Origin of the sequence: Ruegeria sp. ANG10 (assembly GCF_040705255.1) — a bacterium.
Taxonomy (GTDB): Bacteria; Pseudomonadota; Alphaproteobacteria; order Rhodobacterales; family Rhodobacteraceae; genus Ruegeria.
The window spans coordinates 1-111,088 of the sequence record NZ_JBFCVU010000012.1; the positions used below are offsets into that span (position 1 = coordinate 1).

The 111,088-nt window shown below is 58.1% G+C and carries 113 protein-coding genes and 1 pseudogene (1 of these 114 cut by a window edge); 60 read left to right on the forward strand and 54 right to left on the reverse strand.

The features are described from left to right. Window positions 1–127 (forward strand): annotated as a pseudogene (locus AB1A64_RS19540) (bifunctional methylenetetrahydrofolate dehydrogenase/methenyltetrahydrofolate cyclohydrolase); the annotation flags it as partial. A gap of 207 nt (window positions 128–334) precedes the next feature. Then, window positions 335–1,084 (forward strand): LytTR family DNA-binding domain-containing protein, encoded by a 750-nt coding sequence (locus AB1A64_RS19545; protein WP_366553407.1) that lies wholly within the window; start codon window positions 335–337, stop codon window positions 1,082–1,084. A 6-nt stretch (window positions 1,085–1,090) separates the two neighbouring features. On the opposite strand, the gene pdeM is transcribed toward AB1A64_RS19545, so the two are convergent. The 15 genes from pdeM to AB1A64_RS19620 form a co-directional block, all read right to left on the reverse strand. Further along, window positions 1,091–1,753 carry a ligase-associated DNA damage response endonuclease PdeM gene (gene pdeM / locus AB1A64_RS19550; RefSeq protein ID WP_366553409.1) on the reverse strand — a complete coding sequence of 221 codons (663 nt, stop codon included), beginning with the start codon at window positions 1,751–1,753 and terminating at the stop codon, window positions 1,091–1,093. Between the two features lie 41 nt (window positions 1,754–1,794). Continuing rightward, window positions 1,795–4,206, reverse strand: coding sequence for a ligase-associated DNA damage response DEXH box helicase (locus tag AB1A64_RS19555; RefSeq protein ID WP_366553411.1), 2,412 nt, complete (start codon window positions 4,204–4,206; stop codon window positions 1,795–1,797). Window positions 4,207–4,246: 40 nt separating this feature from the next. Next, on the reverse strand, window positions 4,247–5,554 hold the full coding sequence (locus AB1A64_RS19560) for an ATPase (protein ID WP_170351466.1): 1,308 nt from the start codon (window positions 5,552–5,554) through the stop codon (window positions 4,247–4,249). A gap of 117 nt (window positions 5,555–5,671) precedes the next feature. Beyond that, window positions 5,672–6,217 (reverse strand): prepilin peptidase, encoded by a 546-nt coding sequence (locus tag AB1A64_RS19565; RefSeq protein ID WP_366553413.1) that lies wholly within the window; start codon window positions 6,215–6,217, stop codon window positions 5,672–5,674. A 3-nt stretch (window positions 6,218–6,220) separates the two neighbouring features. Further along, window positions 6,221–7,072, reverse strand: a complete 852-nt coding sequence (locus tag AB1A64_RS19570; RefSeq protein WP_366553415.1) for a tetratricopeptide repeat protein — start codon at window positions 7,070–7,072, stop codon at window positions 6,221–6,223. A 30-nt stretch (window positions 7,073–7,102) separates the two neighbouring features. Further along, window positions 7,103–7,627 (reverse strand): tetratricopeptide repeat protein, encoded by a 525-nt coding sequence (locus AB1A64_RS19575; RefSeq protein WP_366553612.1) that lies wholly within the window; start codon window positions 7,625–7,627, stop codon window positions 7,103–7,105. Between the two features lie 64 nt (window positions 7,628–7,691). Beyond that, window positions 7,692–8,678, reverse strand: coding sequence for a type II secretion system F family protein (locus tag AB1A64_RS19580; RefSeq protein WP_366553417.1), 987 nt, complete (start codon window positions 8,676–8,678; stop codon window positions 7,692–7,694). Window positions 8,679–8,688: 10 nt separating this feature from the next. Beyond that, the gene (locus AB1A64_RS19585) at window positions 8,689–9,657 is read right to left on the reverse strand and encodes a type II secretion system F family protein (RefSeq protein WP_366553419.1); all 969 of its coding nucleotides are present in this window, start codon (window positions 9,655–9,657) and stop codon (window positions 8,689–8,691) included. 11 nt (window positions 9,658–9,668) lie between these two features. Next, window positions 9,669–11,102, reverse strand: a complete 1,434-nt coding sequence (locus tag AB1A64_RS19590) for an ATPase, T2SS/T4P/T4SS family (protein WP_366553421.1) — start codon at window positions 11,100–11,102, stop codon at window positions 9,669–9,671. Between the two features lie 25 nt (window positions 11,103–11,127). Further along, entirely contained in the window at window positions 11,128–12,360 is a 1,233-nt protein-coding gene (locus AB1A64_RS19595; RefSeq protein ID WP_366553423.1) for an AAA family ATPase, read from the reverse strand. Window positions 12,361–12,558: 198 nt separating this feature from the next. Then, on the reverse strand, window positions 12,559–13,185 hold the full coding sequence (locus AB1A64_RS19600) for an OmpA family protein (RefSeq protein ID WP_366553425.1): 627 nt from the start codon (window positions 13,183–13,185) through the stop codon (window positions 12,559–12,561). A 16-nt stretch (window positions 13,186–13,201) separates the two neighbouring features. Beyond that, on the reverse strand, window positions 13,202–14,608 hold the full coding sequence (locus AB1A64_RS19605) for a type II and III secretion system protein family protein (protein WP_366553427.1): 1,407 nt from the start codon (window positions 14,606–14,608) through the stop codon (window positions 13,202–13,204). Between the two features lie 192 nt (window positions 14,609–14,800). Then, a complete protein-coding gene (gene cpaB / locus AB1A64_RS19610) occupies window positions 14,801–15,676 on the reverse strand; it encodes a Flp pilus assembly protein CpaB (RefSeq protein ID WP_366553429.1) in 876 nt (291 codons plus the stop codon). A gap of 445 nt (window positions 15,677–16,121) precedes the next feature. Beyond that, window positions 16,122–16,331 (reverse strand): hypothetical protein, encoded by a 210-nt coding sequence (locus AB1A64_RS19615; RefSeq protein ID WP_366553431.1) that lies wholly within the window; start codon window positions 16,329–16,331, stop codon window positions 16,122–16,124. Between the two features lie 83 nt (window positions 16,332–16,414). After that, window positions 16,415–16,624 carry a hypothetical protein gene (locus tag AB1A64_RS19620; protein WP_366553433.1) on the reverse strand — a complete coding sequence of 70 codons (210 nt, stop codon included), beginning with the start codon at window positions 16,622–16,624 and terminating at the stop codon, window positions 16,415–16,417. Window positions 16,625–16,976: 352 nt separating this feature from the next. Between AB1A64_RS19620 and AB1A64_RS19625 the strand changes: the two genes are divergently transcribed. Further along, on the forward strand, window positions 16,977–17,843 hold the full coding sequence (locus tag AB1A64_RS19625; RefSeq protein WP_366553435.1) for a lytic transglycosylase domain-containing protein: 867 nt from the start codon (window positions 16,977–16,979) through the stop codon (window positions 17,841–17,843). Window positions 17,844–17,885: 42 nt separating this feature from the next. On the opposite strand, the gene AB1A64_RS19630 is transcribed toward AB1A64_RS19625, so the two are convergent. The 5 genes from AB1A64_RS19630 to tldD form a co-directional block, all read right to left on the reverse strand. After that, complete coding sequence (locus AB1A64_RS19630; RefSeq protein ID WP_170362510.1) at window positions 17,886–18,512, reverse strand: CoA transferase subunit B; 627 nt, start codon at window positions 18,510–18,512, stop codon at window positions 17,886–17,888. After that, window positions 18,512–19,216, reverse strand: a complete 705-nt coding sequence (locus AB1A64_RS19635; RefSeq protein WP_366553437.1) for a CoA transferase subunit A — start codon at window positions 19,214–19,216, stop codon at window positions 18,512–18,514. The genes AB1A64_RS19630 and AB1A64_RS19635 overlap by 1 nt, the downstream gene beginning before the upstream one ends. Before the next feature lie 101 nt (window positions 19,217–19,317). Beyond that, the gene (topA, locus tag AB1A64_RS19640; RefSeq protein ID WP_366553439.1) at window positions 19,318–21,936 is read right to left on the reverse strand and encodes a type I DNA topoisomerase; all 2,619 of its coding nucleotides are present in this window, start codon (window positions 21,934–21,936) and stop codon (window positions 19,318–19,320) included. A 161-nt stretch (window positions 21,937–22,097) separates the two neighbouring features. Then, window positions 22,098–23,225, reverse strand: coding sequence for a DNA-processing protein DprA (dprA, locus tag AB1A64_RS19645; RefSeq protein WP_366553441.1), 1,128 nt, complete (start codon window positions 23,223–23,225; stop codon window positions 22,098–22,100). Between the two features lie 228 nt (window positions 23,226–23,453). Then, entirely contained in the window at window positions 23,454–24,875 is a 1,422-nt protein-coding gene (gene tldD, locus AB1A64_RS19650) for a metalloprotease TldD (protein WP_366553443.1), read from the reverse strand. 176 nt (window positions 24,876–25,051) lie between these two features. On the opposite strand from tldD, the gene coxB reads away from it, so the two are divergent. The 11 genes from coxB to AB1A64_RS19705 all read left to right on the forward strand — a co-directional run bounded on the left by coxB (window position 25,052) and on the right by AB1A64_RS19705 (window position 35,019). After that, on the forward strand, window positions 25,052–25,963 hold the full coding sequence (gene coxB / locus AB1A64_RS19655; RefSeq protein ID WP_366553445.1) for a cytochrome c oxidase subunit II: 912 nt from the start codon (window positions 25,052–25,054) through the stop codon (window positions 25,961–25,963). Between the two features lie 76 nt (window positions 25,964–26,039). Beyond that, entirely contained in the window at window positions 26,040–26,996 is a 957-nt protein-coding gene (gene cyoE, locus AB1A64_RS19660) for a heme o synthase (protein ID WP_170516924.1), read from the forward strand. Then, on the forward strand, window positions 26,993–27,154 hold the full coding sequence (locus AB1A64_RS19665) for a hypothetical protein (protein ID WP_366553447.1): 162 nt from the start codon (window positions 26,993–26,995) through the stop codon (window positions 27,152–27,154). Before cyoE ends, AB1A64_RS19665 begins: the two co-directional genes overlap by 4 nt. Further along, entirely contained in the window at window positions 27,154–27,729 is a 576-nt protein-coding gene (locus AB1A64_RS19670) for a cytochrome c oxidase assembly protein (protein ID WP_366553449.1), read from the forward strand. Before AB1A64_RS19665 ends, AB1A64_RS19670 begins: the two co-directional genes overlap by 1 nt. 22 nt (window positions 27,730–27,751) lie before the next feature. Next, on the forward strand, window positions 27,752–28,567 hold the full coding sequence (locus AB1A64_RS19675) for a cytochrome c oxidase subunit 3 (RefSeq protein WP_366553451.1): 816 nt from the start codon (window positions 27,752–27,754) through the stop codon (window positions 28,565–28,567). 169 nt (window positions 28,568–28,736) lie between these two features. Continuing rightward, window positions 28,737–29,414 (forward strand): SURF1 family protein, encoded by a 678-nt coding sequence (locus AB1A64_RS19680; RefSeq protein WP_366553453.1) that lies wholly within the window; start codon window positions 28,737–28,739, stop codon window positions 29,412–29,414. Then, entirely contained in the window at window positions 29,411–30,799 is a 1,389-nt protein-coding gene (thrC, locus tag AB1A64_RS19685; protein WP_366553455.1) for a threonine synthase, read from the forward strand. The genes AB1A64_RS19680 and thrC overlap by 4 nt, the downstream gene beginning before the upstream one ends. Further along, window positions 30,796–32,058 (forward strand): pitrilysin family protein, encoded by a 1,263-nt coding sequence (locus tag AB1A64_RS19690; protein WP_366553457.1) that lies wholly within the window; start codon window positions 30,796–30,798, stop codon window positions 32,056–32,058. The genes thrC and AB1A64_RS19690 overlap by 4 nt, the downstream gene beginning before the upstream one ends. After that, a complete protein-coding gene (locus AB1A64_RS19695; protein ID WP_366553459.1) occupies window positions 32,058–32,642 on the forward strand; it encodes a GNAT family protein in 585 nt (194 codons plus the stop codon). Before AB1A64_RS19690 ends, AB1A64_RS19695 begins: the two co-directional genes overlap by 1 nt. A gap of 101 nt (window positions 32,643–32,743) precedes the next feature. Then, entirely contained in the window at window positions 32,744–33,562 is an 819-nt protein-coding gene (locus AB1A64_RS19700; protein ID WP_366553461.1) for an MBL fold metallo-hydrolase, read from the forward strand. 38 nt (window positions 33,563–33,600) lie between these two features. Continuing rightward, window positions 33,601–35,019, forward strand: a complete 1,419-nt coding sequence (locus tag AB1A64_RS19705) for an FAD-binding oxidoreductase (protein WP_366553463.1) — start codon at window positions 33,601–33,603, stop codon at window positions 35,017–35,019. 48 nt (window positions 35,020–35,067) lie between these two features. Here the strand turns inward: AB1A64_RS19705 and AB1A64_RS19710 are convergent, their stop codons facing one another. Then, window positions 35,068–35,607 (reverse strand): adenine phosphoribosyltransferase, encoded by a 540-nt coding sequence (locus AB1A64_RS19710; protein WP_366553465.1) that lies wholly within the window; start codon window positions 35,605–35,607, stop codon window positions 35,068–35,070. Between the two features lie 308 nt (window positions 35,608–35,915). On the opposite strand from AB1A64_RS19710, the gene AB1A64_RS19715 reads away from it, so the two are divergent. Next, complete coding sequence (locus AB1A64_RS19715; protein WP_170351409.1) at window positions 35,916–36,080, forward strand: hypothetical protein; 165 nt, start codon at window positions 35,916–35,918, stop codon at window positions 36,078–36,080. Window positions 36,081–36,084: 4 nt separating this feature from the next. On the opposite strand, the gene AB1A64_RS19720 is transcribed toward AB1A64_RS19715, so the two are convergent. Then, window positions 36,085–36,714, reverse strand: a complete 630-nt coding sequence (locus AB1A64_RS19720; protein WP_366553467.1) for a LysE family translocator — start codon at window positions 36,712–36,714, stop codon at window positions 36,085–36,087. Between the two features lie 52 nt (window positions 36,715–36,766). Then, window positions 36,767–37,783, reverse strand: a complete 1,017-nt coding sequence (locus AB1A64_RS19725; protein WP_366553469.1) for a DUF418 domain-containing protein — start codon at window positions 37,781–37,783, stop codon at window positions 36,767–36,769. Between the two features lie 227 nt (window positions 37,784–38,010). Here AB1A64_RS19725 and AB1A64_RS19730 point away from each other — a divergent pair, with 227 nt between their 5' ends. Next, entirely contained in the window at window positions 38,011–38,874 is an 864-nt protein-coding gene (locus AB1A64_RS19730) for an alpha/beta hydrolase (protein ID WP_366553471.1), read from the forward strand. A gap of 6 nt (window positions 38,875–38,880) precedes the next feature. Here AB1A64_RS19730 and AB1A64_RS19735 read toward each other — a convergent pair whose 3' ends face one another. Continuing rightward, a complete protein-coding gene (locus AB1A64_RS19735) occupies window positions 38,881–39,753 on the reverse strand; it encodes an S-methyl-5'-thioadenosine phosphorylase (RefSeq protein ID WP_366553473.1) in 873 nt (290 codons plus the stop codon). Between the two features lie 206 nt (window positions 39,754–39,959). On the opposite strand from AB1A64_RS19735, the gene AB1A64_RS19740 reads away from it, so the two are divergent. Further along, complete coding sequence (locus tag AB1A64_RS19740) at window positions 39,960–41,594, forward strand: SulP family inorganic anion transporter (RefSeq protein WP_366553475.1); 1,635 nt, start codon at window positions 39,960–39,962, stop codon at window positions 41,592–41,594. 134 nt (window positions 41,595–41,728) lie between these two features. Here AB1A64_RS19740 and AB1A64_RS19745 read toward each other — a convergent pair whose 3' ends face one another. Further along, on the reverse strand, window positions 41,729–42,334 hold the full coding sequence (locus tag AB1A64_RS19745) for a flavin reductase family protein (RefSeq protein WP_366553477.1): 606 nt from the start codon (window positions 42,332–42,334) through the stop codon (window positions 41,729–41,731). A gap of 72 nt (window positions 42,335–42,406) precedes the next feature. Here AB1A64_RS19745 and AB1A64_RS19750 point away from each other — a divergent pair, with 72 nt between their 5' ends. From AB1A64_RS19750 to AB1A64_RS19770, 5 genes are all read left to right on the forward strand, one after another. After that, window positions 42,407–42,901, forward strand: a complete 495-nt coding sequence (locus AB1A64_RS19750; RefSeq protein WP_366553479.1) for an N-acetyltransferase — start codon at window positions 42,407–42,409, stop codon at window positions 42,899–42,901. Window positions 42,902–42,954: 53 nt separating this feature from the next. Further along, window positions 42,955–43,698, forward strand: a complete 744-nt coding sequence (locus AB1A64_RS19755) for an EcsC family protein (protein ID WP_366553481.1) — start codon at window positions 42,955–42,957, stop codon at window positions 43,696–43,698. A 173-nt stretch (window positions 43,699–43,871) separates the two neighbouring features. Next, a complete protein-coding gene (locus AB1A64_RS19760; RefSeq protein ID WP_366553614.1) occupies window positions 43,872–44,282 on the forward strand; it encodes an NUDIX hydrolase in 411 nt (136 codons plus the stop codon). 71 nt (window positions 44,283–44,353) lie between these two features. Then, window positions 44,354–44,809 carry a DUF1178 family protein gene (locus AB1A64_RS19765; RefSeq protein WP_366553483.1) on the forward strand — a complete coding sequence of 152 codons (456 nt, stop codon included), beginning with the start codon at window positions 44,354–44,356 and terminating at the stop codon, window positions 44,807–44,809. Window positions 44,810–44,812: 3 nt separating this feature from the next. Then, window positions 44,813–45,451 carry an SDR family oxidoreductase gene (locus tag AB1A64_RS19770; RefSeq protein WP_366553485.1) on the forward strand — a complete coding sequence of 213 codons (639 nt, stop codon included), beginning with the start codon at window positions 44,813–44,815 and terminating at the stop codon, window positions 45,449–45,451. Here AB1A64_RS19770 and AB1A64_RS19775 read toward each other — a convergent pair. Continuing rightward, window positions 45,445–45,798: a hypothetical protein gene (locus tag AB1A64_RS19775; RefSeq protein ID WP_366553487.1), complete on the reverse strand. Its 354-nt coding sequence runs from the start codon at window positions 45,796–45,798 to the stop codon at window positions 45,445–45,447. The two genes, AB1A64_RS19770 and AB1A64_RS19775, sit on opposite strands and share 7 nt — an antisense overlap. Window positions 45,799–45,961: 163 nt before the next feature. On the opposite strand from AB1A64_RS19775, the gene AB1A64_RS19780 reads away from it, so the two are divergent. From AB1A64_RS19780 to AB1A64_RS19805, 6 genes are all read left to right on the forward strand, one after another. Beyond that, window positions 45,962–47,200, forward strand: a complete 1,239-nt coding sequence (locus AB1A64_RS19780) for an aspartate kinase (protein ID WP_170351389.1) — start codon at window positions 45,962–45,964, stop codon at window positions 47,198–47,200. Between the two features lie 46 nt (window positions 47,201–47,246). After that, complete coding sequence (gene ptsP / locus AB1A64_RS19785; protein WP_366553489.1) at window positions 47,247–49,490, forward strand: phosphoenolpyruvate--protein phosphotransferase; 2,244 nt, start codon at window positions 47,247–47,249, stop codon at window positions 49,488–49,490. Window positions 49,491–49,628: 138 nt separating this feature from the next. Continuing rightward, entirely contained in the window at window positions 49,629–51,074 is a 1,446-nt protein-coding gene (zwf, locus tag AB1A64_RS19790; RefSeq protein WP_366553491.1) for a glucose-6-phosphate dehydrogenase, read from the forward strand. Window positions 51,075–51,076: 2 nt separating this feature from the next. Beyond that, window positions 51,077–52,882 carry a phosphogluconate dehydratase gene (edd, locus tag AB1A64_RS19795; RefSeq protein WP_366553493.1) on the forward strand — a complete coding sequence of 602 codons (1,806 nt, stop codon included), beginning with the start codon at window positions 51,077–51,079 and terminating at the stop codon, window positions 52,880–52,882. A 5-nt stretch (window positions 52,883–52,887) separates the two neighbouring features. Beyond that, a complete protein-coding gene (locus AB1A64_RS19800; protein WP_366553494.1) occupies window positions 52,888–53,520 on the forward strand; it encodes a bifunctional 4-hydroxy-2-oxoglutarate aldolase/2-dehydro-3-deoxy-phosphogluconate aldolase in 633 nt (210 codons plus the stop codon). 51 nt (window positions 53,521–53,571) lie between these two features. Then, on the forward strand, window positions 53,572–54,789 hold the full coding sequence (locus AB1A64_RS19805) for an aminotransferase class V-fold PLP-dependent enzyme (protein ID WP_366553496.1): 1,218 nt from the start codon (window positions 53,572–53,574) through the stop codon (window positions 54,787–54,789). On the opposite strand, the gene AB1A64_RS19810 is transcribed toward AB1A64_RS19805, so the two are convergent. Further along, a complete protein-coding gene (locus AB1A64_RS19810) occupies window positions 54,782–55,888 on the reverse strand; it encodes a pyridoxal phosphate-dependent aminotransferase (protein WP_366553498.1) in 1,107 nt (368 codons plus the stop codon). The genes AB1A64_RS19805 and AB1A64_RS19810 overlap by 8 nt on opposite strands. 130 nt (window positions 55,889–56,018) lie before the next feature. Between AB1A64_RS19810 and AB1A64_RS19815 the strand changes: the two genes are divergently transcribed. After that, on the forward strand, window positions 56,019–56,801 hold the full coding sequence (locus AB1A64_RS19815) for a crotonase/enoyl-CoA hydratase family protein (RefSeq protein WP_366553500.1): 783 nt from the start codon (window positions 56,019–56,021) through the stop codon (window positions 56,799–56,801). Here AB1A64_RS19815 and AB1A64_RS19820 read toward each other — a convergent pair whose 3' ends face one another. The 3 genes from AB1A64_RS19820 to AB1A64_RS19830 all read right to left on the reverse strand — a co-directional run bounded on the left by AB1A64_RS19820 (window position 56,802) and on the right by AB1A64_RS19830 (window position 61,630). Further along, on the reverse strand, window positions 56,802–57,134 hold the full coding sequence (locus tag AB1A64_RS19820; RefSeq protein ID WP_170398883.1) for a DUF1992 domain-containing protein: 333 nt from the start codon (window positions 57,132–57,134) through the stop codon (window positions 56,802–56,804). Window positions 57,135–57,167: 33 nt separating this feature from the next. Further along, window positions 57,168–58,331: a benzoate/H(+) symporter BenE family transporter gene (locus AB1A64_RS19825; RefSeq protein ID WP_366553502.1), complete on the reverse strand. Its 1,164-nt coding sequence runs from the start codon at window positions 58,329–58,331 to the stop codon at window positions 57,168–57,170. Window positions 58,332–58,468: 137 nt separating this feature from the next. After that, the gene (locus tag AB1A64_RS19830) at window positions 58,469–61,630 is read right to left on the reverse strand and encodes a valine--tRNA ligase (RefSeq protein WP_366553504.1); all 3,162 of its coding nucleotides are present in this window, start codon (window positions 61,628–61,630) and stop codon (window positions 58,469–58,471) included. 141 nt (window positions 61,631–61,771) lie between these two features. Between AB1A64_RS19830 and AB1A64_RS19835 the strand changes: the two genes are divergently transcribed. Both AB1A64_RS19835 and AB1A64_RS19840 read left to right on the forward strand, forming a co-directional pair. Continuing rightward, on the forward strand, window positions 61,772–64,063 hold the full coding sequence (locus AB1A64_RS19835) for a xanthine dehydrogenase family protein molybdopterin-binding subunit (RefSeq protein ID WP_366553506.1): 2,292 nt from the start codon (window positions 61,772–61,774) through the stop codon (window positions 64,061–64,063). Then, window positions 64,041–65,117 carry a DUF2235 domain-containing protein gene (locus AB1A64_RS19840; protein ID WP_366553508.1) on the forward strand — a complete coding sequence of 359 codons (1,077 nt, stop codon included), beginning with the start codon at window positions 64,041–64,043 and terminating at the stop codon, window positions 65,115–65,117. Before AB1A64_RS19835 ends, AB1A64_RS19840 begins: the two co-directional genes overlap by 23 nt. Before the next feature lies 1 nt (window position 65,118). On the opposite strand, the gene AB1A64_RS19845 is transcribed toward AB1A64_RS19840, so the two are convergent. Next, window positions 65,119–65,763 (reverse strand): NUDIX hydrolase, encoded by a 645-nt coding sequence (locus AB1A64_RS19845; protein ID WP_366553510.1) that lies wholly within the window; start codon window positions 65,761–65,763, stop codon window positions 65,119–65,121. A gap of 5 nt (window positions 65,764–65,768) precedes the next feature. Next, window positions 65,769–66,344, reverse strand: a complete 576-nt coding sequence (locus AB1A64_RS19850) for a GcrA family cell cycle regulator (protein ID WP_170351487.1) — start codon at window positions 66,342–66,344, stop codon at window positions 65,769–65,771. 126 nt (window positions 66,345–66,470) lie between these two features. On the opposite strand from AB1A64_RS19850, the gene AB1A64_RS19855 reads away from it, so the two are divergent. Further along, window positions 66,471–67,274 carry an ABC transporter permease gene (locus tag AB1A64_RS19855; RefSeq protein WP_366553616.1) on the forward strand — a complete coding sequence of 268 codons (804 nt, stop codon included), beginning with the start codon at window positions 66,471–66,473 and terminating at the stop codon, window positions 67,272–67,274. A gap of 40 nt (window positions 67,275–67,314) precedes the next feature. Here the strand turns inward: AB1A64_RS19855 and AB1A64_RS19860 are convergent, their stop codons facing one another. Further along, entirely contained in the window at window positions 67,315–68,196 is an 882-nt protein-coding gene (locus AB1A64_RS19860; RefSeq protein ID WP_366553512.1) for a DMT family transporter, read from the reverse strand. Window positions 68,197–68,488: 292 nt separating this feature from the next. Here AB1A64_RS19860 and AB1A64_RS19865 point away from each other — a divergent pair, with 292 nt between their 5' ends. Both AB1A64_RS19865 and argF read left to right on the forward strand, forming a co-directional pair. Continuing rightward, window positions 68,489–69,676 carry an aspartate aminotransferase family protein gene (locus tag AB1A64_RS19865; RefSeq protein WP_366553514.1) on the forward strand — a complete coding sequence of 396 codons (1,188 nt, stop codon included), beginning with the start codon at window positions 68,489–68,491 and terminating at the stop codon, window positions 69,674–69,676. Window positions 69,677–69,751: 75 nt separating this feature from the next. After that, complete coding sequence (argF, locus tag AB1A64_RS19870; protein WP_366553516.1) at window positions 69,752–70,678, forward strand: ornithine carbamoyltransferase; 927 nt, start codon at window positions 69,752–69,754, stop codon at window positions 70,676–70,678. On the opposite strand, the gene AB1A64_RS19875 is transcribed toward argF, so the two are convergent. Both AB1A64_RS19875 and AB1A64_RS19880 read right to left on the reverse strand, forming a co-directional pair. Beyond that, complete coding sequence (locus tag AB1A64_RS19875; RefSeq protein ID WP_366553518.1) at window positions 70,675–71,274, reverse strand: ferric reductase-like transmembrane domain-containing protein; 600 nt, start codon at window positions 71,272–71,274, stop codon at window positions 70,675–70,677. The genes argF and AB1A64_RS19875 overlap by 4 nt on opposite strands. A 5-nt stretch (window positions 71,275–71,279) precedes the next feature. Next, window positions 71,280–71,768: a twin-arginine translocation pathway signal gene (locus tag AB1A64_RS19880; protein WP_366553520.1), complete on the reverse strand. Its 489-nt coding sequence runs from the start codon at window positions 71,766–71,768 to the stop codon at window positions 71,280–71,282. Window positions 71,769–71,954: 186 nt separating this feature from the next. On the opposite strand from AB1A64_RS19880, the gene AB1A64_RS19885 reads away from it, so the two are divergent. The 3 genes from AB1A64_RS19885 to AB1A64_RS19895 all read left to right on the forward strand — a co-directional run bounded on the left by AB1A64_RS19885 (window position 71,955) and on the right by AB1A64_RS19895 (window position 74,925). Then, the gene (locus AB1A64_RS19885) at window positions 71,955–72,797 is read left to right on the forward strand and encodes a phytanoyl-CoA dioxygenase family protein (RefSeq protein ID WP_366553522.1); all 843 of its coding nucleotides are present in this window, start codon (window positions 71,955–71,957) and stop codon (window positions 72,795–72,797) included. A gap of 125 nt (window positions 72,798–72,922) precedes the next feature. After that, window positions 72,923–73,885, forward strand: coding sequence for a pirin family protein (locus tag AB1A64_RS19890; protein WP_366553524.1), 963 nt, complete (start codon window positions 72,923–72,925; stop codon window positions 73,883–73,885). 65 nt (window positions 73,886–73,950) lie between these two features. Next, window positions 73,951–74,925, forward strand: coding sequence for a 2-dehydropantoate 2-reductase (locus AB1A64_RS19895; protein WP_366553526.1), 975 nt, complete (start codon window positions 73,951–73,953; stop codon window positions 74,923–74,925). A 6-nt stretch (window positions 74,926–74,931) separates the two neighbouring features. Here the strand turns inward: AB1A64_RS19895 and AB1A64_RS19900 are convergent, their stop codons facing one another. The 3 genes from AB1A64_RS19900 to hrpB form a co-directional block, all read right to left on the reverse strand. Beyond that, a complete protein-coding gene (locus tag AB1A64_RS19900) occupies window positions 74,932–76,410 on the reverse strand; it encodes an inorganic phosphate transporter (RefSeq protein WP_366553528.1) in 1,479 nt (492 codons plus the stop codon). 94 nt (window positions 76,411–76,504) lie between these two features. Then, on the reverse strand, window positions 76,505–76,963 hold the full coding sequence (locus AB1A64_RS19905; RefSeq protein ID WP_366553530.1) for an NUDIX hydrolase: 459 nt from the start codon (window positions 76,961–76,963) through the stop codon (window positions 76,505–76,507). A 112-nt stretch (window positions 76,964–77,075) separates the two neighbouring features. After that, a complete protein-coding gene (gene hrpB / locus AB1A64_RS19910) occupies window positions 77,076–79,517 on the reverse strand; it encodes an ATP-dependent helicase HrpB (RefSeq protein WP_366553618.1) in 2,442 nt (813 codons plus the stop codon). 205 nt (window positions 79,518–79,722) lie between these two features. Here hrpB and meaB point away from each other — a divergent pair, with 205 nt between their 5' ends. From meaB to AB1A64_RS19935, 5 genes are all read left to right on the forward strand, one after another. Then, a complete protein-coding gene (gene meaB / locus AB1A64_RS19915) occupies window positions 79,723–80,700 on the forward strand; it encodes a methylmalonyl Co-A mutase-associated GTPase MeaB (protein WP_366553620.1) in 978 nt (325 codons plus the stop codon). A 100-nt stretch (window positions 80,701–80,800) separates the two neighbouring features. Continuing rightward, complete coding sequence (locus AB1A64_RS19920; protein WP_366553532.1) at window positions 80,801–81,970, forward strand: Hint domain-containing protein; 1,170 nt, start codon at window positions 80,801–80,803, stop codon at window positions 81,968–81,970. Between the two features lie 146 nt (window positions 81,971–82,116). Further along, on the forward strand, window positions 82,117–82,404 hold the full coding sequence (rpmB, locus tag AB1A64_RS19925; protein ID WP_050603240.1) for a 50S ribosomal protein L28: 288 nt from the start codon (window positions 82,117–82,119) through the stop codon (window positions 82,402–82,404). Between the two features lie 401 nt (window positions 82,405–82,805). Continuing rightward, window positions 82,806–83,156, forward strand: coding sequence for a hypothetical protein (locus tag AB1A64_RS19930; RefSeq protein WP_366553534.1), 351 nt, complete (start codon window positions 82,806–82,808; stop codon window positions 83,154–83,156). A 41-nt stretch (window positions 83,157–83,197) separates the two neighbouring features. After that, window positions 83,198–83,671, forward strand: a complete 474-nt coding sequence (locus AB1A64_RS19935) for a copper chaperone PCu(A)C (protein ID WP_366553536.1) — start codon at window positions 83,198–83,200, stop codon at window positions 83,669–83,671. A gap of 87 nt (window positions 83,672–83,758) precedes the next feature. Here AB1A64_RS19935 and AB1A64_RS19940 read toward each other — a convergent pair whose 3' ends face one another. Both AB1A64_RS19940 and AB1A64_RS19945 read right to left on the reverse strand, forming a co-directional pair. After that, the gene (locus AB1A64_RS19940; protein WP_366553538.1) at window positions 83,759–84,367 is read right to left on the reverse strand and encodes a DUF308 domain-containing protein; all 609 of its coding nucleotides are present in this window, start codon (window positions 84,365–84,367) and stop codon (window positions 83,759–83,761) included. A 60-nt stretch (window positions 84,368–84,427) separates the two neighbouring features. Further along, window positions 84,428–85,123 (reverse strand): NAD-dependent deacylase, encoded by a 696-nt coding sequence (locus AB1A64_RS19945; protein WP_366553540.1) that lies wholly within the window; start codon window positions 85,121–85,123, stop codon window positions 84,428–84,430. Window positions 85,124–85,151: 28 nt separating this feature from the next. Between AB1A64_RS19945 and AB1A64_RS19950 the strand changes: the two genes are divergently transcribed. Beyond that, complete coding sequence (locus AB1A64_RS19950; RefSeq protein ID WP_366553622.1) at window positions 85,152–85,595, forward strand: low molecular weight protein-tyrosine-phosphatase; 444 nt, start codon at window positions 85,152–85,154, stop codon at window positions 85,593–85,595. Here AB1A64_RS19950 and AB1A64_RS19955 read toward each other — a convergent pair. The 3 genes from AB1A64_RS19955 to AB1A64_RS19965 form a co-directional block, all read right to left on the reverse strand. Further along, window positions 85,592–86,533, reverse strand: coding sequence for a LysR family transcriptional regulator (locus AB1A64_RS19955; protein WP_366553542.1), 942 nt, complete (start codon window positions 86,531–86,533; stop codon window positions 85,592–85,594). The genes AB1A64_RS19950 and AB1A64_RS19955 overlap by 4 nt on opposite strands. A 66-nt stretch (window positions 86,534–86,599) precedes the next feature. Further along, window positions 86,600–86,908, reverse strand: coding sequence for a hypothetical protein (locus tag AB1A64_RS19960; protein WP_366553544.1), 309 nt, complete (start codon window positions 86,906–86,908; stop codon window positions 86,600–86,602). A 2-nt stretch (window positions 86,909–86,910) separates the two neighbouring features. After that, window positions 86,911–88,011: a Hint domain-containing protein gene (locus AB1A64_RS19965; protein ID WP_366553546.1), complete on the reverse strand. Its 1,101-nt coding sequence runs from the start codon at window positions 88,009–88,011 to the stop codon at window positions 86,911–86,913. A 163-nt stretch (window positions 88,012–88,174) separates the two neighbouring features. Here AB1A64_RS19965 and lepA point away from each other — a divergent pair, with 163 nt between their 5' ends. Continuing rightward, the gene (gene lepA, locus AB1A64_RS19970) at window positions 88,175–89,974 is read left to right on the forward strand and encodes a translation elongation factor 4 (RefSeq protein WP_366553548.1); all 1,800 of its coding nucleotides are present in this window, start codon (window positions 88,175–88,177) and stop codon (window positions 89,972–89,974) included. A 3-nt stretch (window positions 89,975–89,977) separates the two neighbouring features. On the opposite strand, the gene AB1A64_RS19975 is transcribed toward lepA, so the two are convergent. Continuing rightward, window positions 89,978–90,607 (reverse strand): hypothetical protein, encoded by a 630-nt coding sequence (locus AB1A64_RS19975; RefSeq protein ID WP_366553549.1) that lies wholly within the window; start codon window positions 90,605–90,607, stop codon window positions 89,978–89,980. Further along, on the reverse strand, window positions 90,594–91,232 hold the full coding sequence (locus tag AB1A64_RS19980) for a DUF6610 family protein (RefSeq protein WP_366553550.1): 639 nt from the start codon (window positions 91,230–91,232) through the stop codon (window positions 90,594–90,596). The genes AB1A64_RS19975 and AB1A64_RS19980 overlap by 14 nt, the downstream gene beginning before the upstream one ends. Window positions 91,233–91,486: 254 nt before the next feature. Between AB1A64_RS19980 and AB1A64_RS19985 the strand changes: the two genes are divergently transcribed. The 4 genes from AB1A64_RS19985 (at window position 91,487) to AB1A64_RS20000 (ending at window position 93,333) form a co-directional block, all read left to right on the forward strand. Next, the gene (locus AB1A64_RS19985) at window positions 91,487–91,705 is read left to right on the forward strand and encodes a hypothetical protein (protein ID WP_366553551.1); all 219 of its coding nucleotides are present in this window, start codon (window positions 91,487–91,489) and stop codon (window positions 91,703–91,705) included. A 200-nt stretch (window positions 91,706–91,905) separates the two neighbouring features. Continuing rightward, window positions 91,906–92,088, forward strand: coding sequence for a CTP synthetase (locus AB1A64_RS19990; protein WP_366553552.1), 183 nt, complete (start codon window positions 91,906–91,908; stop codon window positions 92,086–92,088). Between the two features lie 131 nt (window positions 92,089–92,219). Continuing rightward, window positions 92,220–92,705, forward strand: coding sequence for a hypothetical protein (locus AB1A64_RS19995; protein WP_366553553.1), 486 nt, complete (start codon window positions 92,220–92,222; stop codon window positions 92,703–92,705). Between the two features lie 178 nt (window positions 92,706–92,883). Then, on the forward strand, window positions 92,884–93,333 hold the full coding sequence (locus AB1A64_RS20000) for a hypothetical protein (RefSeq protein WP_170351349.1): 450 nt from the start codon (window positions 92,884–92,886) through the stop codon (window positions 93,331–93,333). 1,109 nt (window positions 93,334–94,442) lie between these two features. Here the strand turns inward: AB1A64_RS20000 and AB1A64_RS20005 are convergent. The 4 genes from AB1A64_RS20005 to AB1A64_RS20020 form a co-directional block, all read right to left on the reverse strand. Beyond that, entirely contained in the window at window positions 94,443–94,580 is a 138-nt protein-coding gene (locus AB1A64_RS20005) for an entericidin A/B family lipoprotein (RefSeq protein ID WP_082643663.1), read from the reverse strand. A gap of 75 nt (window positions 94,581–94,655) precedes the next feature. Next, window positions 94,656–95,450, reverse strand: coding sequence for a metal ABC transporter permease (locus tag AB1A64_RS20010; RefSeq protein ID WP_366553554.1), 795 nt, complete (start codon window positions 95,448–95,450; stop codon window positions 94,656–94,658). Then, window positions 95,450–96,169, reverse strand: coding sequence for a metal ABC transporter ATP-binding protein (locus AB1A64_RS20015; RefSeq protein ID WP_366553624.1), 720 nt, complete (start codon window positions 96,167–96,169; stop codon window positions 95,450–95,452). The genes AB1A64_RS20010 and AB1A64_RS20015 overlap by 1 nt, the downstream gene beginning before the upstream one ends. A gap of 26 nt (window positions 96,170–96,195) precedes the next feature. Then, window positions 96,196–96,675, reverse strand: a complete 480-nt coding sequence (locus AB1A64_RS20020; RefSeq protein WP_366553555.1) for a Fur family transcriptional regulator — start codon at window positions 96,673–96,675, stop codon at window positions 96,196–96,198. A gap of 95 nt (window positions 96,676–96,770) precedes the next feature. Between AB1A64_RS20020 and AB1A64_RS20025 the strand changes: the two genes are divergently transcribed. Continuing rightward, entirely contained in the window at window positions 96,771–97,877 is a 1,107-nt protein-coding gene (locus AB1A64_RS20025) for a zinc ABC transporter substrate-binding protein (protein ID WP_366553557.1), read from the forward strand. A 12-nt stretch (window positions 97,878–97,889) separates the two neighbouring features. Here AB1A64_RS20025 and AB1A64_RS20030 read toward each other — a convergent pair whose 3' ends face one another. Further along, the gene (locus AB1A64_RS20030) at window positions 97,890–98,231 is read right to left on the reverse strand and encodes a metalloregulator ArsR/SmtB family transcription factor (protein WP_170362562.1); all 342 of its coding nucleotides are present in this window, start codon (window positions 98,229–98,231) and stop codon (window positions 97,890–97,892) included. A 308-nt stretch (window positions 98,232–98,539) separates the two neighbouring features. Between AB1A64_RS20030 and AB1A64_RS20035 the strand changes: the two genes are divergently transcribed. The 6 genes from AB1A64_RS20035 (at window position 98,540) to AB1A64_RS20060 (ending at window position 102,290) form a co-directional block, all read left to right on the forward strand. Next, on the forward strand, window positions 98,540–99,172 hold the full coding sequence (locus AB1A64_RS20035) for an ATP-dependent Clp protease proteolytic subunit (protein WP_058282412.1): 633 nt from the start codon (window positions 98,540–98,542) through the stop codon (window positions 99,170–99,172). A gap of 134 nt (window positions 99,173–99,306) precedes the next feature. Continuing rightward, entirely contained in the window at window positions 99,307–100,572 is a 1,266-nt protein-coding gene (gene clpX, locus AB1A64_RS20040) for an ATP-dependent Clp protease ATP-binding subunit ClpX (protein ID WP_170332602.1), read from the forward strand. Window positions 100,573–100,634: 62 nt separating this feature from the next. Continuing rightward, window positions 100,635–100,997, forward strand: a complete 363-nt coding sequence (locus AB1A64_RS20045; protein ID WP_366553560.1) for a RidA family protein — start codon at window positions 100,635–100,637, stop codon at window positions 100,995–100,997. 79 nt (window positions 100,998–101,076) lie between these two features. Next, the gene (locus AB1A64_RS20050; RefSeq protein ID WP_366553561.1) at window positions 101,077–101,460 is read left to right on the forward strand and encodes an NADH:ubiquinone oxidoreductase subunit NDUFA12; all 384 of its coding nucleotides are present in this window, start codon (window positions 101,077–101,079) and stop codon (window positions 101,458–101,460) included. A 12-nt stretch (window positions 101,461–101,472) separates the two neighbouring features. Further along, window positions 101,473–101,925 (forward strand): outer membrane lipid asymmetry maintenance protein MlaD, encoded by a 453-nt coding sequence (gene mlaD / locus AB1A64_RS20055; protein WP_366553563.1) that lies wholly within the window; start codon window positions 101,473–101,475, stop codon window positions 101,923–101,925. After that, entirely contained in the window at window positions 101,922–102,290 is a 369-nt protein-coding gene (locus AB1A64_RS20060) for a DUF2155 domain-containing protein (protein ID WP_366553565.1), read from the forward strand. Before mlaD ends, AB1A64_RS20060 begins: the two co-directional genes overlap by 4 nt. Here AB1A64_RS20060 and aat read toward each other — a convergent pair. From aat to AB1A64_RS20080, 4 genes are all read right to left on the reverse strand, one after another. After that, entirely contained in the window at window positions 102,245–102,877 is a 633-nt protein-coding gene (aat, locus tag AB1A64_RS20065; protein WP_366553567.1) for a leucyl/phenylalanyl-tRNA--protein transferase, read from the reverse strand. The genes AB1A64_RS20060 and aat overlap by 46 nt on opposite strands. 48 nt (window positions 102,878–102,925) lie before the next feature. After that, the gene (accC, locus tag AB1A64_RS20070; RefSeq protein ID WP_366553569.1) at window positions 102,926–104,275 is read right to left on the reverse strand and encodes an acetyl-CoA carboxylase biotin carboxylase subunit; all 1,350 of its coding nucleotides are present in this window, start codon (window positions 104,273–104,275) and stop codon (window positions 102,926–102,928) included. Between the two features lie 9 nt (window positions 104,276–104,284). Further along, complete coding sequence (accB, locus tag AB1A64_RS20075) at window positions 104,285–104,788, reverse strand: acetyl-CoA carboxylase biotin carboxyl carrier protein (protein ID WP_366553571.1); 504 nt, start codon at window positions 104,786–104,788, stop codon at window positions 104,285–104,287. 151 nt (window positions 104,789–104,939) lie between these two features. Next, complete coding sequence (locus tag AB1A64_RS20080; protein WP_170351335.1) at window positions 104,940–105,476, reverse strand: helix-turn-helix transcriptional regulator; 537 nt, start codon at window positions 105,474–105,476, stop codon at window positions 104,940–104,942. Window positions 105,477–105,682: 206 nt separating this feature from the next. Between AB1A64_RS20080 and AB1A64_RS20085 the strand changes: the two genes are divergently transcribed. From AB1A64_RS20085 to AB1A64_RS20105, 5 genes are all read left to right on the forward strand, one after another. Then, window positions 105,683–106,978: a short-chain fatty acyl-CoA regulator family protein gene (locus tag AB1A64_RS20085; RefSeq protein ID WP_366553573.1), complete on the forward strand. Its 1,296-nt coding sequence runs from the start codon at window positions 105,683–105,685 to the stop codon at window positions 106,976–106,978. A gap of 75 nt (window positions 106,979–107,053) precedes the next feature. After that, complete coding sequence (locus AB1A64_RS20090) at window positions 107,054–107,434, forward strand: response regulator (RefSeq protein ID WP_170379195.1); 381 nt, start codon at window positions 107,054–107,056, stop codon at window positions 107,432–107,434. Next, window positions 107,431–107,733 (forward strand): hypothetical protein, encoded by a 303-nt coding sequence (locus tag AB1A64_RS20095; protein WP_366553576.1) that lies wholly within the window; start codon window positions 107,431–107,433, stop codon window positions 107,731–107,733. Before AB1A64_RS20090 ends, AB1A64_RS20095 begins: the two co-directional genes overlap by 4 nt. Then, window positions 107,733–110,411 carry a sensor histidine kinase gene (locus AB1A64_RS20100; protein ID WP_366553578.1) on the forward strand — a complete coding sequence of 893 codons (2,679 nt, stop codon included), beginning with the start codon at window positions 107,733–107,735 and terminating at the stop codon, window positions 110,409–110,411. Before AB1A64_RS20095 ends, AB1A64_RS20100 begins: the two co-directional genes overlap by 1 nt. A gap of 77 nt (window positions 110,412–110,488) precedes the next feature. Beyond that, window positions 110,489–111,088: the 5' portion of a FliM/FliN family flagellar motor switch protein gene (locus AB1A64_RS20105; RefSeq protein ID WP_366553580.1), read on the forward strand. 507 nt of this gene lie beyond the right edge of the window; 600 of the gene's 1,107 nt are visible here — the first part of the coding sequence; it begins with the start codon at window positions 110,489–110,491; the stop codon falls past the right edge of the window.

Sequence of the window (111,088 nt, forward strand, 5' to 3'; positions counted from 1 at the left end):
CGCCGGTGCGATCACACCCGTGCCCGGCGGCGTAGGCCCGATGACCATCGCCTGCCTGCTGGCCAACACGCTGACCGCCTGCTGCCGCGCAAATGCCTTGCCAGAGCCCGAAGGCCTGACGGCTTGACCTCAAGAAAAATAAACCTGAACAAATGGACCAAAGAGCAAACGCTTTTTGGTCCATTTGCTTTCTGAAGATTGAATTAAGTTTCAAGGGCCGGGTTTGAATGTCCGGGGTGTTGGTGATAAATTAGCTATTCCAGCCGGTTACGAGTGCTAGGTGAAAGCCGTATGTAGTTGGGCTGGGACCTGTAGACTTGTTTGTTGAGTATGTATGACCGAAGTGCCCAGACCAATTCTGGCCGAATTCACGTTACGCCGAGTGATTGCAGGCGTTGGTTTCCCGCCCTTGTTGGCCAGTGCATTCCAGCCTTTTCCGGCCATCTACCTGACCTATCCCCAGCGGCTTGTATTTTGGGTCGGAGTACTGGGATTGGCCCTGTGTGTGACCTGGATCGTCAGACGGGTGAGCCAGAAATTCTTCGCAGAGGCCCATTTCAGCTGGCGTGACATTGCGTTGGTTTTCTTCATTCTGGTGCTTTTCGTGCCATCTTTGTGGCTTATGTCCTATCTGCTGTTCTCTGCCGGGGGGCAACAAGCGCCAGATGTTCTGGCGGTGGCCCCTTATGGTGCCCTGTTTGCAACCGGGCTGGTTCTGGCGCGTGGGTATAGTCACGTTGATGGGGCTGTAGAAGATCAGATCGCGCCACCCTCGCCACGCCTGACCAAGCGCCTGCCAGAGCCGTTTTCCGGTCAGATCTATCGACTGACAGTCCGCGACCATGCGGTTGATGTGGTGACTTCAGCAGGGACATTCACCATCCGATCCCGCCTGACTGATGCAATCGCCGAGATGGAGCCGGTACCCGGCCACTGTACGCATCGTTCCCATTGGGTGGCAGACGATGCCATTGTCGGGGTTGAAAAGCTGGACGGAAAAACCTTTTTGCGCCTGAAGAACACCGATCTGGTTCCGATCAGCCGAAAATACAAACCGGGGCTAGAGCTAGACGGCCTTATCTGAGCTGCCCTATCTGGGCATAGGAATGACCCGAGGCTGCGACCCGGTGAGTATGGCCATGGCCTGATCATCCATCAAAGCGTCCAATGTATAATCCGTACTGCGTAACCCGCCAGTATATGTGCCGTAAGCCGGTAGGATCAGCCGCGTCTTGTCCACCAAAAAGGCGGGCCGGGTGATGGATCGCCCACGTGCGTTCAGACGTGCTTTGGGATGGTAGTGACCTGACACCTCGGCTTGCGCTGGTGCCTGCGCGATATGGCGGAAAGTCAGCGCGGCAATCTTACACTCGGACAGATGTGTACCGCCCAGATCAATCGGGCCAGGGTCATGATTGCCCTCGATCCAGATCCAGCGCCGACCAGCCTGTAGGGCCGTGATATCACGCTGTTCTTCCGCTTGCATTGCAACCGAAGCTTCCAGATCGTCGAAACTGTCGCCCAGACAGATTACGGTAGCAGGATTGGTTCTGGCGATATCCGCAGACAGCCGGGTCAGGGTTTCTTGACTGTCATAAGGCGGCAGGCTGGGGCCGCCTAGCCGAGCAATGCGCTCGGACTTACCCAAATGCAGGTCGGATACGCATAGCAGTTGCTGATCCGGCCACCACAAGGCCCCTGATCCCAATGCCTTCAGGGTCTGTCCCGCAAAAGAAAACGCCACTTCGTTCATGGTACGTTCTTTGCGTGTTTCACCTCCGGACGCAAGCGATATCAATCAGGTGTTAACCCGGCGGCCTGCAACAACCGCGCGCTTTCTTCTGCCAGTAGGCGTTCTTCGGCTGCGCCCTTGACCGGAACCTTGCCGACCTCAAGGAACAAAGGGGCGGCAAGTGGCGATACGCGATCCAGCCGCAGCAGATCAATCCGGTCTCCGATTCGGGCGATCATCGCCTCGATCCGACCGAAATCCACCAGCCCGCGCATGGCCTCTTCGCGGGTGATTTGCATCAACAGGTGATCTGGGTCGTATTTCAGCAAAGTGTCATAAAGGATATCCGAGGAAAACGTCGCCTGACGACCGCTTTTGCGTTGTCCGCCCATGTTCCGCTCAATCAGCCCGGCAATCGTGGCCGAGGCGCGAAAGGTCCGTTTCATAACGGCATTTCCGGCTAGCCAAGTCTCAAGCCCGTTACGCAGGGCATCCAGTTGAAACAAAGGCCGCGGGTCGGTCACCGCATCCAGCCCCCAGATCAGCGTGGCATAATCGGTGGCGACAAAACCCAGCGGGGCGAGCCCGGTTTCCTCCATACGTTTGGTTAGCAACAGGCCCAGCGTCTGCTGTGCGTTGCGGCCAGCGAAACCGTAGACGCACAGGTTCTCACGCCCATCATTCGGAAAGCTTTCAATCAGCAACCTGTCGCGTTGGGGAAGGCGGGACATGTCGCGCTGCAAGGCCAACCAGTCGGCTGTGTGTTCCGGCAGTTGTGGCCAGTCAGGCTGGGCAAACATCCGCAGAATCCGTTCACTTAGCTGCGTTGAGGTGGCGAATTTCGTGCCCGAGAAAGTGGCGATCTTCGGTTTGCGGCCGGCGCGGCGGCTGACCTCGACCACCATCTCGCGCAGGCCCTCATAGCGGACAATCTGCCCGCCGATCAGAAAGGTATCTCCGGGCGTTAGAGAGGCGGCAAAGGCCTCTTCCACTTCACCCAGCGGTTTACCTCCGCGGTTGCGTTTCAGACGTACCTTCAGCGTGTCGGTGTCCTGAATGGTGCCCAAGTTCATGCGGATGCGCTGCGCTGCGCGCGGGTCGCGCAGCTGCCATTTCCCGTCTGCGCGCTGTTGCAGGCGCTGCCAGCGATCATAGGCGCGCAGGGCGTAGCCACCGGTCGCGCAGAATTCCAGACAGGCATCGAATTCATCGCGCGTCAGATGCGCGTAGGGTCCGGCGGCGGTCATTTCCGCAAAAAGCGCGCTGGCGTCGAACGGGCCTGCCGAAGCCGCGATCAGGATGTGTTGACACAGCACGTCGCGGGGGCCAGAGCCGCGCGGCTCACCGTCCAGATCATGCGCTTTGGCGGCCTCAAGCGCTGCGACGCATTCTACCACCTCAAAGCGGTTTGCAGGCACCAGCAGGGCCTTGGAGGGCGCGTTATAGCGGTGGTTCGCCCGCCCGATCCGTTGCACCAGTCGTTTTACGTTTTTCGGCGCACCAATTTGGATCACAAGGTCAACATCGCCCCAGTCGATGCCAAGGTCCAGGCTGCCGGTACATACTATGGCGCGCAGATCGCCCCGGACCATGGCGGCCTCGACCCGCTCGCGTTGCTGCCGGTCCAGACTGCCGTGGTGAATGCCGATGGGCAGGCCGTCATCGTTGGCAAGCCACAGATTGTGAAAGAAAATCTCGGCCTGCGCCCGGGTGTTGTGGAAGATCAGGGTCGTCTTGTGTTGTTTGATTTGTTCAAGAACCGCCGGGATCGAATAGGCCGCGCCACCGCCAGACCAGGGAGGCATTTCCTGTGTTTCCAGCATGCGGATATCCGGATCAGGTCCGGGGTCGGCCTGCACAATCTGACAAGGGTCCGGGTGCCGTGCCAGAAAGCGCGCGATGGCCTGTGGATCCTCGACCGTAGCTGAAAGACCGACCCGGCGCAGGTCAGGGCACAGGGTTTGCAGCCGCGCCAAGGCCAGCATCAGCTGATCTCCTCGCTTGCTTTCGGCCAACGCGTGGATTTCGTCGACAATCACCCTTTGCACCCCCGCAAACATCCGAGGCGCGTCCTCGTATGAGGTCAGCAGGGCCAAGCTTTCAGGGGTGGTCAGCAGAATATGGGGCGGGTCGACACGCTGCCGCTTTTTCTGCGTGGCTGAGGTGTCGCCGGTGCGGTCTTCGATCCGAATAGGCAGGCCGATCTCATCCGCAGGGCCGCGCAAGTTGCGGCGGATATCGGCGGCCAGTGCCTTAAGCGGAGACACATAAATCGTGTGCAACCCCTCATGCGTGCCATCTGCAAGTTCCGCCAATGTTGGCAAAAACCCGGCCATTGTCTTACCGCCCCCGGTCGGCGCGATCAGCAACGTGGCCGGGTCCAAGGCCCGGTTGAACATATCTTGCTGATGGGGGTGAATGGACCAGCCCTTGGCGGCAAACCAAGATGTGATCCGGGCGGGAATCTGCGTCATACGCGCAGACTACCCGGCCCTTTACCGAAATGGCACGGCGTTATTTGACGATAGTCTCGTCCTTGACGAACATGTTGGACCACGCGCGGTCGATCAGGTCAGGGCTCATCTGATAGGGGATGCCCTCAAACTCGCAGATCGAGATCATCTGGTCGATCAGGAAGATCGGCTGATAATTCGCGTAGATATTGTTGATGGTCGGGTATTTGACCTTCAAAAGATGGACTAGAGCCGCCTCGTCAAGCGGCATGCCGCGTTTGCGCGCCACCATGGCAAAGATTTTTAGGAAGTTTTCCTGGTTCGGGCCGTCGATCTTGATCTTGAAGAAGATACGGCGCAGGGCCGCTTGGTCGAAGATTTCATTCGGGTGGAAGTTGGTCGAGAAGATGACCAGCGTGTCGAAGGGAACTTCGAACTTTTCACCCGACTGCAGGCCAAGGATATCCTTGTTCTCTTCCAACGGAACAATCCAACGGTTGATCAGGGCCTGCGGGGGTTCCTGCTGACGGCCAAGGTCGTCCACGATGAAGATGCCGCCGGTCGATTTCAACTGCAATGGGGCCTGATAGGTTCGCGCTGTGGGGTTATAAACCAGATCCAGCATGCCCAGGGTCAGTTCACCGCCCGTCACCACGGTCGGGCGTTCACACTGAACATAGCGTGTGTCGAACCGTTTGCGGCGGCGCAGGCTGTTGGGATCGTCCGGTTCCTGTTCGATCGCGGTGTGAACGATCGGGTCGTAAACTGTAATCACCTGACCGGCATATTCTATGGCGAAAGGCACATAGACATTGTCGCCCAAGGCATCGCGAATCCCGTTTGAAATCGAGGATTTACCGTTGCCCGGAGGGCCATACATCAGGACCGAGCGACCGGCGCTGACCGCCGGCCCCAATTGGTCCAAAAGGCTGTCGGGCAGAACCAGGTGGCCCATTGCACCAATCAACTGGTCGCGGGTCACCTGAATGTTGCGGATCGACTGGCGTTTCACCTGTTCACGGTAGACGTCCAGCGGTACGGGCATGGCGCCGAAATATTCTGACTGGCTCAGTGCATCCAGCGCGCGGGCCTTGCCGGCATCAGTTAGCTGATAGCCCATCTCATTGCCGCTGTTGGCATTCAGGGTACCGGTGGCCTCGATCAGCTTTTGCTCGCGGGCCATATCGATGAGTTCTTGGGTGACAGAACCCGGCAGGCAGATCGCTACGGCGATCTCGGACACGGTGTCCACATTCTTGCGAAAGATCGTTTTCAACATGATGTCGCGCATCATGACGATGGGCAGTCTCATTTCGCCCAATCCCTTAGGGGCAGGGGGGGCCATTACCGAAGTTGTCTGCATATTCATGAGCGTCGCCCGTCTATCCAGTATTCGTGCCAATGGCCCCAAAAAGGGCCGCTTAGGGGAAATCTGGCTCGGCTTTGTGGCAGTACCAAGGCGGCGACAAGGCGCGTTAATGATAGTTTACGAACCGTAAACAGTGCCTAAGATCAGGTAAATAGCCAGGCTGCCGCCCAGAGGCAGGCCCATTGGAAAGTGCTTCTTCCTGTTCCAACTTTCCCAATTTGGCGCAACGTTGCGCAACGCGGTATGCATGGCCAGTCGATGCGTGACAAAGGCAGCAAGCGTGGTGGCTGCTAGGATAAACATCACCAGAACCAGATCCCCAGACCAGACAAAAGGTGAGGCGGCGGCCATGAACTTGGCATCCCCGGCACCCAAAACGCCAGCGGCATTAAACAGAATGCCCAAGATTAGCACGGTCACAATATGCAGCAAGTGCCAGACGTAAGGGGGAAGTGCCACCGAGAACGACCAGATCGTAAGTGAGGTCCACTGGGTCGACCACGGGGGCAGCACAAACAACCCGACAATGACGAAAATGACGGCCAGCGCAACAACGGCGTGGTTCTTGATCAGCATGTCCCGCAAGTCTGTGAACGCTACGTAAAAGCAGATCGGCAGAACAAACGGAAGAAACCACAGCGCAGCAAACGCGGGAATACTCATCAATCAGGCATCCTCAAGCGCGCGCAGTGAGCGGACAGCCTCGTCATAATGCTGTGGATGGGTGGCGATGGCTTCGCGGAACAGGTTCTTGGCTGTAGCCACATCCCCTTGCTTGACCGCAGAGATACCCATCGTGTTCAGTAGCCTGGCGCGTTCCACCTGTGTCATGGGAACAACCGGCATGCTGTAATTTCCTTGCGCAGCCCGGGCCAAAACCAGATTGTTCTTGGCCGTGAACAGGGATTGGTCCTGACGGATCGCCTCGGTAAACAGGCGTTCGGCTTCGGCAAACTGGCCGCGTGTCAACTTGGAATAACCCCAATTGTTCATGACACCACCGGGGCGCGTGGTCAGGCCGACTGCGGTTTCATAAAAGTGGTCTGCGCGTTTCCAATCCTGTTTGGAGTCTGCGACCACCGCTTCAAGCCGATACCGTTTGAAGGTTTCATAAGTGGGTGGAATGGTATCCAGAACCGATTTCGCCTGCCCCCAATCTCCAGCGCGCACAAGCGCGTCAGCATATTCGAGCTTGTCGACGTTTCCGGCGCCTTTCATTGTCGTCACCTTTTTCCAGGCGGCGACGGCTTCAGTCGATCGTTTCGCGCGAGACAGGGAAATCGCCAATCCCCGCTGCAGGTCGATCCGACCTGGGTTTTTGGCGGCGGCGCCTTGAAAGTAGGTGACCGCCTCATTCGGATCGGCGGCGGTCAGCAAGACCTCGTTCAGGTTGGTCTCGTCAATGACGTTGACCTCCTGATAGGTACGCTCGACCTTTTCTTCCTCGGTTTCTTTTTCGCAGGCAGAAAGGATCAGCCCGCACATCACGATTGGCGCAATCAAGAATTGTTGGCGCATTTTTTGCGTCCCTTACTGCTCTTGCCTGTTTTACGGGAGCTTGCGCAGCTTGAATTGCCCGTCGCCTTGCTGCTCCAACGTATATTCTTGTTCTTCTGCCGTAGTATTAACAGGATTTTCCATTTTTGCGAGCGCTAAGCGCAGATTGTCCCGGATTGCGTCACTTTCGCCATTGTCCAGCGCAAAGGCCCGCTTGAAAACCTGCGCGGCCTCGGGATATTCGCCCTTTTCGACCAGCACCACGCCCAGATTGTTCCAAGCAACTGGCCAGTCAGGATTGTCCTTGACTGCCCGTCGCAGCAGGGTTTCGGCCTGTCCTAGACGCCTGAGTCCCAGATTGGCCGTGCCCATCGACGTCAGGATTTGTGCTGTCATCCCCTGATTCAATGCGGCGCGGGCAAAAGAATCCAGCGCCAGCTCGTATTCCCCGGCGGCCATCAACCGGTTTCCCACCGTAACTTCGTCCGCCCCTTGACCTTTCGGATCAATTCCGGGGACGTCCAGATCATCTGACGACCCTGTCTCAGTGCAAGAGGCCACCACGGCGATCACCATGGCGGCCTTTAGCATGTGGCGTACACCGTATTGGATGCGCCCAAAATCAGATTTCATTGGGTTATCAACCGGCACCTTGGTTCATAAAGTCTTGGATTCCCTTTGCCGACGGCCCAACCAGAATGACCAACAAAGGCGGAACCGTCAGGATCATAGTGGCAAGTGTCATCTTGGTTGGCAACTTGTTCGCAGCCTCTTCGGCGCGCATAACCCGTTTGTCGCGCATTTCGCTGGCGTATACCCGAAGCGCTTCGGCAATTGAGGTGCCGAATGTGGCGGATTGAATCATGACCGTCACGAATGAACTGACATCCTGCACACCGCAGCGGGTACCGAAATCACGCATAACTGTATCTTTGTCCTTACCGGCCTTCAGTTCATAAGCGACTATCTCGAACTCTTGCGCGATGTCGGGGTAGGAAGTCTTCATTTCGCTCGCAACCCGCACGATGGCCTGATCCAGTGATTGCCCTGCTTCAACACAGACCAGCATAAGGTCCAGCGTGTCAGGAAACCCGGAGGTAATTGCCTCTTTACGTTCCTCGACACGACGGGTGATCCAGTAACGCGGAAGAAAATAGCCAACCCCGGCCGGAATCAACACACGAAGAGCCATTTGTTGACCAGTGAATTCCTGATCACCCGACAATACGGTCACCAGCATGACGCCGATCAAAATGCCCAGAATACCCAATGCGAACTGTGCAAAGTGGAAGAACCGTACCGCATCTTTAGAATGATACCCGGCTTGCCGAAGTTTGAGTTGCATTGCCGAAAGTTCGGCTTCGTTTTGCGGCTCAAGGAACGTTGCGAACTTTTCAAGCTGCTCGTTGCGGCTTGCAGTGCGAAGTTTATCCTTTTTGGATTTCTTATCGAGCTTCGGTGCGGCAGTGGATTTTTGCAGCTTTTTCAGGGGATCCTCTGGCTGGTTCAGCATCAGAGTGACAGCGATCACGATCATGATCAGCCCCAAAGCGCCGACCACAATAAGTGGGCCAAATTCGCCGAGGTACTGTTTGATCAGGTCGTTGATTGGGGCCAGAACTTCCATTGCAATACCCTCAGACCTTAATGTTGGTAAGAACGCGCATCACGATCAGGTTCAGCGTCAGCATGATGCCCACGAAGAAACAGAGCGGGATGAACAGGGGGTGGTCAAGCACGTCGTCATAGTAATTGGGGTCTGTCACCATAATGAACATCAGACAGAACAATGGGAAACCGGACAGAAACTTACCGGACCATTGTGCCTCGGCGGTGATTGCCTTTACGCGCCGGAACAGGCGGAAACGGGCGCGGATCACTTGGGCCAGGCCGGCCAGAATTTCAGCAAGGTTACCGCCAGACTGCTGTTGAATACCAACGGCCACCGCCAGAAAGCGAAGGTCTTGCATGTCCAAGCGCTCAGCCAGGTCATTCAGTGCTTCACCCACGTCGCGGCCATAGGCGCATTCATCGGCGATGACACCAAATTCGGTCCCCAGCGGGTCCTGCACTTCGTTGGCAACAATCTGAACAGATGACACAAACGGGTTACCCACGCGCAAGGATCGGACCATCAGTTCAACCGCGTCAGGCAGTTGCTCTTCCATCATGCCCATGCGTTTACCGGCTTTCCGGCTCACCCAGGTGTAGACACCGCCAACACCGATAAAGACCGACAATGCCACCCGCAGAACCATTTCCGTTGCGGTGCCGATGCTTAGGCCGACAAAAGCAAATCCTGACAACAGGATCATGACCATGATCAGTTGTTTCGGGGTGAATGCAATAGCCGCCTTCTGCGCCTTGTCAGCCAACAACGAATAGAGCGGGATGCTCTGCGTTTTCATATGCTGCTGCATTTCCTTGCGCAGCTGTTCCAGCACCTGTTCCCGTCCGACACCTTTGTCGAGCATATCGAGACGCCGATTTACACGGCTGTTCAGGCTGATGGATTTGCCGAAAGCCACCAGATAGATGCCTTCGACCAGAGCGAACACCGCGACGAAGATCACGACATAGATGAGTGCCTCAACAGGCAGTTGCATTGCCAGATCTCCTACATATTCGTTGGTTCATAGACCGAAGCGGGCAGGTCAAAGCCCCACAGGCGGAAGCGCTCAGAATAGTGGCTGCGCACGCCAGTCGCTGTGAAGTGACCGATGATCTTATTGTCCGGTGTTAGGCCAACGCGTTGAAATTTAAAGATTTCTTGCATCGAGATCACATCGCCTTCCATGCCTGTAATCTCGGTGATTGAGGTCATCCGGCGCGAACCATCCTGCAAACGGCTGGCCTGTACGATCAGGTTTACAGCTGACGAAATCTGGCTTCGCACCGCTTTGATCGGCATTTCGATACCGGCCATCGCGATCATGTTTTCCAGACGTGAAATCCCGTCCCGCGCCGAGTTGGCGTGGATCGTGGTCATCGAACCATCGTGGCCGGTGTTCATGGCCTGCAACATGTCGATCACCTCGGCGCCACGCGTCTCACCCACGATGATGCGGTCAGGACGCATACGCAGGGCGTTTTTCAGACAGTCGCGCGGGCTGACCTCACCTTTGCCTTCGACGTTGGGCGGACGGCTTTCCATCCGACCCACATGGGTCTGTTGCAGCTGAAGTTCCGCCGTATCCTCGATTGTCAGGATGCGTTCTGCGTCATCGATGAAACTGGACAAGGCGTTCAAGGTGGTGGTTTTACCCGAACCCGTACCACCTGAAACGATGATGTTCAGACGGGTCGACACGGCAGCCTGAAGATAAGCGGCCATTTCTTCGGTAAAGGCACCAAAATTCACTAGGTCATCGATGCCCAGCTTGTCTTTTTTGAACTTACGAATTGAGACCAGCGATCCATCCACGGCAATCGGCGGCACCATCGCATTGAAACGCGAACCATCTGCCAAGCGAGCATCAACGTAAGGGTTGGATTCATCGACACGACGTCCCACAGCGGACACGATCTTGTCGATGATCCGCATCAGGTGCTTTTCGTCTTTAAAGGTGATGTCGCTTATTTCCAGCCTACCGTCGCGTTCCACAAAGATCTGTTGCGGTCCGTTGACCAGAATATCGTTGACGGTATCGTCCTGCAGCAAGGTCTCAAGCGGGCCAAGACCCGTCACTTCGTCATACAGTTCCTTGTTCAACTGCGAGCGGTCCTCGCGGTTCAGAACAATATTCCGGGTTTCCAGAATTTCGCTGGCAATCGAGCTGATTTCCGCGCGCAGTTCAGATTCGCCTGCATTTTCGAGCGCCGCTAGGTTCAGGTTTTCCAACAGTTCGCGATGCAGTTCGATCTTGATCTCGCCAAGGCGTTCCTTGCGCTTGCGATCGCGATCTCCGGCCACCGGTTCGGCCGCCTTTTTCTGCACGGGCCGTCGAGCGACGGCATTAGCCGTGGGCTTTTTTTCCGCAACAGGTTCAGGTGCCGCGGCCGGAGTTTGAACCGGCTGCGCTTCGGGCTGTTTCTTGTAACGTGAAAACACGGCGGCTCTCTCCCTTTAGTACTGGTTACGCGGCCTCAGCGTCGCTGCTGCCCAAACTATGAAGCGATTTCGCAAGCTTCGCGATTTCGCGACGCAGCGGATTCTTGGCGGCCGCATTGGCCAGCGGTTGTCCGTGGTCGCCACTCTGCATGACTGGCTTGCCGCCATCCGGCAATTGCAGGTCAATGGAGATACCCAGGCTTTCACCCATCCGTTTGACCCGGCTTTTGCCGTTCAGATCGGTAAATTTCGGTGCCCGATTCAGAGCAAAGCGCAATTTGTTGAAAGGCAATTCCTCGGCCTGCAGTGCTCGTTTCAGGCGTAACGCATTCTGAGCCGAGCGCATGTCCAGCTCAATCATGGCGAAATACACATGTGCAGCCTGAAGAACGGTTTCAGACCAGTGAACCAGCGTCGAGGGCATGTCGACGATCACATAGTCAAAGTTCCGGCGAGCCGTTTCGATCACACGCTGAATATCTTCGGGTGTGATCAGATCAAGCGGTACCATGTCCGAAGGTGCCGTCAGGACCTGCAGTTTTTCTTCATACATTTGAAGGGCTTGTGAGAATACATCGTCATCCATCGATGATGTGTCCGACAGCATTTCAAAGACAGTTTCGCGCCGCGGCAAGTCCAGATAGGTCGAAACCGTGCCGAATTGCAGATCCAGATCCAATAGGCAGACTGATGGCGCGTCTTTGTCTGATACGGTGGCCAATTCCCAGGCCAGGTTGACTGCCATTGTGGTCGAACCGACGCCACCGGCAAGTCCGTGGACCACAAATAGGGCACCTTCTTTCGATTCACCTTGCGCCAAAGGTGCCGTGGCCTGCTGAACGGCAACAGGTTCGGGCTGGTTCATCCGGGCGATAGCTTCCTGCAATTCACCTTCGGGCAGGGGATAGGGGACGAACTCGTCCGCGCCTTTGCGCAGCAGTTGGTGCAGAGACGCCGGAGTGACGTCTTCGGCGATCAGGACGATTTTGATCTTCTTTTCTTTGGCTCGCGTGATGATCTCACCCATCAAGGACAGGTTGTCTTCATCCTCGCCGTCAATCGCCAAGGCGACAAACTCCAAAGAATCGGCATCAGGTTGGCTGAAGAACGCCAGAGCTTCGGCAAAACCGAGATCACCCCATCGTTCCCCCAGTGCGGCCTCCATATCCTCGATCAGAAGGTCGAAATTCTGGACGTCACGGCTGATGGTGCAGGCCAGAATGGCGTTTTTATCATCTTGTGGCGATGCGCTCGTCATTAACACAATCCTTGTCGCGAGAGCCGACCAAGCCAGAGAACCCGAAGATTCTGTCTGGTTCGCTCTTGCCCCGTCGCGGCCAGATTTGGCCGCAGGTCACCTAATTGTTGAAAATTTGGCTTGGAACTTAGGCAAGATTTAGGCGCAAAAGTACCAATTGTAGGGAAATGGGCGACGATGCCGCCCATTTCCTAGGGATTATTCACCACTTTCCTCTGATGAAGTATCTTCACGCTGGATGTAGCTTTCGCGTGTCGCGCTCTCGACATACTCGCGATAGATTACCTCGGCGTACTTGCCATCCAGCAATTGTGAACGATCGATAAAGCCCGATACCTCGGTAACAGTGCGGCGGTTGCGCCGATCGCGGTTAGGCGTTTCGATCAGCGGCCGTGTTTTTCCGAACGACACAACTGCTTCCAGCCGGGACCGAGAAATTCCTTGGCGTGTCAGGAAGGCGACGGCTGCGTTTGCACGTCGCTGTCCAAGGCTTTGGTTATACGCTTGTGATCCAACGGCGTCGGTGTGCCCATAAACACGGAACCGTGCCTCAGGAAACTGTTTGATCCAGTCAGCTTGCCGCAAAAGAATCCGCTGCGCCGATTCGTCCAGCTGCGAGCTGTTGAAATCAAAGTTGATCTGCGTCGGAACCTCGGCCGCAAACCGCTGGCCCAGAATCTCTGCGTAGGTCAATTCGCCGTTCAGAACCTGGACGTTGTTCAGGGTCGCGTTTCCGAATGCGCCTTGGTCTACTTCATATCCGGCTTCGCGCGTACATGCGGCGACAGCGACCGAAAGACCCAGTGTGAGTATCCACTTCTGCATTGGTCCTATCCTCCTATCAATCCAGAACGTAGCCGTAGGAGCTGCCAAAGTCCTGCCTGGCCACTTCTGAAGCTGCACCAGCCCCCGGACGCGTTGTACGGCCAACTTTGCCGTTCACGAACAGATCAAATTCGCTGGGCGGTTTGACCCGATCGGTCGGCAGTGCAAGTGCTTCACCGCGAGTCGGTGACACAAGATGCGCGGTGACAATAATAACCAGTTCACTTTGCGCGCGCTGATACTGCGCACTACGGAACAGCGAACCCAGCACCGGCACATCGCCGAGCCATGGAATCTGGCTGTTCAGGTCGGTGAAATCGTCCTGAATCAGTCCCGCGATCGCAAAGCTTTCACCATCCCGCAGTTCAACCGTTGTTTTAGTTGTGCGCGTGACAAATGTCGGTACGGATGTTCCAGCGATCGAGAAGTCAGAGTTTGGATCGATAGCGGAAACGGACGTACCCATCTCAAGGTTGATCAGATCGCCGTCGACGACACGTGGAGTGAACAGAACCTGTACACCAAAGGCCCGATACTCAATGGCAATGTTGCCATCTTCTGCGGGCACCGGAATTGGAACCTCGCCACCAGCCAGGAATTCCGCCTCCTGACCCGACAGGGCAGACAGGTTGGGTTCCGCAAGACTGCGGGCAAGTCCTTTGTTTTCAAGTGCTTCCAGTAGCAGGCGAACCTGAGTGGAGCCAGCACCGAAGCCGAACAGAATTGCGCCGTTGTTGGTTTGCACGAACGGAATGTTGCCGTTTAACGCGTTGGTCAATGCGCCTTGGGTGTTTAGACCATTGAATCCACCGGTCACATCTGTGCCCGAGAAACCAAGCGAAGCCGTCAAACTTTTCGCTACCGAGCGGTTCATCTCGGCAAAACGGACTTTCAGCATGACTTGTTGCACGCCACCAACTGACATGAGGTTTGAAACACGCTCGGGCGCGTAACGTTCCGCCAATTCCAGTGCCCGCGCCAGTTTTGCGCTGCTTGAAATTGTACCTGAAAGTACGATTCCGTCATTGGCCGTACGCACTTCGATCGGCTCACCAGGCAAAATCTGAACCAAACGCTCTTTGAATTCAGATACATCCGGAGATACGCGAACCCGAACGTTCGCCAGCAGGTTGCCGGCACCGTCGAACAGGGTCAGCGTGGTCAGACCCGGAGCCTTACCCAACACATAAATAGTACGATCCGAAAGCGACGAGATGTCAGCGATGCCGGCATTGGCAATGCTAAGCTCGGCGAAGGGTTCTTCGCTCTCCACTACAATTGCGCGGTTCATCGGAACATCCAGCGTTTCCGCTGAACCGTTTTTCACCACGCGCAAAGTTTCAGCCCAGGCCGTATGGCCGACCGGACCAACTATAAGCGCCAACCCCAGTAGGGTTGCGCTGATCCAAGTACGTATTGTCATGTGACCTGCCTCTCCGATCACGCCTCGTTTTTTGGGTCTATGCCCTATGTCAGGCAACACTGCGCGAATTACGAATTTATTGCAATAATCAAGGGTTTCTGGAATTTTCCTTATGTGGACAATGCGCAACATGCATAACGAAACAAGCCGCGCAGTTGGCGCGGCTTGTATTGGTAAATCTCTGATTTAACGTCAGTTTGTGCAAGGAATTTCGGTTTGCACAATTTCTCCGCTACGTCGAACTCTCGTGTAGCATTTCCGTTCTTCAGCCTGAACCGGGGCGGGGGCTGCTTCTTTGATTCCCAACAGTTTTCGCTGGTCCACTTCAACCGCACTTGCGATTGTGTCGTCCTGCACCCCAACCAAGGCCAAAGACAAACGACCTGTGTTCTGTGCCTGAGCCAAAGCCGCGATTACCTCCGGGGTGGCTGCCACTGTCACAGTACGCGCAATTGTTGTGCCTGTCAGATCTGAGCCCGCGGATTGGTCAATCGCGACCAATTCAATGTTGGTCTGAATCAGACGGGTGATTTCGCCACCCCCGCCCTCAAATTCCCTGTCGACCGTTCCAGTCCAGTAAACATCCACGCTGTCACCGGGGCGCAGAAACCCTGAAACGCCAGACGCAACGTCAACGCTGATCGCGAAGGCGCGTTTACCTTTTGCAATCCTTGAGGTCAGACCAGCGGCCTCCCCAGGATTGGTGACTTTGACGACCATGAGAGCCTCGTCTTTTTCCATCGCTCTCAGAACGAATCGGTCCCCTTTAGCGTCTTCAGGAAACAAAACGGCCATGTCCACGAAGCTGCCTTCCGGGATTGCTTCGTCAGGCCAGTTGACGACGCGAACGTCTTCCTTGGTCAGACGCTCTCCGTATTTCATGGCTCGGTTGGTTACAAAAACGCCAGTAGTCCCTTCCAGGGCGGCATTTTCCAACGCTTGTTGCGCGGCCAGGCGTTCTCGGGCGAGTTGGTCCTGATGCTGTGCGATGTAGTCGCGCGCCAAATAGACGGCACCTCCGGCCAAAGCCACCCCGACAATCAGGACAAGTCCAAATACTGCACGCATTCACGTCCCCTCGTATCTTTCTATGTTGGTTTGTTCGTCACACGTTTTATGACGAAGGTCGATCTTTATTAATGCGAGATTGTGTCGAAAAATGGGACAATATTAGAAAAAATTCCCGTCCGTTGTTTTTGTGCCGGGCAGGTAATCGATTGATCAGGTGTCGGGCTCGTCAAAGCAAATATTGGTCTCGCGTGGCTCAACATGTCTGAGTGCTTAACCGAAGGTGGCATCCGTTTTTCTGAGCTGGCTAACCGGAATAGGTGAAAACTATTGTGCCGAAACTGGCAATCCCGGCGGGCAAGTCGTCTTTTCGACAGCGGTATCCCTGTCTTTTTTGCTTTGTAAACTTCGAACATGTCTTTCATTGCGGCACATGTTTCAGATTCAAAATGGGGCCCTGCTGCAAAGAGCAAGGCCCCAGCTAAACTCTGAAAATTGGGGAAATTTAGTCGCCAGGGTTCAGGTCAGGTGTCAGAACTTCAGCCGATGCTGACGTAAGTGCGTCTCCTGTGGCAACATCCATTTGATCAATAGGTTGGCCCAGAGACGTGATTACTATTGTGCCGAAACCGGCTATCACGGCAGTCAGAACGACCCAGTCGACCGTAATCGCCCCATCTTCATGGCTCAGGAAACTTCGGAAACTGTTTATCATTGAGGCACCTGTCGCCAGTTAAAAAAAAATGGGGCCATGCCAAAAGAAGCAAGGCCCCACCCAAACTCGGAAGATCGGAGTTATTAGTCGCCTGGGTTCACGTCAGGTGTCTGAACGTTACCCGATGCAGTTGTCAGGTTGGTGCCAACAGCGTCGGAAATGTCTGTGGTGCCTGCGCCGATTGCGTTATAGGCAACTGCTGCCAGACCGACGACTGCTGCGGTCAGAACGACCCAGTCAACTGTTACGGCACCGTCTTCGTCTTTGCGGAAGTTCTTGATGAACTTGATCATGTTACGTCCCTCCTAAAGGATCAAAAGTCAAATAAACCTCGGGGTCTATCAGAGCTTTCTCTCTCAGTCCGCTCCCGACCGTCTCGGTATGGCACTATGATTGCCTGTCAGGCGTGGCAGGAATTGGGCTAAACACCATTTTTTTCCTTTTCCGCTTAACTTTTTGGTAGTTTTTCTTTCAAGATATTGAAAATAAACAATTAAAAATTCATTACTGATTGAGGTGTTCTGTGTTGCCGATGCAAAATTGCGCCAAATGAGGCGAAATTGCCCCATTTCGACGTGTTTCTCTGGCTTTACAACGGGATTCGCGGTTCAAATCCCGTAAAAGAAAAAACATGAGGCAGGCAAAATGAAACTCCGGGACGCAATGATCTGCGCCGGCACGTTGGCTTTGATGACGTCAGGGCCCTTGCCCGCTATCGCGAATGAAGTTGAACCCAGGGGCGTATATAAAAGAGTAAAGCCCCCCAAACCGGGGACGCGACCCAAGATAACGGTTCAGATTTCGCCTGAAGAACATGCATCGGCGCCCTTCGCGCCGAGCACCGGGGCCGAGCTCGTTATTCCCGAGATCGTCAAACGCGCCAAGGTTGTACCCCCAAGTGTTCCGGGGAACGGATCGCAAAACAATCCGGTTGGTTCTTACAAGGCTTTCTGGGATAAAATCTCACCTGCTTTGGCCGAGGCAGGAGCCTGGCGGTTGGATGCAGCCATAAACGCGCTGGCCGCGACCAATGTGGCCTCGCCGCGTTTGCAGACGCTCCAGAACATCGCGCAACAACAAGGGATCGAGATTCTGCGCTCGACCGTAGGAACAAATGTATCGCCGGCATTGGTACTGGCCGTGATTTCGGTTGAATCTGCAGGTCGTGAGAATGCGGTCAGCTCAGCCGGGGCGCAGGGGTTGATGCAGTTGATGCCAGCCACCGCCAAACGATTTGGCGTTAAGGACAGCTTGCAGCCGTCTCAGAATATCTCGGGCGGTGTGAAATACCTGAACTGGTTGATGGAAGAATTTGGAAATGATCCGATCCTAGTGCTGGCCGGATATAATGCGGGTGAAGGTGCTGTGCGCAAGCACAGCGGAGTTCCCCCTTATGCCGAGACGCGGGATTACGTGCCCAAAGTCCTTGCGGCCTTTCAGATCGCCAAGGCCCTGTGTTCAACCCCGCCCGAGCTGATCTCGGATGGCTGTGTGTTCCAAACATTGAATTGATAGAGGCCCGCCAGAACCGGCGGGCCTTTTCAATCTAGCGGATTAGTTGACGATCTTGGCCTCGGTGGCGGCGCGAATCTCGTCTTCGGTTACACCTTCGGCGATTTCGACGATCTTCAGGCCACCGTCGACCACATCCAGAACACCCAGATTGGTAATGATGCGATCCACCACTTGTTTCCCAGTCAGGGGCAGGGTGCATTTCCTCAGCAGCTTGGATTTGCCGTGCTTGTTAGTGTGATCCATCACAACGATCACGCGGCCAACACCGGCCACAAGGTCCATCGCACCGCCCATGCCCTTGACCAGAACGCCGGGAATCATCCAGTTGGCCAGATCACCTTCCTCATCAACCTCCATAGCGCCCAGAACGGCCGCGGCGATCTTACCGCCCCGGATCATCGCAAAGGATGTGGCGCTGTCGAAATAGGACGTGCGCGACAATTCGGTGATCGTCTGTTTGCCTGCGTTGATCAGGTCGGGGTCTTCTTCACCTTCGAACGGGAAGGGGCCCATGCCCAGCATGCCGTTCTCGGATTGCAGGGTGATGTCCTTGTCGCCCACATAGTTCGCCACCAGCGTCGGAATCCCGATACCGAGGTTCACATACATGCCGTCTTCCAGCTCTTGCGCCGCGCGGGCGGCCATCTGATTGCGGTCCCAGGGCATTATGCTTCCTCCTTCTTGCGGGTGGTGCGCTGTTCGATGCGCTTTTCGTGATCGCCCTGAAAGATCCGGTTCACGTAGATGCCGGGCAGGTGGATCTGGTCGGGGTCCAACGAACCGCGTGGCACGATCTCTTCGACTTCGGCGATGCAAACCTTGCCGCAAGTCGCTGCGGGCACATTAAAGTTGCGGGCGGTCTTGCGGAAGATCAGGTTGCCGGTGTCGTCGGCCTTCCATGCCTTGACGATGGCCAGATCGGCAAAGATGCCTTCTTCCATGATATAGGTTTCGCCGTTGAAGTCCTTATGCTCTTTGCCCTCAGCGATCACGGTGCCAACACCGGTTTTAGTATAGAAGCCGGGGATGCCTGCACCACCGGCGCGCATACGCTCGGCCAGGGTGCCTTGCGGGTTAAATTCCAATTCCAGCTCACCAGCCAGGTACTGACGCATGAATTCCGCGTTCTCGCCGACATATGAGCTGATCATCTTCTTGACCTGCTTGGTCTGCAGCAGGATGCCGATGCCGAAATCGTCGACGCCCGCATTGTTCGAAGCAAAGGTCAGGTCCTGAGCGCCCGACTCCTTGATCGCCTCCAACAGCAATTCAGGAATACCGCACAGGCCGAACCCGCCTGCCGCGATCATCATGCCATCCGACAACACCCCATCAAGCGCTTCGGTGGCATTGGCATAGATTTTCTTCATGGAAAACTCCCCCAATGACATGGTGATGGGCAGGTTGTGCCGCCACGTCACGGGGAAGTCAACGAATCCAAGGGGGTGGTGGTATTTCTACCTAGCCACTCTTAAGTGGCCGCCTTCTTGGTTGTTTTCTTGGCTGCCGCTTTTTTCTTGGGTGCGGCCTTTTTCTTAGTACCCTTCTTGGCGGCCCGCTCATTGACCAGCTCGATGGCCATTTCCTGCGTCACGTCTTCGGGCTTGATATCCTTGGGAATGGTGGCATTGACCTTTTCCCATTTCACATATGGCCCATAACGCCCGTCAAGAACCTGCATCGCGCCGCCATCGGGGTGTTCGCCCAGCTCTTTAAGCGGCTTGGCAGCGGCCCTGCGCCCGCGCCCTGGATTGGCGCGCTTCTCGGCCAGCGTTTCAACCGCGCGGTTCATGCCGATCTCGAACACATCGTTCGGGTCCTTGAGGTTGGCATAGACCGGCTTTGCCTCCTCGGGCAATTGGTGCATCAGATATGGTCCAAACCGCCCGAAATTCGAGCTGATCATGCCGCCCTCGGGGTGTTCGCCGATCTGGCGGGGCAGGGACAGCAGCGTCAGCGCCTTGTCCAGATCCATGTCGTCCTTGCTCCACCCGCGGGGCAGGGATGCACGGGGCGGCTTCTTGTTTTCGGGCGTGGGTTCGCCGCGCTGAACGTAAGGACCGAACCGGCCGGATTTCAGCCAGATCTCATCACCTGCATCCTCACCCAGCAGACGCTCGTCGCCTTCGGCCCCTTCGCCCGCGATGGGGCGGGTATAGGTGCATTCGGGGTAGTTGCCGCAGCCCACAAACCCGCCGGTGCGCGAGGTTTTCAGGTGCAACTGGCCCACGCCGCATTTCGGGCAGACGCGCGGGTCCGACCCATCCTCGCGCGGAGGGTACAATTGCGGCGCCAGCGCCTCGTCCAACTTGTCCAGCACTTCGGAAATTCGCAGATCCGATGTCTCGCCAATGGCGGCCGAGAAATCGCGCCAGAACTTGCCCAACAAGTCCTTATAGTCGCGGTCCCCAGCACTGACATCATCCAGCTGTTCCTCCAGATTGGCGGTGAACTCATAGCCAACATATTGTCGGAAGAAATTCAGCAGAAAGATCGTTACGATCCGGCCTTTCTCTTCGGGGATCAGACGGTTCTTGTCCTTGCGTACATATTCCCTGTCCTGAATCGTGGTCACGATTGAGGCATAGGTCGAGGGGCGCCCGATCCCCAACTCTTCCATCCGTTTGACCAAGGTGGCCTCAGTATAGCGCGGCGGCGGCTGGGTGTGGTGTTGCAAGGCCAGAACGGATTCGTTGTCGGACAGGATAGCGGCCTTGTCCTCGGCCTTGGTGAACTGATCCTTCAGCGAGGTCTTGGCAAAGGGTGCCGGATCGCCTTGCATAATCTGCGGCAGGCGCTTCTCGTCGTCATCGGCCACATCGTCACGGCCCTCTTCATAAACACGCATGAAGCCGTCAAACAACACCACCTGACCGGTGGCGCGCAGGCCAACCTGGCCGTCGGCGCTGCCAACCTCAACCGTTGTTCTTTCCAGTCGCGCGGCGGCCATTTGACAGGCGATGGTGCGTTTCCAGATCAAGTCATACAGCTTTCGCTGATCCTCATCCGTAACCTTCAAAGCCTTGGCATCCCGCGACATATCCGTCGGGCGGATACATTCGTGCGCTTCCTGTGCGTTCTTGGCCTTGTTCTTGTAGATACGCGGGCTGTCCGGCACATATTCCGCGCCATACCGGTCAGCAATTGTGTCACGGGTGGCAGCCACGGCTTCGGGCGCCATGTCGATACCATCGGTCCGCATATAAGTGATGTAACCCGCCTCATACAGCCGTTGCGCCACCTGCATGGCATGGCGGGCACCCATGCCAAACTTGCGGCTGGCCTCTTGTTGCAGGGTCGAGGTCATGAACGGTGCGCTGGGGTTGCGCGCGGCGGGCTTGGCTTCGACTGAGGTAACGCTGAGCGCGCGGCTGGTGATCGCCTGAACCGCCAGTTCCGCCTGCGTGGCGTTGGCCAAGTCATGCCTGTCCAGCTTTTTACCGGCCAGAGTGACCAAGCGGGCCTCATAGGTCTGGCCACGCGGCGTTTCAAACAGCGCACGCACCGACCAGTATTCGACAGGTTTGAAAGCCTCGATCTCCATCTCGCGCTCGACGATCAAGCGCAGACAGACTGATTGTACACGTCCTGCCGATTTCGCGCCCGGCAGTTTGCGCCACAAAACCGGAGACAGGTTGAACCCGACCAGATAATCCAGCGCGCGGCGGGCCAGATACGCCTCAACCAGCGGCATGTCGACCTCACGCGGGTTCTGCATCGCCTCGGTCACCGCGTCTTTGGTGATGGCGTTGAAGGTCACGCGACTGACGGGCGTGTCCTTCTTGATCGATCGGCGCTTGGTCAGCGCCTCTTGCAGGTGCCAACTGATCGCCTCGCCCTCACGATCGGGGTCAGTGGCAAGGATCAGGGCGTTGTCTTCTTTCAGGGCGTCGGCGATGGCTTTGACGTGTTTGCGGCTGTCATTGCCAACCTCCCATTTCATCGCAAATTCGTGCTCGGGGTCGACGGAACCGTCCTTGGGCGGCAGGTCGCGAACATGACCATAAGATGCCAGGACAGTGTAATCAGGGCCAAGGTATTTGTTGATTGTTTTGGCTTTGGCCGGGGATTCTACAACAACAACAGGCATTTAAGGGGAAACCTCGCTCGACGGATTGGGCGCCTTCTATGATCGTGCAAGATGTGTAGGGCAAGAGCGAATTGTCAATGCGTTCCTTTCAATACGTGAATTTTACGGTGTTTTCAGCGCGATAGCCTTCAATAATTTAGCGCTGGGCGGGAAACTCTTGCTCAGGCCGTCAAAGACAGCAGTCCACCGGGCTGACGTTGGATGCGCCCATCCAGTTCCAGATCAACCAACGCAGGGCCAATCTCGCCTGCCGTGGCCGCGATATCACGGATCAATTGGTCCTCGGCGATGGGAGAAGGGCCAAGTCGGGCCAGAATTTCGCGATGCAGGGTGGCACCCAACGCGACCGGTTCAGGTGCAATTTCGGGAACTGAGGCCTCGAATAAATCAGCCTTTTGTCTTGGCAACGCTTCGATTACGTCTTCGGCGGACCGCACCAAAGTGGCCCCGTCGCGGATCAGCAAGTTGCACCCGGCCGCGCGGGCATCGAAAGGGTGGCCGGGGACCGCCAGAACCTCGCGCCCTTGATCCAGTGCGTCGCGTGCGGTGATCAGGCTGCCTGATTTTGCTGCCGCTTCAACCACCACAACAGCCTGTGCCAGGCCCGAGATAATCCGGTTACGACGGGGGAAATGCCGGGCTTGTGGTGTCACGCCCATGGGCTGTTCCGACAGGCGTAGGCCAGATTGGGCGATGTCCCTTGCCAGATCGGTGTTTTCCGCAGGATAAATCACATCCACGCCACCCGCCAAGACCGCCACCGTGCCAGTATTTAACGCCGCCAAATGCGCCGAAGTGTCAATCCCGCGCGCTAGGCCCGAGACCACGACATATCCCTGTTTTCCCAGGTCGGCTGCCAGACCCCGCGCCATCCGCGCCCCTAAAGACGAGCAATTGCGCGCACCGACCATCGCAATCGACGGCTTGCGCAACACGGACACATCGCCAATGGCCCACAGCAACGGCGGGGCATCAGTCAGGTCGTTTAGGGCATGGGGAAAATCAGCGGACCCAAGGCACAGTAGCTGCGCGTTTGCGGCTTTTGCTGCCTTGAGTTCCGCCTCAATCACGCCAGGTGGGCAAATTTCATACCCTTTGATTCCGGCGGCACGTGCCATTTCAGGCAGCGCGGCCAGCGCATTCTGCGCTGAACTATGTTCGCGCAGCAGCCGACGAAAAGTCGCCGGGCCAACCTTGCGCGAGCGCAACAGACGAAGCCAGGAAAACCGGTCCTCTTCCGTGGTGGGTGGGAGTGTGGGGTGATAGGAAGAAAGCTGCTCTTCGGTCATCCGTTGCTCCGCCTGATTGCAGAACTGGTTTACGACTGAGGGGGTTAACAGCTTGTGAATCTTGTCAAATTATTCAGAAAATTTCCCTGAATTGACGGCGTGTTTGGCGTAACTATTAGATAACAAACATGAAAATAAAATGCCTGCCCGATGGAGTTTCTCAGGCAGGCATCAATATCGATAGATCGTCCTCACGTGGCGTTAACCTTGTCGGTGACCGATTCTGTGTCAGGCCGCCGATCCGCCGATGGTCAGGCCGTCCATCAGAACGGTTGGCTGGCCGACACCTACCGGCACCCATTGGCCGTCTTTTCCACAGGTGCCCATACCCGGATCAAGTGCCATATCGTTGCCCAGCCCCCGGATGCGGTTCAGGGCGGAGGGTCCGTCGCCAATCAGGGTTGCGCCCTTGACCGGGGCGCCAATCTTGCCGTTTTCAACGCGGTACGCCTCGGTGCAGGAAAACACGAATTTGCCGTTGGTGATATCCACTTGCCCACCGCCAAAGCCCACGGCCCAGATACCGTCTTTGATATCGGCCACAAGCGAAGCAGGATCGGCGTTGCCGCCCAACATCACTGTATTGGTCATTCGTGGCATGGGCTTGTGCGCATAGCTTTGCCGCCGCCCGTTACCGGTGGGGGCAACATTCATCAGACGCGCATTCTGACGGTCCTGCATATAACCGGTCAGAACGCCATCCTCGATCAGCACTGTCCGCGAGCTGGGCGTGCCTTCGTCATCTACAGTGATCGATCCGCGTCGGTCGGCAATCGTTCCGTCATCCACGACGGTGACGCCTTTTGACGCGATCTGCTGTCCCATCAGGCCCGCGAAGGCCGAGCTGCCCTTGCGATTAAAGTCGCCTTCCAGCCCATGTCCAATGGCCTCGTGCAGCAAGATACCGGGCCAGCCGGGGCCCAAGGCCACCTCCATCACGCCCGCCGGGGCAGGGATGGCGTCCAGATTGACTAAGGCGATCCGCAGCGCCTCGCGTGCTTTGTTCTGCCAGTCTGTCGGGTCGATGAGGCCATCCAGACCAACGCGTCCGCCACCCCCAGCCGAGCCGCTTTCGCGGCGGCCGTTCTGTTCGACAATGACCGAGATGTTCAGGCGGGTCATCGGGCGCACGTCGCGTACCAGAACACCGTCGGGGCGCAGAATCTCGACCTCTTGCACAGCGGCGGCGATGGTGGCGCTGACCTGCACGACGCGCGGATCGAGGTCGCGGGAAAAGGTGTCGATCTCACGCAGGGTCTCGATTTTAACCGGAAAGCTGGCGGATTCGATCGGATCTTCGTCGGTATAAAGTCGCGTGTTGGTGGCGCGCGGCGCCTCGGCCAAGGTGCCGCCGCCGTCACCGACCGCCAGACGCGCGGTTTCGGCGGCCCGTTTCAGCGCCGGGATCGAAACATCGGTGGAATGTGCATAGCCCGCCACCTCACCTTGCACAGCACGCAGGCCGAATCCTTCGGAAGCATCATAGGACGCCGTCTTCAAACGCCCGTCATCAAACACCAGAGACTCGGATTTTCGACGCTCGACAAACAGCTCGCCATCCTCGGCCCCGGCGGTGGCCGACTGCAAAACTGCAAGCGCTTCGTCCTGCGGAAGAACGCTTTCAAACGGGCGAAACGGGTCGTTGGGCATCGGTTGGGACCTTTCCGGTTTGATCCAGATCAAAAATAGCGTCTGTTTGACGCAAGCATTTTGCTTTATCTACCCGCCGGAATATGGTTTTTAACGCGGCCAAAGACAACGGGAGAGGTGCGACTGATTCACACCTTTTCGCCAGGGACGCAAAGATCAAACGATCAGGACAGAAAATGAAGAATGCTTTGATGCTTTCGGGGCTGCTGACAGCCCTCTCCAGCCTTCCCGCCATGGCTCAGGAGCTTGAGATTATTGGCAAGCCGGTTGCTGGCGGTGTAAACTTCCAGCCTGCAGCCACAGACCTTGCCGTAGGGATTCAAAGACTGGATGCAATGATTCTGGTCATTATCACCGTAATCTGTTTGCTGGTCGCGGCTCTGCTGGTTTACTGCATCGTGCGCTATAACCAGCGCGCCAACCCGACACCCGCGCGATTCTCGCACTATACGCCGGTTGAGATTGCATGGACCCTGGGTCCGATCCTGATTCTGGTCTTTATCGGTGCGTTCTCGCTGCCGGTGCTGTTCAAGCAGCAGGAAATCCCGGAGGGAGACGTGGTGATCAAAGTGGTGGGCAACCAGTGGTATTGGACCTACGAATATGTTGATCACGACTTTGCGTTCGACAGCTATCTGCTGGGTCACCCCGCCACATTGGACGAAGGTGCCCGCCCTGCGGATGCCGACGTAACCCCGTTCGTTCTGGATGATGCGATGCGCGCTAAACTGGCCGATTCCGGTTACAGCGATGATGAGTGGCTGCTGGCCACCGATACCGCCGTTGTCGTGCCGGTTGGTAAAATCATCGTCATGCAGGTGACCGCATCGGACGTAATCCACTCGTGGACCATCCCTTCCTTTGGCGTGAAGCAGGACGGCGTGCCGGGTCGTCTGGCCGAGCTGTGGTTCCAGGCTGACAAGGAAGGCGTCTACTTCGGTCAGTGCTCGGAACTATGCGGCAAGGACCACGCTTACATGCCGATCACCGTCAAGGTTGTCAGCGAAGAAGCCTATGAGCAATGGCTGCAAGGCGCTCTGGAAGAGTATGCAGGTCAGCCTGCGGCCTATCAGGTTGCCTCGAACTGATCCGGGCATTGGCCGGATGAATACATGATGCAGGCTGCGCGGTAATCGCGCAGCTTTCGCCCCAAAAGGACCCGACATGAGCGACGCAAGCTTCAATGCCAGCACCGTGACCGCGCAGACCCGCGCGGACGAGGCCAGCTTTGGCGATTATTTCGCCCTGCTGAAGCCAAGGGTCATGTCGTTAGTGGTGTTCACGGCGCTCGTTGGACTGCTGGCGGCACCTGTGCCGGTCCATCCGTTTGTCGGATTCTGCGCCATCTTGTTCATTGCCATCGGCGGTGGTGCCTCGGGTGCGCTGAACATGTGGTGGGACGCTGACATCGACAAAGTGATGAAGCGCACCAAAGGCCGTCCGATTCCGTCCGGCAAGGTCGAAGCGGGCGAGGCCATGGCCATTGGGCTGGCGCTGTCTGGCCTGTCGGTGATCATGCTGGGTCTGGCAACGAACTGGTTCGCCGGAGCCTTCCTGGGCTTCACCATCTTTTTCTATGTCGTGGTCTACACGATGTGGCTGAAGCGTTCTACGCCGCAGAACATCGTGATCGGCGGTGCGGCAGGGGCTTTCCCTCCGGTAATCGGTTGGGTCGCGGCCACGGGGTCGATGACGCTTGAGCCGTGGCTGATGTTTGCCTTGACCTTCATGTGGACCCCACCGCATTTCTGGGCATTGGCGCTGTTCATGCGCTCGGATTACGACGATGCGGGTGTGCCGATGCTGACCGTGACACACGGTCGCCGCGCGACGCGCTGGCACATTCTGGTTTATACTGTGCTGCTGGCACTGCTGGCGGTTGGCACGTCCTTCTCGGGCATTGGTGGCCCGATCTACCTGACCGTTGCTGTTGTGATGAACGCCCTGTTCCTGCGCGGAGCGTGGCAGATCTCGCGCCGCACCGAGGATGATTCAGAAGCCGATAACTTCAAGGTCGAGCGCTCTTTCTTTAAGCTGTCGCTGCTCTACCTGTTCCTGCACTTCGGCGCGATTCTGGCTGAGGCGTTGTTGAAACCCTATGGATTGGGAGGTTGGTCATGAGTCTGCGCAAAAGCCATGAACTGCACCAACGCCGGTTCAGCCGCAATCTGGGGGTGGGTCTGACGCTGGCTGCCTTCATTGTGATCATCTTTGGGCTAACAATCGTTAAAGTCTCGGGCACAGGTCTGGGTCAGCCGACACAAGAGGTGCAGAACTGATGGCTTTGTCCGGTCCGCAAAAAACGGTGATGCAGACGGTCAGTGTGGTCGTGCTGATGGGCGGCTTGGCCTGGGCGGCGGTGCCGTTTTACGACTGGTTCTGCCGGGTCACTGGTTTTGGCGGAACGGTCGGCGTAGCCGAAGCCGCGCCCGAGGATATTTTGGACCGCAAGGTCACCGTGCGCTTTGACGCCTCGAAAGCCAAAGGCATGGCGTGGGAGTTCAAACCGGTCGAGCGTGAGATGGAAGTGCGCATCGGTGAGACGGGACTGGCCTTTTACGAAGCTCACAACCCGACCGACCGTCCAATAGCCGGGCAGGCGTCGTACAACGTCGCGCCGTATTCGGCGGGTGGGTATTTTCAGAAAATCGCCTGTTTCTGCTTTGAGGAGCAGGTGCTGCAACCCGGTGAGCGGGTGCAGATGCCGGTAACCTTCTTCGTCGACCCGGAAATCGTCGAAGATCTGGAAGCGAAGTATGTGCATACGATTACTCTGTCGTATACATTCTACGAAATAGACCTGCCCGAGGGCTACGCCGCCCTGGATGAGCAGGCAGATACAAACACGAACTAACGCCTGTAGGTGAGGGACGCTGATGGCACACGCTAAAAACCATGATTATCACATTCTGGCCCCGTCGATCTGGCCGCTGATCGGCGCGATCGGTGGCTTTGTGATGCTGTTCGGGGCCGTCCTTTGGATGCACGGTGTGACACCGTTTGTGTTCTGGGCCGGTCTGGTGGCCGTTCTTTACACCATGTTCGCCTGGTGGTCCGAGGTTGTGGCCGAGAGCCGCGCTGGCGACCACACGCCGGTTGTGCGCATCGGTCTGCGTTACGGCTTTATCCTGTTCGTGATGTCCGAGGTGATGTTCTTCTTTGCCTGGTTCTGGTCGTTCTTCAAACATCGCATGTACCCGATGTACGACTATGCCGGCACCGAATACATCCAGCCGGATATCCATGCGGTTGACCCGTTCCACCTTCCGCTGATCAACACGCTGGTCCTGCTATTGTCGGGCTGCGCGATCACCTGGGCGCACCATGCGCTGGTGCATGACAATGATCGCAAGGCGTTGATCAACGGTCTGGCCATCGGCATCGTCCTGGGTATCGCGTTTACCGCCCTGCAGGGCTTTGAATACTATGAATTGCTGGCCCACGAAGGTTGGAAATTCGGCGATGACCAGTTCTATTCGAACTTCTTCATGGCCACCGGTTTCCACGGTGCGCATGTGATCATTGGCACCATCTTCCTGTCGGTTTGCCTGATCCGAGCACTGCGGGGTGACTTTACGCCCGAAAAGCACGTCGGCTTCGAAGCGGCGGCCTGGTACTGGCACTTCGTGGACGTCGTCTGGTTGTTCCTGTTCTTCGCCGTCTACATCTGGGGTCAGGCCCCGCTGATGTAACGCCGGTCAGGCGATCCAATTGCAAAAGCCGCCCCAAGGGGCGGCTTTTTCTCTATCCGGGGCGCAAGATTGCGCCCGATACAATTGCGTGGTTGCAATTTTGCTTGCACCCCCCTTAACAAGGCGCCGGTTAATCCCGAGCCATTAGGTAACGAAATCTGGTCCCGATATGCGCCGCATCCTGTTCCTGCTGATATTTGGTATTGCCGGTTTGGCGATCCTGTTGTCTCTGGGCTTCTGGCAGATGCAGCGACTGACATGGAAACAGGGTGTTCTGTCCGAGATTGACACCCGCATCGCATCAGCGCCGGTTGCCTTACCCGACAGGGTTTCGCCCGAGGATGACAAGTACCTGCCGGTAACGATTTCCGGTGAGATGGAGCCCGGGGAAATCCATGTTCTGGTTTCGGTCAAACTTGTCGGCGCAGGGTATCGCGTTATTCAGCGTTTCAGTACCGAAGACCGAACAATTCTGGTAGACCGGGGGTTTGTTCCGGCCACTGCCAAGCAGGCTGAACGGCAGGTGGGTCAGATGGAGGTGACGGGCAACCTGCATTGGCCCGATGAGGTCGACGGGTACACGCCTGAACCGGACATGGACAGCAACATTTGGTTTGCCCGTGACGTCCCCAACCTAGCCGCCGCCTTGGGGGCAGAGCCTTTGCTGTTGATCGCGCGGACACAAACCGATCCGGGCGTGACGCCACTGCCGGTCGACACTGCGGGTATTCCCAACGACCACCTGCAATATGCAATCACATGGTTTGGTCTGGCTCTGGTCTGGGCCGCGATGACCGGTTATTTCCTGTGGCGCAATCGCGCCCCTTCTGAAAGTGAAGAGCAATGAAATACATCTCGACCCGTGGCCAAGCGCCTGAACTGACCTTTGAAGAGGCGATGCTGACCGGACTGGCCCGTGACGGTGGCCTGTACTTGCCCGCCGAAATTCCGGTGATGAGCCAGGATGAGATCGCAGCATTGGCGGGATTGCCATATGAAGAGATCGCGTTTCGCGTGATGTGGCCTTATGTCAGCGGGTCTTTCGGTGAGGACGAGTTCAAGGCGATCATCGCCCGTGCTTATGAGGGTTTTGGTCATGATGCCCGCGCACCGCTGAAGCAGCTGAATGAGAACCACTTCCTGCTGGAGCTTTTCCACGGTCCGACGCTGGCGTTCAAAGACTTTGCCATGCAACTGATCGGGCAACTGTTTCAGGTGGCCCTGAAGCGGCGCGGTGAACGTGTGACCATCGTGGGCGCAACCAGCGGCGATACGGGCTCGGCCGCGATTGAGGCGTTCCGGGGGCTGGACGCCGTGGACGTGTTCATTCTGTTCCCCCATGATCGTGTGTCTGAGGTGCAACGCCGCCAGATGACTACACCAGCTGACAGCAATGTGCATGCGTTGGCCGTTGATGGCGACTTTGACGATTGTCAGGCCGCTGTGAAGGACATGTTCAACGATTTCGACTTCCGCGATGGCGTGAAACTGGCGGGTGTGAACTCGATCAACTTTGCCCGCGTGCTGGCGCAGGTGGTCTATTACTTCTCGGCGGCAGCCAGTCTCGGTGCGCCGCACCGCAAGGTCAGCTTCACTGTGCCGACCGGCAACTTTGGTGACATCTTTGCGGGATATATCGCCAAGCGTATGGGCCTGCCCATTGACCGTCTGGTAGTGGCGACCAACCAGAACGATATTCTGCATCGCTGCTTGTCGGGCGAGGGGTATTTTAAGGGTGACACCATCCCCTCGATCAGCCCGTCGATGGATATTCAGGTCAGCTCGAACTTTGAACGGGCGCTGTACTATGCCTATAGCGAGGACGGCGCTGCCGTGTCGCAGTTGATGGATGAATTGAAGAATGGTGGCTTCAACGTCAGTCAGGGCGCAATGGAAGCGCTGCTCGAGAATTTCGACTCGGGCCGCGTGTCCGAGGATGAAACTCTGGCCACCATCAAATCCACATTGGCCCACAGCGCCGAGCTGGTTTGCCCGCACACCGCGGTCGGTATCAAGGTCGCCGAAGATCACCGCGCGGCGGACGTCCCGATGATCACTTTGGCCACTGCGCACCCAGCGAAATTCCCGGCGGCGGTTGAGAAGGCGAGCGACGTGCATCCGCCTCTTCCCTCTCGCATGTCTGATCTGTATGAACGTCCGGAACGGGTGACCCGCATCGCCAATGATCTGGGTGCCATTGAGGATCATATCAAAAGGCATATTGCTGAGTGACTGTCAGACAAGACCAACTGAAGAACGGCTTTCGTATCGTCAGTGAACATATGCCGGGGCTGCAATCGGCGGCCATCGGCATTTGGGTAACCGCCGGTGGGCGGCATGAACGGATCGAGCAGAACGGTATTGCCCATTTCCTTGAGCATATGGCTTTCAAGGGAACGGAGCGCAGGTCCGCGCTGCAGATCGCCGAAGCGATCGAGGATGTGGGCGGCTATATCAACGCCTATACCTCGCGCGAGGTAACGGCCTATTACGCACGCGTCCTGAAAGACGATGTGGCGCTGGCGATGGACGTGATCGGTGACATCGTTTTGAACCCGGTCTTTGATCCGCGCGAGATCGAGGTTGAACGCGGGGTGATCCTGCAGGAGATCGGTCAATCTTATGACACGCCGGACGACGTGATTTTCGACTGGCTGCAAGAGCAGAGCTATCACGATCAACCACTGGGACGCACCATTCTGGGCCCAACTGAGCGGGTCAGCGCGTTTTCGCGCGAGGACCTGTCGGGTTTTGTGGCCGAGCATTATGGGCCGGAACAGATGATCCTGTCTGCCGCGGGTGCCGTGGATCACGATGCGCTGATGAAAATGGCCGAAGAGATGTTTGGCCATCTGCAACCGCGAAAAGGGCTGGTTCCGGACACAGCCCGCTTCACCGGTGGCGAAGCGCGACAAGAAAAAGAGCTGGAACAAGCCCATTTCGCACTGGCGCTGGAAAGCCCCGGCTACCGGGACGATGCGATCTATACGGCACAGATTTACTCCACCGCTTTGGGTGGCGGCATGTCCTCGCGCCTGTTTCAGGAGGTGCGCGAGACACGTGGCCTTTGCTACACAATCTTTGCGCAGACCGGGGCTTATGCCGATACCGGCACAACAACGATCTACGCAGGCACCTCGGCGGATCAGGTTGCAGAGCTGGCCACGATTACCATCGATGAGATGAAGCGCGCCGCCGAAGACATGAGCGCCGAAGAGGTTGCCCGCGCCCGCGCGCAGATGAAAGCCGGGATGCTGATGGGGCTGGAAAGCCCATCAAACCGGGCGGAACGTCTGGCGCGTCTGGTTCAGATTTGGGACCGGGTGCCGTCGCTTGAGGACACGGTTGCCAAGATCGATGCGGTCAGCACAAGTGATGTTCGTGCGTTTGCGGAAAAGATGGCGATTCAGGCGCCGGCGGCCTTGGCGCTTTACGGCCCGGTTTCCGCTGCGCCCACGCTGGCACAATTGCAGGAGAGGCGTGCGGCGTGATGCTGTTGGGCAGACGCAAGCTGAAACTCGAGACCGAGCGCCTAAGCCTGCGCCCGCCCGTTCACTCTGATTTCAACGATTGGGCGGCGCTGCGACGAGCGTCCCAAGAATTCCTTACCCCGTGGGAGCCGATCTGGGCCAAGGATCATCTGACGCGCAAATCTTTCACCAATCGCGTCTACTGGGCGCAGCGTTCGGTAGCCAGTGGCACGGCGATTCCCTTGTTTCTGTTCCGTCGGTCTGACGATGTTCTGATGGGGGCGATCACGCTGGACAACGTGCGCCGCGGCCCGGCGCAGGCTGGGACGCTGGGATACTGGACCGGTCAGGCCTTTGCCCGCAACGGGTATATGCGCGAGGCGATTGGCGCGATTGTCCATTATGCCTTTACGCGGCTGGATCTGAGCCGGATCGAGGCCGCATGCCTGCCCGAAAACAAGCCCTCGCGTGGGTTGCTAGAAAGCTCAGGCTTTAAATATGAGGGCGTGGCGCAGTCTTATCTGCAGATCAACGGGCGGTGGCGGACGCATGTCCTGTATGCCAGCCTGCGGTCGGATCGGCGCGGCAAGACGGACGCGGGCTAGGGGCTTTGCCCCCGGCGCAGCAAGCGGCGCCTCCCCCGAGATATTTTTGGCCAGATGAACAAGGGGCATGACTTGTTGGCGTTCTGCGCTACACTTGCATCATGCGCTGGGTTGTTGCGGCATTGATGGTGATCTCGGGCGGGGCTGTGGCGCAGGAGCGGCGGCCGAGCCATTGTATTGCCATCGCGGATGCCGCGCCGGGTATTGAGTATATTCACAAGGCGGCGTGGCAGGACCCGATCCCGGAATTTTCCGTGCGGATCAGCTATATCGCCCATGCCTCTTTCCTGATCCAGACGCAGGGCGGGTTGAACGCGGTGACGGATTTCACTGGCTTTATCGGTAGCGCCGATTTGATCCCGGACGTGGTTACTATGAACCACGCTCACAGCACCCATTGGACCGCTCATCCCGATCCTGCGATCCCGCATGTGTTGCCGGGGTGGGGCGATTTCGGGCAAGGGATCGATCATTACCTTGATCTAGGCGAGATGCTGGTACGCAATGTCTCGACCGATATCCGATCTGCCTATGGCGGCGTGGAAGAGCGCGGCAATTCGATCTTTGTGTTCGAAGTCGAAGGGCTTTGCATCGGCCATCTGGGCCACCTGCACCATATACCATCAGACGAACAATTCGCCGCACTAGGACGGCTGGATGTTGTCATGGCAGCCGTGGATGGGGGGACGACCATGCCGTTGCCCGAGATGATCTCGGTTCTTAAGCGGCTGAAAAGTTCCGTTATCATCCCGATGCACTGGTTTTCCGGCTTTTCGCTGGACCGGTTCCTGGTCGATATCCGCAATGATTTTCCGGTTGAACGCAAGGGAGCTACCGAAATCACTGTGTCTCTGCGTACTCTGCCAAGTCAGCCAACAGTGGTCGTGCTGGAGCCGCAGTATCTGATCGAACTGGAATAGGGCTTGTCCGGGCGCGCTCGCTTGGGCAATGAGGTGGCATGACACTGAATCCTGCCGATGAGAACCTAGCCTGTCTGATCCGGGCTGATCTGGGTGAAGATCTTTTGCGCCCGGTCACGGAACGCTATCTGGAAGAGCCACGGGGGCGTTTTACCGGACATGCCGGTTTGTTGGCCTTACCGCGAACGGTTGATGAAGTAGCGGCGCTGGTGCGAGTGGCCTTGGACAGGCGGGTACCGGTGGTGCCTTACGGTGGTGGCACAGGGCTGGTAGGCGGACAGGTAATGCCGGACGGGCCTACGCCGCTTTTGATCTCGTTAGAGAGGATGACCGCGATCCGCGCGGTGTACCCGACCGAGAACATTCTGATTGCCGAGGCGGGTGCAATTCTGGCTGATGTGCAAGCCGCAGCAGAAGAGACGAACCGATTGTTTCCTCTGGCCCTTGCAGCGCAGGGGTCGTGCCGGATCGGGGGCAACCTTGCCACCAATGCAGGTGGGGTCAACGTATTGCGCTATGGCAATGCGCGCGATCTTTGTTTGGGGCTTGAGGCGGTTCTGCCCAGCGGTGAAATCTGGCACGGGCTCAGCCGGTTGCGTAAGGACAACACCGGTTATGACCTGCGCAATCTACTTATCGGTGCGGAGGGTACATTGGGGATCATCACCGCCGCCTCGTTGAAGCTGTATCCACGCCCCGAGGCTGTAGGAACCGCGATGCTGCAGGTCGCCTCGCCCCAAGCGGCGATCGACTTGCTATCGCTGGCCCATGATCAATTGGGCGATGCGGTCAGCACCTTTGAACTGATCCACCAGCAGGGGCTGCAATTCCTGACCGAGGTTTTGCCGGATGTGCGCCAACCATTTGCGACACAGCCCGAATGGTGCGTTCTGATCGAACTTGGATTGTTTGCGGGGCACTCACCCGCCGATGCGCTGGAAAAGCTGTATATGGCGGCGGATAAAGCCGGCCTTGTCGGGGATGCGGTCATTGCGCAAAGCGAGGCGCAGCGTATGGACCTATGGGCCGTGCGCGAGCGTATCCCCGAGGCTAACCGGCTGATCGGGTCGGTATCCAGTCACGATATCTCTGTCCCGATATCCCGTATTCCTGAATTCATTCAGCAGGGTGCCGAGGTGGTGGCCGCACTTGGACATTTTCGTATCAACTGTTTTGGACACGTTGGTGATGGAAATCTGCACTACAACGTGTTTCCGCCCTTGGGTCACAGCCGTTCAGAGTTTGACAAGGAAAGACAGGCTGTCAAACACGCTGTGCATGATCTGGTGGACGCCTTTGGTGGCTCGGTCAGTGCCGAGCATGGGGTAGGGCGTCTGAAAGCCGATGATCTTGAACGGTATGGCGACGCGACAAAGCTGTCTGCAATGCGCGCCATCAAAGCTGCGCTGGACCCGCAGGGGATCATGAATCCGGGTGCGGTTTTGGGGGCGGACTGATCGTGTCGCATCCCGCGCCTTGCCCTTGGGATATTGAATGAAGGGCGCTTACAACCCTTCGAATTCGCACAGAACGTGCACATCCATACCCATGTCTTCCAACGCCTTGCGGCCGCCCAGTTCCGGCAGGTCGACAATGAACGAGCATGACACGATCTCACCCCCCAGCCGTTCAATCAGCTTGATCCCGGCAGCGGCGGTGCCGCCCGTTGCCAGCAGATCGTCGACGACAAGGATTTTCTCGCCCGGTTGAATGACGTCATCGTGAATCTCAACGATCGCCTCACCATATTCCAGTTTGTAGTCCTGGCTGATGGTGGTGCCGGGCAGTTTGCCCTTTTTGCGGATCGGCACGAAGCCGACGCTCAGCTGATGGGCAATGGCACCGCCCAGAATGAAGCCGCGCGCCTCAAGGCCCACGACTTTGTCGATCTGCTCACCCGCGTAGGGGTGCAACATCTGATCGATTGCCATACGAAACCCGCGCGGATCAGCGAACAAAGTGGTTACGTCGCGAAACATGATCCCCTCATGCGGGAAATCGAGGATGGTTCGGATGTAATCCTTGACCGACTTGTTTCTGGACATGACCAATCCCTCTGACGTCAAAACACGCGGGCGTATTTGGCCCATTGGGGGCAGCCTTGCAAGGAAAGATTATTGCTGATTTCCCGACAGGGAGCGGAATTGAGCTTTGATAGTACGAAATAGCGATGCAATGCAGTGGGTGACCACGACGGACGCGCCGGACTGGTAAATGGAATGCCTGAGTCGCGTAAAGGTTGATTGCCAAAACTCTGTTTTGTTGGTAGGTCGCCGGTACCTGCAATTGCTATGCATTGTATATGCAGTGTATCGCTTTTGGGTTTAGGCGTTGAACAGGGTGTGCGAGAAAGATGGACAGCAAGGTATCTGCCAAGAAAAACAGCCAGTTGGTCCTGCGCCTGGACAAGGATGAGCGGGACGCATTTGTCGAACTGTGTAGGGAGCTGGACACATCAGCCGCACGTGAAATACGGCGTTTTATCCGTGGGTTCATGAAAGAACACGAAGCGAGTTGAACCCTCAGGCCGGGCGGCGCAGCACGGCGGTTGCAACCCCCATTCCAATCAAAGTCAGCCCTCCGAACCGGGTCATCGCAGTGATGACCCCGGCGCGTCCGATCATCCGGCGCAGCCGGTCAGCCAGCAGCGCATAGGCCAGCGCGTTCAGCCAGGCCAGACCCACGAAAGTCGCGATCAGGATAGCGAATTGCGGGCCCAATGGGTCCGCCGGACGCAGGAATTGCGGTACGAAGGCGATGAAAAAGGCAAGGGATTTCGGGTTCAGCGCTGTAACGGCGGCGGCATGGCCAAAGACACTGTGTGCGGTGACGTTTCGCCCGGTCTCTGGTGCCTCTAACCCGCCCGAGGGCGCGCTGCGCAGCAGCTTGATGCCCAGCCACACAAGATAGGCCGCACCCACCCATTTCAGCACAGAAAACAAAGTAGCCGAGGTCAGCACCAGCGCCCCCAGCCCCAGTAACGAAGCGGTCATTGCAACCAGATCCCCCACCGCCACCCCTGTGGCTGAGGCCACGGCGACGCTGCGCCCTTTTGACAGGGCATAGCTAAGCACCAGCAACACGGTCGGGCCGGGGATAAGCAGCAAGGCGGTCGATGCGGCCACAAAAGTCAGCCAAAGTTCAAAAGACATGGGGTTACCTGTTTTGGTTTCGCCCTCACCAAGCCCCGCCGCGACGGTGAGGTCAAGCCTTTCGTGGCTCGGTGACGCGACGCATCAACGCCTCAAGTGGGCCGCGCTTGAACCGGCGGAACCACAACAGGGCAAAACCCGAGGACAAAGCGCAGAACCCAAGCGCGTAGACCACGATCTGTGTCGGGCTGAGCGTGCCATTCAGCAAACCAAGCTCCTCCAGCAATCCCATTCCGATCAGGATATGCGCCACATAGAGGGTCAGGCTCTGCCGTCCCGGAGCGGTCAGTGCAGGGCCAAGGCGCAGTTTTTCGATCTTTGGCCATAGCTTCAGAAACAGTCCGATCACCACGCATGCCGATCCGGTGCTGGCCAGAATATAGAACGGGCCTGGCGGAATCGACGCAGTGCCCAGATAGGCAACCAATTCCGGATCGGACACCAACCTTTGTGGAAACAGGGCCAACACGGCAGCGCCAAATCCCCACATGATCAGGCGGTGTTGAATGCAGATCGTGTGAAGCTGTGATCGCCCGATGGCCATGCCGATCAGCAGGAAAGCGGCCCAAGGCAAAACCGGATGCCAGCCATTGAAAAACGTATTGCGTAAAAAGCCGGGCAGGGTCCAGAGGTCGGTATAGCTGAGCGTGGACCAATCCCAGCCCCGCTCATAATCAATGACAAGGTTGGTCAAAACGGCCAGCGCTACAATTCCCAACGCGCCCAGCCATAACATACGCCCCGAGGCCGAAAGAAACGCCGCCCCAACCCCAAAATACAATGCGTAGAAATGCAGAATGTCGGCGTCGAACACGGTCATGTTGATCAGGCCGAGAACGAACAGAAAGGCCGCGCGCCGCAGCAGCACACCAGCAGGGATGTTCGAAAGACCCAATCCTACACCAGCCAGAATGACGAACAGCGCGGCGGCCCGTCCCTCCAAAGCGTCGACAAGGTTTGACGCCCAGTCATGGCCCGGCGCAACTTGCGCCGCGATGCGGAAATTCACCAGCACCATGCCGCAAAAAGCAATAAAGCGGGCGGCGTCCAGGGCTTCAAGTCGTTTCATGGTGCTCCTCTGTTTGGGGCGTACTGAAATGATTTTGTGGCACAAATGCGGTTCAGTGGCGTGTTTAAGATAAACAAATTGCGAGGATCAGGGCGACCTTGCCACCTTCATCGGTCACAATGTACCCGGGTTGAGTAAGTTAAAGATTGCGTTAAAGCGTGCGAGCCGTCCTTGAAACGCCGGTCTGGCCCTACAACCTAGGGCCTATCAAAGGATCGGAGGCGAAGGTGACGCAGACACATCCCGACTATTCGAAAGCGTTCAAGGACATGTCCCGCTCAAACGACGGGCGGTTGAAACGTGTGCTGATCCTGTTGATCCTGATCAGCGTCGTGATTTACGCCGGAATCGTGGGGTACATGTACGCCAATCAGGATGAGCTGCTATACAAACCGTCCGGAGAACTGCCCGCCCCCAATGAGGTTGGACTGGCCGATGTCGACGTGATCTCTCTGCCTATGTCCGACGGGGTTGTGCTGACGGCGTGGTCCGCGCCACCGGCCACTGAAGGTGCGCCGACGGTTCTGTTTTTTCACGGTCAAAGCGGCAATCTGGGTGACCGGGCCGACCGGCTGCGGGAAATCCTGAACAGTGGCTTTGGCCTGCTCGCCCCCAGCTATCGCGGTTTTCCAGGCAGTGGCGGCGAACCCTCGGAACTGGCGTTGATTTCGGACGGAGTTCACATGTTTGACCGTCTGGACTCTGAGGGTGCAGCCGTCGTCCTGCACGGTCAAAGCCTTGGCACCGGCGTAGCGGCCGCTGTCGCCCAACAGCGTCCGAATGCACAGTTACTCGTGCTTGAAGCCCCCTTCACTGCGACTGTGGATGTCGCGGCCGAGCGCTATCCGTTTCTGCCGGTTTCGGCCTTGATGAAGGATCAGTTCGCCACCCGAGACTTTATCGGCGACGTTACCGTGCCAACGCTGATCTTCCACGGAACCGAAGATGAAACCGTTCCGGTGCATCACGGCCAAGCGCTGGCGTCGATGTCTGGCGACACCGCAGAACTTCATGTCATCCCCAACGGCACCCACAACGACCTCTGGTCGTATGGCTTGTGGGACGAGGTGCAGCAGACCCTTGCGCAGTAGCGTGGTTTAAAGAATCCGACCTGCGACCGCATCTAGCTTGGCCAGTAACGCCGGATCGCGTTTTTCGGGCGCAGTGAGGATCGCAAATTCCAATGCCCGATCGCAACCATGCGGGCAGGGCGCGCGCTCGGCTCCCAGCAGGTCGGGCAGGCCCTTGACCAGCGCTCGGCCTTTTTCTGCATTCCCGGTTAGGGTGGCGATAATGGCGGTCACGTCGACCTCGCCGTGATCCGGGTGCCAGCTATCATAGTCGGTGACCATGGCGATCGAGGCATAGCAAAGCTCGGCCTCGCGGGCGAGTTTCGCCTCGGGCATGTTGGTCATGCCGATCACATCACACCCCCAATGCTCGCGGTACATCTTGGATTCGGCCAGAGACGAGAACTGAGGCCCCTCCATCGCTAGATAGGTGCCACCGCGATGGATGGTGATGCCTGCGGCCTTGCCTGCGGTCTCACACGCATCCGACAGGCGCGGGCAGGTGGGATGCGCTACACTGACATGGGCAACGCAACCAGTGCCGAAAAAGCTTTTCTCGCGCGCGAAGGTCCGGTCAATGAATTGGTCGACGATCACGAAATCCCCAGGTGCCATGTGCTCGCGGAATGACCCGCAGGCGGAAACCGAGATGACGTCCGTTACCCCCAGCCGTTTAAGCGCATCGATGTTAGCGCGATAGGGTACCTCGGTCGGTGAATGAACGTGGCCTCGCCCGTGACGGGGTAGAAAGGCCATGCCGACCCCATTCAGAGACCCTGTCAGGATCTGGTCTGAAGGTGCGCCCCACGGCGTTTCAACCGTAACCCATTCCGCATTTTCCAGCCCGTCGATATCGTAGATACCTGATCCGCCGATGATTGCGATTTTCGTCTGGGTCATGGCTGCGCTCCGAATGAAAAAATACGATACAGACTGTCTGAGGGGCAGCGGAGGATTTGGCAAGTGGGTTCAACGGTTTGTGTTGGTTGATGGCGCGGTATGCGTCTGTTGCATATCTGGGTCCCACTTGGCGCGGTATCTCCTGCGGGGTTTGACCGCTAAAAGACCCCTTTCGCGCGAACCCAAAATACCAACAGGACCGTCCCATGCCCCGAGCCATGCTGGCAAGCTTTGCCAATCGTATAGCCAAACCCGATCTTCGTTGGGTGCCGGACGAAGGGCTGACCGCCTCGCGCCTGCGGATCGAACTGCTGTCCGGTCTGACTGTGGCGCTGGCGCTGGTGCCCGAAGCGGTGGCCTTTGCCTTTGTGGCCGGCGTGCATCCGCTGGTTGGTTTGTACGCGGCCTTTATGGTTGGTCTAATCACGGCGCTGATCGGTGGTCGTCCGGGCATGATTTCGGGCGCGACCGGGGCTCTGGCCGTTGTGATGGTGGCGCTGGTGGCCCAACACGGGGTTGAATACCTGTTCGCGACCGTGGTTTTGATGGGTATCCTGCAAGTGATCGCTGGGGCCATGCATTGGGGCCGGTTCATCCGGCTGGTGCCGCATCCGGTGATGCTGGGCTTTGTGAATGGTCTGGCAATCGTGATCTTTCTGGCGCAGTTGGGTCAGTTCAAAGTGCCCGGTACCATGGAAAACACCGGCCATGGTGTCGGCGGCGGCGAATGGCTTTCCGGTCTGCAACTTTACACGATGCTGGGCCTGGTCGCACTGACCATGGCGGTGATCTGGGTCATGCCGCGTATCACGCGCATCATTCCTGCGCCGCTGGCCGGTATTTTTGTCGTTGCCGCGCTGGTGATTGGCTTTGGTTTGGACGTGCCTCGCGTCGGTGACCTGGCGTCTATCGAGGGAGGTTTGCCTCCGTTCCACATCCCGATGGTGCCGCTGACCTGGGAAACTTTTGAAATTATCCTGCCCTATGCCGTCATTCTGGCCGCAATCGGGCTGATCGAATCCCTGTTGACCCTGAACCTTGTTGGGGAGATCACCGGTAAGCGCGGCGGGGCTTCGCAGGAGTGTATCGCGCAAGGCGTTGCCAACGTCGCCACCGGTTTCTTCGGTGGCATGGGTGGTTGCGCCATGATCGGTCAGTCGATGATCAACGTGAAGTCCGGTGGCCGGACCCGTATCGCCGGTATCGCGGCGGCGCTGTTCCTGCTGGTGTTCATCTTGTTTGCCTCACCGCTGATCGAGCAAATCCCGCTGGCCGCACTGGTCGGGGTGATGTTCATGGTGGTGATCGGCACGTTTGCCTGGAACTCGTTCAAGATCATGCGCAAAGTGCCGTTGACGGACGCGTTCGTGATCGTTCTGGTGACTGTGGTGACGGTGATGGAAGACCTCGCGGTTGCAGTTGTGGTTGGTGTCATCGTCTCCGCGCTGGCCTATGCGTGGAACAACGCAAAGCGTATCCACGCTATCGCGCGTGAGTCGGAAACCGAAAAAGGCGCAAAAGTCTACGAAATCCAAGGGCCTCTGTTCTTTGGTTCCTCCGAGGGGTTTGTCGAGTTGTTCGATGTGCCAAGTGATCCTGACACCGTGATCGTGGATTTTGCGGAAAGCCGGGTTGTGGACCAGTCCGCGCTGCAGGCTATCGAAAACGTCGCTGCGAAATACGAGGCCGCAGGCAAACGCGTCATGCTGCGCCACCTTAGCCGCGATTGCCACAAGCTGCTGAACAAAGCAGGGCATCTGATGGTCGACAGCGATGATGACCCCGATTACCAACTGGCTGTGGATTATTCGGTTCGCACCGGCATTCTGGGCGGCCACTAGGTAATTTGCGAGGCTCTGCCTCGCGCTCCGAGGTGCTTGTGGCCAGATGAATACAGGATCCCCTGCTTCATCTGGCTAAAAATATCTCGGGGGAGGCGCCCAACGGGCGGCGGGGGCAGCACCCCCTGTAATCCTTAGTCGTCTGGGCGGCTAAGCGAGAACAACTCGGTAACGACTGAATAGTCCCGATACCCAAGCCGGGCGAGGGGGTTGAAGGTCGTCACGTCAAATATTCCGTCCTTCAAACAATCGTCTCGCAGGTGGACACCGGTTACTTCTCCGAAAACAACCCGATTAGTCTCGCCCGGTAAAGTGACAATCTTGGTCAATTTGCATTCCAGTGCTGCCGGGGCACCTTCGACCCGGGCGCAGGGAATGGTTTCGCATTCAACCGGCGTCAGGCCGGCATGTGCGAATTCGTCGTGATGTTTGGGCAGGCCTGCTGAACTGGCATTCATCGCATCGCGGTGTGCGTGTGCCACCACGTTCACGCAGAACACTCCGGTCGCTTCTATATTCGCGACGCTGTCCTTGCCGCCGTCCTGATCGTGCTTGGTGCCCGTTGAAGCGAACATCACCTGTGGGGGCGTGTAGGCGACACCGTTGAAGAAGGAATAAGGTGCCAGGTTGTTGATCCCATCGGGGCTGCGGGTGGAGATCCAACCGATCGGGCGGGGCGTAATAACAGCGTTGAATGGATTGTGCGGCAGGCCGTGGCCGTCTTCGGGTCGATAGAACATCTTTACTCCAAGCGTTTGCCCAAGGCGTAGCGAAGTGCTAGGGCGAATTCCAGCAAGGAAAAGAGGGCCGGGGTGCAGCAGTTCGGGATCAGGCCGGAAGAGCCGGATGATTGGTGGGAGGTCGAGGCCCTCTATGACCTGTGTTTTGCGCCAGGGCGCGAGGCGCTGTCTTCCTATCGTCTGCGCGATGATGTGCCGCCGGTTTCGGGCTTGTCTCTGGTCGCGCGTGACGGGCAGGGCATTCTGGCCGGGGCCATCCGGTTCTGGCCGGTTCATGTGGGCGACCATGATGCCTTGCTGCTGGGGCCGGTGGCCGTACACCCCACCCATCAAGGCGAGGGTTTGGGTGGTTTTTTGATCCACGAAGGTATCGAAGCTGGCCGGGCGATGGGCTGGGATCGGGTCATGTTGGTTGGTGATGTTCCTTATTATGCCCGGTTCGGGTTTTCCCGTCTGAATGGGGTTGAAATGCCTCCTCCGACCAACCCGGACCGAATTCTGGGGCTGGAATTATCCTCGGGTGTATGGGACGGGGTGGATGGCCTTGTCACCCGTTGGACCCGCTGAACTATTGAAACCTTGGCCATAAATCCCGATGTCTATTGGGCAGGAGGGTATTTATGCAGGACGTGGTTCTTGTTGAAAAGCTGGATGCTGAGGCGGAACTGGACCGATTGGCTGGGTATTACCGAACGGCCGGAGGGCCGGGTATCAAACTGCTGAACAATCTCGGTGGTTCGGCGGAATCCTTGCTTGAGCAATTGCCAGAACCGATCAGGCAGGGGCTGACTGGCGCGACGGAACAGGCCCTATGGCTGGCGATGCACGCCGCCGAGGGATCACGCCGGGCTGTGCCGGACCAGCATCCCTGGGTCAATACCGCGGTGACCACTGCCATGGGTGCCGCCGGAGGGTTGGGCGGCATGTCCACCGCCTTGATGGAATTACCTGCGACGACCGCGATGCTGCTGCGTGCCATACAAGGCGCGGCTGCGCGCGAAGGGTTTGATCCGTCAGAAGACGGTGTGAAATTTGATTGCGTGCGTGTCCTGTCCGCCGCCGGGCCTTTGTCCAATGACGATGGAGCCGATCTGGGGTTCTTCTCGGTCAGGTTGACCCTAACAGGGCCTGCTATGCAGAAACTGATCGCAGCGGTCGCTCCGCGGTTGTCAGTTGTGTTGGGGCAGAAGCTGGCGGCGCAATCCGTGCCCGTGTTGGGGGCCATCGCCGGAGGCGGCACCAACTATGTCTACACGCGGTATTACCAGCAGATTGCCCGCGTGCATTTCGGCCTGCGCCGTTTGGCGGTCGATGCCGATATTCCACACGATGAGTTGGTGCGTAAACTCGCCGCCCGAATGTGATTTTTCTTCAAAGACTTGGAGAATTTCACCGCATATGGTATTGATGGTTTGAGCGTCCGCTAAATAAACCAAAACAACGCGGGCAAACAGGCAAATATCCATATGAAAGGCGGCTCGGCGTGATTGACGCAAGGCTTTCGCCTCATGACTCCGAAAATGCCCGGCACCTGCCAGTGCTGCAACAATCGGCGGCTTTATGCTATCGTGTCGAGCTAGGGCAACCCGAAGTGCTGTTGATTACAACGCGCAAATCGCGCCGTTGGATCATTCCCAAAGGGTGGTTGATTGATGGGCTGACTGCGTCTCAGACCGCAGGCCAGGAGGCGTGGGAAGAGGCCGGCATACGGGGCGAGTGCGATACGCAGGCAATGGGGCAGTTTTGCTATCAAAAACGTCATCAGAAAAAAGGCGCAGTATTGTGCGTCGTGGATGTTTTTCCCTTATTGGTGACATCGGTTGCGGCGTATTTTCCCGAATTCAAACAGCGGCAAAGACAATGGTTTGTGCCGAAAAAAGCCGCAGTTCACGTCAATTTCCCCGAACTTGGGCAAATGTTTCGCAAACTTGAGCCAATCATGCGTTAAGATGCCCCTGGTAGGGCTTGATATTGCCATGTCTGTGGTTATCAATTTGACAACCGACATTTGGACGGATCATGATTCAATACGCATTGAAATGCAGCAACGGCCATACATTTGACAGTTGGTTCCAATCGGCCGCCGCTTACGACAAACTGGCATCCACGGGCATGGTGACATGCGCTGTGTGTGGGTGTGCGGATGTTGACAAGGCTATCATGACCCCACGTGTCCGCCCGGCCCGTGAGGCCGTGGCAAAGACCATCGCCCCCATGCCCGAGGCGGAAACAATAGATGTAGCTGCCCCCGCGCCAGACATTGAAAAGGTGCTGGCCGAGCTGCGCCGCAAGGTCGAAGAGAACTCGGACTATGTGGGTAAGGATTTTGCCAGCGAAGCGCGCAAAATCCACCTCGGCGATGCGCCCGAGCGTGCGATCTATGGTGAGGCCAAGCCGGACGAAGCGCAGGCCCTGATCGACGATGGGGTTCCGGTGGCACCTTTGCCCTTTGTTCCCAGCAGAAAGACAAATTAAGCCGTGCATGTAGTTATTACGGGGGTCAATCGTGGCATTGGCCGAACGCTGGCCAACAACTATCGGGCCCGCGGGGACAAGCTGACCGGCACCGCGCGGGATGGCAGTGCGCAGGTAGTTCTGGATGTCACCGACCCTTCGCAACATTCCGACGTGGCCACGCATCTGGCAGATCAACCTGTCGATTTGCTGATCTGCAACGCCGGGGTCTATCTGGACAAAGGGCAGAGCATTGACGGCTATCCCGCCGACATGTGGGCGCAAAGCTTTGCCATCAATGTGACAGGCGTGTTTCTAACCGTTCAGGCTTTGTTGCCGAACCTGCGGGCCGCGCGGGGAAAGATTGCGATTATTTCATCGACGATGGCCTCGCACACCCGCGCGCCGGGGGGCAGCTATATCTATCGCGCATCAAAGGCCGCAGCCTTGAGTTTGGGACGCAATCTGGCCACGGATTTGCGCGATGATGGAATCGCCGTGGGTATCTATCACCCCGGGTGGGTACTGACCGATATGGGCGGACCCGAGGCCGAGATTACCCTGGATCAGGCCGCTGAGGGCCTGATTGAAAGGTTCGATGCTCTGTCATTGGAAACAACGGGTTGTTTCGAAAACTGGGACGGTCGCCCCCACGCTTACTGACGTATCAACGCTGCGGTGGGGATTTCGTAGACCTCATCCGGGTCGATGAAAATCACGGTCAGGTCGCCACGTGTTTCATGGCTGATCTTGGCAGGTGAACTGCTGGAATTCGGCACGCCATCGGTGAAATAGATGCTGCGCACTTCACCGCCGCCCAATGACACAGCCAATGTCGTCGTGCCGTCGTCATGGTGGCGCAATTCGGCATGGCAGCTGTCGAGCGGCGCACCGCCCGAGGCGCAGGGCACAGTGCCCAAAGCATTCTTGCCGTCAGTTGCGGCCAGAGTTGAAACCTGTGCAAGGGCAGCGGAAGACAGCAGGACAACTGCGAGGGCAAGGCGGAACATGGAAAACCTCTTGGAAAATTCGATGACTAAGGCTGACAGCCTCTCTGCCGGATGTAAAGCAGCCCCATGCGGCATTCGGGGCGGTTTTGAACCCTTGCCCTTGCGGCCCCCCTCGCATAAGACGCACGGAACCTGAATTCCAAGGCGCGGAGAGACCACCCCCATGCCCGTACTCGTTATGAAATTCGGTGGCACGTCGGTTGCCAACCTTGACCGTATCCGCCGCGCGGCGAAACGCATCGGTGTTGAGGTGGCCAAGGGCTATGACGTGATCGTCATTGTCTCGGCAATGTCGGGCAAGACCAATGAACTGGTGGGATGGGTCAACGAAACCTCGCCCCTGTTTGATGCGCGTGAATATGACGCCGTGGTCTCCTCGGGCGAGAACGTGACCGCCGGTCTGATGGCGTTGACGTTACAGGAAATGGATATTCCCGCGCGCAGCTGGCAGGGTTGGCAAGTGCCGCTGATGACCACCAGCGCCCACAGTCAGGCCCGGATCGAAGAAATCCCGACCGAAAACCTGACCCAAAAATTCGACGAAGGCATGAAAGTGGCCGTTGTCGCAGGCTTCCAAGGCATCAGCCCCGAAGGTCGCATCACCACGCTGGGCCGGGGTGGCTCGGACACGACCGCCGTGGCTTTTGCCGCCGCGTTCGGGGCCGAGCGTTGTGATATTTATACGGATGTGGACGGCGTCTATACCACCGACCCGCGCATCTGTGAAAAGGCGCGCAAACTGGACCGTATTTCGTTTGAAGAAATGCTCGAATTGGCTTCGCTGGGGGCCAAGGTGCTGCAAACCCGCTCGGTTGAGCTGGCGATGCGGTATAAGGTGAAACTGCGCGTTCTTTCAAGTTTCGAGGAACAATCCGACGAGGCCGGTACGCTGGTCGTTGACGAGGAGGATATCATGGAATCCAATGTTGTGGCCGGTGTGGCCTATTCCCGCGACGAGGCCAAGATGACCGTCGTATCGGTGGCGGACCGCCCCGGTATCGCCTCGATCATCTTTACCGCGCTCAGCGATGAGGGCGTGAACGTGGACATGATCGTTCAGAATATTTCGGACGAGGGGCGCACCGACATGACCTTCTCGTGCCCGACCGATCAGGTCGCGCGTGCCGAGAAAGCGTTGTTGGCGATCAAGGACGCAGGTGAGCTGAACTATGCCGAACTGGTTGCGGACGAAGATGTCTGCAAGGTCTCGGTTGTGGGCATCGGAATGCGCTCTCAGTCGGGTGTTGCGGCCAAAATGTTCAAGATACTCTCGGATGAGGGGATCAACATTAAGGTCATTACAACCTCTGAGATAAAAATTTCCGTCCTTGTGGATCGGAAATACATGGAACTTGCGGTTCAGGCACTGCATGATGCCTTTGAACTGGACAAGGCGGCCTGAGCATTTCAGCCAAGGATCTCGCCTGACACACTAATTTGGTTGGGCCATGGCGGACGGCACCGAAACAGAATCCCGCAAGCTGCTGGGGCGGCTGCGCGAAGAGATGGCGAGCGAAGCCGCCGGTCAGGAACGTCTTGACCGGATCACGCATCTGATAGCCGACAGCATCCGGGCCGAGGTCTGCTCAGTCTATCTGTTCCGCGACGAAGACACGTTGGAGCTGTGCGCCACCGAAGGCTTGGCACCCGAAGCGGTGCACAAGACCCGGATGCGTATGGGTGAGGGGCTCGTGGGCCGCGTCGCTCAATCCGGCAAAGTCGTGAACACGGCGGATGCGCCATCGGCCAAAGGCTTCCGCTATATGCCGGAAACCGGCGAAGAACGGTTTTCGTCCTTTCTCGGCGTGCCGGTGCAGCGCCTGGGCGAAAAGCTGGGTGTTCTTGTGGTGCAATCCCGCGAGGCGCGTCAGTTTTCGGCAGATGAGGTTTATGCGCTGGAGGTTGTCGCCATGGTTCTGGCCGAGATGGCCGAGCTGGGCGCCTTTATCGGTGAGGGTGCGGCCCTGTCTCCCCTGCACCAGCAATCGGTTCAGCTGAGCGGTGGTCCGGCGCAGGAAGGATACGCCGAAGGTCATGTTTGGCTGCATGAGCCCCGCGTCGTGGTCACCAACCCGATTGCCGATGATCCACATCGCGAACGTGAACGCCTGAATGAAGCCGTCGAAGAGCTGCGCGTTGGCGTCGACAAGATGCTTGAAATCTCGCAGGGCGGCGACAAGGAACAGCTTCAAGTGCTTGAGGCCTATCGCATGTTTGCCAATTCCAAAGGCTGGATGCGCCGGATGGAAGAGGACATCGCCTTGGGCCTCAGTGCTGAGGCGGCGGTTGAAAAAGAACAATCGCAGGCGCGCGCGCGGATGGGGCAGGTAACCGATCCGTATTTGCGTGAACGGCTGGCTGATCTAGATGACCTGTCCAACCGGTTGCTGCGAATTCTGACCGGGCAAGGCAATACAAATGGCGCTGACCTGCCGCCCGACCCCATCCTGATCGCCCGCAATATCGGTCCGGGAGACCTGCTGGAATACGGTCGATCACTGAAAGGTATCGTGCTTGAGGAAGGCTCGGTCGGCAGCCATGCCACCATCGTGGCACGTGCGCTTGCGATTCCGCTGGTGGTGCATGTGGGCCGGATCACGACCGAGGCGCTGAACGGAGATCACATTCTGGTCGATGGCGACCAAGGCATTGTCCATCTGCGCCCCGAGGACACCGTTGCAAATGCTGTGCGTGATAAAATCGCGATGCAGGCCAAAGCGCAGGAACGCTATGCCTCGATCCGCGAAACCCCGACGGTAACGCGGGATGGAGAGCGGATCAATCTGGTAATGAATGCGGGGCTGATGGCCGATTTGCCCTCGTTGAACAATTCCGGGGCCGAGGGCGTGGGTTTGTTCCGGACAGAGCTGCAGTTTTTGATCCGCAACAAGATGCCCAAACGGTCGGAGTTGGTATCGCAATATCAACGGGTTCTGGACGCGGCTGAGGATAAGCGCGTGATTTTCCGCACGCTGGATATCGGGTCCGACAAGGTTCTGCCCTACATGAAGCACGTGGCGGAACCAAACCCGGCGCTGGGCTGGCGCGCGATCCGCGTCGGTCTGGACAAACGCGGCGTGATGCGGATGCAGTTGCAAGCCCTTTTACGGGCCGCCAATGGCCGCCCCCTGTCGATCATGTTCCCTTTCGTGGCGCAGGCAGACGAGTTTTACGAGGCCCGTTGGGAGGTCAATAAGACCATCGAGCGTGAGAAACGTCTGGGTCACATCCTGCCCGAAACTCTTGAGGTCGGGGCGATGCTGGAAACCCCGTCGCTGGCTTTTGCTCCGCAGAAATTCTTTGACGAGGTCGACTTTGTCTCGGTTGGGGGCAATGACCTGAAGCAATTCTTCTTTGCTGCTGACCGGGAAAATGAACTGGTACGTCGTCGCTATGACACGCTGAATGTCAGCTTTCTGAGTTTCATCGCGCAGATCGTTGAGCGCTGCAATTCTTCCAACACGCCGCTTTCGTTCTGCGGCGAGGATGCTGGCCGCCCGGTCGAGGCGCTGTGCCTGGCCGCGATGGGCATTCGGACACTGTCCATGCGCCCAGCCTCGATCGGTCCGGTCAAAAGTGTGTTGCTGCGAGCCGATCTGCAATCTTTGCGCAAGATCATCGCGGATGCGAGGCACCGGGGTGAGCAATCGGTGCGCCCCGCCGTCATGGAGTGGCTGCGCAATCAGGGCTGACATCCCAAATCTGGGCTTGCTTTCTGCATCTGCTTTGCCTATGCAATCTGCAAATGTTAGCGATAACATCGCTCAGACCACAAGTGCTGCGGCTTTCTGGTGCTATGTTGGCAGAGGTAGAACTGAAGGAGCCCGTCGATGGTTTCACGCGTAATTCCGGTTAACCCGTTCGATCTGGTGCTGTTCGGTGCGACCGGCGATCTGGCGCAACGTAAAATCCTGCCGGGCCTGTATCACCGCTTTGAGGTCGGGCAGATGCCCGAAGACGCCTGCATCATCGGTTCGGCGCGATCGGACATGGACAGCGATGCGTTCCGCGAACAGATACGCGCGTCGATGGCGGAATTCGCACCGGAATTCAAAAAAGACGTTCTGGATCGCTTTCTCAGCCGTGTCTCGTATGTCCCTGTTGATGCGTCAGGCGATGCGGGCTGGTCGGATTTGGCCAAGGCATTGCGCCCTGACGTCGTGCGCGCGTTCTACCTTTCAGTGGGTCCAAGCCTGTTTTCGGGCATTGCGCATCGATTGAACGAACACGGGCTCGCCACGCCAGACAGTCGCATTGTTGTGGAAAAACCCTTTGGTCATGATCTGGCGTCCGCCAAAGCGCTGAACGAAGGTTTGCGCGCCTGTTTCGAAGAGCATCAGATTTATCGGATCGATCACTATCTGGGCAAAGAGACGGTTCAGAATCTGATGGCCCTGCGTTTCGCCAATTCTCTGTTCGAACCTTTGTGGAACTCGACCCATATTGATCACGTTCAGATTACCGTGGCCGAAACCGTAAGCGTCGAAGGGCGAGGTGCCTATTACGATCAGTCCGGTGCCATGCGGGATATGATTCAGAACCACTTGGTACAGCTTTTGTGCCTGACCGCGATGGAACCACCGTCGAAATTTGCGCCCAACGCTGTGCGTGATGAAAAGGTCAAGGTGATCGAGGCGCTGGAACCTGTTGAGCAGAAAGATATTGCGCGCGGCCAGTACCGCGCCGAACACGGACAGGGCGGCTATGTCGATCACGTTGGCAACCCCGGCAGCCGTACGGAAAGCTTCATTGCGCTGAAGGTTCATTTGGGCAATTGGCGCTGGGCGGGTGTTCCGTTCTATCTGCGCACGGGCAAGCGGTTGAGGGCAAGGGAGTCAGAGATCGCCGTGTTCTTCCGCGATCCGCCGCATACGATCTTTCCGAATGTCGGCCCGCTGCACGGGAACGTGCTGGTGATCCGGCTGCAACCGGACGAGGGCATTACCCTGCGCACCACTATCAAAGATCCCGGCCCGGGCGGGTTCCGCCTGTCTGATGTGGCGCTGGACATGAGCTTTGCCGATGCTTTGGGCGTCGAGGCCAGCGCGCCGGATGCATATGAGCGGCTGATTATGGACGTCATACGTGGCGATCAGACCCTGTTCATGCGCGGGGACGAGGCTGAGGCCGCCTGGGCCTGGGTCGATCCCATCATTCAGGGCTGGGAAGATCGCGGCGATCGCCCGGCACGCTATGATCAGGGCAGTTCGGGCCCCGAAGAAGCATTGATGCTGATGCACCGCGACGGACGTCGCTGGCGTCAGATCGGAGGTTAACCATGGTTCATTCTGTTATCACTAACGTCACCCAGCGGATCATCGACCGCAGCGCTGACCTGCGTGGCCCGCATCTGGAACGCATGGAGCAGGCCAGATCCAAAGGCCCGGCTCGTGCGCACCTGTCCTGCAGCGGTCAGGCCCACGCTTATGCTGGGGCGGGGACGGATCAGCAGGCGATGGCGACCGGCACCGCCGGAAACCTCGGCATCGTCACGGCTTACAACGACATGCTTTCAGCCCATCAGCCGTTCGAGCGTTACCCCGGCCTGATCCGAGACGCGATCCGTGCCGCCGGTGGAACCGCGCAGGTCGCAGGTGGCGTACCGGCCATGTGCGACGGCGTCACCCAAGGCGAGGCCGGGATGGAGCTGTCGCTGTTCTCGCGCGATGTGATTGCCTTGGCAACGGGCGTCGCGCTGAGCCACAATACCTACGACGCAGCTGTTTTCCTTGGCGTTTGCGACAAGATTGTTCCCGGTCTGATAATTGGGGCGCAGGCCTTCGGCCATATGCCCGCCGTGTTCCTGCCCGCAGGCCCGATGACCAGCGGCCTGCCCAACGATGAAAAGGCCAAGGTGCGCCAGAAATTCGCTGCCGGAGAGATTGGCCGCGATGAACTCATGGCCGCCGAAATGGCTGCTTATCACGGCCCTGGCACCTGTACGTTCTACGGTACTGCCAACACCAACCAGATGCTGATGGAGTTCATGGGGCTGCATCTGCCGGGCTCTAGCTTCATCAATCCGAACACGCCGCTGCGGGATGCGTTGACCGAAGAGGGTGCGCGCCGTGCCCTGTCACTCAGTGCGTTGGGCAATAACTACACGCCGGTTTATCAGGTGTTGGATGAGCGAGCCTTCGTGAATGGCATCGTCGGGTTGATGGCTACCGGTGGTTCGACCAACTTGCTGATCCACCTGATCGCAATGGCACGGGCGGGTGGTATCGTTCTGGATTGGGAGGATTTTTCCGATATTTCCGCCATCGTCCCCTTGGTCGCGCGGGTCTATCCCAACGGTTTGGCGGATGTGAACCATTTCCACGCGGCTGGTGGTTTGGGGTATTGCATCGGTACGCTGCTTGACGATGGACTTTTGCACCCCGATACCCTGACCGTTGCGGGGCAGGGCCTGCACAATTACACCAAAGAACCCAAGCTGAAAGACGGCGATCTGATCTGGGAAGAGGGCGCGGGCCACAGCCTGAACGACAAGATTGTCCGCCCCGCCAAAGATCCTTTCCAGCCCACCGGTGGACTGTCACGCCTGACTGGCAATCTGGGCACAGCCGTCATGAAGGTTTCCGCAGTCGCGCCCGAACATCAGGTCGTCGAAGCGCCCGTGCGTGTTTTCCATGATCAGGCCGAGGTTAAAGCGGCCTTCAAGGCGGGCGAATTCACCGGTGACGTGATCGTTGTCGTCCGCTTCCAGGGACCAAAGGCCAATGGCATGCCCGAATTGCACTCCCTGACGCCAATCCTCTCGATCCTTCAGGGCAGGGGCCAAAAGGTGGCGCTGGTCACGGATGGCCGTATGTCCGGTGCATCCGGTAAGGTGCCCGCAGCGATCCATGTCTGCCCCGAGGCGCTGGAGGGCGGCGCGATCGCCTATCTGCAGGACGGCGATGTGCTGCGCGTCGACGCGGTGAAAGGCGACCTGGAAATCCTCACCCCGGGTGTGCTGGACCGTACCCCGGTCACAGCCGACCTGTCTGCCAATCAACACGGCGTCGGGCGGGACCTATTTGCCGCTTTCCGCAACAATGTCGGATCCGCCGACGCCGGTGCCAGTATTTTCGGAGTGTAATCCTCATGTCAAAAACCCAGCAAACCCGCGAAATCTGCGGTCTGGCACCGATTGTTCCGGTTCTGGTCGTCGATGATGCCGCGCAAGCCAGGCCTTTGGCCGAGGCACTTGTGGCCGGCGGCTTGCCCGCACTGGAGGTAACACTGCGCACGCCGGCGGCACTGGATGCCATCCGGGCCATGGCGCAGGTTCCCGGCGGGGTGGTGGGCGCTGGCACTCTGGTCACCCCCGAAGACGTACGTGCCGCTAAAGAGGCAGGCGCGCAGTTCGGTGTCTCACCCGGCGCGACCGATGTGTTGATTGCGGCGTGTGAGGCCGAAGGCCTGCCTCTGCTGCCCGGCGCGGCCACGGCCAGCGAGGCGATGCGCCTGCTGGAAAAAGGCTATGACATGCTGAAATTCTTCCCCGCCGAAGCATCGGGCGGCGCGCCCGCGCTGAAAGCCATCGGCGCGCCGCTGCCGCAGATCACGTTCTGTCCGACGGGCGGTGTTTCGCCAGCCAATGCCCGCGATTACCTGTCGCTGACGAATGTCGCCTGCGCTGGCGGCAGCTGGGTTGCGCCCAAACAGATGGTCCAGGGCGGTGATTGGGCCGGGATCGAAGCCCTTGCGCGTGACGCCTCAAAGCTGATGGATTGACGCGGCTTTTTGCTGCGCTAGTGTGGGCATCAATTCATACAGGTTGATCCCATGCCAAACCAAATCTCTCTTGCGCAGGGGCGCGAGTATCTGGCGATTCCCGGCCCCTCGGTCATGCCTGATGCGGTGCTTCAGGCCATGCACCGCCCATCACCCAACATCTATGACGGCGAGCTGATCGAGATGGTGCCGACCCTGACACGCGATCTGAAACGCGTGGCGGGCACGGACCACAATGTCGCCATCTATATTGCCAACGGCCATGGCACGTGGGAAGCCGCCTTGTCCAACGTTATTGCACCGGGGGAAACGGTGCTTGCCCCGGCCTCGGGCCTGTTCACTCACGGATGGGCCGAAATGGCGCGCGGAGTTGGCGCCGAGGTCGAACTGATCGATTTCGGGACATCCTCACCTTGGGATATGGACCGCATTGCAGATGCCCTTCGTGCGGATATAGCCCATCAGATCAAGGCCGTGTTGGCGGTTCACGTGGACACGTCCAGTTCGATCCGCAACGATATCCCTGCGCTACGGGCCTTGCTGGACGATCTGAACCACCCGGCGTTGTTGATGGCGGACTGTATCGCCTCGCTGGGCTGCGATCGGTTCGAGATGGATGCCTGGGGCGTCGATGTCATGGTGTCGGCCTGCCAAAAGGGGTTGATGACGCCAGCGGGCGTGGGTTTTGTGTTCTTCAATGACAAGGCACAGGCCAAACGGGCAACGATGCCGCGCGTCTCGCAATACTGGGACTGGCAGCCGCGCGCGGAGCCGCAGGTGTTTTACCAGTATTTCAACGGCACCGCGCCGACGCATCACCTGTACGGTCTGCGCGCTGCGCTCGACTTGATCCACGCAGAAGGGGTCGAGAATGTATGGTCCCGTCATGAACTCCTGGCCACTGCAATCTGGGCGGCATGTGAAATCTGGACCGAAGGTGGTGCGCTTGAAATGAATGTGACTGACCGCGCCCATCGCAGCCACGCGGTTACCGCCCTGCGCTTGACAGATGGTCGAGGAACGCCGCTGCGCCAGTTTACCGAGAACCAACTGGGCCTGACCCTTGGCATTGGTCTGGGGATGGAGGATCATGCCGGTTGCTTCCGTCTGGGGCATATGGGTCACGTGAATGGCCAGATGGTTATGGCGATGCTCGGCGGCGTGGAGACCGCCATGGCGGCCCTGAACATCCCGCGCGGCTCGGGCGCGCTTGAGGCCGCTGCTGCCGCGCTGGCAATTGAACCCTTACAGAAGGCCCGGGTCAGATAGTGGACTTCGCCGCGGCCAGCGCCTTTGGCAGCGCTGCGGCAAAGGCGTCCAGATCCGACGTCGTACCACAACTGACGCGGATACAGCGGTTTTGAGGTGCAGCAAATGGCATGCGCACAAAAATGCCTTGCGCCACCAATGCCTCAAGCACCGCTTTGGCATACTCTCCATCGGCACCGCAATCAATTGCCACAAAATTGGTGGCCGACGGCAAGGGCACCAACCCGTTTTCCTGTGCGATCTGGACGATCCGGTCGCGTGCCGTAACGATCTGTGCCTGAACTTGCGACAGCCAGTTGGCATCCTGCAAGGCGGCCAAGGCCCCCGCTTGTGCTGCTCGGTTCATTCCGAAATGGTTGCGGACCTTGTTGAAGGCTTCGATCAATCCCGGCGCGCCGATCGCATAGCCAACTCGCGCCCCGGCCATACCATACACCTTGGAAAACGTGCGCATCCGGATCACGCGAGGATCATCGGCTGAAACCGGGGCTGCTGTGCCCTCTGGCGCACATTCCACATAAGCTTCGTCCAGCACCAGCAGGCATCCCGCAGGCAGGGCCTCCATCGTGGCCACGATATCCGCGCCTCTATGCCAACTGCCCATCGGGTTGTCGGGATTCGCCAGATAGACCAGTTTTGCGTCCACCTCGGCGGCTTTGGCAAACAGCGCCTCGGGGTCCTCGTGGTCGTCACGATAGGGCACCTTGTGCAACGCGCCGCCAAACCCGGCCACGTGGTAGTTGAAGGTCGGATACGCCCCGTCCGAGGTCACAACTGTATCGCCGGGGCCGACCAGCAACCGCACGAGGTAACCCAGCAGGCCATCAATGCCCTCTCCGACCACGATATTTTCCGGCTTCACCCCGTGATGATCGGCCAGTGCATGTCGCAGGTAGTGGCTTTCGGGGTCACCATATTTCCAGATGTCCGTCTCTGCCATCGCCTCAATGGCGTGGGGCGAGGGGCCAAAGATGCTTTCATTCGCTCCCAGCCGGGCCACAAAAGGCGCGCCGCGCTGACGTTCCTGCGTTTCCGGCCCGACAAAGGGCACGGTTGCGGGCAAGGACAGGGCAAGCGGCGTGTAGCGTGGGTCAGTCATGGTGCGAGATAACCCCATGCCCACCCATCAGGCAACCATCTGCGATGCGCAGACAGAACTGCCCCGACGTAGAGGTGGAACTTCGCAGACCTTCCGGGCATGGTTGGGTCAACAAGATCAGGAGGCCCGCATGACCCGCGTATCTGTCGAGTACAAAGACCACATCGCCCATGTCACGCTGACGCGCGGCGACAAGATGAACGCGCTGGACGATGCGATGATCAAGGCGCTGCTGTCTGCCGGGCAAGAGGTCGCGGCCTCGGACGCGCGCGCCGTGGTCCTGTCGGGCGAGGGCAAGAGCTTTTGCGCCGGGCTTGATATGGCCAGCTTTGCCAAGATGGCACATATGGACCCGACCGAGTGGCTGATGACCCGCAGCCACGGGGATGCGAACGAAATGCAAGAACTTGCCCTGATCTGGCGGCGTGTGCCGGCTCCGGTGATCTGCGCCATTCAGGGTGTGGCTTATGGCGGTGGGCTGCAAATCGCGCTGGGCGCGGATATTCGCATCGCCCACCCAGACGCTAAATTAGCAGTGATGGAGATGAAGTGGGGCATTATCCCGGACATGGGTGGGATGGTTTTGCTGCCGCAACTGGTGCGTTCGGACGTACTGCGCCTGTTGACTTACACCGCACGTCCCATTGGCGCGCAGCAGGCGGCGGACTGGGGGCTGGTGACGAAGCTGTCAGACGATCCGCTGACCGAGGCACTGGCGCTGGCCGAAGACATCGCGGACAAAAGCCCCTCGGCCATTCGCGCCGCCAAGCGTCTGATCGAAGTGGCCGAAACCAAGACCCGCGCCGAGGTTCTGTTGGAAGAATCCGCCGAGCAGGTAGAACTGATCGGAAAACCTGATCAGATGGAGGTTGTGATGGCGCAGATGCAGGGGCGAAAACCTGAATTCAAGTAGCTAGCGCATAAAGGCCCGTCGCGCATCTCGGGCCATGTTGTACCGCATCTCCAACTCGGCGATGCGCGCCATGGCAGCTTTACGTGCATCTGCATCGGTCAACTCGGCGTAATCCTTTCGGGCGGCATCAAGCTTTTTCCTGATCTCGAACTCTTCCGGCAGCACACCGGCCTGCGCCATGATCCGGTGCCCAGCGGCGATGGCCGGATCACTCTGCGCCTCACCCGACCGATCCGGCAAAGGTTTGCCTTCACCCTCGAGCCCCTGCAACTGGCCCTCGGCTTGTGCCTTTTTGATCTGGCGTTCGATCAGTTTTCCAAGAGATCCAAGCATGGTCAAACTATATCCCAAGCCGAGTGAGCGCCGCTAGCGAATTCGCTTTGTGACCAGATACGCAATGCCACCGGCCAACAGCCCCCAGACTGCCGCGCCCAGGCCAAATACCGAGATACCTGAAGCGGTGATGGCAAATGTAAGGATGGCGGCTTCCCTCTCCGCCGGAACATCAAGCGCTGCGTGGGTGGCGTTGGCAAGCACTCCGATCAACGCAATCCCTGTCAGGGCGCCCATCAACAGCGGGTCAGCGTGTACGGCAAACCCGGTGATAGCGACCGCGAATACACCAAACAGGCAATAGAATACGCCTGCCATCACCGCCGACCAATACCGCTGGGCTGGGTCTGGGTGGCTGTCTTCGTTGGAACACATGGCGGCGGTGATCGCTGCAAGGCAGGTGGCCGGCGCCCCGAACGGGGCCGACAGGATGCTGGCTGCACCGACCGAAGAGAACAACCTGCCGGGGGCTGGGGTGTAACCAAAGCTACGCATCACCGCGATACCGGGGATGTTCTGCGTGGCCATGGTGACAACGAACAGCGGCAGACCAATACCGACGGCAGAGGCCAGCGAGAAGGTTGGCATTGTCCAGACCGGTGCGGCGACGAGATGGGTCGGCGTGACGGACGTGTCGCCCGCATTCAGAACCACAACAATTGCTGCGGCGACAACCGCTGCCGGAACCGCGAACAGACGGTTCAATCGCCCGGCCACGAACCAGGTCAGGATAACCGGCAAAGCCTGCCAGGGCATTTCAACAGCGGCCTTGAAGGGCAAGATGCACAGGGGCAATAGAACACCACCCAGCATTGCCTGCGCCAATGTCGACGGGATGGCTGCCGCCAACCGACCCAAAGGCCGCCACAGCCCGGCCAATACGGTCAGCGCGCCCGCGCACAGGAACGCACCAACCGCGTCAGAAAACCCTGCTGCAGGCATCGCGGACACGGCCAACAGGGCAACGCCCGGAGTAGACCACGCGACGCTGATGGGTTGCCGGTACCACAAGCTGAGACCGACGGCCGTCACCCCCATGGCAATGGCCGCCATCATCAGGCCCGACGCGGAGTCTTGCGCCGAGGCCCCCATGGCCGCGAGCCCTTGCAATACGATAGGGAAAGAGCTGAAGAACCCCACAATGGCGACCACCAGCCCGGTCGAGATGGTTTGGATCGGGGGGAATGCGCGTGCCATCTGAGTCCTCGGGGTTATTATCCGCCTTTGCTAGCAAGGGCTTGCGAGTGGGGGCAAGGGCCGTGTGTGCAAAAGTAAACCCCACCGCGGCATGCGCGGCGGGATTTGGAATTTGAGTTTTTTTGAAAAGATGAAGATCAGGCGATTTCGGCCAGACGGGCCAGCGCCTCGTTCAGCTTGGCCTCTTCCTCTTCACGGGCTGCGAGATTGGCTTTGGCTTCGGCAACAACCTCCTCCGGGGCCGAGGCCACGAATTTCGGGTTGTTCAGGCGTCCGCGCAGGCCGCCGAGTTCCTTGGCCAGCTTGCCTTTGGCTTTTTCCAGCCGTTCCTTTTCAGCACCGATGTCGATGATATCCGCCAGTGGCAGGCCGAAAGTGGCGCCCGGTGCGGCAATGGAAATCGTTCCTTTGGGTAAGTCGTCGACCTTGGTCAGGCTGTCGATCCGTGCGAGACGCTTGATCAGCGCCTCGTTGCGGTCCCACGCTGCCTGTCCGTGGGCGTCGATCTCGGTCACCAACATCGGCACATAGAGCCCTGCGGGAACCCGCATCTGCGCACGGGCCGAGCGAGTATTTTCAATCACCGAAATTACCCAGTTCATCTCACGATCCGCATCGGCGTCGATCAGGTCGGTGGCTGTGTAAGTTGGCCAGTCGGCGTGGACGACCATCTTGGCGCGGTTGCCGGTTAGGCCCCACAGTTCTTCGGTGATGAAGGGCATAATCGGGTGCAGCAGGACCATGCACTGATCCAGAACCCAGCGCATTGTGGCGCGGGCTTCGGCCTGCGCCTCGGCGTCGTCGCCTTGCAACAGCGGTTTCGACAGTTCCACATACCAGTCGCAGACCTTGCCCCAGACAAAGGCATAGAGCCCATTGGCCGCGTCGTTGAAGCGATAGCTTTCCAGCGCGGCGTCGACCTCAGCCCGCACGCGGGCGGTTTCGCCGATGATCCAGCGGTTGACGGCGGCCTTGGGTTTCAAGTCGGTCACGTCCAGTTGTGGCACCGCGTCAGTGAAGACTTCGTTCATCTCGGCAAAGCGGACGGCGTTCCACAGTTTGGTGCCGAAATTACGATAGCCGGTGATGCGTTCGCGGGACAGTTTCAGCACGCCGCCAATCGCTGCCATCGAAGCGTTGGTAAAGCGCAGCGCGTCGGCGCCGAATTCGTCCACGATCTCCAGCGGGTCGATGACGTTGCCGGTGGTCTTGGACATCTTCTTGCCCTTCTCGTCGCGGACGAGCTGGTGCAGATAGACGGTGTGGAACGGAATCTGATCGACCACGGCCAGTTGCATCATCATCATCCGGGCGACCCAGAAGAACAGGATGTCGAAGCCGGTGATTAGAACATCTGTGGGGAAGTAGCGCTCCAGTTCCTCAGTTTGCTCGGGCCAGCCCAGCGTGCCGATGGGCCAGAGGCCGGACGAGAACCAGGTGTCGAGGACGTCCGGGTCGCGCCAAACCGGGTAAACAAGCTTGGTCGGGTCTTGGTCCACCGCATATTGAGCAAGGCTTTCAGCGAACTGATGGATCGCTTCCTGTTTGTCGGCAACTTCTATAACGGTCGCGTGGCTCAACGGGCTTGGAATGTTGGCGTTGTCATCGAAGAATTTTTCGGTAGCGGCCTCAAGGCTGGCTGCGCACTCCATGACATTGCCACGATGCAACATGCCACCTGCGTTTAGCAAACGGCCCAATTCGACCAGATCAAGGTCGCCGTCATTTTCATCGTCGATGAAGTCATCGGCGGACAGGTCGAGGCCATACCAAACTGGAATCTGATGTCCCCACCACAGCTGGCGCGAGATGCACCAGGGCTCGATATTTTCCAGCCAGTGGTAATAGGTTTTCTCGCCCGACTCGGGGATGATCTTGACCGTGCCGTCCTTGACCGCATCCAGCGCGGGGCCGACGACCTTTTCAGCGTCGACGAACCATTGATCGGTAAACATCGGCTCGATCACCACTTTCGAGCGGTCGCCGAAGGGCTGCATGATCGGTTTGCTCTCAACCAGCGGAACCAGCTTTTCCGCACCTTCGTGATCGGGTTTCAGAGCCGTCGAACCCAGACGCGGATCATCGGCGCGGGTCATCACGGCCAGACCGTCAGCGGTGATCTCTTCCACCACCTTTGTTCGTGCCTCGAACCGGTCAAGCCCGCGCAGGTGATCGGGGACGAGGTTGATCGCGTCGATCTCATTCTCAGTGAACTCACGCCCACGCGCGTATTCCTGCGCCTTGCCCGCCTCGTCAGCGTAAGGCGCGCCATCGGCCCGCATCGCGCCTTTGGTGTCCATCAGGCGGTACATCGGAATACCGCCACGCTTGGCGACCATGTTGTCGTTGAAGTCATGCGCGCCGGTAATCTTCACCGCGCCCGAACCGAAATCGGGATCAGGATAGTCGTCGGTGATGATCGGAATCTGACGGCGATGCGCCTTCGGACCAACCGGGATTTCGCAGAGTTTACCAATGATTGGCGCGTAACGTTCATCCGAAGGGTGAACCGCAACCGCGCCGTCACCCAGCATTGTTTCGGGCCGCGTGGTGGCGATCGAGATATAGTCGCGCTCCTCGCGGAAAGTCACATTTCCATCTTCATCTTTTTCCAAATACTCATATGTCTCACCCCCGGCCAGCGGGTATTTGAAGTGCCACATATGGCCCGCGACTTCGATATTCTCGACCTCCAGATCCGAGATCGCAGTCTCAAAATGTGGATCCCAGTTGACCAGGCGCTTACCGCGATAGATCAAGCCCTTTTCGTACATATCGACGAAGACCTTGATCACCGCGTCATGAAAATTCGCAGAATTTTCGTGCCCCGTGCGCGGATCACCCGCTGCACCGGCCATGGTGAAGGCGTTGCGCGACCAGTCGCAGGATGAGCCCAGACGCTTTAGCTGCTCGATGATCGTGCCGCCGTATTCGCCTTTCCATTCCCAGACTTTCTCAAGGAACTTCTCGCGGCCCAACTCGCGCCGTCCGGGCTGTTGGGTCGCCGCGAGCATCTTTTCCACCTGCATCTGCGTGGCGATACCGGCGTGGTCCTGACCCGGTTGCCACAGCGTGTCGAAGCCACGCATGCGGTGCCAGCGGATCAGAATGTCCTGCAGCGTGTTGTTGAACGCATGGCCCACATGCAGCGCGCCCGTCACGTTAGGCGGCGGGATCATGATGGTAAAGCTTTCGTCGCGCGATTTGTTTGCGCCTGCCTTGAAGGCTCCGGCCTGTTCCCAGGCCTCGTAAATGCGGGCCTCGGCCTCGGCCGCGTTGAATGTCTTTTCCATCGCCATGGGGTGCGTCCTGCGTCATCAATCTTGGGTCAGCGCCTGCAATAACGAATGCGCAGGGGAAGGGGAAGGGTCTGCGGGTACTCTGGACAACGAACCGGTGCAGCCTAAAGTCGCCACTACAGGCCGAGGCAGGAGCATCCAATGGACAAGTTCGGAAAAAGTCAGCCGGTGAAACGGACCGAGGATCAGCGTTTTCTAACCGGGAAGGGGCAGTACATCGACGATGCTGTGCCCGGCGACGCCCTGTTCGCGGCGTTTTTTCGCAGCCAGGTAGCACATGGACGGATCACCGCGCTGGATCTGGATGCCGCGCGTGAGGCGGATGGCGTGCGGCTAGTCATGGCGCTGGACGATCTGACTGAGGCCGGGATCGACACGGTTTTAAACGCGGCGCTTGTGTCGAACCGGGACGGCTCGAAAGCGGCGGCGCCGGATCGTCATATGCTGGCGAAAGACCGCGTGCGTTTTGTCGGTGAGCCGGTTGCGGTGGTCATTGCCGAAACGCAGATGCAGGCCCGTGATGCGGCCGAGTTGATCTGGATGGAAACCGAGGATCTGCCCGCCAAGCTTGATCTGGAAGTGGGTGGCGAACCGCTGCACGTCGAAGCCCCTGACAACCGCGCCTTTGATTGGGGTATGGGGGATGAGGCTGCGACTGAGGCTGCCTTTCAGGGTGCCGCGCACAAAGTGCAACTGAACGTTGCGGATAATCGGGTAATCGTTATGTCAATTGAGCCGCGTGGCTGTCAGGCTGCTTGGTCCGACGGGCGGCTGCACTTTGCTTATAGCGGGCAGGGCGTCTGGGCCATGCGCGGGCAATTGGCGCAAAAGCTGAAGCTGGAACCCGATTTCATTCGTGTCACCACACCGGACGTGGGTGGTGGGTTCGGCATGAAGGTGATGCCATATCCCGAGTATTTCTGTGTCGCCGTCGCTGCGATGAAACTGGGCCAGCCTGTTCACTGGATGTCGGACCGATCTGAGGCGATGTTGTCTGATCACCATGGGCGCGACCTGACTTCGCTGGCTGAGCTGGCCTTTGATGAAGACCACCGGATTACTGCGTACCGCGTGCATAGCAAGGTCAATCTTGGTGCCTATAACAGCCATTTCGGGCAGGCAATCCAGACAAATCTGTTCAGCAAGGTTCTGATGGGGGCCTATGACGTGCAGACCTCTTACCTGCGGGTCGAAGGGTTCTTTACCAACACCACTCAGGTCGATGCCTATCGCGGAGCTGGTCGGCCCGAGGCGATCTATGTGCTGGAACGAGTTATGGACCGCGCCGCGCGTGAGCTGGGTGTTGATCCGTGGGAACTACGGCGCAAGAATTTCATCCAGCCCGAGGCTTTCCCTTACAAAACGACGACTGGTGAGGTCTATGACGTCGGCGATTTCGACATGGTCCTGAGCCGCGCAAGTGAACAGACATTGGGTTTTGCTGGCCGTAAGGCGGCTGATGCCGAACGCGGCCTGATCCGGGGGCAGGGCATCTGTTACTATATCGAAAGTATTTTGGGTGACCCTTCCGAGAACGCAAAGATCGCATTCTGCGAGGATGGCACCGTGAACCTCTATGTCGGGACGCAATCAAACGGCCAGGGCCATGAGACGGCCTATACCCAGTTTCTGTCGGATCAGATCGGGGTGCCGATGGATCAGATCAATGTCATCCAGGGGGACAGCGATCAGTTACCTGCCGGAGGAGGGACAGGAGGATCGCGGTCCGTCACAGTCCAAAACACGGCCACCCTGGCCACAATCGACGTCATGATCGCCGCATTCGCGCCTTATCTGGCCGATAAGATGGGCGTCGAGGAGGCTGACGTGAATTTTGATCACGAAACATTCCGCGCACCCGGGTCGAACCTGACGCCTACAATGATCGAAGCGGCCGAGATGGCCCGCGCCGATGGACGAACCGATCTTCTGCAACATGAGGCGTGCATTACACTGGACGCACGCAGTTATCCGAATGGCGCACATGTTGCCGAAATCGTTATTGATTGTTTCACCGGTGAAACATGGGTCGACAGTTACACCGTCGTTGACGATTTCGGTAATCTTATCAATCCGATGTTGGCCGAGGGGCAGGTGCATGGCGGCGTGGCGCAGGGAATTGGTCAAGCCCTGTCCGAGCGTGTTGAGCATGATGCGCAGGGGCAACTGCTCACGGCTTCGTTGATGGACTACGCCTTGCCCCGTGCGTCTGAGATACCCATGATAAAGTTTACCTCGGCGCCGGTTCCGTCAACTTCGAACCCAATGGGTATGAAAGGATGCGGAGAGGCCGGCACCGTGGGCGCGCTGGCCGCTGTGGCAAACGCGGTGCAGGACGCGCTTTGGGAACACGGGGTACGGCAGGCGGATATGCCATTCACACCCCTAAGAGTTTGGGAATTGCTGACGCATGGTTCTGTCACGGCTAAGTAAAAAGATACTTGGATGGCTCGGACGGCCTTTGCGGTCCGAACATTCGGCCGAGGCGCTGCACCGTGAACCTATTAGTCATGTCATTATCCTTGACGGCACCATGTCGACGTTGGAGCCGGGGTTTGAAACTCATGCGGGTCAGACCTACCATCTGTGCCGCGAGATGGGCGGCAAAGTCTCGGTCTTTTACGAATCCGGTGTGCAGTGGGAAAGCTGGAAAACCTCTCTGGATGTGATGATGGGGCGCGGCATCAACCGGCAAATCCGGCGAGCCTATGGCTATCTGGCGTCTCGCTACAAACCTGGTGATAAGATTTTCTTCATCGGCTATTCGCGCGGCGCTTACGGTGTACGCAGCCTTGCGGGCGTGATCGACATGATCGGTCTGCTCAAGGCCGAACACGCGACCGAGCGCAACATCAAGCAGGCCTATCGCCACTACGAATGTACGCCTAGCGGTGACGCAGCCCGTGAATTTCGCCGTAAATTCTGCCATGACGAGATCGCGATTGAGATGATCGGCGTCTGGGACACGGTTAAGGCGTTGGGCTTGCGGTTGCCCCTATTGTGGCGCTGGGCTGAGGATAAGCACGCGTTTCATAACCACGAACTTGGTCCCGCCACTCGGCATGGCTATCACGCTATGGCGCTTGACGAGACGCGCGAAGTGTACGAGCCAGTGCTGTGGAAATGCACGCCCGAGTTTAACGGCCATGTCGAGCAGGTCTGGTTCCGCGGCACGCACGGCGACGTGGGTGGGCAATTGAACGGATTCGAAGCGGCGCGCCCGCTTAGCAATATTTCCCTGATCTGGATGCTGGACAAGGCCGAGCAGCACGGATTGCCGCTGCCCGAAGGCTGGCGCGACCGGTTCCCAACTTCAACGGCGGCGACTTCGGTCGGGACCTGGCGTGGTTGGGGTAAGGTTTTTCTGCTGCGCAAGCATCGTAAAGTCGGAAAAGACCAGTCCGAACAACTACATGCCTCGGTCGCCCCCGATGAATTGCCGGGGTGGGTGCCTATGCCGGATTCGTCCTCGCACCCGGCGCAATAGGTCAATCGAACAGAGTTTGGGATTGGCCTGTTGAATGGGCGCGGAACGCCGCTGTGACATCCGCGTGAATATTTCGTGCCAAAGATAGTGCAGGTATATTGTCCGGGGGAAAGAAGGCCGCGTCGCTGGTCTCGGCACCCGGCTGCGGGGCGTCCGTGCCATCCTCATCGCACAGGAAGAAAAGCTTATAAAAATCTCGCGAATCCGGCGGGTAGGGATGCCGCGCCTTGTGACGCAGAGCATAGAGGTGTCTGGCACGGACCTGCAGCCCGGCCTCTTCCCAGACCTCACGTTCAATATTTTCCGCTGGAGAGCTGCCAATGTCAGCAAATCCACCCGGCATGGCCCACAGCCCGTCCAGTCGTTCACGGACCAGCAGAATGCGGCCATCACGGATTATGGCGCCGCGAATGTCGATGCTGGGCGTGGCATAGCCGCCAGCATGATCCGAGATCAGCCCCTCTATCCGCGATAGGGGCACCCGACCCAAATCGGCCAGCATGGCGCGGGCCATGGCTGCGATCTCGTCATAGCGTTCGCGGTCAAAAGGGTCTTTGGTGAAATGCTGGCCGGTTTCGGCCAGCGCCAACAAGCGTTTTGCCCGTGTCAGCCAGGCATCCTCCAGTGCAGTCGGATCCTGGCGCATCTTCCTTACCGCCGACGGTCGCGGCGCGAGCTCATCGGTTGGAACGCCACGCCCACATGCGCCTCGCAGTAAGGTTTGCCTGCTTCAACGGGCAGGCCGCAGAACCAAAAATCCTCGGTCGCGGGGTCGCCGACGGGCCATTTGCAGGTCTTCTCGGTCAATTCCATCAACGTCAGCTTCTTGGCCTTTTTCTCGATCTCGTTGACTTTAGCCAGCGCTTCGGGGCTGATTTCATTGGCCGAGGGTTGCGGCGGCAGCGGTTGACCCGCCGGGATGATCTGGCGGCGGGCAGGCACGGCGGGCTTGGCCTCGGCCGCAGGGGCAGGGGCCGGACGGGCCGGTTCGGTTTTCGGTGCCGGTTTCGGCTTGGCCTCGGCCTTGGGCGCGGGGGCCGGTTTTTCCTTGGGCTCGGCCTTGGCCGGGGACGCGCCGGTGGCGCGGTTCGACAGGCCCAGACGGTGCACCTTGCCGATGACGGCATTGCGGGTCACCCCGCCCAGTTCCTTGGCGATCTGGCTGGCCGACTGGCCTTCGCCCCACATCTTCTTCAGCAGTTCTACACGCTCGTCAGTCCAGGACATCATTTGCCTTTCAAAAGCGGAAAGCGGCCCCGGATTCGGGCCGCCTTGGGAAATCGTTTCAGCCCCCTATTCTAATCACTGCGCCCCGAGTTACAAGCAGTCTTCGAATCAGGTTGAGGTCAGATGATGCAGATACCCCTTGAGCAGAACGAACACCGTTTTGGAGCGGTCAACTGGATGGGTCTGTATACGCTGGCTCAACGCGAAATATTGCGCTTTCTGGCGGTCTGGACCCAGACCCTGCTGGCGCCGCTGGTGACCGCGGGTCTGTTTCTGCTGATCTTCAATATCGCTATTGGCCCCAGCCGACCCGATGTGATGGGGGTGCCGTTCCTGACCTTTTTGGCGCCGGGTATCATGATGATGACCGTGATTCAGAATGCTTTTGCCAACACCTCGTCTTCGATGGTGATTGCCAAGGTACAGGGCAACATTGTTGATACGTTGATGCCACCACTGTCTCCGTTGGAAATTCTATTGGGTTATCTGGCGGGAGGCATCGTGCGTGGTGTTCTTATCGCCTGTGTGGTTGCCGTTGCGCTGGCGCTGGTGCTGGGGCTGGTGCCGCGGAACCCGTTGATTGCGCTGCTGTTTGTTGTTCTCGGCGGTGCTTTCATGGGGGCGTTGGGCCTGTTTGCGGGAATATTCGCCAACAAGTTCGATCAAATGGCGGCGATTACCAATTTCATCGTCACGCCGCTGGCCTTCCTGTCGGGCACATTCTATTCGGTTGAAGCGTTGCCGCCTGTTCTCAACCGCCTCAGCCACGTGAACCCGGTATTCTACCTGATTGATGGGTTGCGAAATGGCATGATCGGGGTGTCTGACAGCTCACCCGCACTGGGTTTCGCGGTTTGCAGTGGCGCAACGTTGATTGTCTGCGCCATTACCTGGCAGATGCTGCGAAAGGGATACAGGCTGAAAGCATAACGGTGCAGGTTTTGGATGCCACAATCCCAAAAACGCCGAACTAGGCGGTTCTGACCCGTGCCTCGCGCCAGACCAGGATCAGTCCGCCCGTCAGAATGATTGCGGAACCGATTTGGCTAATTACATCCGGGATAACGCCAAACACAGCAAAGTCATAAAGGGCTGCAAAGATCAGTGTGGCGTAGCTGATTGGCGCCACAAAGGATGCATCCGCGCGCGCCATCCCGTTGACGAAACAGGCTTGCGCGCAGGCCATCAGCACTCCGATTGCCACCAGCGCGATCCATTGTTCAGGCGTTGGCATCTGGAACACAAAGCTAACGGCGACTGAAGCGATGGTCAGCCCCATCGCGTTGTTGATCAGCAGAATCTGGATCGGAATCTCACGACCTGCGAGCTTTTTGATAAAGATCAGCTCCATCCCGATCACAGCCGCCGCCGTCAGGGCAAGCAACGCCGCGGGTTGGAAGCTGGCCGGTGTCGGACGCAGCAGGATCAATGCACCGGTCAGAGCAACAGCAGCGGCCAACCAGCGCCACGGTCCGACACCCTCTTTCAACAGCGGGATGGCCAGGACCATGCCAAAGACGGGGTTCAAAAAGGAAATCGCAGTGGCGTCCGAGATCGGGATGAACGCGACCGAGGCGAACATCAGCGTAATCCCCACCCAGCCAAAGCTCGTCCGCCCAATATGCAGCCCCCAATGGGGGCGCTTTATCCGTGGGCGCAACACGCCCACCGCGCTGACGATCACCAGAAACGCGAACAGGAACCGCCCGTGGCTGATCTGCATCGGATGCAATGCCGGGCCTAAGGTGTCCGTCCCCAACGCTTTGGCCAGCAGCGTGGTCGCCGCCAGAAAGGCGCTGGCGGTGACGATCAGCAAAGCCGCAAGGGCAGGGTTCTGGCGCGCGGGTGTCATGACCCAGCGGTGCGTCACCGCGCCGTAAATGGCAAGCGATAAAAGCTGAGTTTCAAAGTGAAGTTTCCGATTTTGGAAATTTGGGGTTTTCAGAACCTAAACACCCGGCTATACGGCCCCGCATGATCAAACACGCACATATACTGCGACTCCGACGCCGACGCATTACTGCGTAACCGGCCTGTTTGATCCATTGCGCTTTGTAAATCCGCGCAAATCCCACCAAATCTGTTGACGAATCCGGCCTTCGTGTATCACTCACGGGGCTTAACCTAACGAAAAGGATGATCCGATGATCCCGTCCGTTCTGCCGACCTATAATCGCGCGCCCCTGACTTTCGTGAAGGGCGAAGGCGCCTGGCTGACCGAGGCGGACGGCCGACATTTCCTTGACCTAGGTGCCGGGATTGCGGTGAACGCATTGGGCCACGCGCATCCGGCGCTGGTCAACGCGCTGACTGAACAAGCGCACGCGCTGTGGCATGTCTCGAACCTGTATAACATCCCGCAGCAGCAGGCGCTGGCGGATAAGCTGGTTGAACACACCTTTGCGGATACGGTGTTCTTTACGAACTCGGGCACGGAATCCTGCGAACTGGCCGTGAAAATGGCCCGCAAGTATTTCTTTGACAAAGGTCAGCCCGAACGGGTCGAGATCATTACCTTTGACGGCTCGTTCCATGGCCGGTCGTCGGCTGGTATCGCGGCCGCCGGGTCCGAGAAGATGACCAAAGGCTTTGGCCCGCTTCTGCCCGGTTTCGTGCATGTCACGTTCGGCGACCTTGATGGCGTCACCAACGCGATCACTGACAAGACTGCCGCAATCCTGATCGAACCGATCCAGGGCGAGGGCGGCATTCGTCCGGTGCCCGACGCGGAACTCAAGGCCCTGCGCCAGATCTGCGACGACAACGGCCTGCTTCTGATTCTCGACGAAGTGCAATGCGGCGTTGGCCGCACCGGCAAGCTGTTTGCCCATGAGTGGGCGGGTATCACCCCGGACATCATGATGGTTGCCAAGGGCATTGGCGGAGGATTCCCGCTGGGTGCGGTGCTGGCCACCGAAGACGCCGCCAGCGGTATGACCGTAGGCACCCACGGCTCGACCTATGGCGGTAACCCGCTGGGTTGCGCAGTTGGTTGCGCAGTGATCGACCAGGTGGCAACGCCCGCTTTCCTTGAAGGTGTCAACCGCAAGGCGGGTATGCTGCGTCAAAAGCTGGAGGGACTGATCGCCGACCACCCCGAGGTGTTCGAAGACGTGCGTGGGGCCGGGCTGATGCTGGGTCTGAAATGCAAGGCGATCAATACAGATGTGGTCAACGCGGGCTATGACAATGAGGTCATCACCGTTCCCGCCGCCGACAATGTAATCCGCCTGTTGCCGCCCCTGACGCTGACCGAGGATGACATTGCTCAGGCCATGATCCGCCTCGACAAGGCTGCCGCCCAGGTCGAAGCCAGCCTCGAATCTGCGTAATCTTCATCTTTTTCCAAATACTCCGGGGGTTCGGGGGCAGCGCCCCCGGCGACCGACAGCCAAAAGCGAAACGATATGAACCATTTCCTCGATATCCACAAAACCGATGCAAGCGATCTGCGCACGATGATCGATCAGGCCGGTGAGATGAAACAGGCCCGTCTGGGTCGCCCCAAAGCCGCGCAGGATGATGATCAGCCGCTCAAGGACCGCATGGTCGCGCTGATCTTTGAAAAGCCCTCGACCCGAACACGCGTGTCCTTTGACGTGGGGGTTCGACAGATGGGTGGGCAAACCATGGTGTTGTCCGGCAAGGATATGCAGCTGGGCCATGGCGAAACCATCGCTGACACGGCCCGTGTCCTGTCGCGTTATGTCGACATGATCATGATCCGGACGTTTGATGAAACCATCCTGACCGAGATGGCCGAATATTCCGACGTGCCCGTCATCAACGGCCTGACCGACCGTACGCATCCCTGCCAGATCATGGCTGACGTGCTGACTTTTGAAGAACATCGCGGGCCGATCAAAGGTAAAAAAGTGGTCTGGACCGGTGACGGCAACAACGTCTGCGCCTCTTTCCTGCATGCGGCGGGCCAGTTCGGATTCGATTTGACCTTCACCGGTCCCGCTCAGTTCGACCCCGAGGAAGAATTCATGGGGTTCGCCCGTCAGAAGGGTTCGAAAATCGTGGTTGAGCGTGATCCTTACAAAGCGGTTGAAGATGCCGATCTGATCGTGGCCGATACTTGGGTTTCGATGCACGACTCCCAATCGGCCAAAGAGCGTCGCCATAATCTGCTGCGCCCCTATCAGGTGAATACCGAGCTGATGTCTCATGCCAAGCCGGATGCGCTGTTCATGCACTGCCTGCCTGCGCACCGCGAGGAAGAGGCGACATCCGAGGTCATGGACGGACCGAACTCGGTAATCTTTGACGAGGCCGAAAACCGTCTGCACGCCCAAAAGGCGGTTATGCGCTGGTGTCTGGGCGTTTAACTGCGCCGCCGGATATCCCAAACGCGCAATCTGGCGAGCGTTCGGACGCTCGCCAACAGAACCAGAACGCAGAGGGCGGTTTTGGTCATGATCTCCATCGTCCCCTCAATCAGCATCGCATGCACAACACTGCCGACAATGGTTATGGCGGCTAACCCTGTATGACCCAGCCTCCAGATACGGTATCGCAGGGCTAGACGCTGCCGACAAATGCCCAGACAGGCTGCAGCGAAGGCGGCCCACATTGCAACGACGCCCCAGGCTGAAAACGGGGTGGGTGAGACGAACAGCAACGCATCCACAACATCCGGGGGGCTGGTGATCCACAAGCCGCCCACATGCACCACAATGGCGATGATCAGAGTGATGCCAACCCGTCGATGCCAGCGTCGGCTGGCCAAAGGCGGAAATCCGGGCAGGTCGCGCCCGGCCAGTAAGGGTTGCAGCAACAAAAGTCCCATGCTCACAACACCGGCAAACCCGGCCACGATGTAAACCGGATCGCGCCACGCCATTAAGGGACTATGCGCCGCCGCTATCAGCGGCACACCTATTGCGGCGATCACTACCGCCCAGATCAAAAGATTGCGGATCACGTAAATCAGGCGGGTTGTAGGACGAAATGCGCGGCGAGGGTCAGGTCTTTTGAACTTGCCATGATCGGGCGCAGGAAAACCGTCTTAAACTCGCCGCTGTCATAGGCCAGATGCCCGTGCGGCTGGCCAAAGGCAGGCACGATCTGCGGCATCTCTAACCGGAACTCACCATTGGCGTCGGTCAGTGTCGCACCATGGCTTTGCGGATCCCGCTCATGTCCTTCGGTTGTATGAGCCCAGATTTGGATGCGCTGGCCGGGCAGGGGGGCACCATCCCCCGCGCGTCGTACCGTACCGGTCATCCAGAATCCGCCGCCGCCGATCCGGTCGACGATGGCTGCGCCGGGGCGGTAGTTGTTCGACCCGCCGCGCATGGACCGTGTCGGTGCTAGCCCGGCAGCGCGCGCGGGAAGCACTAAGCCCGAGCCACCAGCGACCAGAACAGCCCCGCCTAGCGCCATTACGGATCTACGAGACAAGTGTGAATTCGTCATGTCGGGACCTCCTGCAAGGTAACATCCATAGCAACCAGAACGCGCCACAGCGCAAAGATAGCACGGTTCAGATTAATTCCGAGGTGATCTTCACCACTCTGTGATCGCCGCACGCCCCGGCGAATTTCTTTGACCCTGCGTGGTTTGCGGTGCCATCGTCGGTATACCGATGCGAAAGGCTGAAAAATGGACAAGACACAATCGGTTTCGCCCGACGAAATTGCGGCCTTCAAGCGGGATGGGGCCGTTGTGCTGCGCTCGAAATTCTCGGAACATTGGTTGGACTTGTTGCGCGAAGGTATCAGCGCGGATCTGGCCAACCCGACCGACAATTTCACCCGCCACACCAAGGACCCAAACGCCCCTGCTTATTTTGAGGATTTCTGGGCGTGGAACAAGATTCCGCAATTTAGGAATTTCGTGCATCACTCGCCGTGCGCCCCGCTGGCGGCGGGTTTACTGGACGCCCCGTCGATCAACCTTGTGATGGATAACTGGTTCCTGCGTGAGGCCGGATCGACCTCGCGCCCACCTTTTCATCAGGACCTGTCCTATTTTGATTTCGAAGGCACCATGTGCGTCCTGTGGCTGCCGCTTGAGCCGGTGAACAAAGAGAACGGGATCGCCTTTGTCAAAGGCTCACACCTATGGGACAAGCTGTTCATGCGGGTTCGTTTTGCGGATGGTCATCCCAGTACTGGGGCCAATGAGGTTGCGGGCCGGACGTATCACCAGCCGCCGGATATCAACGCCGATCCCGGTTCTTATGATTTACTGCAGTGGGATATGGAGTTAGGGGATTGCATCTATTTCGATATGCGAACCCTGCATGGTGGTCTGTCCTCGGTCACGCCGACAGAGACAGTGCGTCGGTTTAGCCTGCGGATGACAGCGCCGGACGGGATCATCCGATATCGCGGAGATTGGGCGAAAGACGAACGTGCGCAGTTCGAGGCAGCCGGTTACAGCGAAGGCGACCGCATCGACGGGCCGTTTTTCCCCCAGCTTTGGCCAAGAGAAGCAATTTGAACGCGAGATGACATAACATAGCATCAAAATCGCACTTATTCTGTGCGAAATAGCGAATACTTTAGCTGAGAATACCGTGTATTCTGCGATGGTGAACGCAACTACCTGATCGCAGGAGCGCAGCAATGAGTTGGAACCCAACCCACAGCCCCGAAAGTCTGTCTGAGAATGCGGCGCTGGATACATTGATCATCCCGCGGGCCCGTGATCTGGGTGGGTTCGAAGTGCGCCGGGCACTGCCTTCGGTCAAACGACAGTTGGTAGGGCCGTTCATCTTTTTTGACCAGATGGGCCCTGCTGAATTCCTGACCGATGGGGGCATTGATGTGCGTCCGCATCCGCATATTGGCCTTGGGACGGTGACGTATCTCTATCAAGGAGAGTTCGAGCATCGCGACAGTCTTGGCACGCATCAAATGATTTACCCCGGCGAGGTCAACTGGATGGTTGCCGGGCGCGGGGTGACCCATTCCGAACGGACCAGCCAGAAGACACGCGACAAGAAACACAGCCTGTTCGGCATCCAGACCTGGATCGCATTGCCCGAAGCGCATGAGGATATGGCCCCAGATTTCGAGCACCACAAACAAGGTGCGCTGCCGCATATTCAGGACAACGGCGTTAGTGCCCGACTGATCCTTGGTTCTGCTTATGGTGAAACCAGCCCTGTTACGATGCTGTCCGAAACCTTCTATCTGGATGTGAGGCTTGATCCCGGCGCGTCGTTCCCTTTGCCGGACGACCATGAAGATCGGGGTGTTTATGTCACCCAAGGTTCCGTCGAAATCGCGGGTGATACGTTCACAGAGGGCCGTATGATGGTGTTCCGCCCCGGCGATCCCCTTTCGGTCAAGGCCGGTCCGCAAGGCGCGCGGCTGATGCTGCTGGGCGGGGCGACATTGAACGAAGAGCGCTATATCTGGTGGAATTTCGTGTCATCCTCGAAGGAAAAGATCGAGGCCGCCACGCGTGAATGGAAAACCGCCGATTGGGCGAAAGGTGCGTTCCACCTGCCTCCGGGCGACGATCAAGAGTTCATACCGATCTCGGAAGAATTGGAGCGAACTCGACCAAGGCGCGCGCGCTGACCACGCGTCAGGGGGTCTTGTTCGCGCCCTCGTTCCCGGCGATCCTTTGCGCCGGGAGGGATGTCATGAAAATCGTGATCGCGGGTGCAGGCAGTATCGGATGCTATTGCGGGGCATTGCTGGCGCATTCAGGGCATGACATCACCCTGTTGGGCCGTCCACGCATATTGGACCCAATCCGGGAAAAGGGACTGACGGTTTCGGATTTTTCGGGCCTGACCCGGCATGTGGCCGCGCAGGATTTGACCCTGACCGAAGATGCAACCCGTCTGACCGGTGCCGAGGTCGTCATCGTGACCGTTAAATCAGGTGCCACATCGGAAATGGCTGCGCAGATCGCGGAACACACGCCCGTCTCAGTTCCGGTGATATCTTGGCAAAACGGTATGGAAAACGCCCGTATATTGCGCATGGCTCTGTCAGAGCATGACGTGCGCGCCGGAATGGTGCCGTTCAATGTGGTGCCGACTGAACCGGCCAGTTTTCATCGCGCCACCTCTGGTGAGATTGTCATCCAAAGCGGCCCCGGCGCGCTGGGTCAGAAGCTGAGCATCGCTGACATGCCGGTCGTGGAAAGCGATGATATCGAGGCGGTCCAATGGGGTAAGCTGGTAATCAACCTCAACAACGCGCTGAATGCGCTGTCGGGGCTTACGTTGAAAGATCAACTGCTGGACTGGAACTGGCGACGCCTGATGGCGGATCAGATGACCGAGGCTCTGATGGTATTGAACGCTGCGAGCCATCCGGTCGCCTCGACTACTCCGTTGCCTGCATGGATGACGCCGCATATCCTGCGCCTGCCAACGCCGATCTTTTCCCGGATCGCTGCGCGAATGTTGACCATTGACCCCAGCGCGCGCACCTCGATGGCCTATGATCTGATGGCAGGTCGACCGACTGAAATCGACAGTCTTCAGGGTGAGATCATTCGCCTGGGCGCGCAATTCGGCGTCGAAACCCCGATCTGCGCCAAGATACGAGATTTGATTGAGGACGCGCCTGAAACCGCGATTTCTGTGGATCAAATTGCGTCTTAGGCCGGTTTAGGCGAAAGCCGTCAGAATTAGAAATATTGTCGCTGACATGGCTGCGGCTGCGGGGACCGTGATCACCCAGGCGGCCACGATGGTCATGAAATGTGAACGCCGCACCAGCTTGCGGCGCTGATGCTCTTCCCGGGCCAGCCGCTGTTCGACAGGACGCTGGCGGTTGGACTGTTTCCACCGGCGATCTGAATGCCATTCGCGATAGAAACCAACACCAAACACGCCGCCCACGGCGATATGAGTTGAGCTGACCGGCAGGCCAAGCCAACTGGCCACGATAACGGTAATGGCTGCCGACAGCGCCACGCAGAAGGCCCGCATTGGGTTCAGTTTGGTGATCTGACTGCCCACCATGCGGATCAATTTGGGCCCGAACAGAAACAGGCCGAAAGATATTCCAAAGGCGCCGATCACCATGACCCAGTTGGGGATCGCGACTTTTGCGGCAAAGTCGCCGAATTCCGCTGCGTGGACGATAGCGGCCAAGGGGCCGACCGCGTTGGCCACGTCATTGGCGCCATGCGCAAAGCTGAGGAATGTGGCCGAGATGACCAGCGGCAGGCCGAACAGTGTTTTCAGCGATTTGGTGCGGTTTTCCATCCCCTCGGATTTGTGCCGCACCCAGGGCACCGTCGCCGCCCAGACCAGGAACGCTGTGGCAAGGCCGATCAGCAGCGCCACCTCAAGCTCAATCTTAACGATCCGCTTGAGACCCTTAACGGCCAGATAGGTGGCAAACGCCGCGGCCATTACGGCCACAAGGATCGGTAGCCAGCGCCGTGCAGCCGCAATTTTATCGTCCTGGTATTGAATCTTGGCTTTGATCAGCGCCAGAAAACCGGCCGCGATCAAGCCACCCAATACCGGCGAGATTACCCAGCTTGCGGCAATCGCGCTCATTGTGCTCCAGTTGACGGCGCTCAGGCCCGCTGCGGCGATGCCGGCCCCCATCACGCCGCCGACGACCGAGTGCGTCGTCGACACAGGTGCTCCGACCCAGGTGGCCAAATTGACCCATAAGGCCGACGAAATCAGCGCAGCCATCATTGCCCAGATGAATACATTGCTCGTCTGAACCGAGGCCGGATCGATTATCCCCTTAGAGATGGTCGAAACGACATCTCCGCCTGCCAAAAGGGCACCGGCACTTTCGGCAATGGCAGCAATGACGATGGCACCACCCATGGTCAGGGCGTTGGCACCAACCGCAGGCCCCATGTTGTTGGCCACGTCATTAGCGCCGATATTGATCGCCATATAGGCCCCGAAGGCGGCTGCCGCAGCGACGATCAGGCCGCCATCCGCCAACCCGAACAATATCGCCGCCGACAAGCCGGCCAGCGCAATAAAGGCCAGCGAAATACCGGGGGCCAGCAGCGGGCGCGCCACATGCGCGTTGGCATTCTCAACGCGCGAGATACGGTGAAGGTCGCTGTCCAGAGCCTGCCAGCGGGATTTCGAGGTCAAATTCGACATGATCTTTTTTCGAGCAGCCAGTGCATTTCGGCACGCGGCTAGACGGTTTCCCCCCTCGGGACAACAGTTTTGTTATCAATTTTTTGCGAAACTATCACACTTGCAGCAGCAAATCGCGCAATTCCGGCTCATTAACACGATCTGCCGCAGTTGAGGGCGAAACCCACACCCGCTCGCGCTTGCCAGCTTCGGGAAAGTCATCTTCCAGGTCCTGAACATCAACCCGGTAGACACTGGTCAAAACCGGATAGGCTGTGCCGTCATTCAGGATTTTGTCGTAGGTATAGTGCCCTATCGGTTCCTTGGAGGGGTTCGGCGCCCGTACGCCTGCCTCTTCCCACGCCTCCTGCAGCGCTGTTTCTGCGCCGTCCATGCCATCAACCGGCCAACCTTTGGGAATGATCCAGCGCCCGGTGTCGCGGCTTGTGATCAACAAGACTTCTGGTCCGTTTGGGGTTTCACGGGTGCATAGGGCTGCAAACTGAACCCGTTGCGGGCGCAGGAAAATAGGTCGGGCGACCTCATCCCAGATTTTTCGCAGCCATTTCGTCATTGGTCGATCGATCCTGTGCTTTTATTGCCTGAAACGACGGCACATAACAGTGAAATTGGGCTGATACAAACAATTGCCTGAACCAACTCTAACATAAGTGGCGAGATGGCCGTCATTTCCGCCGTTTGGCGCGCAGGGTTGGGTCGGCCTGTGTCGGGTCTTCGGGCCAGGGATGTTTGGGGTATTGCGCACGCATATCTTTGCGAACATCGGCGTAAGAACCCGCCCAGAATCCCGGTAGATCGCGGGTAATCTGGATTGGACGCTGTGCAGGAGAAAGCAGGGTGATTTTCAACGCCTCGCCCCCTACAACCGGGTGTCGCGTGACGCCAAACAACTCTTGCAGGCGCACGGAAATCTCGGGCACTGCACCGCCATAGTCAATCGGCACCTTGCGGCCCAGCGGTGTTTCAAATGATCCGGGCGCGCGGCGATCCAGTTCTTGCGTCTGGGTCCAGTCCAGCCGGGCGCGCAGGGCGGGTAGCAGGTCGAACCGCTTCCACTCTTCGGCGTTGCGCACGCCCGAGAGCATGGGCAGCAGCCAGTCCTCAAGCGTGTCTGTCAGCCCTTCGATGGTAAAGTCAGGCAGATCAGTCCCTTCGGCCCGCACCAGTTCAACCCGTGCCGCCAACCGCGCCGCCGCCCCGTCCAGACGCAATCCAAGATCGCGCACGCCATCCAGCATGGCCTGCGCCACGGCCTCGTCCGGCACGTCCTTCCACAGACGGTCGCTTAGCGTGATAGCGCCCAATCTTTCCTGTTTGCGCGCCACCACCCGGCGGTCGCGTTTTGACCAGGCGCAGCTGTCGACCCAGCTGATTTGCCCGGAAAACAGATCGCGGATTTCGCCTTCGCTGATCTGGGCGGCCATGCGCACCCTTGCTTCGCGCGGATTACCGTCGGTGTCCGTGACCACCAGATAAGGTGCCGCGGCCAGCGTATCGCCGCTGTCCAGCGCCACACCTTTGCCGCCTGACAGAACATAGCGGGGAACGTCACCCTTGCGGCGCTGTCCGATGCGGTCGGGATAGGCCAACGCGGCCATGGCGGCGGGGCTCAGATCACTGGCCTGGCCCTTGGTACGCAGACGTTTGGTTTCGGCTTTGATCCGATCCACTGCGCCCACATTCACGTGCCAGACGCGGTTGCGTTGAAACGCGCGGATGTCGCGCAGCGCCTCTAGCCGCAGTAATACGTCTGACGGCGCGCCATTTAGCGGATCGCGTTCGGCCATCAATGCGGCTAAAGTGGCGGCGCCGGAACCGGCAGACACCAACATATGACCCAGACGCGGATGCAGGGGCAGGGCAGCCAGGGCGCGCCCGTGTTCAGTAATCCGCCCCTTTGCATCCAGCGCCCCTAGCATCGTCAGCAGAACCTTTGACTCGGCCATCGTGCCTTCGGGCGGCGGTGTCAGAAAGGCCAGATCGCCCGGTTCCGCACCCCACAGCGCCAGTTCCAATGCCAAACCTGTCAGGTCCGCGGCCTCGATCTCGGCCGGGGGGTAGGCGGACAGCGCGCCTTCTTCACCCTTGGACCACAACCGGTAACACTTGCCCTCGGCCACGCGGCCTGCGCGGCCGGCGCGCTGGGTGGCTTCGGCGCGGGTTACACGCTCGGTTACCAAACGGGACATGCCCGAACCGGGATCGAACCGCGCCCGTCGCGCTTGCCCCATATCAACCACGACCCGAATGTCGGGAATGGTCAGTGAGGTTTCGGCGATCGACGTGGCCAACACCACTTTGCGCCCTTGATCCACCGGGGCAATTGCGGTGCGCTGGGCGGCAAAGGGCATGGCCCCGAACAGGGGACGCAGCACGCAGTTCTCCGGCAGGCGCGCGGACAAGGCGGCCTGGGCCCGGCGAATTTCGCCCTCACCTGGCAAGAACACCAACATCCCGCCGCCGGTTTTGCGCGTGTCCCGCTCGGCCTGAACAACCAGATCGACCAGAGCGTCCAGCCGTCGTGCCTGAGTGCCCAAAGGGCGGTCCAGCCAGCGCGTTTCAACCGGATAACTACGCCCTTCGGAGGTGACCAAAGGTGCGCCCATCAACTGTCCGACCGGTTCGGCGTCCAGCGTTGCCGACATGGCCAGCAGCATCAGATCATCCCGCAGCGCTCCGGTGACTTCCAAACACAAGGCCAATCCCAGATCGGCGTTCAGGGATCGTTCGTGGAATTCGTCGAAGATCACGGCACCCACACCCGGTAGATCCGGGTTGGATTGCAACATTCGGGTCAGGATGCCTTCGGTCACGACCTCGATCCGGGTTGTTTTTGAAACCTTCGCCTCGCCGCGCACCCGGTAGCCCACGGTTTCACCCGCGCGTTGACCCAAAGTGTCAGCCATCCGTTCAGCAGCGGCGCGTGCGGCCAGCCTGCGCGGCTCTAACATCACGATCTTGCCGTCGCACAATCCCGCCTCGAGTATCGCCAGGGGAACCCGTGTAGTCTTACCTGCCCCCGGAGGGGCCTGAAGCACGGCGCGGCCTGAATCCTTGAGGGCCGAAAGCAGGTCTGGGATGGCGTCATCGATGGGCAGTCGTGTCATGCGGGCTTTATCCGCCAACGGCTCGGCAAGGTCCAGTTCCGCCATGCGCGCAGTGCGAACCGGAGTAGCACGACCGCTAACAGCGGAAGAACGGCAACACATGGGCGCGAATAATTGGCGTGCGGCGTATTTCCGCAGCGGTCCAGTCTGGACAAACGGCTTGTCGGGGCGGCAAGTAGTCGTGCCGCAAAATATCGAGGATCAAATGGACATAGACAGCCTGAGCGACAGGATTTTGACCGGTGAACGGCGCGCACTTGCCCGCGCCATTACTCTGGTCGAAAGCGGCCGTGAGGATCACCGGGCGCAGGCGACCGAATTGCTGGCGCATCTGGCCAAATCCAAGCGGCAATCGCTGCGCATAGGCTTGTCAGGAACGCCGGGGGTCGGCAAATCCACCTTTATCGAGAGCTTTGGCATGATGCTGATCGCCCAAGGGCTGCGGGTGGCGGTGCTGGCGGTGGACCCTAGCTCGTCCCGCTCCGGAGGTTCGATTCTGGGCGACAAGACCCGGATGGAACGTCTGAGTCGCGAGAGAAACGCCTTTATTCGCCCATCCCCCAGCCAGTCGCATCTGGGTGGTGTGGCCCGACGTACGCGCGAGGCGATTGCCCTGTGCGAGGCCGCCGCTTTCGATGTGGTGCTGATCGAAACCGTGGGTGTGGGCCAGTCGGAAACCGTGGTGTCCGAGATGTCCGACCTGTTCCTGTTGCTGCTGGCCCCAGCGGGCGGAGACGAATTGCAAGGTGTCAAGCGCGGCATCATGGAAATGGCCGACATGATTCTGATCAACAAGGCAGACGGAGATCTGAAGCCTACAGCCATCCGCACCTGCGCCGACTATGCCGGAGCGCTGCGCCTGTTGCGAAAGCGTCCGCAGGACCCCGAGGAGTTCCCCAAGGCTATGACAGTGTCGGCGGTCGAAGAACACGGCTTGGAAGACGCATGGTCCGAAATGCAATCACTGACCGACTGGCGGCGTGAAGCTGGCCATTGGGAGGTCAATCGAACCAATCAAGCGCGATATTGGTTTGATCAAGAGGTCCGTCATGCTCTGTTGGCCCGGCTCGAAACACCACAGGCGCGCGCGATGATGGATCGTTTCAGCACCCAGGTCGGTGAGGGCGCCCTTAGCCCATCAATTGCAGCCAAACAAATGCTGGCTAAATTGGCGACAGACTGACCGGCCGGGCAGAGTGGCGTGTTCATCATTTGTCGTGTAAGATCGACGCGAATGCAATTTTGAGTTGTGCGATTGGCCCAGGCGACAGGAACCGTCGAATATGCCCGATATCAACGGGACGAATAACGACGACGATATTGAAGTCACTGACAATACCGGGTCTCTAAACGGGACGACGGTACCAGGACCGATTGACAATATACGTGCCCGACAGGGCGATGACGACGTCACCGTTACCAACAGTACGATTTCCGGTTCCGTGCGGGGCAATCGCGGAGACGACGATATCGTTATCACCGGCAGTACTGTGGTCGGGCAAGTTAATGCCGGAATTGATGACGATACGGTCAACCTTCAGGGATCTACCGTTGGTGATGTTCGGCTGGGGCAGGGCAACGATACCCTGAACATCAACAGCACAAACGTTACAGGCGACGTTCGCGGTGGCGGTGGAACGGACAGCTTGAACCTGCCCGTTGGCACGGTCGTCACCGACGATACGTTTGGAACTTTCACAGTTGAGGAAGGCGTTTCCTACTCGGTCTCAAGCGGCACTTTTATCCTGCCGTCGAACCTACCGTCTGGACCGTCCGTCTCCTATCAGGCATTCGAGAACGGAACGGGGGTTCCATGCTTCACACGCGACACTGAGATTTTGACACGATCCGGCCCGGTGCTTATCCAAGATCTCTGCACCGGTGACATGATCGAGACACTGGGTAAGGGGTTGCAACAGATTCGCTGGATCGGGAGGCGACGCTTTGATCTGGACGGATTGAAGAGGAATCCCAAACTTTATCCCATTCGAATTCTGGCAGGGGCGCTGGGCGGCGGTTTTCCAAGTCGGGACTTATTGGTTTCGCGACAACATCGGATGCTGGTCCAGTCCCCCATTGCTCAACGCATGTTCGACGAACGCGAAGTGCTGATTCCCGCCATCAAGCTAACAGCTTTGCCCGGTATTTTCGTGGACGAAGACGTCACATCGGTTGAGTACTACCATCTGCTTTTCGATCAACATCAGGTCATCTTTGCCGAAGGCGCGCCGACGGAAAGCCTGTTTACAGGGCCCGAAGCGCTCAAAACGCTAAGTTCAGAGGCCCGCCGAGAAATATTTGAGATATTTCCCGAGTTGTTCGAAAAGAAGCTGACACCGCGGCCCGCTCGCTATATTCCGCACCGACGGCAGCAGGCGCATCTGCTGGAACGCCATCGCAAAAACAAAAAACCGCTTCTGCAGGCGTGTATCCAACCGCCCGGTGATGCCTGAGCAAAGATTTCGCGCGATCTGTCTTGACCCTTCTGGCGATTCCCACTACACGCATCCAACCAGTTTTCGGGCGCGACTTCGGGTTGCGCCCCTTGTGATTTGGCCGCTGGCATCGTGCCCGGCCTCCAGAAACAAAGGAAGAAACCATGTCGCGCCGTTGCGAACTGACCGGAAAAGGCCCGATGACTGGCAACAATGTCAGCCACGCCAAAAACAGAACTCGTCGTCGTTTTCTGCCGAACCTGAACGACGTCACCCTGCAGTCCGAAACCCTTGGCCGTGGCGTCAAGCTGCGTATCTCGGCGGCTGCTTTGCGCTCGGTCGACCACCGCGGTGGTCTGGACGCGTTCCTGGCCAAAGCCAAGGACGAAGAGCTGTCGGCAAACGCACTGAAAGTGAAAAAGGAAATTGCCAAGGCCCAAGCCACGGCCTAAGCCCTTTTTCCTTGAAAGAATTCAACCCTGTACCGAAAGGTGCAGGGTTTTTTCTTGCGTAATCTGCTCCTGAAACGGAACTAAATATTCAGGAACGGTGATGTTGTTCACATACCCTGCGCCAAGACTGTTTTATGTTTAGTCATATTCATCTGGCGGAGTTTACCCCCATGTCTTTAAAATTGTCTGATTTCTTCTCCCTGTTGGCTGCCTTTTTTGGCAAGACGTTTGGGACATGCTTTCGGATGCAACGACAGGTGAACAGGTTGCATACGAGCCTGACCAAAGGATCTGTCAAACGTCCCGGCGTGGACAGCTGACACGCATCCCGTAGTCGCGGGTTTCAAGTAGATCGATTGCGCTTGAAGCCCGCTTCATGTCCGGCCTATATCAGGCGCAGGATGAAACCCGTTCTGAACAGATTTCTGCCTTTGGCACTTTCGCTGCTCGTTATTTTGACGGGGCAGGGGGTGTCTGCATCGCGCGGAATGGACAGGGCGGTGGGGCAGATGGTGCTGTGCACCGGTTCGGGCCCGGTGGTGGTCTATATGGACGCCGAAGGCCAACCGACTCAGTCCCCTCATTTCTGCCCTGAATACGCGCTGACCCTGTTGGGGGCGGTTGTTGTCCCGGCATCAGCCATGCCCGTTGCGCCAGAACAGGTTCAGCCCGCACCTTTGCGTAAGACAGGCAATCTGGTTGCCCTGCCGGTGCCCTTCAGACCGGCGCGCGCGCCTCCGGTTGTGATCTGAAGACACATTTTCTTTCAGACACTTATACAAGGAGAGGCGCGATGTCGCTCAAATCCAAACTTCTGACCACTCTGGTCGCTGCAACGCTGGCAACATCTGCTTTTGCACAGGATACGATTGCCGTTGATGACGCGTATGCGCGGTCCGCAGGCAAAACGGCCAAAGCCGGTGCTGCCTTTATGATGATTAAAAACACAGGTGAGACGGACGACCGGCTGGTTGGCGTGGAATCCGATGCGTCTGCACGTGTTGAGCTGCACACCCATAACATAGATGAAAACGGTGTGGCCCAGATGATCCACGTCGAGGAAGGTTTTGTCATTCCAGCGGGCGAGACCCACATGCTGAAACGCGGTGGCGACCATGTGATGTTCATGGGACTGACCGCTCCGTTCGAGCAAGGCGGGACCGTACCGGTGACGCTGATTTTTGAGAAGGCCGGAGAGATCGAGATCGAGGTGCCGGTTGATTTGGAACGTCAGGACGTCGGCGGCCACGGGACACATTCGAACTGAGGCAACGCCTGTCTTCAGGCCGCGCTGCGGCCCTCATCCATGCGTCAGGTCGGGCTTTGCCCGGCCTGTTGCCGTTTCCAGAGGTGGTTAGCGATTTACTACGCGCATGGCGACCCGATCATGGGCGCGTTTGAACCGGGCGGTCAGCCAGAACATCACCGCCGAGAAGGCCAGCGCCCCAAAAGCGATGGCCCATCCAAGCGCCACCATCCCGCTGCCGGGCCAGAAGATCAGCACCAACCCGATAAGCAGTGCAATGACCCCGGAATTGCGGACTGAGGACGCATCGGGGTGTTGATCCGACATTTGCCGCCAGGCCATCAGCGAGCCAACGCCGATGATCAGGGCCCACGCCCCTAACAAGAAGAAGGTCAGCCGCGCCACGCCTTCGGGCCAGATGAGCAGTACCAGACCGATCAACAGGGCGCCGACCCCGACGCCCCCTATCAATCCACGCCGACCGAAGCCCAGCAGGGTCAGGCCACCATCCACGATCAGAAGCAAACCGACCAGACGCAACAGCAGTGAAATGCTGCCTGTCGGCCAGAACAGCGCAGCGATGCCCAGCGCCCCAGCGAAGATGCCGCGCAACAGGAACGTCCACCACAGGTCTGCGAGCTGATCGCCCAAGGCGTCGCGACCGTCCAAAGTGCTATCCTCAAGGATTTCCTCGCGCGGGGATTGAGGGTCTGACATGATGCTCTCCCAGCTGGTTAGGCCTTTACTATAAACGGAAAATTCTGCCGGTGTCTGCAGTCATCTGGGGCTGAGCAAGCCATCTACCCAAGATGGGACTGTTTCCGTTGCGGGGCCGAGAATGACCTCATCAAAACTGGAGGCTCCGGTTGAAGGTTCGAGGTTCAGTTCAACCGTGCGGGCGCCGGATTGCAAGGCTTCATGAACAAAGGCGGCGGCGGGATAGACCTGACCCGAGGTGCCGATGGCAGCAAACAGGGTCGCTTCGGCCAGATGGTCGTAGATTGCGTCCATGTGATAGGGCATCTCGCCAAACCAGACCACATCCGGTCGCGCGGTCGGCGCAGCGCAGGCGGGACAGGGTTCGTCCATGGCCATCTCGGGTGGTGAAGCCCAGCGGTGGTTGCATGCCGGGCAAAACGCCCCGGCCAACGTGCCATGCATGTGGATCACACGCTCGGCACCGCCAGATTCGTGCAGGCTGTCGACATTCTGAGTGACGATCACCACCTCTCCGGGAAAGTTCATTTGCAGTCGTGCTAGCGCGGCATGCGCTGCGTTGGGTTTGGCCTTGGCGGCCTGCACGCGCCGGGCGTTGTAGAACCGGTGAACAAGAGCGGGATCGCGGGCGAACCCTTCGGGAGTGGCGACGTCCTCAATCCGGTGCTGCGCCCATAACCCGCCTTCCTCGCGGAAGGTGCCCAACCCGCTTTCGGCAGAAATACCGGCCCCTGTCAGTATGACGATCTTTTCCATCTTTGCCCTGCGCGTTACACCTTGGCCCATGACCCACCGTATCCTCTTTGTCTGTCTGGGCAATATCTGTCGTTCTCCTGCTGCCGAAGGTGCGTTTCGCGCCCGCGCTCCGCATCACACCACCGACAGCGCTGGAACCTCGGGCTGGCATATTGGCAATCCGCCTTATGGGCCGATGCAGGCAGCGGCACAGGCCCGCGAAATTGACCTTAGCGACCTGCGAGCCCGTCTGTTTACAGCCGAGGATTTCGAACGGTTCGATTTGATCATCGGTATGGACGCCGAAAACATTGCAAATATCGAGGCGTTGCGCCCCGCTGGGAGCACCACCCCTGTACAGTTGCTCACCGATTTCGCACCCGAAACGGGTGCCGATCATGTACCCGATCCGTATTACACCCGTGATTTCGACGGGGCGCTGGACCTAATTGAAGCTGCCGTTGAAGGGCTTCACGCGCATCTGCGGGCCTAACCCATTACTTTCAGCTTATCCGTCAGCCATGGCAGTTGCACCAACGCCGGGTCGACGATCTGATTGCGCATCAGGCGGCGCATCATGCCCGCGACCTCTTGTGGAACCTGATCGGACCAATCGGTGCGCGTGAACAGGGAAATTGTGCGCGAAAACTCTCCGAATGGTACGGGATGGACCGCCAGCGCGTCGTGGAAACGCGCCGCCCGCATATAGCCCAGCGGCGTTGTGATCGCCCAGCCCAACCCGCGTGCGACCATGGCCATTAAGGCAAGATGCGAGCCGATCTCGAACCGTTCCTCATATTTCTGTTGCTGCCGTGCCAGATGCGACTCGATCTGGCGGCTGATCAGCTGTTCACGGGCATAACGCAGAAAGGGCAGGTCCTGCGTGGCATTGTCGACCCCCTTGGGGGTCACCAGAATAAATGGGTCACGGACTAAAGGATATTCGACCACACCCTCAAGCACTTCGCCGGAATGGGCCGATACCATCAGGTGCAAGCGCTGCGCTTCCAACTCGGCGAAAAGATCCAGGCTGGGCAGGGTAATGAGTTTGAAATTCGACCGTGTCAGGCTGTCGGCCAACAGGGTCGCCAATCGAGGCGTCAGGTCATTGTCAAAGTCGTCGATCAGCCCGATGGACAAAGTGGTGAGGTGCCCCAGGTCCATCACGGTCAACTCGCTTTGTGCCATTTGCAGCTCGGCCAGAACTGCCTCGGTCCGTGCCAGAAAGCTGTGCCCGGCCTGTGTCAGCCGCATCGGGCGTCGCCCGTGATCCACCAATTCGGTGCCAAGGGCGTTTTCCAGATTGCGCAATTGCTGTGACACCGAAGGCTGGCTGAGGCCCGTGATCTCGGCCGCCTGCGCCACCGATCCCGTCCGCGCCAGGGCTTCGAACACTTCGAGCCCGCGCAGGGTCAGCCCTTTCATTACCATCAGATACACCTTTCGCTGCGCCTTTTCTGGGGCGCAGGGCGGATCAGGTCAAGGATTCAGAGTGACTTAGCTGCAGATCGCCTGTGCCATCTGGCCAAAGTTCTGATACCGATCCCACAGCGCATCATCGCGCGCGGTCTGGGACATCTTCAACTCTTGCGCCTGATGGGGGTCCGAGAACCATTTGGCGACGGTCTTCTGGTCGCTGCGGGTCAACGCCTGATTGGCCACGCGTTGGATACAGCTACACCGATCCCGAGTCGCCGCCGACCGATCTGATGCCAGACACGCCCGTTTGATCTGCGCTGCTTCTGCGAACGGCACCACCGCCGTCAGCGTCGTCGCGCAAAATGCTATTAAGAGGAACTTCTTCATGCTCATGCCTCGTTTTTGCCTGCCCGGAGAGATCTGACGCCCCTCTCGGTCTGCGGCGGAGTATGAATCAATCGGGATTGCGGATCAATGGACAACAGCAATTGGAGCAAAAATGCGGCCTCGCGGCGTTTTAAGGCTAGCCTTGCCGTCTGTGTTGTTTCCCTGACACGCCCCGTGAGTTCGGGAAAAAACAGCCTGTCTGGGTTTAGCTGATCCGTCTGGCATGTGGCCAGCAGACTTTCGGAGGCTGCGCCGTTCGCCCGGACGACGTTATGCCGTTCCAGTAAAAAGTGATGAAAGCGGGCCGATTGATCCGTAGCAAGATATGCGACACCGGCATCCACAAGGCTTATGGCCGGGACAAAAACTTCATGCTCTGTGAACAACAACTCTGCCAATGGATGTGAAATCAGTATCCTATGTTGCTGAGAGACTTTGAGCGGGGCAAAGTTGGACAGAACGCCAACAGGAATTTTCACTAGCTTGAAGCGGCCTGCAGCAATAACATCCTGTACACCTGTCCATTGCACCGGAACAAACCCATCATCTTGTGTCCAAACCTTGTCACCAAGCTTCAATGCTTCGATGGGCAGGTGACCCTGTTCCGTTTCTATTAATGTTCCCGCATCATAGCAGATCGGTGTAACATATTCGCTTTCATCAAAGCTCGGGCCTTCTTGTGTGCTAACGACGGTCAAGGGCACGCCAGCAGGAGGAAACTGGCCGGGCCCTCCGATAAAGGCAATCCCTTCAACGGTTGCGTAGGCCGGAGAAGAGTTGTTCACGTTGAACGCAACCGCCTGCCATGTGTTGACTCCATCTGTTAAGGTGATGCCGTACTCAGCCTCAACTATCGTGCCGTCGGTGAATAGCGTGCCGTCAATGGTCTGGTCGCCATCTAAACGCTGATTTCCATCGTTGTCGGCAAAATTAGTGTCGCTTCCGGCATCGGTGATGAAGACCTCGGTCGCCGCGCGAGAGTCAATCGTGATCGTCTGCCCGATCAAGTGAATACCCGTGCCCTGAGTGATGCCGTCCAACCCCTGAGGCACCGTGATCGACAGTTGGCTTTCACCAAGAACAAAAATCGAATAGTCGGCCAACGTTTAAACTGCTTTCTCGTTAGTGTTCGGGCCAATCAACGGCATAATCCTAGCCGTTCGCGAATATTGGGTAAATGCATTAAGGTAGAAAGACCCTCTGCGCGCCTATGCTGCAACGCTTCACGGCTTGACGAGACCCAAATCTCCGGACATATCCCACTCCATGACAGACCTCGCTCATATCCGCAATTTCTCCATCGTCGCGCATATCGACCATGGCAAATCCACCCTTGCTGACCGGCTCATCCAAGAGACCGGAACAGTCAAGGATCGCGACATGAAGGAACAGCTGCTCGACAGCATGGATATCGAGCGCGAGCGTGGCATCACCATCAAGGCCAACACGGTTCGCATCGACTATACCGCTGACAATGGCGAGAAATACGTTCTGAACCTGATCGACACTCCCGGCCACGTAGACTTCGCCTATGAAGTCTCGCGTTCCATGCGTGCGGTTGAGGGGTCTCTGCTGGTTGTGGACTCGACCCAAGGGGTTGAGGCGCAGACGCTGGCGAATGTGTATCAGGCCATCGACGCCGATCATGAGATCGTGCCGGTGCTGAACAAGATCGACCTGCCCGCGTCCGACTGTGACCGCGTGGCCGAACAGATCGAGGACGTGATCGGCATTGATGCGACCGACGCTATTCAGGTCAGCGCCAAGACGGGGCAGGGCATCCACGAAACGCTTGAGGCCATCGTACAGCAACTGCCCGCACCGCAGGGCAACGTGGACGCGCCGCTCAAGGCGATGCTGGTGGATTCGTGGTACGACGCCTATCTCGGCGTCATCGTTTTGGTCCGCATCATGGACGGCACGCTGAAAAAGGGGATGCGGGTCAAGTTCATGTCGAACAACACCCTGCACCATGTCGACCGCGTCGGGGTCTTCCGTCCTGAGATGGAGATGGTCGACAGCCTCGGCCCCGGTGAGATCGGCTTTCTGACCGCCTCGATCAAACAGGTTCGCGACACCCGCGTCGGCGACACGATCACCAATGACCGCAACGGCACCGAAATCGCTCTGGACGGCTTCAAACCCGCACAGCCGGTGGTGTTCTGTGGTCTGTTCCCCGTCGACAGTTCCGAATTCGAAGACCTGCGGGATGCGATCGACAAGCTGGCCCTGAACGACGCCAGCTTCAGCTTTGAGATGGAAACCTCGGCAGCACTTGGCTTTGGCTTCCGCTGCGGCTTCCTCGGCCTTCTGCACCTTGAGGTCATCCGCGACCGCATCGAACGCGAATATGATATCGAGCTCATCACCACAGCGCCGTCGGTGATCTATCACGTCTACATGAAAGACGGTGAAATGATCGAGCTGCACAACCCCGCCGACATGCCCGATCCGTCGAAGGTCGACCATATCGAAGAGCCGCGCATCAAAGCGACTATTCTGGTGCCAGACGAATACCTCGGCGACGTGCTGAAGCTGTGTCAGGACCGCCGCGGCATCCAGCTGGACCTGACCTATGCGGGCAGCCGCGCCATGGTCGTCTATGACCTGCCGCTGAACGAGGTCGTCTTTGACTTCTACGACCGGCTGAAATCGGTGACCAAGGGCTATGCCTCGTTCGACTACCAGATGACCGGTTATACCGAGGATAATCTGGTCAAGATGTCGGTGCTGGTGAATGACGAGCCGGTCGATGCGCTGTCGACCATGGTTCACCGCGACCGGGCCGAGATGCGGGGCCGGGCGATGTGCGAAAAGCTCAAGGACCTGATCCCGCGCCACATGTTCAAAATCCCGATCCAGGCGGCCATTGGCGGCAAGGTCATCGCCCGCGAGACCCTCTCGGCGCTGCGCAAGGACGTGACTGCGAAATGCTATGGCGGCGACGCCACGCGGAAACGCAAACTGCTGGACAAGCAGAAGGCAGGTAAGAAGAAGATGCGTCAGTTCGGGAAGGTGGATATTCCGCAGGAGGCGTTTATTTCAGCGTTGAAGATGGACGGATAGATGTTAGTCGGCCGGATGCCCAGTGCCATAGTTTATTTGCTCTGTGTCAACATCTTGGCCTGGGGAGTTTCCGATGAACTCCTTGTACTCAGCGTTCCTTCCAAAGTACTGATATAGCGCAATAATCGAACCCAGAACGAACACGATAAAGGGAACCCATTGCTTAAACGCAATCTCAGCCTCGAACAAGTACTCCAAGTAATACACTGCTGTAGAAAGCAATACTGCAAAGCTGAGAAAAGCTTGTATTCTCAGATGGTTAATCATCTTGTTCTTTGAGCGATGCTTGCCGAAGTAATAATGAACATCTCTCAAATCAGACTGAAAAAGAAACAACCGCTCAATGTTAGCGATCATTGCGAGGTTTCTATTGTACCAATAGCTAGAGTCTACGATGTGCATTAGCTGCCAGAACGCAACAATTAGTATCAGAGTAACGGCATATTCCGTGTCCAACTCACCCTTTTCGCTTAACGAGATAAATAGCAACGAACCGGCAACGGTTGCGACAGACTGCCATACAACCATGATGTGGCGATTTATGTCCGCCATAAGTTGTTGATACATTGCGATCAGAAACTCAGGTCGCTTGCCCTTTACTGCGGCAGTTGGAGATTCTTCAGTAACGTCCATCTGACACCTCCCACATTGAGCTTATGTTCTTTATGGAGTCTTCTAAACACCTAAGATACCCCCCAATTGGATGGGGAACAAAGCGAGAACCATTAAAATAGTCTCCAAAGCGAGCGTCAAGTGAGAATCGGTTTACGTCCAAACTAAAGATTTGAAGGCTACTCGCCAGTTCTCTTTGCACATCAGGTCTGCCTCCTAGGATGTGGATAGGTCTATTTACGAAGTCAGTTAGGGGTAATTGCGTCCCACCGTACTTTGTCGGTGTACTATACCCCAGCATGAATTGTTCTGGCACAAAGCTATTTACTTGACCTGTTAGTTTTAGGTCTTTGGGAACAATGCAAACATTGTGCGCGTGCTTGGCCAGCTGTGCGGCCTGCGAGAATACTTCTTCTGATTGTTCAATGTCCTCTAAGTCACGCGCGATCGTCACAAGGGGCTTAGTTTTTTTTACTGCCCACATGTGCTTTTCGAAATCGTAATTTTTCCAGTCAATATCGATCAAACCGATTTCAGAAAAAGTCTTTATATCTCGTAAGTTGGTGTATCGCGCTCCAACGAGCCAACCATGTTGAGCCGCGATACTCCCCACAGTTTTGCTGTGGCACGTAATTAAATGGGGCATGATTTGTAAAGTGTTGCTACCTGTCGGCGACTAAAGTCTTACATGCCCCTCGATATCGAATGATTTCCGGATAGCCAATACTAAATACCAATAGCGGAAAAGTTAAGGACCATGCCCCAAAGTTTTGTAATCGCGCTACTATTTCGTTTTTTGCAGGTGCAGTGCCGATGAGCAATCCACTGAAAACCACATCACATTCCCTGCTATTTCAACATGCTACACTTGACCAACGGAACCCTCTGCAGGAGGCGCAGATGTCCACATCCATGATCCCTATCATCGCCCTCGGGTCGGCGGGTCTCTATTCCGTGGCCATGATCGCGATGAAGTTTTGGTGGAAACTCCCCGGTGTGGGCCTCGGCCTGCTGATCGTCGCAACCCTGCTGGCCGGGGCAACGCTCGAACTCGCCGCGCTGCGCGAGGAGCGGTTGGGCATCATCTATACCGGCATTCTGGGGGCGAGGTTGTTCTGATCGCCATCGCCTCTTACTTCCTGTTCGGCGAAAACTTCTCTGGTCGCGAAGTCGCCGGGATTGGCCTTGTCCTGGTCGGCACGGCCTTGGCATGGGCCTGATCGCGCCTCGAACTTCCACTTATTCTGACCCAGATCAAGGACCACCCTCAAGCTTGGTTTTAAGGTGCGCACAAACAGACTGACAAAAACGAGGCCCCTATGTCGCCCCTGACGCTGATCCTTCACATCTTCCTTGGTTCCACCCTTGCCGGGGCCGCCGTGATTGCGGTTCTGGCCATGGGATACACATCATCGTGGACAACCATCCTGATCGCTGCCGTCGTTGGGTTCGTGGCGGCGTTCCCGGTCTCGTATCTGGTGGCCCGCAAACTCGAAGGCTGAACCGCGACGCCCGGATCCCCGTTTTAGACGCACACATCTCAATCTGTTATTGTGTCCGCGGGGGACCGCGTTTGGGCGGCTATATTCTTGGGGTGCCTGCAACGCATGACCCTCAGAAATGAGAGGTTATTATGCACAAATTCTTAACGACGACCGCAGCCACAGTCCTGACCCTCGGCTTGTCCGCAGGTTTGGCCCAGGCCGAGACCTATGACGCCGCAGCCAAGGGCACGGGGGTGAATGCGAACCAGGTCTATGGCATTTCGGACGGGAACGCCGTGGTCAAAACGCAGACCGACTATGACAGTTTCGAGGTCGCCGCCGGGCACCCGCTGGAGGGGGCAACGGGGTCGTGTTTCGGCGCGCTGCTGGTCAACGGGGCCTCGGTCTCGGGCACCGGGAATTGCGTGTTCGATACCACCTCGGGCGATAAGGCGGTGATGACCTGGACGGCGACGGGCCTTGGTGCGGATGGGGCTTTGACTGGCGACTGGACTGTCTCGGGTGGCTCGGGCAATTGGGCCAGCGCCACCGGAGGCGGGAGTTTTTCGTCGCTGACCGATCCTGACACCAAAAAGTTCGTGAATACGATCACAGGCAGTATCACAATAGAATAGATCAATTTTCACAATGATTTACGGCGGGGGTGCGCGGTATGGCGTGCCCCCGTTCGCTGTGGATGTCTGAGGGTTGGATGAACCAATTATGAAGTTTCCCTAAGGTAAGTTGCAACTGGATCGCACCCTTCCAATCTGTTGACCAGGCCAGCATCGGCCCGACAGAAGGAGAGAGCCAATGACCAGATACATGACTGCCGGAGCAGCCGCTTTGGCCACGACCCTCACCCTTGGAACGGCCGCGCTGGCCGATACCGCGCCGGATCTGCGCGGTACCTGGTTGGGCTCGTACACAACCGTTTCACCAAGCCATTATCAACGCGGCGACGAGCCCAGGTTCAATCAGGCCGAATGGATGCTGGATGTCCAGATTCAGGAAGACAACGTGTTCTGGGGTCCCAGCAAATGGCGTCGTGAAGGCGATGCCGAGTGGAACGAAAATGAGGCCACCGGCACCATCAGCCTGGACGGTTCGGGAAGTATCGGGATCATCGAAACCTCGCCCATGATCATCGGCGCAAACGCGTTGATCGACGCCCGGTACGAAGATGGAAAGATCTATGCGGATTTCCGTAGCCTGCGTAACGGAACGACCTATAGCACCGTTCTGGAACGTCAGGTGAACTGAAGCGTTTCCGGCCCGATCGGTCTGTAGGGGGTACTGGCTGCGGTTTGTTGCAGTACGTAATAGGTAATCCTGATCGGGTCGGAGCGCTTCTCAAAAAGCGGAACTATGATCCCCTCAGTGAGGGGGCGGGTCGGGCGGTGATGGTGCCACCTGCGACAGGGCTCGGATTGGTCTATGCCAAAAAGCGGCGTTCCTCGGTACAGGCCAGCCGGGTTTCGCGATCCTTCAGCGCGGTATTGCAGTAAGTGGGCAATGGCGCTCGACCCAAAACTCACATTATGTCCGCTGCGAAAAGTGGGATCGATTCTTGGAAACTTGCCTCTGGAGATCAGAGAATCTCACGGTTTTTACCAATTTGACCGTTTAATGGCCTTTGCACTCGCAGAAAGACTGCAAAATTGCGTTATTGTCGGATGATTTTATTTTTCCACCGCCAAGCCAGTGGCACTTCGATGTTTCCAGAGTTATCCACATAAGTTTCCCGGCACATATCAACATCTTATCCCCGTCTAATTTTCATGCTGCAGTGCTATTTTCTTGTTCGAGACAGACCCCAATGTAACAGTCTGATTACTGCAACGGTTCTTCGGAACCTGAGCGGGGCGCAAAGGCCAGGGGGTCAGAGCGATAAGGGCAGATTTTAGGATTTGTTTTTTGTTGCAATGATTTACCGGTGGGCAAGTGGCTGATCTAGGTTTCGAATTTGGATCAGGCGATTACCCTCTCAGAAGGTCGGCGCGTGCTGTGTGGTGCCAGCAGGTACGACGCAGCGGCTTTGGCCCTTTTGGGGGCCGGGGCAACTGGCTCGGGACGTTCCTCGGACGTGTCGACCCGGCAAGGCGTCAGGAGTATCCGCAAGGATGCATGCATGGACCGCGTCTGCGCACCTGACGCCTTTTCCTTTTGCCGGACATTGGCTTGAAACAGACTGCCACTCTATCCCCTTTAATAAAGGGAACGGGGTTCTTGTGCTTTCACAAGAACCCCGTCGTGTTGTCAGAAATGCAATACCGCGTCTATGCACCTGTGATCCGGAGTTTACTGTGGATCGTTGCTGGCATCAACTATATGTTGAGGTGATTGCCCCGGCATTGCGTAAATCGGGTGGTTTACAGGTTTTCCTGCACGTCCGTGGCCGCGCCTTGAATCGCGTCGCCTGCTTTCTCGATGTCTTTGCCTGCGCCCTTTGCGGTTTCACAAGCGGTGAGGGTGAACAGGGCCAGGCCAATCAGAATTGCACGGGTCATCGGTGTCTCCATTTGTGTCAGTCATGTGCTGCGTAGCAGTTTTTCCCGAACGGAACCAGAGCTTTGGACCCCGTTTTATTCCTTGCGGATCAAAGGGCCAAACAGCGCGGTTGCAACAAAGATCAAAGCCGCTGCACAAACGATGCTGGGTCCGGCTGGCGTGTCGGCCAGATACGCGCCCCACAGCCCGCCCAATGCGGCCACAGAGCCTATGATCGCGGCATAGAATGCCATGGCTTCGGGTGTTCTGACCAAAGACCGTGCACCCGCCGCCGGGATTACCAGCAAGGCTGCGATCAAAAGAACACCGACTACCTTGATTGCAACGGCCACGACCAGAGCCATGGCAAGGGTCAGCCACATTTCTTCGCGCTTTGGGTCGATATCCGAGGCGTAGGCCAGGTCCGGGTTGAGCGTGGCCACCAACAGGGCGGACCACCTCCAGATCATCAGGGCAAGGATCAGTGTGCCGCCAACCCAGATTGTCGCCAAATCGATTTTGGTGACGGCTAGGATGTCGCCGAACAAAAAGGCGTTCAGGTCCAGCCGGACATCCGCCAACAAGGCTACGGTGACCAATCCGGCTGCCAGTGCAGTATGGGCGATGACGCCCAGCAGTGTGTCCATGGCAAAACCCTTGCCACGCAGCAGCGTCACGGTCAGACCCATGGCCAGAGCGGCAGCGATAATAGCGGGCAGGAATGGCAGCGAAAACGCAAGCGCCAGCGCAACCCCCAAAACCGAGGCATGCGCGGTCGCCTCGCCCAGATAAGCCATGCGACGCCAGACCACGAAACAACCCAGAGGGGCCGCCGCAATTGCAACGCCAACCCCCGCAAGGGCGGCGCGTACCATAAAATCGTCCAGCATCAGTTGGTATTGTCCTGTGCGTGATGGTGATCGTGATGGTGGGAATGGCTGTGCTTATGTTGATACAAAGCCATGGTGCCCTTGGTGCCGCTGCCGAACAATGCCCGGTATTCAGGTGCGTCAGCGACAGTGTTGGGCGAGCCTTCACAGCATATATGCCCGTTCAGACACAGCACTCGGTCCGAGGCCGCCATGACCACATGCAGGTCGTGGCTGACCATCACGACCGCACAGCCCAAATCGCGGCGAACCTGCTCAATCCGTTGGTAGAACGCAGCCGCACCGGGCTGATCAAGCCCTTGTGTCGCCTCGTCCAAAAGCAGCAGTTGCGGATTTTCCAGCAAAGCGCGCGCCAGAAGAACACGCTGGAACTGGCCGCCGGACAGTTTCGTCATCTGCCTGCTGCGAAGGTCAGGGACCCCGGCAATGTCTAGTGCATTGATGGCGTCACGAGCCGAGATGCGCTTGGGAAGACCCAAAAACCGCTGAACCGTCATAGGCAAGGCCGCATCAAGCGCCAGTTTCTGGGGCACATAACCGATACGCAGGCCTGACGCGCGTTGCACGGTGCCTTGGGCAGGAGCGACCGCACCAATCATCGCGCGCAGAAGGGTCGATTTACCCGATCCGTTTGGTCCGACAATCGTGACGATCTCGCCTTCGGAAACCGAGGCGTTCACATGTTCAAGAATGGTTCGGCCATCCACGCGAATGGACATGTCCTTCAGAGAGATCAGCGTTTTTGTCACGGTTGATCCCCAATGCATTCGGGGCACAGACCCTCGGCTTCGACCACAACCCGCTCGATCTGAAATCCCGAGGTGCTGGCCGCAGCGCCCAAACGCCCCTGCGTCAGCTCGGTTTCAGTTTCGGCAACAGCTTTGCACGATCGGCAGATTAGAAAGGCCGGAATATGGTCATGGGTCGGGTGGGCGCAGGCGGTATAGGCGTTCAGTTGTTCGATCCGGTGGACAAACCCGTTCTGCACCAGAAAATCCAGTGCGCGATAAGCCACGGGCGGTTGCGAACCCATCCCCTCGGCGGACAGCACGCTGAGGATGTCGTAGGCACCCATTGCCCGGTGTTTTTCCAGCAGAATCTCAAGTACGCGACGCCTGACCGGTGTGAATTGCAGGCGCTGCGCTTTGCACTTTGCGTCGGCCTGAGCCAGAGCTGTGTGAACGCAATGCGTGTGGTCGTGTTGTCTGAAGCCAACTGTGCTCATGGTGATGCGCTCCGGGTATTTTCTGCTTGATATGTTATAACACCAAGCTTATCAAGCGCCCGAAGTATGTGATAACATATCATCTTGGAGTGCGTATGATCCGTTTTTCCCTCTGTGTAATTGGTGCCGGTTTGGCAGGTCAAGCTGCAGCCGAAGCCCCAAAGGTCGCCACTGACATTGCTCCGATTCATTCCTTGGTGGCACGCGTCATGGATGGGGTAGGATCGCCGGATCTGATCATCCCGCCGGGTGCTTCGCCGCACAGTAACGCGATGCGGCCTTCGCAGGCGCGTGCATTGCAATCGGCGGATGTGGTGTTCTGGGTCGGTGAAGAACTGACCCCCTGGATGGCCAAGCCGCTGAGTGCATTGTCCGAGGATGCGCAGCTTGTGACCTTGCTGGATACAGATGGAACAGTTCTTTACGATTTTCGCGATGTTACCGAAGAGGGTCATGAAGAGGATCATCATGATGATCACGATGATCATGCCAAGCATGACGACCATTCCGATCATGACGACCACGAGGATTACGCCAAGCATGACGACCACGCTGATCATGACGGCCACGCTGATCACGACGATCATGAAGGTCATGACGATCATGCCGAAGACAAACATGAAGGCCACGACGACCACGAAGAAGGGCACGCAAGCCACGATGATCACGGTCATGACCATGACGGAATAGATCCGCATGCCTGGTTGGACCCCGAAAATGCGCGGGTTTGGGTTCAGGTGATCGCGGAAACTCTGGCGACCGCTGATCCGGAAAACGCGCAACAGTATCGAGACAATGCACAGGCCGCCGATGTCGAACTGGCTGACTTGCAGGATGAAATAGCTGCTGACTTAAGCGGCATGCAGGCACGCAGCTTCATCACATTCCATGATGCCTATCAGTATTTCGAAAAGCGCTTTGGCTTGGAAACTTCTGGGTCCGTCAGCTTGGGCGATGCCTCGGCGCCGGGACCCGCGCGTCTGGCCGCCCTGCAGGAAAAAGTCGCCGAAGATCAGATCGTCTGCGCCTTTGCGGAACCGCAATACGACACTCGTTTGGTGAAAACTGCGATCGAGGGAACGGGCGCCGCAATCTATCAACTGGACCCGATCGGCGTGGCCATCAACCCCGGCGCAGGTCAATACACGGACTTGTTGCGCGCATTGGTCGACGGTTATCAGGCCTGTGCCAACGGATCGTAAAAGGCTGACGGTTCAGCCTTTTTCCTCGCCGCAGAACATGTCGTAGACAAGTTCCAGCATGCGGCGCGGACGGTCATCCGCCAGACGGTAATAGATCGCCTTGCCCTCGCGGCGGGGCGTCACCAGCCCCTCAAGGCGTAGGCGCGACAATTGCTGGGACACGGCAGCCTGACGCGCCGACAACAATTCTTCCAATTCGGTCACGGATTTCTCGCCAGACACCAGGTGGCACAGGATCATCAAGCGCCCCTCATGGCTGATGGCTTTCAGGAAATTCGACGCGCGCGTCGCGTTGGCAACCATCTTGTCGAACGACTCGGGGGGCATATTTTGCGAAAGCTGGGGAAGGGCCATCGTTTGTTTCCTTTTTTCCGTAAGCGGGGTGAGTGCTGTTCTGAATGGATCCGCTACGCGATATGTTTGGTTACATATTTTGATCATGTATTTCCATATGCACGGATCAAAATGATGTGATGTGATAGCGATGAAATTTGATGGACATCACCGCGATAACTTTGGCGACAGCGGGATTGGGCCTTAAAGCACGGCGATAGGGGGTGAAGTATCCGGTCCCCCTTGCAGCCCCCCGATGGCGACACTAAGACTCAGGTAACGTTTCTTCGGGTAATGTCCCGATCCATAGCAAAGCAGGCAGGTTCAGAATGTTCGATCCAGTTGATACCTATATGAATACGCTCGTCCCAATGGTGGTCGAACAGACCAGCCGGGGCGAACGGGCCTACGATATTTTCTCGCGCCTTTTGAAAGAGCGGATCATCTTCATCAACGGCCCGATCCATGACGGGATGAGCCATCTTGTCGTGGCACAGCTGCTGCATCTTGAGGCGGAAAACCCCAGCAAAGAGATCTCGATCTACATCAACTCGCCAGGTGGAGTGGTGACCTCGGGTTTGTCGATTTACGACACAATGCAGTATATCAAGCCGAAATGTTCGACATTGGTAATCGGTCAGGCGGCCTCGATGGGGTCGGTTTTGTTGGCTGGTGGCGAAAAAGGCATGCGTTTCTCGCTGCCCAACAGCCGCATCATGGTCCACCAGCCCAGCGGCGGGTATCAGGGTCAGGCCAGCGACATCATGATTCACGCAGCCGAGACACAGAAACTGAAGGATCGCCTTTATGACATATACGTGCGTCATACGGGCCAGACCAAAAAGGCAGTTGAAAAAGCACTTGATCGTGACAATTTCATGAGCCCGGAAGAGGCGAAAGATTGGGGTCACATCGACGAAATCGTTGAAAACCGCGCCAAAATGGACGGCGACGAGGCCTGAGTTTAAGCCCCCGGACCGGTGGTGCGGGGGCGCATTTTGAGATTGTAGCCGTCTCGGTGCTGGCCTAAGCTGCACCAACAGGTGGCAAGCGCGGTTCAGGATGGGCCGCATGGACGAAGCCCGAAAGGTAGAACATGGCGACGAATTCAGGCGGTGACGGCAAGAACACGCTCTACTGTAGCTTCTGCGGCAAGAGCCAGCATGAGGTGCGCAAGCTGATTGCCGGACCGACCGTGTTTATCTGCGATGAATGCGTCGAACTGTGCATGGACATCATCCGCGAGGAAACCAAGGCCAGCGGGCTGAAATCCTCGGACGGGGTGCCGACCCCGAAAGATATCTGCGAGGTTCTGGACGACTATGTGATCGGTCAAGCAACGGCCAAAAGGGTTCTGTCGGTTGCGGTTCACAACCACTACAAGCGTCTGAATCACGCCCAAAAGGCGGGCAGTGATATTGAGTTGGCGAAATCCAACATCCTTCTGATCGGCCCGACGGGTTGCGGTAAGACCTTGCTGGCGCAGACATTGGCTCGGATTCTGGACGTGCCGTTCACCATGGCAGATGCCACCACGCTGACCGAAGCCGGTTACGTGGGCGAGGATGTCGAAAATATCATTCTCAAACTGCTGCAAGCCAGCGAATACAATGTCGAACGCGCGCAGCGCGGCATCGTTTATATCGACGAAGTCGACAAGATCACACGCAAGTCCGAAAACCCCTCGATCACGCGCGACGTGTCGGGCGAGGGTGTGCAGCAGGCGCTGCTGAAGCTGATGGAAGGCACCGTGGCCAGTGTTCCGCCGCAAGGTGGTCGTAAGCATCCGCAGCAGGAATTCCTGCAGGTGGACACCACAAACATCCTGTTCATCTGCGGTGGTGCGTTTGCGGGTCTGGACAAGATCATCGCACAGCGTGGCAAGGGTTCAGCCATGGGCTTTGGTGCCGATGTGCGGGACAATGATGAACGCGGTGTGGGTGAGATTTTTAAGGATCTGGAGCCCGAAGACTTGCTAAAATTCGGTCTGATCCCGGAATTTGTCGGTCGTCTGCCGGTTCTGGCGACGCTGGAAGATCTGGATGAGGATGCGCTGGTCACCATCCTGACCAAGCCCAAGAACGCTCTGGTCAAGCAATACCAGCGCCTGTTCGAACTGGAAGATGCCGAGTTGGCCTTCACCGACGATGCGCTGAAGGCGATTGCCAAGAAGGCTATTGAGCGTAAGACCGGTGCGCGCGGGTTGCGCTCGATCCTCGAAGACATCCTGCTGGATACGATGTTCGAACTGCCCGGCATGAAAAACGTGACCGAGGTTGTGGTCAACGAAGAGGCTGTGTCGTCCGACAAGCAACCGTTGATTATCTACGCGGATGCGGCGGAATCGGCTTCGGCTGGTTAAGTTCAAAACGAATTAGCATTCACGGCGCGGCATGGACCGCGCCGTTTTCTTTTGGAGGGATCATGACGATTAAACGTATCTCCTCGGGCGGAGAATTTGAGGCCAAGATAGGCTACTGTCGTGCGGTGGTAGCCGGTGGCTGGGTTCATGTGGCTGGAACGGTTGGGCAGGGCGATGATGTGACCCAGCAATGTCGCGCAGCTCTGGTGATAATCGAAAAAGCCCTGAGCGAGGCTGGGGCCAGCTTTGCTGATGTTGTTCGCGTAACATACATGCTGCCGGACCGCGCCGAATTCGAACCCTGCTGGCCAATATTGCGAGAGTATTTCGGAGAAAACCCTCCGGCCACATCCATGATCGAATGCGGGTTGATTGACCCAAAATATCGCATCGAAATCGAAGTAACGGCTTATTTGCCGGAATAGTGAGTGCGGCCCTTGTGACACTGGACCTTGGCGTGCCTTTGGTCCATATCTGCGGGGACAAAAATGCCGGAGGCAGCTGATGGGAATCCTGAACACGCTATTGCGGGCCGTAACCTGGTGGAACGGGGCCACTCTGAACACGCAGATCTATACCGCGCGCAAGGGTGTTAAGGTCGGCGAGGATAACGAAGGCAACGTGTTCTACAAGAACGCCGATGACAGCAAACGCTGGGTGATTTTCAACGGCGAGGCCGAGGCCAGCCGGATCGACCCCGATTGGCACGGCTGGCTGCACCGCACCTGGGATGAGCCGCCAACCGACAAGCCATTACAGCACAAATCCTGGGAAAAACCCCATCAAGAGAACCTGACGGGCACCGCGCTGGCATATACGCCTGCGGGATCTCTGCGTCGGCAAGACCCGATCGAGCGCAAAGACTATGAGGCCTGGAGCCCGGAATAAACGAGGCGAGCAATGTCTACTTATAACGTGACCGAAGTTTTTGTCGGTGGGGCCGTATTGGCCTGTGCCGTCGCCTTTGGCGTCTATGCAAGCCAGTCCACCGGTCTGTCGCAAGGCGGTGAGGGGTATCAACTGGGGGCCTCGTTCCGGTCGCTGGAAGGTGTCGGTGTCGGCACGGATGTACGTCTGGCGGGGGTCAAGATCGGCACGGTAACCGGTGTTACCCTAAACGCAGACACCTATCGTGCGGACACGACATTTACGATCCGGGACGGCATTCTTGTACCTGATGACAGCGCCATCGTGATCTCTTCCGAAGGGCTGCTGGGCGGCAATTTCGTTGAGGTGATGCCCGGTGGCTCGCCTTTCTATTTCGAACCGGGCGATCAGGTCGAAGATACCCAAGGCGCGGTCAGCCTGATCTCATTGCTGGTCAAATTCGTGGCCGGGGATAGCGGCGAATGAGGCGTTTTGCCCTGATCGCTGCGCTGCTGGCCGCCTCTGGTGCATCAGCGCAGGAAAAGGTTCAATCCGGTCCCGGCGCGATCTTACGAGGGCTGGATAAAGTCAGCGGCCAAACCGTCGATGTCGAAATGCAAAACGGTCAGACCGGAGAGATATTCGGCCTGGATGTTGCGTTGGGGGATTGCCGCTATCCTGTCGATAATCCGACAGGTGACGCGTTTGCCTATCTGACGGTCTGGGAAAAAGGCAAGTCGGATGAATTGTTTGACGGTTGGATGATTGCCACGTCACCGGCGCTGAATGCACTGGATCATGCACGCTATGACGTCTGGGTGATCCGCTGTATCACGCCCTCGGGTGACTGAACTAAAGGCGCGGTAAAATCTGCGTTGGCGTTCAAGGCCTCGTCCAATTCCTGACGGTATTGCGAGCGCGGAATTTCAATTGCACCCAAGGACGCCAGATGGGTTGTCAAAAACTGCGTGTCAAACAGTTGAAACCCGGTTTGGCGCAGTCGGTCCACCAGATAAGCCAGCGCGATTTTTGACGCATCTGTTCGGCGTGAGAACATGCTTTCACCAAAGAAAGCGGCCCCCAATGTAACGCCGTAAACACCGCCAACCAATTGATCGTCTTCCCAAATTTCAAGAGAATGCGCATAGCCTGAATAATGAACTTGTATGTACAACTCGCGTAGTTCGGCATTGATCCAGGTGTCGGCGCGATCTGCGCAGCCGTCGACCACGCCGGTAAAATCCTGATCTATGGTGACAGAGAACCCGCAATTTCGGATACGGCGTGCAAGACTGCGCGAGACGTGGAATCCATCCAATGGAAAAACACCGCGAAACTTGGGATCAACCCAGAACAATTCTGGCGCATCGCGATTTTCGGCCATCGGAAAAATGCCGATGGAATAGCCGTGCAGTAAAAGTTCCGGGGAAAGGCTCATGCAGAATGCTCGAAGGGCGAAGGACAGCAGCCCTTCGCCCCCAGTGTGTTAATCAGGCATATTCTCCGCAAGCCAGCGCTCCAGCCAGTGGATGTTGTAGGTGCCGCTGTGAATATCGGGTTCCTGTAGTAGGTCGTGGAACAGCGGCACAGTCGTGTCGATGCCATCCACGATCAGCTCGCCCAATGCACGTTCCAGGCGCGCCAGCGCTTCGGCCCGGTCACGACCTTGCACGATCAGCTTGCCAATCAGCGAGTCGTAATAGGGCGGGATCGAGTAGCCATCATAGAGCGCCGAATCCATCCGCACGCCCAGACCGCCGGGTGCGTGATAGGCCGTAATCTTGCCCGGGCAGGGCGAGAAGTTGGGCAGCTTTTCAGCGTTAATCCGAACCTCGATGGCATGGCCGTTGATCTCCAGGTCGTCCTGACCGAACGACATATCCTCACCCGCAGCAACGAGGATTTGTTCGCGGACCAGATCCACGCCAAAGATACCTTCGGTCACCGGGTGTTCAACCTGAAGACGGGTGTTCATCTCGATGAAATAGAACTCTCCGTTTTCGTACAGGAATTCGATGGTACCCGCGCCGATATAGTTGATCTTGGCCACGGCGTCGGCGCAGACCTTGCCGATTTTGGCGCGTTCTTCCGGGGTGATGCAGGGGCCGGGCGCCTCTTCAAACACCTTCTGGTGACGACGTTGTAGCGAACAGTCGCGTTCACCCAGATGAACCGCCTTGCCTTTACCATCGCCAAACACCTGAATTTCGATGTGGCGCGGCGTGGTCAGATACTTCTCGATATAGACCTCGTCATTGCCAAAGGCGGCTTTGCCCTCGGCCCGCGCGGTCATGAAGGCGCTTTCCATTTCATCGGCGTTCATCGCGACTTTCATGCCGCGCCCACCGCCACCTGCGGTGGCTTTGATGATGACGGGATAGCCGAAATCCTCACCGATTTTCTTGGCGGTCGCCAGGTCAGGCACACCACCATCAGAACCGGGAACGCAGGGCACACCCAGCTGTTTCATCGTGTCCTTGGCGGTGATCTTATCGCCCATGATGCGGATATGTTCCGCGGTGGGACCAATGAAGGTGATGCCGTGATCTTCGACGATCTGCACGAACTCGGCATTCTCGGACAGGAAGCCGTAACCGGGGTGGATCGCCTGTGCGCCGGTGATTTCACAGGCCGAGATGATCGCGGGCATCGAAAGATAGCTCTGCGGGCTGGGCGGAGGGCCGATGCACACCGATTCGTCCGCCATGCGCACATGCATAGCGTCGCTGTCGGCGGTTGAATGCACGGCGACCGTTTTAATCCCCATCTCGCGCGCGGCGCGGATGACGCGCAGGGCGATCTCGCCTCGGTTGGCAATCAGGATTTTGTCGAACATGGGCCCGCCTTACTCAACGATGACCAGAGGAGTGCCGAATTCCACAGCGTCACCATCACCAACCAGAATACGCTTGATGGTGCCTGCTTTGGGCGCGTGGATATGGTTCATGGTTTTCATCGCTTCGACGATAAGCAGCGTGTCGCCTTCGGAGACCGACGCGCCGACCGAAATGAACGAAGGTGCACCCGGTTCAGCTTGCATATACACGGTGCCGACCATGGGCGAGGTTACGGCGCCGGGGTGGCTGGCCGGATCTTCCTGTGCGGCGGGGGCTTCGGCTGCTGCAGGCGCGGCGGCAGGGGTAGCAACGGGCGCGGCCGGGGCTGCGGCAGGAACGGCAACCTGAACCGGAGCAGCGGCGACTTGGTTCATGCGGCTGACGCGCACGTTCAGGCTGTCTTCCTCGCCATATTCGCGTTTGACTTGCAATTCGGTCAGATCGTTTTCGCGCAGCAATTCAGCCAGTGCCTTGATGAATGCCACATCCGCTTCGTGTTTGGTGTCTGTCATGAGTGTCCTCGACGGTTCCCCTTTGGCCCGTCTGTTCCTGCGGGCTTTGGTCTAATTACGCAGCGTTATAAGCCAAGCGCCCGGCCATGAAAAGCGCAGTCTCGGCCTGACAGATAAGGGTTTTACCCAAGTTTTCGCGGGGGGAAAGGGGCTACAGCGGCATTCCTGAAAGTTTCGCCACCAATTCGGGTAGTTTGCGTGCCCCGAATTTCTCAAGCAGGCGTGCGCGATAGGCTTCGATCGTGCGATAACTAAGACCCAATTCAACCCCGATTTCTTTTGCGGACAGGCCACGGCAAGACATGATGGCAACCTCACGCTCGCGAACAGTCAGCTCGACCAGGGGACGTTCTTCCGAGATGTCGGAAAAGCTCCAGATGCCATGTCGGAACGGGTCGTCCGGTGTTAACGAGCGCCCACGGGCACGGCACCAGAACAGGTCGCTGTTGCGCCGCCGCATGACACGTTCATCCGTGTAATACCCGGTGTCGCGCATCACCTGCAGGCTGCGTGCGCCTATGCGTTCCCAATCGGCGACCGAGGGGTACAGATGCAACAGAGGCATGTTCCGATAGTCCGCAACCTCGCCGCCAAAGGTGCGGGCGAACTGCAGGTTGCAGCGCCGGATAATCCGGTTTTCCAATTCGACTAATCCGATTGGTGCATATTCGAAGGCGGGGTCGCTCATCCAGCTATCGTGCCGGGAATTGGGTGAAATGAGAAGGGGCCGTACGCAGATTCTGATCATGGCTGGCGGACGATGCGGCGTGCAGATGTGTTAAATTTGTAAAGTGGCTGTGAAAATTTGTGCATAACTAATAGAAAAGAAAAACAAGTTTTGAAAACATCCTCAAGAAATGGCTAAATAAGTTCGTGTAAGATGGGGGTAAGGGTATGCGCGATACGCTGACAGGCAGTCGCATTCGGGAAAGGCGTCAGATCGCCGGGATGCGCCAGGCTGAGCTGGCGCGGCGGGTTGGGATATCCGCGTCTTACCTAAACCTTATCGAACACAACCGCCGCCGGATCGGTGGCAAGTTGCTGGTCGATATAGCGACGGTGCTGGCGGTGGAACCTTCGGTGCTGACACAGGGGATCGAAGCCACATTGATTGCCGCGCTACGCGAGGCGGCGGCTGATGCCGTTGGTCAACAGGCTGAACTGGACGGGTTAGAAGAATTCGCGGGCCGGTTCCCTGGATGGGCGGGTGTACTGGCCCAGATGCATCGGCGTGTGGTGTCGTTGGAGCGCACAGTCGAAACATTATCCGACAGGTTGACCCATGATCCCCATCTGGCGGCGTCCATGCACGAGGTCCTGTCGACCGCTGCTGCGATTCGTTCAACCGCGGCTATTCTGGCAGACACGCAGGAAATCGAACCCGAATGGCGGGACCGGTTCCACAGCAACCTGCATCAGGATGCGGAACGCTTGGCGGATAGCTCGAAATCGCTTGTGGCTTACCTTGATGAAAGCGATTCTGCCGGGGATCATCGGGGCGTTCCGCTGGAGGATGTCGAAGCGTTCTTTGACGCCAACGGACATCATTTCCCGCTGATCGAACAGGGCGGGCCCGGCGCTGAAATTGATCTGAGCGATCTGGATTCGGCGACAGCCAAATCCCTGACACGGGACTTTCTTGACATCTATGCTGCAGATGCCCGAGCCATGCCACTAGAGGATGTGCAAGCGGCTTTGGCAGAATCTGCGTTGAACCCGCTGCAATTGGCGTCCCGGTTTTCGGTGGATCTTGCGACGGTGCTGCGTCGGTTGGCGGCCCTGCCGGACGGGTATCTGGGCCGCCCGACGGGTCTGGTGGTGTGTGACGCATCCGGCAGCATTCTGTTCAGCAAATCCGCCCCCGGCTTTGCCATGCCGCGTTTTGGCGAAGCCTGCCCCTTGTGGCCGTTGTTTCAGGCCCTGAACAGGCCCTTGGTGCCCATTCGGCAACGCATTGTACAGCTTGGTCGAACGGCTGCTGTTTTCGACTGCTATGCCTATGCTTGGCCACAATTCGTCTCCGGATACGACGAGGGGCCAGTTTACCGCTCGGTGATGCTGGTACGCTCGGTTGAAGACGTGGCGCAGGACGAACAGGCCGTGGCCCGGGTTGGGCCCAGTTGCAGGGTCTGCCCGCACAGCGACTGCAAGTCGCGGCGCGAACCGTCCATTCTGAGCGAAGGTTTTTGACAGTTTCCTGACACTGCGCTTAAGCTGTCGGTGACGGGTCTGCCAGTTTGTAGCCCGTCACGGGGAGGACAGATAATGAGCCGTAAGGTTCTGTTAATTGAGGATGAGCCCAACATCGCCGAGGCCATTCGGTTTCTACTGACGCGTGAGGGTTGGCAGGTGGAAACCCATGCCGAAGGTGCGGATGCGTTGCAGGTCATTCAGGGGGCAAGCCCCGACCTGGTCATTCTGGACGTGATGTTGCCGGGCAAAAGCGGGATGGAGATTCTACGCGACTTGCGTGAGCTTGAGGATATGCAGGGCCTTCCGGTTCTGATGCTGACAGCCCGCGGCCAGTCCCGAGATCGTGAAATGGCCGAAAACGCCGGTGTCAGCCGCTTCATGACCAAGCCGTTTTCCAATACCGAGATGCTGACGGCAGTGCGCGACCTGCATGCGCAGGCAACACAGTCATGAGCACTGGCGAAGACCGGCCGCCCTCGGGGGTTCGGCCTTCGCTGTTTCTTGAGCGGCAGAGTTATCGCCGCCGCAGGCTGTCAGACGCCGCGCGCCTGTTGCCCTTTTTTGGGGCGGCGCTGCTAGCCATTCCGTTGCTATGGCCAGATGAGCCGGGTGCGCCGGAAGGGGTGCCTCTGTCTTCAGCGATCTTTTACATCTTTGCCTGCTGGGCAGGCCTGATTGTCGCCAGCCTGGTGTTTGGCTTTGCCGCCCGACGTATGGCCATTCCGGACGATTCCGAGCCCGAGACGGATTGATGGCCACGCTGAACGTCCTGATTCTGGTCTGCCTTGCCTATGTCGTACTGTTGTTCGGGGTCGCATTTGCCGCGGATCGGATGGCGGCGGCCGGGCGCGGGGCGTGGCTGCGGTCTCCGCTGATCTACACGCTATCGCTGTCGATCTATTGCACGGCCTGGACATTCTATGGCGCCGTGGGAAATGCCGCGCGGTCGGGGTTAGAGTTTGTGACCATTTATCTGGGGCCAACGCTGGTGATGGTCGGCTGGTGGTGGGGGCTGCGCAAACTGGTGCGGGTCGGGCGTAGCCAAAGGGTGACTTCGATCGCTGACCTGATTTCCTCACGCTATGGCAAATCCAATACGCTGGCGATCTGCGTGACCATTTTGGCCGTGTTAGGCGGAACCCCCTATATCGCGTTGCAACTGCAATCCATTACCCTGTCGTTTTCTATCTTTGCTGAGGCTGACCCCTCGGGCCTGTATCGCGAAGGCGCCAGCGTTTTCTGGGTTGCTGCGGGGTTGGCCATCTTTGCCATCCTGTTTGGTACACGAAACCTGGATGCCAATGAACGGCACCACGGGGTGGTGACGGCCATCGCATTGGAATCCGTGGTCAAGCTGTTCGCGCTTTTGGCGGTTGGTGCCTTTGTGGTCTGGGGTGTCGCGGGGGGCGTGGGGCCGATGATGGACCGGATCGACGCCTCTGAGATCGGTCAGTGGAATGTGGATGCAGGGCGCTGGACCACGTTTATTTTCCTCTCCGCCGCGGCTTTTATCTGCTTGCCGCGTATGTTTCAGGTGATGGTTGTCGAAAACGCGGATGAAGGGCACCTGAGGACCGCCGCCTGGGCCTTTCCGCTGTATCTGCTGTTAATGAGTCTTTTTGTGGTGCCGATCGCGGTGGTTGGTCTGGACCTGATGCCCGAAGGGTCAAACCCCGATTTGTTTGTCCTGACTGTACCCTTGTCTCAAGGCAATGACTGGCTGGCGATGTTGTCCTTTATCGGCGGCTTCTCTTCGGCCACATCGATGGTCATCGTTACCGCAATGGCATTGTCGACCATGGTGTCGAACCATTTGGTCATGCCAATCTGGCTGAGTACGCAGGAAGGGTCCGGCTCGGTTTCGGGGGACGTTCGGAATGTCGTACTGATGGCACGCCGGGTGTCGATTGCGGTCATCATGGCGCTGGGCTTCTTTTACTACCGCCTGTCCGGTGGCGGCGCGGCTTTGGCGTCAATCGGATTGGTGGCCTTTGCAGGGATTTCCCAGATATTGCCTGCGCTTGTTGGCGGACTGTTCTGGCGCGGTGCTACGCGGACCGGCGCGCTGGTGGGGCTGACGGTGGGTTTCCTGCTTTGGATATACACATTGCTGTTGCCGGGGGTGAGTGGGGCGCTGATACCCGAAACGGTCGTTCAAAACGGGCCCTTCGGTTGGGGCTGGCTGCGCCCGCAGGCCCTGTTCGGGATCGAAGGTTTGGACCCGATGGTACACACCGTAATGTGGTCGCTGTCCCTGAACACGGTGGCGTTCTGCGTTGCATCTTTGCTAAGCGTCCCCAGCCCGTTGGAACGCCTGCAAGGGGCGCAATTCGTCAACGTTTTTGACCATTCGGTCGCGCCGCGCGGCTGGACGGGATCGGTGGCGCAGAGCGAAGATCTGATGATTATGACCCAGCGGATATTGGGGGCGGGCCCGGCGCAAGACTTCTTTCATGCCGAGGCAGAACAGCAGGGTGGTCGTTCTAGCCTGCCGGAACCCACGCCTGCCTTCCTGGAACGTCTGGAACGGGAGCTCAGCGGCTCTGTCGGTGCGGCCACGGCGCATGCGATGATTGGCCAGATTGTCGGGGGATCATCTGTTTCGGTCGAAGACCTTTTGGCGGTTGCCGACGAATCCGCGCAGTTGCTGGAATATTCCAGCCAGCTTGAAGTTAAGTCCGCCGAGCTGTCCCGCACCGCGCGGCAATTGCGCGAGGCAAACACCAAGCTCACGCAAATCTCGGAGCAGAAGGACAGTTTCCTTAGCCAAGTAAGTCACGAGCTGCGCACCCCCATGACCTCGATCCGCGCGTTTTCCGAGATCATGCGTGATACCGACGGGCTGAGCCCCGAAGAACAGACGCGCTATGCCGCGATCATACATGACGAAGCTTTGCGTCTGACGCGATTGTTGGATGATCTTCTGGATCTGAGCGTGCTGGAAAGCGGACAGGTCAGCCTGAACGTGGGCGGGGATACGTTGCGCTCGGTTCTGGATCGGGCGGTGTCGAGTGCATTGGCCGGAACCGGGCAAACACTGACCGTCAAACGCTCGAAAGCGTCCGAGCGTATCCCGCTGCTAACCGATCTGGATCGGCTGGGGCAGGTGTTCATCAATTTGATTTCCAATGCTCAGAAATATTGCGACGCCGAAGAGCCCGAGCTGACAATCTCGGCCCATGATGTTGGCGGGCAAGTGGTGATTGATTTCGCCGACAACGGCAGTGGCATCCCTCCCGAGGCGCGCTCGATGGTGTTCGAAAAATTCGCCCGTGTTGGCGTCGACAAGGCCGGGGGGGCCGGATTGGGGTTGGCGATCTGCCGCGAGATCATGCAGCGCTTGGGCGGTGAAATTACTTATTTGCCCGGCCAAGGCGGGGCGGCCTTCCGTGTTCGATTGCCACTGGCCTATCGGCAGGCTGCGCAGTGATGTGCTTGTAAAGACATTCGTAACCAGCAGCGGGTTAGACCGGGTGTCATACGTGAAAAAACACAGCGGATTCGGGAATGTCGCAAACGGTCAGCGCAGCATTGGCGCGCAAGCTTTCAGCGGGACGGGAAGAGCAGGGCGATAAGCCGCGCTCGATCTTGCGGGCGCTGCGGCTGGCTTTTGCCCGCGCGGCCGGGGACAATCTGCAATTGCCGCTGGTTGTCATAGGGGCCAAACAATCCAACCGCATGCCGGACATGCTGGCGGGGCCGGTTGGGGAAGATTGGTTGATGCTGCAGTTTGTGAACAGCGATGGGGTCTCTGCCGCTGTCTGCATGGATCTGGGCGCTGTTTCAGCCATAGTTCAGGTGCAAACGATTGGTGAGGTAGTGGCGGGTGATCCTGCGCCACGTGCCTTCACGCACACAGATGGGGCGATGGTTGCCCCGTTGCTCGAGCAGGTTTTGGCACGGTCTGTGGAACTGGTGGATGCGCCTTTGGATCAATCCAGTTTGTCGGGGTATGAATTTTCCACACGTTTGGCCGATCTGCGCACCTTGTCGCTGGCGATGGTTGAAGATTCCTATCGGGTCTTTGACCTTACCGTGGAACTGGGCGGTGGCCTGCGGCAGGGCCAGATTTCTGTCTTCCTGCCCGATCATCCGGCAGAGCAGGAG

Coding starts and splice junctions, on each gene's coding strand:
- AB1A64_RS19545 (WP_366553407.1), top strand. CDS start 335: ATGACCGAAGTGCCCAGACCAATTCTGGCCGAATTCACGTTACGCCGA.
- pdeM (WP_366553409.1), bottom strand. CDS start 1,753: ATGAACGAAGTGGCGTTTTCTTTTGCGGGACAGACCCTGAAGGCATTG.
- AB1A64_RS19555 (WP_366553411.1), bottom strand. CDS start 4,206: ATGACGCAGATTCCCGCCCGGATCACATCTTGGTTTGCCGCCAAGGGC.
- AB1A64_RS19560 (WP_170351466.1), bottom strand. CDS start 5,554: ATGAATATGCAGACAACTTCGGTAATGGCCCCCCCTGCCCCTAAGGGA.
- AB1A64_RS19565 (WP_366553413.1), bottom strand. CDS start 6,217: ATGAGTATTCCCGCGTTTGCTGCGCTGTGGTTTCTTCCGTTTGTTCTG.
- AB1A64_RS19570 (WP_366553415.1), bottom strand. CDS start 7,072: ATGCGCCAACAATTCTTGATTGCGCCAATCGTGATGTGCGGGCTGATC.
- AB1A64_RS19575 (WP_366553612.1), bottom strand. CDS start 7,627: ATGGTGATCGCCGTGGTGGCCTCTTGCACTGAGACAGGGTCGTCAGAT.
- AB1A64_RS19580 (WP_366553417.1), bottom strand. CDS start 8,678: ATGGAAGTTCTGGCCCCAATCAACGACCTGATCAAACAGTACCTCGGC.
- AB1A64_RS19585 (WP_366553419.1), bottom strand. CDS start 9,657: ATGCAACTGCCTGTTGAGGCACTCATCTATGTCGTGATCTTCGTCGCG.
- AB1A64_RS19595 (WP_366553423.1), bottom strand. CDS start 12,360: ATGACGAGCGCATCGCCACAAGATGATAAAAACGCCATTCTGGCCTGC.
- AB1A64_RS19600 (WP_366553425.1), bottom strand. CDS start 13,185: ATGCAGAAGTGGATACTCACACTGGGTCTTTCGGTCGCTGTCGCCGCA.
- AB1A64_RS19605 (WP_366553427.1), bottom strand. CDS start 14,608: ATGACAATACGTACTTGGATCAGCGCAACCCTACTGGGGTTGGCGCTT.
- cpaB (WP_366553429.1), bottom strand. CDS start 15,676: ATGCGTGCAGTATTTGGACTTGTCCTGATTGTCGGGGTGGCTTTGGCC.
- AB1A64_RS19615 (WP_366553431.1), bottom strand. CDS start 16,331: ATGATAAACAGTTTCCGAAGTTTCCTGAGCCATGAAGATGGGGCGATT.
- AB1A64_RS19620 (WP_366553433.1), bottom strand. CDS start 16,624: ATGATCAAGTTCATCAAGAACTTCCGCAAAGACGAAGACGGTGCCGTA.
- AB1A64_RS19625 (WP_366553435.1), top strand. CDS start 16,977: ATGAAACTCCGGGACGCAATGATCTGCGCCGGCACGTTGGCTTTGATG.
- AB1A64_RS19630 (WP_170362510.1), bottom strand. CDS start 18,512: ATGCCCTGGGACCGCAATCAGATGGCCGCCCGCGCGGCGCAAGAGCTG.
- AB1A64_RS19635 (WP_366553437.1), bottom strand. CDS start 19,216: ATGAAGAAAATCTATGCCAATGCCACCGAAGCGCTTGATGGGGTGTTG.
- topA (WP_366553439.1), bottom strand. CDS start 21,936: ATGCCTGTTGTTGTTGTAGAATCCCCGGCCAAAGCCAAAACAATCAAC.
- dprA (WP_366553441.1), bottom strand. CDS start 23,225: ATGACCGAAGAGCAGCTTTCTTCCTATCACCCCACACTCCCACCCACC.
- tldD (WP_366553443.1), bottom strand. CDS start 24,875: ATGCCCAACGACCCGTTTCGCCCGTTTGAAAGCGTTCTTCCGCAGGAC.
- coxB (WP_366553445.1), top strand. CDS start 25,052: ATGAAGAATGCTTTGATGCTTTCGGGGCTGCTGACAGCCCTCTCCAGC.
- cyoE (WP_170516924.1), top strand. CDS start 26,040: ATGAGCGACGCAAGCTTCAATGCCAGCACCGTGACCGCGCAGACCCGC.
- AB1A64_RS19665 (WP_366553447.1), top strand. CDS start 26,993: ATGAGTCTGCGCAAAAGCCATGAACTGCACCAACGCCGGTTCAGCCGC.
- AB1A64_RS19670 (WP_366553449.1), top strand. CDS start 27,154: ATGGCTTTGTCCGGTCCGCAAAAAACGGTGATGCAGACGGTCAGTGTG.
- AB1A64_RS19675 (WP_366553451.1), top strand. CDS start 27,752: ATGGCACACGCTAAAAACCATGATTATCACATTCTGGCCCCGTCGATC.
- AB1A64_RS19680 (WP_366553453.1), top strand. CDS start 28,737: ATGCGCCGCATCCTGTTCCTGCTGATATTTGGTATTGCCGGTTTGGCG.
- thrC (WP_366553455.1), top strand. CDS start 29,411: ATGAAATACATCTCGACCCGTGGCCAAGCGCCTGAACTGACCTTTGAA.
- AB1A64_RS19695 (WP_366553459.1), top strand. CDS start 32,058: ATGCTGTTGGGCAGACGCAAGCTGAAACTCGAGACCGAGCGCCTAAGC.
- AB1A64_RS19700 (WP_366553461.1), top strand. CDS start 32,744: ATGCGCTGGGTTGTTGCGGCATTGATGGTGATCTCGGGCGGGGCTGTG.
- AB1A64_RS19705 (WP_366553463.1), top strand. CDS start 33,601: ATGACACTGAATCCTGCCGATGAGAACCTAGCCTGTCTGATCCGGGCT.
- AB1A64_RS19710 (WP_366553465.1), bottom strand. CDS start 35,607: ATGTCCAGAAACAAGTCGGTCAAGGATTACATCCGAACCATCCTCGAT.
- AB1A64_RS19715 (WP_170351409.1), top strand. CDS start 35,916: ATGGACAGCAAGGTATCTGCCAAGAAAAACAGCCAGTTGGTCCTGCGC.
- AB1A64_RS19720 (WP_366553467.1), bottom strand. CDS start 36,714: ATGTCTTTTGAACTTTGGCTGACTTTTGTGGCCGCATCGACCGCCTTG.
- AB1A64_RS19725 (WP_366553469.1), bottom strand. CDS start 37,783: ATGAAACGACTTGAAGCCCTGGACGCCGCCCGCTTTATTGCTTTTTGC.
- AB1A64_RS19735 (WP_366553473.1), bottom strand. CDS start 39,753: ATGACCCAGACGAAAATCGCAATCATCGGCGGATCAGGTATCTACGAT.
- AB1A64_RS19740 (WP_366553475.1), top strand. CDS start 39,960: ATGCCCCGAGCCATGCTGGCAAGCTTTGCCAATCGTATAGCCAAACCC.
- AB1A64_RS19745 (WP_366553477.1), bottom strand. CDS start 42,334: ATGTTCTATCGACCCGAAGACGGCCACGGCCTGCCGCACAATCCATTC.
- AB1A64_RS19755 (WP_366553481.1), top strand. CDS start 42,955: ATGCAGGACGTGGTTCTTGTTGAAAAGCTGGATGCTGAGGCGGAACTG.
- AB1A64_RS19765 (WP_366553483.1), top strand. CDS start 44,354: ATGATTCAATACGCATTGAAATGCAGCAACGGCCATACATTTGACAGT.
- AB1A64_RS19775 (WP_366553487.1), bottom strand. CDS start 45,798: ATGTTCCGCCTTGCCCTCGCAGTTGTCCTGCTGTCTTCCGCTGCCCTT.
- AB1A64_RS19780 (WP_170351389.1), top strand. CDS start 45,962: ATGCCCGTACTCGTTATGAAATTCGGTGGCACGTCGGTTGCCAACCTT.
- ptsP (WP_366553489.1), top strand. CDS start 47,247: ATGGCGGACGGCACCGAAACAGAATCCCGCAAGCTGCTGGGGCGGCTG.
- zwf (WP_366553491.1), top strand. CDS start 49,629: ATGGTTTCACGCGTAATTCCGGTTAACCCGTTCGATCTGGTGCTGTTC.
- edd (WP_366553493.1), top strand. CDS start 51,077: ATGGTTCATTCTGTTATCACTAACGTCACCCAGCGGATCATCGACCGC.
- AB1A64_RS19800 (WP_366553494.1), top strand. CDS start 52,888: ATGTCAAAAACCCAGCAAACCCGCGAAATCTGCGGTCTGGCACCGATT.
- AB1A64_RS19805 (WP_366553496.1), top strand. CDS start 53,572: ATGCCAAACCAAATCTCTCTTGCGCAGGGGCGCGAGTATCTGGCGATT.
- AB1A64_RS19810 (WP_366553498.1), bottom strand. CDS start 55,888: ATGACTGACCCACGCTACACGCCGCTTGCCCTGTCCTTGCCCGCAACC.
- AB1A64_RS19815 (WP_366553500.1), top strand. CDS start 56,019: ATGACCCGCGTATCTGTCGAGTACAAAGACCACATCGCCCATGTCACG.
- AB1A64_RS19820 (WP_170398883.1), bottom strand. CDS start 57,134: ATGCTTGGATCTCTTGGAAAACTGATCGAACGCCAGATCAAAAAGGCA.
- AB1A64_RS19825 (WP_366553502.1), bottom strand. CDS start 58,331: ATGGCACGCGCATTCCCCCCGATCCAAACCATCTCGACCGGGCTGGTG.
- AB1A64_RS19830 (WP_366553504.1), bottom strand. CDS start 61,630: ATGGCGATGGAAAAGACATTCAACGCGGCCGAGGCCGAGGCCCGCATT.
- AB1A64_RS19835 (WP_366553506.1), top strand. CDS start 61,772: ATGGACAAGTTCGGAAAAAGTCAGCCGGTGAAACGGACCGAGGATCAG.
- AB1A64_RS19840 (WP_366553508.1), top strand. CDS start 64,041: ATGGTTCTGTCACGGCTAAGTAAAAAGATACTTGGATGGCTCGGACGG.
- AB1A64_RS19845 (WP_366553510.1), bottom strand. CDS start 65,763: ATGCGCCAGGATCCGACTGCACTGGAGGATGCCTGGCTGACACGGGCA.
- AB1A64_RS19850 (WP_170351487.1), bottom strand. CDS start 66,344: ATGTCCTGGACTGACGAGCGTGTAGAACTGCTGAAGAAGATGTGGGGC.
- AB1A64_RS19855 (WP_366553616.1), top strand. CDS start 66,471: ATGCAGATACCCCTTGAGCAGAACGAACACCGTTTTGGAGCGGTCAAC.
- AB1A64_RS19860 (WP_366553512.1), bottom strand. CDS start 68,196: ATGACACCCGCGCGCCAGAACCCTGCCCTTGCGGCTTTGCTGATCGTC.
- AB1A64_RS19865 (WP_366553514.1), top strand. CDS start 68,489: ATGATCCCGTCCGTTCTGCCGACCTATAATCGCGCGCCCCTGACTTTC.
- argF (WP_366553516.1), top strand. CDS start 69,752: ATGAACCATTTCCTCGATATCCACAAAACCGATGCAAGCGATCTGCGC.
- AB1A64_RS19880 (WP_366553520.1), bottom strand. CDS start 71,768: ATGACGAATTCACACTTGTCTCGTAGATCCGTAATGGCGCTAGGCGGG.
- AB1A64_RS19885 (WP_366553522.1), top strand. CDS start 71,955: ATGGACAAGACACAATCGGTTTCGCCCGACGAAATTGCGGCCTTCAAG.
- AB1A64_RS19890 (WP_366553524.1), top strand. CDS start 72,923: ATGAGTTGGAACCCAACCCACAGCCCCGAAAGTCTGTCTGAGAATGCG.
- AB1A64_RS19895 (WP_366553526.1), top strand. CDS start 73,951: ATGAAAATCGTGATCGCGGGTGCAGGCAGTATCGGATGCTATTGCGGG.
- AB1A64_RS19900 (WP_366553528.1), bottom strand. CDS start 76,410: ATGTCGAATTTGACCTCGAAATCCCGCTGGCAGGCTCTGGACAGCGAC.
- AB1A64_RS19905 (WP_366553530.1), bottom strand. CDS start 76,963: ATGACGAAATGGCTGCGAAAAATCTGGGATGAGGTCGCCCGACCTATT.
- hrpB (WP_366553618.1), bottom strand. CDS start 79,517: ATGACACGACTGCCCATCGATGACGCCATCCCAGACCTGCTTTCGGCC.
- meaB (WP_366553620.1), top strand. CDS start 79,723: ATGGACATAGACAGCCTGAGCGACAGGATTTTGACCGGTGAACGGCGC.
- AB1A64_RS19920 (WP_366553532.1), top strand. CDS start 80,801: ATGCCCGATATCAACGGGACGAATAACGACGACGATATTGAAGTCACT.
- rpmB (WP_050603240.1), top strand. CDS start 82,117: ATGTCGCGCCGTTGCGAACTGACCGGAAAAGGCCCGATGACTGGCAAC.
- AB1A64_RS19930 (WP_366553534.1), top strand. CDS start 82,806: ATGAAACCCGTTCTGAACAGATTTCTGCCTTTGGCACTTTCGCTGCTC.
- AB1A64_RS19935 (WP_366553536.1), top strand. CDS start 83,198: ATGTCGCTCAAATCCAAACTTCTGACCACTCTGGTCGCTGCAACGCTG.
- AB1A64_RS19940 (WP_366553538.1), bottom strand. CDS start 84,367: ATGTCAGACCCTCAATCCCCGCGCGAGGAAATCCTTGAGGATAGCACT.
- AB1A64_RS19945 (WP_366553540.1), bottom strand. CDS start 85,123: ATGGAAAAGATCGTCATACTGACAGGGGCCGGTATTTCTGCCGAAAGC.
- AB1A64_RS19950 (WP_366553622.1), top strand. CDS start 85,152: ATGACCCACCGTATCCTCTTTGTCTGTCTGGGCAATATCTGTCGTTCT.
- AB1A64_RS19955 (WP_366553542.1), bottom strand. CDS start 86,533: ATGGTAATGAAAGGGCTGACCCTGCGCGGGCTCGAAGTGTTCGAAGCC.
- AB1A64_RS19960 (WP_366553544.1), bottom strand. CDS start 86,908: ATGAAGAAGTTCCTCTTAATAGCATTTTGCGCGACGACGCTGACGGCG.
- lepA (WP_366553548.1), top strand. CDS start 88,175: ATGACAGACCTCGCTCATATCCGCAATTTCTCCATCGTCGCGCATATC.
- AB1A64_RS19975 (WP_366553549.1), bottom strand. CDS start 90,607: ATGGACGTTACTGAAGAATCTCCAACTGCCGCAGTAAAGGGCAAGCGA.
- AB1A64_RS19980 (WP_366553550.1), bottom strand. CDS start 91,232: ATGCCCCATTTAATTACGTGCCACAGCAAAACTGTGGGGAGTATCGCG.
- AB1A64_RS19985 (WP_366553551.1), top strand. CDS start 91,487: ATGTCCACATCCATGATCCCTATCATCGCCCTCGGGTCGGCGGGTCTC.
- AB1A64_RS19990 (WP_366553552.1), top strand. CDS start 91,906: ATGTCGCCCCTGACGCTGATCCTTCACATCTTCCTTGGTTCCACCCTT.
- AB1A64_RS19995 (WP_366553553.1), top strand. CDS start 92,220: ATGCACAAATTCTTAACGACGACCGCAGCCACAGTCCTGACCCTCGGC.
- AB1A64_RS20000 (WP_170351349.1), top strand. CDS start 92,884: ATGACCAGATACATGACTGCCGGAGCAGCCGCTTTGGCCACGACCCTC.
- AB1A64_RS20005 (WP_082643663.1), bottom strand. CDS start 94,580: ATGACCCGTGCAATTCTGATTGGCCTGGCCCTGTTCACCCTCACCGCT.
- AB1A64_RS20010 (WP_366553554.1), bottom strand. CDS start 95,450: ATGCTGGACGATTTTATGGTACGCGCCGCCCTTGCGGGGGTTGGCGTT.
- AB1A64_RS20015 (WP_366553624.1), bottom strand. CDS start 96,169: ATGTCCATTCGCGTGGATGGCCGAACCATTCTTGAACATGTGAACGCC.
- AB1A64_RS20020 (WP_366553555.1), bottom strand. CDS start 96,675: ATGAGCACAGTTGGCTTCAGACAACACGACCACACGCATTGCGTTCAC.
- AB1A64_RS20025 (WP_366553557.1), top strand. CDS start 96,771: ATGATCCGTTTTTCCCTCTGTGTAATTGGTGCCGGTTTGGCAGGTCAA.
- AB1A64_RS20030 (WP_170362562.1), bottom strand. CDS start 98,231: ATGGCCCTTCCCCAGCTTTCGCAAAATATGCCCCCCGAGTCGTTCGAC.
- AB1A64_RS20035 (WP_058282412.1), top strand. CDS start 98,540: ATGTTCGATCCAGTTGATACCTATATGAATACGCTCGTCCCAATGGTG.
- clpX (WP_170332602.1), top strand. CDS start 99,307: ATGGCGACGAATTCAGGCGGTGACGGCAAGAACACGCTCTACTGTAGC.
- AB1A64_RS20045 (WP_366553560.1), top strand. CDS start 100,635: ATGACGATTAAACGTATCTCCTCGGGCGGAGAATTTGAGGCCAAGATA.
- AB1A64_RS20050 (WP_366553561.1), top strand. CDS start 101,077: ATGGGAATCCTGAACACGCTATTGCGGGCCGTAACCTGGTGGAACGGG.
- mlaD (WP_366553563.1), top strand. CDS start 101,473: ATGTCTACTTATAACGTGACCGAAGTTTTTGTCGGTGGGGCCGTATTG.
- AB1A64_RS20060 (WP_366553565.1), top strand. CDS start 101,922: ATGAGGCGTTTTGCCCTGATCGCTGCGCTGCTGGCCGCCTCTGGTGCA.
- aat (WP_366553567.1), bottom strand. CDS start 102,877: ATGAGCCTTTCCCCGGAACTTTTACTGCACGGCTATTCCATCGGCATT.
- accC (WP_366553569.1), bottom strand. CDS start 104,275: ATGTTCGACAAAATCCTGATTGCCAACCGAGGCGAGATCGCCCTGCGC.
- accB (WP_366553571.1), bottom strand. CDS start 104,788: ATGACAGACACCAAACACGAAGCGGATGTGGCATTCATCAAGGCACTG.
- AB1A64_RS20080 (WP_170351335.1), bottom strand. CDS start 105,476: ATGAGCGACCCCGCCTTCGAATATGCACCAATCGGATTAGTCGAATTG.
- AB1A64_RS20085 (WP_366553573.1), top strand. CDS start 105,683: ATGCGCGATACGCTGACAGGCAGTCGCATTCGGGAAAGGCGTCAGATC.
- AB1A64_RS20090 (WP_170379195.1), top strand. CDS start 107,054: ATGAGCCGTAAGGTTCTGTTAATTGAGGATGAGCCCAACATCGCCGAG.
- AB1A64_RS20095 (WP_366553576.1), top strand. CDS start 107,431: ATGAGCACTGGCGAAGACCGGCCGCCCTCGGGGGTTCGGCCTTCGCTG.
- AB1A64_RS20100 (WP_366553578.1), top strand. CDS start 107,733: ATGGCCACGCTGAACGTCCTGATTCTGGTCTGCCTTGCCTATGTCGTA.